Below are 114948 nucleotides of genomic sequence, written 5' to 3' on the forward strand. Positions count from 1 at the left end.
CCGGCAGGTCAGCGGCTGGCGTGCCAGGACGGGCAGAGTAGACAAAGCTGAAGCTGACATCGAAATTGATCTCGGCGATAAGCTTCATGGTCTGCTCGAAATCCTGCTGCGTTTCACCCGGGAAGCCGATGATGAAGTCAGAACTGATCTCAATATCGGGCCGCGCTGCGCGCAGCTTGCGGATAATCGCCTTATATTCCAGCGCGGTGTGCGCACGCTTCATCAGCGTCAGAATACGGTCCGATCCACTCTGAACGGGCAGATGCAGGAAACTCACCAGCTCCGGGGTATCGCGGTAGACCTCGATAATGTCGTCAGTAAACTCAATCGGGTGGCTGGTGGTGAAACGAATACGGTCGATACCGTCGATAGCAGCGACCAGGCGCAGCAGCTCGGCGAAGGTACAGATCTCACCGTCAAAGGTGGCGCCACGATACGCGTTGACGTTCTGGCCAAGCAGGTTAACTTCACGCACACCCTGCGCCGCCAGCTGCGCGATTTCCAGCAAAATGTCATCGCTGGGACGGCTCACTTCCTCGCCGCGTGTGTAAGGAACCACGCAGAAAGTACAATATTTGTTGCAGCCTTCCATGATAGAAACAAAGGCTGTGGGACCTTCTGCGCGCGGATCCGGCAGGCGATCGAATTTCTCAATTTCCGGGAAACTGATGTCGACCACCGGACTTTTGGTGCCGCGCACGGTGTTAATCATTTCCGGCAGACGATGGAGTGTCTGCGGACCAAAAACGATATCGACGCAGGGAGCACGCTGGCGAATATGGTCCCCTTCCTGCGACGCGACGCAGCCGCCAACGCCGATAATGACATCCGGATTGCGCTCTTTGAGTTTTCTCCAGCGTCCCAGCAGGTGGAACACTTTCTCCTGCGCTTTTTCACGAATAGAACAGGTGTTAAGCAGCAGGATATCCGCCTCTTCAGGGACCTCGGTCAGCGTGTAGCCGTGCGTCGTGTTCAGCAGATCAGACATCTTGGATGAATCATACTCATTCATCTGACATCCCCAGGTTTTGATATGCAGTTTTTTTGTCATCGCGCTAGCCATTGATTCAGTGCAGTGAAGTGAGGGGCGCGTATTGTAATGCTTTGATGCTGTTGTGACCAGCCTGAGGGCTTTTCTGCCAGCCTTCGGGTTTTCCGGTACACTTTGCTCTATTCAGACCCGTGTTGCGCAGGCTGGCGGGAATAAGAGAGGGATATAAGCAATGCAGGATAATCAGTTTGATGTCGTGATTGTCGGCGGTGGCATGGTCGGTGCTGCGCTGGCCTGTGGACTGACACAGCAACATTTTCGCGTGGCGGTCATTGAGCGTGCCGAACCCGCTCCATTTGAGGCCGATAGCGATCCCGATTTGCGAATTTCAGCGATCGGATCCTCCTCGGTGGCGTTACTGAAGCAACTTAACGTCTGGCCGCGGGTAGACGCGATGCGCAGCGCGCCCTATCGCCGGCTGGAAACCTGGGAGTGGCAAGCGGCGCAGGTAAGTTTTGATGCTGCCTCGCTGGGCTTACCTGAACTGGGTTTTATGGTTGAGAACAGCGTGCTTCAGCGGGCGTTGTGGGAGGAGATGCAGTCGCTGGGCGTGACCTGCTATTGTCCGGCCACGCTGGAAAATCTGCAGCCAGAAAATGGCGGCTGGCGCGTTGATCTTAACGACGGCGTGGCCTTACACACCCGGCTGGTGGTTGGCGCAGATGGTGCGAACTCACAGGTGCGGCAGATGGCCGGCATCGGGATTCATGGCTGGAGCTATGCGCAGTCCTGTTTACTGATCAGCGTGACCTGCGAACATCCGGCAGGAGATGCGACCTGGCAGCACTTTACGCCGCAGGGGCCGCGCGCCTTCCTGCCGCTGTATGGCAATCGCGCCTCGCTGGTCTGGTACGACGCGCCTGCAAGAGTGCGCCAGCTACAGGCGATGCCGATGGCCCAGCTGGAAAAAGAGATTGCCAGCCACTTCCCGGCGCGGCTGGGACGTTTCAAAGCCCATGCGGCAGGGGGTTTTCCGCTGGTGCGTCGCCATGCTTCACGCTATGTCCTGCCAGGACTGGCGCTGGTTGGCGATGCCGCGCATACCATTAACCCGCTGGCCGGGCAGGGCGTGAATCTTGGCTATCGCGATATTGATGCGTTGATTGAGGTGCTGGTCAGCGCACGCGGTGCGGCGGAAGACTGGGCGTCAGAGCGGATATTGCAGCGCTATCACCGGCAGCGTCGTAAAGACAATATGCTGATGCAGGGCGGAATGGATCTCTTTTACTTTGCTTTCAGCAATCAGCTGGCACCACTGCGCTTCGCGCGTAATCTCGGACTGATTGCTGCCGAGCATTCCGGTGTCCTGAAGCGACAGGTATTACGATACGCACTGGGTTTATAGACCATTGCGCATTGAGGCTCGCCGCAGGGCGGGCCGGCAATCAGGAAGCGTGGAACGTTTCAGAAGGGACAAAAACAACAAAGCCCGCAAAAGCGGGCCTGGTTGTGCAATTTGGCTGGGGTGCAGGGATTCGAACCCCGGAATGCTGGTATCAGAAACCAGTGCCTTACCGCTTGGCGACACCCCAATAATGGTGTTTTTCAAATTGTCTTTGTATGGCTGGGGTGCAGGGATTCGAACCCCGGAATGCTGGTATCAGAAACCAGTGCCTTACCGCTTGGCGACACCCCAATTATATGGTGGCTACGACGGGAATCGAACCTGTGACCCCAGCATTATGAGTGCTGTGCTCTAACCAGCTGAGCTACGTAGCCTAATTGTACTGCATTTTTCAATGATGGCTGGGATACCTGGATTCGAACCAGGGAATGCCGGTATCAAAAACCGGTGCCTTACCGCTTGGCGATATCCCATTCGTCCGTTCTCAGCATACAAGAATCATCGAAATTGGCTGGGATACCTGGATTCGAACCAGGGAATGCCGGTATCAAAAACCGGTGCCTTACCGCTTGGCGATATCCCATCCACGCTGCCGAATAATGAAATGGTGCGGGAGGCGAGACTTGAACTCGCACACCTTGCGGCGCCAGAACCTAAATCTGGTGCGTCTACCAATTTCGCCACTCCCGCAAAAAAAGATGGTGGCTACGACGGGAATCGAACCTGTGACCCCAGCATTATGAGTGCTGTGCTCTAACCAGCTGAGCTACGTAGCCATCTTTTTTTCGCGTTACCTTCATCGGCGTTGCGGGGCGCATTATGCGGAGTTGACCAGACAGCGTCAACAAGTTTTTTACCGTTTTTTGCCAGATAATTGCTGTTTGACTGGCTTATAACCAGCCTGGCGGTTTATTCGGCAATTTTTCAGTGAATACAACGCTAATCGTAAAAAAAATGGGCCGCAGCGGGCCCATTCTGACGGCTCTCTGCCTGCTTATTTGTAAGCTGACTGATGCACACCGACGGCACGTCCGGATGGATCGTCCATGTTTTTAAACGCTTCATCCCACTCAATTGCTTTGGCAGAAGAGCAGGCGACCGATGGACCACCAGGCACACATTCTGCCGCGCTCGCTAATGGGAACAGCTCTTCGAAGATCTCACGATAAAGATACGCTTCTTTCGAACCTGGCGTGTTGAACGGGAAACGGAAGTGGGCGGTTGCCAGCTGCTGATCGCTGATTTGCTTCGCCGCGACTTCTTTCAGTGAGTCGATCCAGCTGTACCCCACGCCATCCGAGAACTGCTCTTTCTGACGCCACGCCACGCTCTCTGGCAGGTAAGAGGAGAAACATTCACGCAGAATGTGCTTCTCCATTTTACCGTTGCTGCCACACATTTTGTCGGCCGGGTTAATCCGCATCGCCACATCCAGGAATTTTTTATCCAGGAAGGGTACACGTGCCTCAACGCCCCAGGCTGACATCGCTTTGTTAGCACGGGCGCAGTCGAACATATGCAGCGCCTGCAGTTTACGCACGTTTTCTTCGTGGAACTCTTTGGCGTTTGGCGCCTTATGGAAATAGAGATAGCCGCCGAAGACTTCATCTGCGCCTTCGCCAGACAGCACCATCTTAATGCCCATCGCTTTGATTTTACGCGACATTAAGTACATCGGCGTAGAGGCGCGAATAGTAGTGACGTCATAAGTTTCAATGTGATAAATCACATCCCGAATCGCATCCAGTCCTTCCTGAACGGTGAAATGAATTTCGTGGTGCACGGTGCCCAGATGTTCCGCTACGGTTTTCGCCGCTTTTAAATCGGGTGAACCTTCCAGTCCGACTGCGAAGGAGTGCAGTTGCGGCCACCAGGCATCACTTTTGTCCTGATCCTCAACCCGCTTTGCTGCAAAACGCTTGGTCACAGCTGAAATGATGGAGGAGTCCAGACCGCCTGACAGCAGCACACCGTAAGGTACATCTGACATCAGGTGGCTTTTCACGGACTCTTCCAGCGCATGCTTCAGGCCAGCGGCGTCGGTGGTGTTGTGCTCAACGTTTTTGTATTCCATCCAGTCACGCTGCCAGTAACGACGGATTTCACCATCGGTGCTGGAGAGATAGCTTCCCGGCGGGAATTCTTTGATAGAACGGCAGGCTGGCACCAGCGCTTTCATTTCTGAAGCAACAAACAGGTTGCCGTGCTCATCGTTACCCATATAGAGCGGGATGATGCCAATGTGGTCGCGACCAATCAGCCAGGTTTTTTTAACGGTGTCATAGAGGATAAAGGCGAACATGCCTTCCAGCTCGTCGAGGAAATCGACACCTTTCTCCTGATAGAGCGCCAGAATGACTTCACAGTCAGAGCCGGTCTGAAATTCGTAGCGATCGCTGAGTTCAGCGCGCAGTGCCTGATGGTTGTAAATTTCGCCGTTAACCGCCAGTACGTGGGTGTGATCGGCGTTGTACAGCGGCTGTGCGCCATTGTTAACGTCAACAATTGAGAGGCGTTCATGCGCCAGAATAGCATGATCATCGGCGAAGACGCCTGACCAGTCCGGGCCGCGATGACGCATTAAGCGTGAACATTCCAGCGCTTTTTTGCGCAGCTCAACAGGATCGGTTTTCAGATCCAGCACACCAAAAATTGAACACATAACTGACTCCTGAGCTCACCTTACGGCGATGTTATCTTTTACGTTTGTCCGGCAGCCTGTCGCTGCGTGATACATAAGAAAATGCGCTATTTAGTGCATTCAACGCAAGAGGAATCGTGATTTACTGATAAAAATATTGTTCGCATGGCAATAATTTTGAATAAACGATAATTTAAACGTTGTTTTGTTGATGGATCAGCAATGGAATGGCTTTTGTGAACAAAAAACAGGCAGTGAAACCCGCGGGAACAGGGGAAAAAAAGGGGGACGCATCACAGATTAGCCGGATGCGTCATAAGAGAAATGAATCAGAACAGGTCAATATCGGCAACAGAAGGGTAGATCCAGTCCGGGCGGAACGGCATAGCATCAATATCCGTCAGCGTGGAGACGCCAGAGAGAACCAGCACCGTCTCCAGACCCGCCTGAAAACCGGCCAGAATATCGGTTCGCAGATTGTCGCCAACAATGACCGTCTCTTCAGAGTGAGCCTGCATTTTGTTCAGCGCGGCGCGCATGATGTAGGGGCTGGGTTTGCCAACAACAAACGGGCGACGACCAGAGATTTTCTCGATACCCGCACAGAGCGCGCCACAGGCAGGAATAAAACCGCGCGCATGCGTATCCGGGTTAGTAGCAATGAAGCGAGCGCCGCTAGCCACGAAAAAAGCCGCTTTATGCATCATGTCCCAGTTAAACGAGCGTGTCTCACCGACAATCACGAAGTCGGGATTCACATCAGTAATCGTAAAGCCCGCTTTGTAGAGTTCGTGAATCAGCGCGCCCTCACCAATGACATAGGCCTTTTTGCCTTCCTGACGGCGCAGGAAATCGGCTGTGGCCATTGCCGAGGTATAGAAAACGGATTCAGGAACCTCAACACCGGCCGAGGCAAAACGGTTAGCCAGATCCTGCTCGGTTTGCGAGGGATAGTTTGTCAGCACCACCAGCGGCATCTCTTTGGCCAGAATGCGCTGTAAAAATTCCTGCGCGCCGGGAATGGCCGTGTTGTCGTGCATCAGCACGCCATCGATATCACAAATTACGCTTTTAATGGTCATAGTCAGATCCGATGTGGCCCGCCACAGCAGCGGGTTAGCTTAGTCTTCAAGAAGATGTTGCAGCAGAATGCCGTTAAGCATGGCACGTTTGGCGAGCGCAAACGCGCCAATGGCAGAACGATGATCCAGGGTGGAGCGCACAACCGGCAGATTTTTGCGAAAGGCGGCTAAGGCCTGGGTATTGATACAGCCTTCGATAGCGGGCAGCAGCACTTTTTCGGCCTCTGTGATCTCACCCGCCAGCACCACTTTTTGTGGATTAAACAGGTTGATTGCGATTGCGATCGCTTTGCCAAGATAACGGCCCACATGCTCGATCACTTCACACGCCAGCGCATCACCCTGATTGGCCGCTTTGCAGATATGAGACATCTGGCTCGCCTCCAGCGTCAGCGTGCTGGGATGGCCCTGACTCAACAGATGTCGCACCCGATTTTCAATGGCGCCGTTGGCGGCAATGGTTTCAAGGCAGCCAAAGTTGCCGCAGTGGCAGCGTTCACCAAGGGGATCGACCTGAATATGGCCGATCTCGCCGACGTTGCCGTTGCTGCCAAGAAAGATATGGCCGTTAGCAATAATGCCGGCACCGGTGCCACGGTGTAAGCGCACCAGAATTGAGTCTGCACAGTCGCGGCTTGCACCGAAGTAGTGCTCGGCCAGGGCCAGACTGCGGATATCGTGGCCGACAAAGCTCGTGACGTTGAAACGTTTTTTCAGGCTGGCGACCAGCGGCCAGTGGCTGACGGAAATATGCGGCATATAGCGGATGACGCCGTTAATCGGATCGACCAGCCCTGGCAGGATAACGGAAATCGCGATCAGCTCGCGTATTTTGCGCTGGTGCTGCTCAATGAAGCTGCTGATAGCGTTAAACAGCGCATGTTCCAGCGTCTCCTGAGTGCGCTCCGGCAGGGCGTAATCTTCCTGTGCCAGTGATTTACCACTGAGGTCGAACAGGGTCAGGGTGGCATCATTGCGTCCGAGACGGACGCCGATGGTATGGAAATGGCGGGTTTCAGTAATAATCGAAATGGCGCGGCGACCACCGGTAGAGGCCTGCTGGTCTACCTCTTTGATCAGGCCGCGCTCAATCAACTGGCGGGTAATTTTGGTGACACTGGCGGGGGCAAGCTGACTGAGTTCAGCAATCTGAATGCGCGATATCGGCCCCTGTTGATCAATCAGCCGGTAAACCGCTGCGCTATTGAGTTGCTTAACAAGATCGACATTTCCTATTTGTGACTGGCCGCCAGTGGTCATTCAGTGCTTACTCGCTCAGGACGTCGTCTCCGTTGACAAACGTCTTAATGATTTTAAAGTCGCGCGTAAACACAGTCAGGTTCGCGATTTTTCCTGCTTCGATCGAGCCCAACTGCCTTTCCACGCCCATCGCCCGTGCCGGGTAAAGTGATGCCATGCGCAACGCTTCATCCAGTGCGATACCCACATGCTCGACGCTGTTTTGTACCGCTTCGATCATCGTCAGGGCAGAACCACTTAATGTGCCGTTTTCGTCGACACAAAGCCCATCACGATAATAGATTGTTTTGCCTGCAAAAATAAACTCGCTGATGTCAGCACCAGCGGGGGCAGTGGCATCCGTTACCAGCACCAGTTTGTCGCCTTTAATGCGCTTTGCATTCCGTACGTTAGCGTAATGTACATGTAAACCATCCGCAATAATGCCGCAGTATACATCAGGTGAATCAAACAGCGCACCGATAAGCCCGGGTTCACGGCCGGCAAATGCCGGCATGGCGTTGTAGAGGTGCGTTGCGAAACGCACGCCAGCAGAAAAACCCGCTTTCGCCTCTTCATAAGTCGCATTCGAGTGACCCGCTGAAACGATGATTCTGGCGTCTGTCAGCTGACGAATCACCTCGCTGCCGGCGTTTTCCGGTGCCAGCGTGACTTTGGTGATGACGTCTGCGTTGTCACAAAGATACTGCACCATCGCAGCATCCGGCAGGCGAATCAGCGCCGGATCGTGGGTGCCTTTTTTCGCCTTACTCAGCCAGGGCCCTTCCAGATGCAGACCCAGGGCCTGATGCTGATGTTTCTGCAGATAGGCGCGCATGGTTTCAATCGCACGCTTCATCAGGGCATCGCTGCTGGTAATCAGCGTCGGTAAAAAGCTGGTGCAGCCAGACTTCTCATTGGCGCGCTGCATCGTTTCCAGGGTTTCGATACTCAGTGCATCCAGGCTGTCATTGAACTGCACACCGCCGCAGCCGTTGAGCTGAAGATCGATAAAACCTGGCGCAATCATCGCGCCCGCCATATCCCGCTGCTCAATATTGGCCGGGAGCGATTCACGCGGGCAGACGCGTGCAATAAGCCCGTCAGCCACCACGACGGCATGATTGTCCAGAACCTCATGGCCACTGTAAATTCGACCGTTTACTAATGCGTACATCTCTTTTCTCCCGTCCTGGCCTGCTGTCACTCAGCGTAACAGCAGGGCACGACAATGTTCTGTTACACGCCTTTCATATTTTCCGCTTCCATTTCGCGGAAATATTTCACGGTTTTCACTTTCAGTTCCATGGTGGCGGGTTCATCACAGACCACCACCGATTTGGCATGCAGCTGCAGACAGCTGATTGTCCACATATGATTCACGTTGCCTTCGACCGCCGCCTGCAGTGCCTGCGCTTTAACATGGCCGGTAACCAGAATCATCACTTCTTCTGCATCCAGCAGCGTACCGACGCCCACGGTAAGGGCATATTTAGGCACCTGATCAACATCGCCGTTAAAGAAGCGAGAGTTTGCCACGCGGGTGTCATGCGTCAGGGTTTTAATGCGGGTACGGGAGGCCAGTGAAGAAGCCGGCTCGTTAAAGGCGATATGACCGTCGTTACCGACACCGCCCATAAACAGGTGAATTTTACCCAGCGTGCGAATTTTCTCTTCGTACTGACGACATTCTGCGTCAATATCCGGCGCATTACCATTCAGCAGGTTGATATTTTCCGGTTGAATATCAACGTGATCAAAGAAATTGCGATACATGAAACTGTGATAGCTTTCCGGATGCTCTTTCGGCAGGCCAACATATTCGTCCATATTGAAGGTGACGACATGCTTAAAACTGACCTGGCCCGCTTTGTGCATATCAATCAGGTGCTTGTACGCCTCCAGGGGTGTACCGCCGGTCGGCAGACCCAGAACAAAAGGTTTATCCGCCGTCGGATTAAATGCATTGATGCGGTTAACAATATGTCGGGCGGCCCATTTGCCTACCTGGGTTGGCGTCGCTAAAGGAATCAGTCTCATGTTTCACCTCATTAGAAAATGGAAAGGGGATCGCTAAACCGTTGCGTTACTCATCAGCCTGAGCAGATTTTCTATTCTCGCCACGGGCGGAGCGCAATTCAATATTTCGGATCATAAAATAAGTTTGCAGTCATTGCCAGATGTTGCCGTATGACACGATGTTTTTTAGTGATAAAAATCACATCTGGCAGGGTTTTAATTTGCGAAGCGAATTAATTTATTATTACACTTCGCTGCGTGATATGAAGTGTATTAACGATCTTTGCAGCTGACACAACAACATTAAGCAGCGCAAAGCGACAAGTCAGGCTCATAGGGGGAAGGGTTATGTTAGGTTACTTACAAAAGGTGGGGCGTGCACTGATGGTGCCGGTCGCTACCCTGCCAGCAGCAGCAATACTAATGGGGGTTGGCTACTGGATTGATCCAGACAGCTGGGGTGCAGGCAATGCGCTGGCTGCCTTACTGATCAAATCAGGTTCTGCCATCATTGAGCACATGTCAGTCCTGTTTGCGATTGGTATCGCCTATGGCATGTCAAAAGATAAAGATGGTGCGGCAGCCCTGACCGGCTTTGTCGGATTCCTGGTGGTCACCACGCTTTGCTCACCGGCCGCGGTGGCCATGATTCAGAAAATTCCTTTAGCTCAGGTACCTGCAGCGTTTGGCAAAATTGAGAATCAGTTTGTCGGTATTCTGGTCGGTATCCTGTCAGCAGAAGTCTATAACCGCTTCAGCCATGTTGAGCTGCCTAAAGCGCTCTCCTTCTTCAGCGGACGGCGGCTGGTGCCGATTCTGGTTTCGTTCCTGATGATCTTCGTCGCTTTTATCCTGATGTACATCTGGCCAGTTGTGTTTAACGGCCTGGTCAGCTTTGGTGAACACATCCAGAAGCTGGGCTCTGTCGGTGCCGGCATCTATGCCTTCTTCAACCGCCTGCTGATTCCGGTCGGTCTGCATCACGCGCTGAACTCCGTGTTCTGGTTTGACGTTGCAGGTATTAATGACATTCCTAAATTCCTTGGCGGTGCGCAGTCACTGGCTGACGGAACCGCAACCGTAGGGATTACCGGTCGTTATCAGGCGGGCTTTTTCCCGATTATGATGTTTGGTCTGCCGGGTGCAGCACTGGCTATCTACCACTGTGCGCGTCCAGAGAACCGCGTCAAAGTGGGGAGTATTATGCTGGCTGCTGCGTTTGCTGCCTTCTTTACGGGTATCACCGAACCGCTGGAATTCTCCTTTATGTTCGTGGCGCCGGTGCTCTATCTGATCCACGCCGTTCTGACCGGTCTCTCTGTCTTTATCGCTGCCAGTATGCACTGGATTGCCGGATTTGGTTTCAGCGCCGGGCTGGTGGATATGGTGCTGTCGACCCGTAATCCTCTCGCGACACACTGGTACATGCTGATTCCGCAGGGGCTGGTCTTCTTCGCTATCTACTATGTCGTGTTCCGCTTCACGATTAAAAAATTCAACCTGATGACGCCAGGCCGTGAGCTGGCGGTTGACGGTGATGAAAGTGATGGTTACGACGTCAACGTGGATAAAACCGACAATGGTGAAACGGCGACTGAATCACTGGCGCGCCGTTACATCAGTGCAGTGGGTGGTTCAGAGAACTTAACCAGCATCGATGCCTGTATCACCCGTCTGCGTCTTAATGTGAATGATTCCGCTCAGGTTAATGAAGGTGTGGCGAAGCGTCTTGGTGCGTCCGGCGTGATTCGTCTTAACAAACAGAGCGTGCAGATCATCGTGGGCACCCAGGCAGAAAGCATCGCCTCGGCCATGAAAAAAGTGCTGACCAAGGGTCCGGTTGCTGCAGCGACAGCCAGCAGCGCACCGGCTGAGCCGGCTGTGGCACCGCAGGCGGTGCTGAACAGTGAGAAGCGTGTCATCGCAACCCTGCTGGCACCAGTCAGCGGTGAAGTCGTGGCACTGGATGATGTGCCGGATGAAGCCTTCGCCAGCAAAGCGGTGGGTGACGGTCTGGCGATCAAACCCAGCGACAAATGGGTCGTGGCACCGATAGCGGGTACGCTGGTTAAAATCTTCAACACCAATCACGCCTTCTGTCTGGAAACGGACAATGGTGTAGAGATAGTGGTACACATGGGACTGGATACCGTGGCGCTGGAAGGTAAAGGCTTTACCCGTCTGGTTGACGAGGGGGCCACCGTGGTCGCTGGTCAGCGGGTGCTGGAGATGGACCTTGAATTCCTGAACGCGAACGCCCGCTCAATGGTGAGTCCGGTCGTGGTCAGTAACAGCGATGACTTCGCAGGGCTGACATTACTGGCTCGCGGCCAGGTGGTAGCCGGTGAAACCCCGCTATACGAAGTGAAAGGCTAATCCCCGCAACAGAACCCCACAGGCAGGAAGCGATTCCTGCCTTTTTTGTTTTAAAGGCTTAACAAACGGTTGTTTCCCTCAGACGCTTTGTGGATCATACTCCGTTACTTCGTGGTACAAATCACCCGTTATTCGTATTGAGGATTTTTGAGATGAGTGAGGCTGAAGCCCGCCCAACTAACTTTATTCGTCAGATCATTGACGAAGATTTGGCGAGCGGTAAGCACAGCAGCGTGCATACCCGTTTCCCGCCAGAGCCCAATGGCTATCTGCATATTGGTCATGCGAAATCGATCTGTCTGAATTTTGGCATCGCCCAGGATTATCAGGGGCAATGCAACCTGCGTTTCGACGATACCAATCCGGTTAAAGAGGATATGGAATTTGTTGAATCCATTAAGCGTGACGTCCAGTGGCTGGGTTTTGAGTGGAGCGGTGAGGTCTGTTACTCATCAAACTATTTTGATCAGCTCTACAATTATGCCATCGAGCTGATTTCTAAAGGTCTGGCTTACGTTGATGAACTCAGTCCGGATGAGATTCGCGAATATCGCGGCACCCTGAAAGAGCCTGGCAAAAACAGCCCTTATCGCGATCGCAGCGTGGAAGAGAACCTGGCGCTGTTTGAGAAAATGCGCAACGGTGAGTTTGCCGAAGGCAGCGCCTGTCTGCGTGCCAAAATCGACATGGCCTCTAGTTTCATCGTGATGCGTGATCCGGTGCTGTACCGCATCAAGTTCGCAGAACACCACCAGACGGGTAACAAGTGGTGCATCTATCCGATGTATGACTTTACCCACTGCATCTCCGATGCGCTGGAAGGCATCACGCACTCACTGTGTACGCTGGAGTTTCAGGACAACCGCCGTCTCTATGACTGGGTGCTGGATAACATCACCATTCCGGTTCATCCGCGCCAGTACGAGTTCTCGCGTCTGAATCTGGAGTATGCGGTGATGTCGAAACGCAAACTCACTCAGCTGGTGACCGAGAAGCACGTAGAAGGCTGGGACGATCCGCGCATGCTGACCGTTTCAGGTCTGCGTCGTCGCGGTTACACCGCAGCCTCTATCCGTGAGTTCTGCCGTCGTATTGGCGTGACCAAACAGGATAACATCGTGGAGATGGCCTCGCTGGAATCCTGTATTCGCGATGATCTTAACGATAATGCACCACGTGCCATGGCGGTGCTCGATCCGCTAAAAGTGGTGATCGAAAACCTGCCAGCGGGTCACAGCGAAACCCTCACCATGCCCAATCATCCGGGTAAGCCGGAGATGGGCACGCGTGAAGTGCCGTTCAGCCGCGAGATCTGGATCGACCGTGCAGATTTCCGTGAAGAGGCGAACAAGCAATATAAACGTCTGGTGCTGGGCAAAGAAGTTCGCCTGCGCAACGCCTACGTGATTCGTGCTGAGCGAATTGCTAAAGATGAAGCGGGCAACATCACCTGTATCTATTGCACCAGCGATGTTGATACGCTGAGCAAAGATCCTGCTGATGGCCGTAAGGTCAAAGGCGTGATTCACTGGGTCTCTGCCGATCACGCGCAGCCTGCTGAGTTCCGTCTGTATGACCGCCTGTTCAGCGTGCCAAACCCGGGTGCGGCTGAGGACTTCCTGGCGGTAATCAACCCTGAGTCACTGGCGATTAAACAGGGCTTTGTGGAACCGAGCCTGCGCGATGTAGAACCGACCACACCGTTCCAGTTTGAACGTGAAGGTTATTTCTGCGCCGACAGCGTTTACTCTACGCCCTCGCAGTTGGTATTCAACCGTACCGTTGGTCTTCGTGATACCTGGACGAAAGCCGGCGAATAACGTGGTGAGGCTGACCTCATAAAATGACAAAAGGGCGATTTATCGCCCTTTTTTATTGTCCCTATTTCGACCATTACCGACGTTTGTTCTGAACTAACTGCAATCCATTAAATGCCATACTGTGAGAGAAATCTGAGTTTAAAAAAATTAATCAATTTCAGGATGTGAATTAGCAGCTTTCAGGTAGGCTATGCGCTCTCAGAGGTCGCACAGCGGGTTACAGAAGGAAAAAATATGACCGTTCTCGCCCAGGAAGCCAAACACAGTGTCGTCGTTTTACATCAGCTCATTGAACGTATTTTTAATAAGCCCGCCGGATCAGACGACAGTTTTGAGCTGCTGATGTCCTATTTTCATCCTGAATTCCGCATGGTGACCCCTAAAGGCAAAGAGTACAATCTGAACGAGGTCGAGGATCTTTTCCGGCAGTTGCAGGGGCAGCGGGAAGGGATGCGCATTGCCACCTGCGAACATGTGATCCTCTCTCATCATGATAAAGAGATCACCGTGCAGTATCGCGAAATGCAGATGATGAATGGCAATAACAATAGCCGCATCTCGCTGGCCATTCTCGATTGCAGTAGCTCTATTCCGCGCTGGCGTTATCTGCAGGAGACGCTGGTCGCCTGACTGACAGCAGACATCAGACGAAAAAAAACCGGTGAATTCACCGGTTTTTTTATTTCAGCTCGCGTTACTGGTCGTGCAGGGTTTCATTTTCCCGGCAATCGCCCAGTGTGCAGTGTCCGTAAAGATAGAGGCTGTGGTTAGTGAGCTTGATGCCGTGGCGGGTTGCGATTTCACGCTGACGCGTTTCGATAGACTCGTCGCTGAACTCAATAACCTTGCCGCAATCCAGGCAGATCAGGTGATCGTGATGATGCTGCTGCGTCAGTTCGAAGACCGATTTGCCGCCTTCGAAATTGTGGCGCGTCACAATACCCGCGTCATCGAACTGGTTAAGCACACGGTAAACGGTAGCCAGTCCAATCTCTTCGCCGATATCAATCAGGCGTTTATACAAATCTTCCGCACTGACGTGATGGCACTCAGGTTCCTGAAGCACTTCCAGAATTTTCAGTCTGGGCAGTGTCACTTTCAGGCCAGCCTTCTTTAATGCGGTGTTGTTGTCAGTCATGCGGATTTTGTCCTGTAACTAATATTCACTTTTGTGGCTTGTCGCCTTGAATGTCGATCTACACTCATTCTCATTTGCGTCTCATTATAGAACTGAAGCGATGAAATGAAAACCAGAGGGCGTGCCTGAATCATCATGGGCTGCTGGGGAGGCGTCACCGGGCCGGGGAGAATTCTGGCAGATGTCTGTTTGTACATCGCTTAGTCTTGCCGCGTGAGAAAATAAGCGGAAGATCGATGCGGGTATTCTACAGATTAAACGGAGAAAGTTAAAAAAATGTGGCTATTATTTCTATAGGAATTTCCATTACCTCAATGTGAGCTGGCGCTCACATTGAGTCAGACACCATCACGCTTCGATGATCTCTTTCAGTTGCAGTTCATCAAAAATCTGCTTAACCCACTGATCAACTCGCTGGTTAGTCAGTTCAGGCTGACGATCTTCGTCGATAGCCAGACCCAGGAAGTGGGTATCATCCGCCAGACCTTTTGAGGCTTCGAAATGGTAGCCCTCAGTTGGCCAGTGTCCGACAATCACGGCACCGTGTGGCTCAATAATGTCGCGGATAGTGCCCATCGCATCACAGAAGTACTCTGCGTAATCTTCCTGATCGCCGCAGCCAAACAACGCCACCAGCTTGCCATTAAAGTCGATCTCTTCCAGCGTCGGGAAGAAGTCATCCCAGTCACACTGTGCTTCACCGTAGTACCAGGTTGGAATACCCAGCAGCAGGATATCAAATGCTTCCAGATCTTCTTTTGTGCTTTTCGCGATGTCATGCACTTCTGCAACGTCTGAACCCAGCTGTTTCTGGATCATTTTTGCAATGTTTTCGGTATTACCGGTATCGCTGCCAAAGAAGATGCCTACGAGTGCCATGAGTAAAATAACCTCTTAAATCCTGATGATGAGATGTGTGCCGCAGCACATTTCAGCGAATAATAGCAGACGAGAGAAAACCGGTGAACGGTTAAAGCCCCGACATTTGCTCCTGCGTGCGATTTGCCCGCATCAATCCAGTTTGAGCTGCGCCAGCAGCATCTGTTCAATCAGTTCGCTGCGGCTGAGATTACGCTGTTCTGCCAGCGTATTAAGTGCATCGACGGCTTCACTGTTCATTTTCAGTTCGACACGACGAAGTCCGCGTCCTTTGTCACGTTTAAGCTGGTTGCGCTTGTTGATGCGCAGCTGTTCATCACGCGAAAGCGGACTGGTTTTGGGTCGACCGGGGCGGCGCTCATCAGCAAAGAGATCGAGCGTCGTGCGGTCAGTCTGTTCTTTTGCCATGGCTTAGTAAAACTGAATGGGGGCGGGCGCCAGACACTCACCGCGCAGATTATAAATTATTGGCCATTGCCGCAGCAAAACTGACCAGCGGCAAAATTTTAGCGCGCCATCATACTTCACGCGTACTCCCGACGCCAATCCTAAACTTTTACCGCCATCTATTTGCTTTTAAAGCGCAAAAAAACGACGAATGCTGCGCAAAACGGCATCAGGTTTCTCTGCATGAACCCAGTGCCCGGCGCCGCCAATGACATGTGCCTGAGCCGCCGGAAACTGTTGAAGTAACACGTCGCGGTAGCGGTTATCCAGATAGCTTGAGTCGCCGCCACGAATAAACAACGCGGGATGATCCCAGGCAGGAACCGGCTGCCAGCCAGAAATCGTGGTGTAGTTATCCCACAGTACCGGCACATTGAAGCGCCACTCACCCTCCTGAAATGACTTCAGCAGAAACTGGATAACCCCTTCTTCATCAATCAGCGTGCGCATAATGCGGGCTGCCTCGCTGCGGGATGAAACGCCCGCATCAGTGACGGCACGAATACCGGCAAAAATCTCATCGTGGCGGCGGGTCTGGTAGTCCACTGGTGCGATATCGATCATCACCAGTCGCTCAATGCGATCCGGCACCAGCGCGCTCATGGTCATCGCGATTTTACCGCCCATCGAGTGACCGATAACCGCGACGCGTTCGATGCCCTGTGCATCCAGCGTGTCGACCATATCCTGCGCCATTACAGCGTAGTTCATCTCGTCGGATCGTGGCGAAAGACCGTGGTTACGGACATCAACCTGCAGCAGGGGACCGGCATCTTTCAGCCCGCGCGCCAGCACACCAAGGTTATCCAGGCTGCCAAACAGACCATGGATAAGGAGGATGGGCAGGGAATCAGGAGGGGATTGTTCAGTTTGCAGACGGGCGTTCAAAATCATAGCAAAGTTCTTAAGTTTGAGACCTGAGCTTAGGTTATCATGGTTTCACCTTTTCAGGTGCGCCGGTTCCGGTGGCATTAGGACATATTCTGACTTTTGCCCGTAAACCGTTTGATTGCTAACAACCCGCCTGAATTTAACTTTATAATCCTGATGTTAGAACCCACACACCTTTTGAATTGCCTGACTATACTCAGTGCTTTTCAGGAAACAGGTGGTTCTGTCATGAGAAAGAACCGTACGGAATAAGATGAAAACGATTGAAGTTGACGAAGAGCTCTACCGTTATATTGCCAGCCATACGCAACACATTGGTGAAAGCGCATCCGACATTCTGCGTCGTATGCTGAAATTCACGGCCGGTCAGACTGCACCTGCTTCGCCTGCTCAGCCAGCGTCAAAAGAGGCAGCGAAAGAGTCCCAGGCCTCTGTGGGTTCCCGCCCGCAGGATCGTGTTCGCGCGGTGCGTGAGCTGCTGCTTTCCGATGAATATGCGGAGCAGAAGCGGGCGGTGAATCGCTTTATGCTTATTTTGTCAACGCTCTATCGTCTTGATACCGCAGCCTTTGCTGAGGCTACTGCATCGCTGCAGGGGCGTACCCGCGTCTATTTTGCAGGCGATGAGCATACGCTGTTGCAGAATGGCACCCATACTAAGCCGAAGCATGTGCCCGGCACGCCGTACTGGGTGATCACCAACACCAATACTGGTCGTAAATGCAGCATGGTTGAACACATCATGCTCTCGATGCAGTTCCCTGCGGAACTGACCGAGAAAGTTTGCGGCACCATTTAAAAACTTAAGCGTCAGGGAGCAGCGCCAATGGCCAATCACCCACGTGCCGGGCAACCCGCCCAGCAGAGCGATTTGATTAACGTTGCACAATTAACGTCACAATATTATGTCCTGCAGCCCGATGTGGCGAACCCGGAACATGCGGTGAAATTTGGCACCTCTGGCCATCGCGGCAGTGCAGGGTGCCAGAGCTTCAACGAGATGCACATTCTGGCCATCGCTCAGGCAATTGCCGAAGAGCGTAAAAAGAACGGCATCACCGGACCTTGCTACGTCGGTAAAGATACTCATGCGCTGTCAGAACCGGCGATTCTGTCTGTTCTGGAAGTCCTGGCGGCGAACGGCGTTGATGTGATTGTTCAGCAGGATAATGGCTATACGCCAACCCCTGCGATTTCCAACGCCATTCTTGAGCACAATAAAGCGGGTGGCCCGCTGGCAGATGGTATCGTCATCACACCTTCGCACAACCCACCGGAAGATGGCGGCATTAAGTACAATCCACCTAACGGTGGACCGGCGGATACCAACGTCACTAAAGTGGTGGAAGATCGCGCTAATCAGCTGATCAAAGATGGGCTGAAAGAGGTGAAACGTCTGCCACTTGAACAGGCTATGGCGAGCGGTCACGTGGTCGAGAAAGATCTGATCCAGCCTTACGTTGAAGGTCTGGCAGAGATTATCGATTTCCCGGCAATTCAGAAAGCTGGCCTGAAGCTGGGTGTTGATCCACTGGGCGGTTCAGGTATTGCTTACTGGCAGCGTATTGCTGAGCATTACAAGCTGGATCTGACGCTGGTAAACGATGCAGTCGATCAGACCTTCCGCTTTATGCATCTGGATAAAGATGGCGTTGTGCGCATGGACTGTTCGTCCGAAAGCGCAATGGCAGGCCTGCTGGCTTACCGCGACAAGTTCGATCTGGCGTTCGGCAACGATCCCGATTATGACCGTCACGGCATCGTGACCCCGGCGGGTCTGATGAATCCAAACCACTATCTGGCGGTTGCGATCAACTATCTGTTCCAGCATCGTCCACAGTGGGGCCAGGATGTTGCCGTGGGTAAAACCCTGGTGTCCAGCGCCATGATTGACCGTGTGGTCAACGACATTGGTCGCAAGCTGGTGGAAGTGCCAGTTGGTTTCAAATGGTTTGTTGATGGTCTGTATGACGGCAGCTTCGGTTTCGGCGGTGAAGAGAGCGCGGGCGCTTCATTCCTGCGTTTCGACGGCACGCCGTGGTCAACGGACAAAGATGGCATCATCATGTGTCTGCTGGCGGCTGAAATTACAGCGGTGACCGGTAAAAATCCGCAGCAGCATTATGATGAACTGGCTGCGCGTTTTGGCGCACCAAGCTACAACCGTCTGCAGGCATCCGCCACTTCAGCGCAGAAAGCTGCACTGTCGAAGCTGTCACCAGAGATGGTGAGCGCGGATACGCTGGCGGGTGATCCTATCACCGCGCGTCTGACGGCGGCACCAGGTAACGGTGCCTCAATCGGCGGTCTGAAAGTGATGACGGAGAATGGCTGGTTTGCTGCCCGTCCTTCAGGCACCGAAGATGCCTACAAAATCTACTGTGAAAGCTTCCTGGGCGCAGAACATCGCGAGCAGATTGAGAAAGAAGCCGTAGAGATTGTCAGTGAAGTGCTGAAAAACGCCTGATAAGTCAGGATGAGAAAAGGCGCCTCTGGCGCCTTTTAGATTGCTGACAAATTCTACCCCGGTTAGTTGCGGGATCGTGCCAGCACAGGAAACAGGGTCAGATCGGAAAGACGCAAAAGCCGTCATCCATGACACGCTCGGCCCACGCCATCCATGGCGTGGGACGCTTTCCTCCTCTGACCCTGTTCCCTTTGCCTCGGGTTTATCCGTTGCGGTCAGATTCAGTATGATTTGAGTTTGTTTGCAGTCATGAAAGGCGCCTCTGGCGCCTTTTTTTATGGCATAAAACGGTAGCCGATCCCGGTTTCGGTCAGCAGATGGGCAGGTTGTGTCGGATTCGCTTCCAGCTTCTGGCGCAGATGGCCCATATAGATGCGCAGATAATGGCTGTGCTCCACCGCATTAGGTCCCCACACCTGGCTCAGCAGCTGTCGCTGTGTCAGCACCTTTCCTGCGTTATTCAGCAGAATACTCAACAGACGAAATTCTATTGGAGTGAGGTGAATCTCATTGCCGCCGCGCTGCACCCGCCGTGCGGCGAAATCGACACTGACGTCGGCAAAGTGAACTCTGGCATCAGGTTGCTGGCCACTATGACGACGCAGCGCAACCCGGACGCGCGCCAGCAGTTCGCCAATACCAAAAGGTTTGGTCAGATAGTCATCCGCGCCTGCATCCAGTGCGGCGATTTTATCCTGCTCATCGCTGCGCGCTGACAATACAATTACCGGGATGGCGCTCCACTGGCGCAGGTCACGGATAAAATCGGTGCCATCCCCATCTGGCAGGCCAAGATCGAGGATCACTAAATCGGGCTTACGGGTTGCCGCTTCAATCAGTCCGCGCTGCAGCGTATCGGCATCAAACACCTTAAGATCTTCATTTTCCAGCGCCAGCCGGACAAAGCGACGGATCTCTTTTTCATCTTCAACGATCAAAACCGTGGTCACGCAATACCTGCCTTGGATAGGGGCCGAACTACCATTTTATCAATATTACAGGCTGCCGTCCGTGAGCTTCACCTTCCGGGCGTTTAAACCCTCATGTAACCAGACGATAACTTATCTGTAACTTAATTACAGGCTGATTCTTAAACCGTGTAAATAGCGGCAAATAAGTGGTCAGACGAGTAGTAAAATTACACAACCTGGCGTAAAGTCAGACACAGATCACATTCAAACACTTTTGCTTACCGGGAGGAGAACCATGTATCAGGCTTATCCACGTTACAAAATTATCGCGCGTCGTACGCTGGTGGTTTTTCTCGGCGTGCTGGCGCTTCCTGTCATGCTGTTTCGACAGGACCGGGCACGTTTCTACAGTTACCTGCACCGTGTCTGGTGCAAGACCAGCGCAAAGCCGGTCTGGCTGGCGCAGTCTGAAGCCGGTGGTGGCGCGTTCTGGTAAGTCGTACTGCCACAAAACAGGCCTGGTCAATTGACCGGGCTTTTTTTTGCGTTTTTTCTGAGTATAAGCAGATCTGAACCGCGTTTTCCTCCTTTATTCCTGACCATTTTGCGCTACACTTAAACCTCTACAAGATTTCTGAGGTTGTACAAGTATGAGCAAAAAAATCCCCGTTGGAATCAGTGCATGCCTGCTCGGCGACCGCGTCAGATTTGATGGTGGGCACAAGCGTCTTACTTTTGCGACCGACGATCTTACCCCGTTTGTGCGTTTTGAACCGATCTGTCCGGAAATGGCGATCGGTTTGCCAACGCCGCGCCCGGCATTACGCCTGGTAAAGCAGGGCGACGATGAGCTGCATCTCTGCTTCAGCAAAGATGGTGGAGAAGAGGTCACCACGCAGATGCGTGACTGGTCTGCCGAGCGGGTAAAATCGCTGCATCATCTCTGCGGCTATATTCTGTGCGCCAAGTCCCCCAGCTGCGGCATGGAGCGTGTGCGGGTCTATGAGCCTGACAACAATAACAACCGCAAAGTGGGCACTGGTATTTTTGCTGAATTCCTGCAGCGCGAAATGCCCTGGCTGCCGCTGGAGGAAGATGGTCGTCTGCACGATCCCGCTCTGCGTGAAAACTTTATTGGTCGTATCTGCGCGCTGCACGAGTTCAATCAGATGTGGGAAAATGGCCTGACCCGTCAGGCTTTAATCGCCTTTCACAGCCGCTACAAACTGATGATGCTGGCACATTCGCAGGAGAAGTATCGCGAACTGGGACCGTTTGTCGCCTCAATGAGCCAGTGGGAGTCGCTCGACGCCTTTGCCTTCGAGTACCGCAATCGTATGATGGAACTGATGTCACGCCCCGCCTCACGTCGCAATCACACCAATGTACTGATGCATGTGCAGGGCTACTTCCGCACCCATCTGAGCTCACCGCAGCGCCAGGAGCTGGCAACCCTGATTGACCGCTATCGTCAGGGCACACAACCCTTGCTGGTGCCGATCACCATTCTTAAGCACTACATGGCCGAATACCCGCATCCGTGGCTGGCCCAGCAACGCTATTTTGATCCCTATCCCGAAGCCTTGTGCTTACGCTACGGACAATAATTCAGGAGGAGTATGACCACCCATCTGGTCTGGTTGCGTAACGATTTACGCATCAACGACAACCTGGCGCTGCACGCCGCCTGCCGCGACAGCGATGCAAAAGTGATTGCGCTCTACCTCTCCACGCCAGAACAGTGGCAGCAGCATGACATGTCCCCAAAACAGGCGGCGTTTATTCACGCCAGTCTGCTGGAAGTCCAGAGCGCCCTTGCTGAGCGGGGCATTCCCCTTCACTATCAGGCCTGTCATGCCTTCAGCGACAGTATTGATGCGCTGGCGGAATTCTGCGAAAAGCAAAAGGTCGATCAGCTTTTCTACAACTATCAGTATGAGGTCAACGAGCGCCAGCGCGATGCCCGGGCTGAAAAGCGTCTTGATGATGCGGGCGTCATTTGTCAGGGTTTTGATGACAGCCTGTTGCTGCCGCCCGGCAGCGTGCAGAGCGGCGACCGCTCGATGTATAAGGTTTTTACGCCGTTTAGCAAAGCGTTTGTCCGCCGTTTGCAACAGAGTCTGCCGGAGTGCGTGCCAGCGCCGAAACCGCGTGAAGGTTCGCCGCTGAAAGTCACCCCGATTCCTGCTTTTGACTATCCGACCAAGGCTTTTGATGAAGATCTGTTCCCGGCAGGCGAAGCAGCTGCGCTGAAGCGTTTACGTCATTTCGCCACTAAACCGGTTATCGATTACCCTGCGAAGCGTGACCTGCCGGCGCTGGATGCCACCAGCCGTCTGTCGGTTTATCTGGCGACCGGCGTGCTGTCACCCCGCCAATGCCTGCATCGTGTGTTGCATGAGCATCCCGATGCACTGGACAACAGCCGCGCATTTACCTGGCTGAACGAGCTGATCTGGCGTGAGTTCTACCGCCATCTGCTGGTTGCCTACCCGGCGCTGTGTCGGCATCAGCCGTTTATCGACTGGACGCGTAACGTTGAATGGCAGCGTAACGACGCACACTTTGACGCCTGGAAAGCGGGTAGAACGGGTTACCCGATTGTCGATGCGGCGATGCGTCAGATGAAGGCGCTGGGCTGGATGCACAACCGCTTAAGAATGATCACAGCCAGTTTCCTGGTCAAAGATCTGCTGATTGACTGGCGTGAAGGCGAACGCTATTTTATGCAGCAACTGATCGATGGCGATCTGGCCGCGAACAACGGCGGCTGGCAGTGGGCAGCATCGACGGGCACTGACGCGGCTCCCTATTTTCGCATCTTTAATCCGACGACACAGGGCGAGCGCTTCGACGAGAAGGGGGATTTTATCCGCCACTATCTGCCGGAACTGGCCGACGTCCCTGACAGCGATATTCACCAGCCCCACGTCTGGGCGGAGAAGCATCACAAGAAACTCGATTATCCGGCACCAATCGTGGATCATAAGGCCGCCCGTAAAAAGACATTAGATGCCTTTGAGCGCGCCAAAAGCGCCGCCTGAGGCCTCGAAGGAGCCTGAATGAACCATTACGAATTAGAGACGCTGATCAATCAGCACCTCGACAGCCACAGCTTCAGTGACTACGCCCCCAACGGTTTGCAGGTTGAGGGACGCAGCCAGGTCAAAACGATTATCACCGGCGTGACGGCCTGTCAGGCACTGCTGGACGAGGCGGTGGCACGTCAGGCCGATGCGATTATTGTCCATCATGGCTATTTCTGGAAAAGTGAACCGGCCGCGATTAAAGGTATGAAGCGTCGTCGTCTGCGCACTCTGCTGGCTAATGATATTAATCTCTATGGCTGGCACCTGCCGCTCGACGCGCATCCTGAACTGGGCAACAACGCCCAGCTGGCAAACTTGCTGGATATTGAAATAAAGGGTGAAGTGATGCCGCTGGTGTTCTGGGGTGAGCTGGCTGAGCCGATCTCCGGTGAGCAGCTGGCACGTCGAATCGGTGACCGACTGGGACGTGAACCGCTGCATTGCGGCGATAACGCGCCCGCGCTGATTCGTCGTATCGCCTGGTGCAGCGGGGGTGGCCAGGGCTTTATCGACCAGGCCGCTGCCGCAGGCGTCGATGCTTATATCACCGGAGAAGTCTCTGAACAGACCATTCACAGCGCACGTGAGCAGGGGCTGCACTTCTTTGCTGCAGGCCATCACGCTACCGAGCGCGGCGGCGTAAAAGCGCTGGGCGAGTGGCTGGCGCAGCACCACGAGCTTGATGTGACTTTCATTGATATTCCCAATCCTGCCTGATCTCCTTCCCGGGTCCTGTGTGCCTGCGCAGGACCTAAATCTATTGACACATCCCTGTCACTTTCGCATAACTATTTGCTTTATGTAGATAAGCCATCGGCTGATTCGGGCATCCGGCACGGTCAGCCGGTCGCGATCTCAACTGAGCGGGAGGTAGCTGTTGCAACGAGCACGGTGTTATTTATTGGGTGAACGCGCTGTCGTGCTGGAGCTGGAACCCCCGGTCTCACTGGAGAGTCAGCAACGTATCTGGGGACTTAACCAGCGATTGCAGTCCTCTGCGAGCGTGCTGGAGGTCATTCCCGGCATGAACAACATCACCTTGATTTTGCGTGATCCCCAGCAGAGTGCGCTGGATGCGATTGAGCGACTTCAGCGATGGTGGGAAGAGAGTGAAGCGCAATTACCTGAGTCGCGTCTGGTAGAGATCCCGGTGATCTACGGCGGTGAGGCCGGTCCCGACCTGACGGCGGTGGCTGAACATGCCGCGCTGACGCCTCATCAGGTGGTTGAGCTGCACAGCAGCAGCGAATACGTCGTGTTTTTTATTGGCTTTCAGCCGGGTTTCCCCTATCTGGGCGGACTGGATCCGCGCCTGCACATTCCGCGTCGTAGTGAGCCCAGGGTGGCCGTGCCCGCGGGATCCGTGGGTATCGGTGGCAGCCAGACCGGCGTCTACCCTCTGGCGTCGCCCGGCGGCTGGCAGTTGATCGGCCAGACACGCACCGCGCTGTTTGATCCGCTGCAGCAACCGCCCACGCTGCTCCGTCCGGGTGACAAAGTGCGCTTTGTGCCGCAACAGGAGGGCGTATGTTAAACATTCTGCGGGCCGGGCTGGCGGCCACTATTCAGGATGCGGGTCGATACGGCTGGCGTCAGTTCGGTATCAGCCCCGGTGGCGTGCTGGATTATCCCGCCATGTTCACCGCCAACGTACTGGTAGGCAATGCGCCCGACAGCGCGGTGCTGGAGATGGTGCTCGGCCAGTTCAAAGCAGCGTTTACCCGCGACGGCTGGTTTGCGCTGACGGGTGCAGGCTGTCATGCGGAGCTGGACGGCCAGCCGGTCTGGACGGGCTGGCGCACGCCAGTGAAACGCGGACAGGTCCTGTCGCTGGCGATGCCGCAGCGTGGTATGCGCAGCTATCTGGCGGTGCAGGGTGGTTTTGACATCCCCGCGGTGCTTGGCTCTGCCAGTACCGACCTGAAAGCAAAATTTGGCGGATTTCATGGGCGCGCCTTGCAGGATGGCGAGCAGGTCCCGCTGGGGAAACCGACGCGTCAGTTCGACCGCAAAGTCGGGGTACGACAACTGCTGTGGGGCAACCGCATTCGCGCCTTGCCTGGTCCGGAGTATCACGAATTCAGTCCCGAAGCGCAGCAGGCGTTCTGGCGCACCGCATGGAAACTCAGCCCGCAAAGTAACCGGATGGGATACCGGCTGGAAGGACGTGAGCTTAAACGTGAGCGCCCGCGCGAGCTGCTGTCACACGGCGTGATGCCAGGTGTGATTCAGGTGCCGCCGAACGGACAGCCCATCGTATTGATGGCGGATGCCCAGACTACCGGTGGTTATCCGCGCATCGCTTCTGTTATCGAAGCCGATCTTTATCACCTGGCGCAAATCCGTCTGGGTGAGCCGATTCACTTTATTCACTGCACCCTGCCGGAAGCGATGCTGGCCCGTCAGCATCAGCAACGCGCTCTGGACCAGATGAAATGGGGACTCAATGAAAATTGATTTAAACGCCGACCTGGGTGAGGGCTGCGCCAGCGATGAAGCGCTGCTGCAACTGGTGAGCTCTGCCAACATCGCCTGTGGCTTTCACGCCGGTGATGCACAGACCATGCTGCAGTCGGTGCGCTGGGCAAAGGCATCCGGCGTCGCCATCGGGGCGCATCCCGCCTTTCCCGATCGCGAGAACTTTGGCCGCAGCGCCATGCAGTTGCCGCCGGAAACGGTCTATGCCCAGATGATCTATCAGATTGGCGCGCTGAAAAGTCTGGCAGAAAGTGAGGGCGCGCGCCTGGTGCATGTTAAGCCACACGGCATGCTCTATAACCAGGCTGCATCTGACCCGGTGCTGGCTGATGCCATTGCCCGCGCCATCAGGGCGGTGGACAGCCAGCTGATTGTGGTCGGGCTGGCGAATAGCGAATCGATCCGTGCTGCGGCGCATTACGGTTTACACACGCGGGAAGAGGTGTTTGCTGACCGTGGCTATCTCAGCAGCGGTGCGCTGGTGCCGCGCAACCAGCCGGGCGCGCTGATTGAGAATGAACAGCAGGCTATCGATCAGACACTGACAATGGTACGGCAGGGCAAAGTGAAAAGTATCACCGGAGAATGGGTGGCGGTGAACGCGCAGACTGTCTGCTTACATGGCGACGGCGAGCATGCCCTGCAGTTTGCACAGCGGTTACGTGATGCGTTTGCCGACCAGCAGATTCGTGTCACCAGCGCCTGAATAATCACACTTAGCCCGGCTTATGCCGGGTTTTTTAACTCGGGGAAAATCCATGGAAACTGCAGTGAATCTCTGGCCACTACTGGGCATTGCCGCGATCATCGTCGGCTTCGTATTACGTTTTAATCCGGTGCTGGTGGTGATTGTCGTCGGATTTGTCACCGGTCTGGCTGCGATGATGCCGCTGGCGGACATTCTGGAAAAACTCGGCGCAGGGTTTCTTAACACCCGGAACCTGCCGCTGATTCTGCTGCTGCCACTAGCGGTCATTGGCCTGCTGGAACGTCACGGGCTAAAAGAAAGGGCGCAGGCGTGGATTGCTCAGATTAAAACCGCCACCGCCGGACGGCTGCTGATCGTCTACCTGTTTGTGCGTGAAATTACTGCGGCACTGGGGTTAACCAGTCTTGGCGGACATCCGCAGATGGTGCGTCCGTTACTGGCACCGATGGCGGAGGGCGCCACAGAAAATCGCTATGGCGAGATCTCGCCTGAACTGCGCCATAAGCTGCGCGCCATGTCAGCGGCGACCGATAACGTCGGCCTGTTCTTTGGTGAAGATATCTTCGTGGCATTTGGCGCGATTATCTTTATGCACAACTTTATGCAGGCGTCGGCCGGGATTCAGACTGAGCCGCTGCACATCGCCTTATGGGGCATTCCGACTGCCGTTGCTGCGTTCCTGATCCATTCAGCGCGTCTGGTTCGTCTGGATCGTCAGCTGGCACGTGAGCTGCAGCAGCTCAACAGCCAGGCGCTGAAAGCCAAAGGAGGCCAGTAATGTTTCAGCAACAATATCTGATGTGGCTGGCGGGCATTATCCTGCTGGTGGTGGCTATCCTCTCATGGCGTGACCGCGCTAATCCGCGTCGCTTTACCACCGGACTCTTCTGGGCCTTATATGGCCTGGTTTTTCTGGTCGGTGACTGGACGACGGCGCTGATGAGCAGCCTGATGGGCTCGGACGCGGCGGGCACCCGAATGCTGCACATCACCATCGGTGTCATTGTGGTGATCATGGCGCTGATTGCGGGTTTAGGGGGTGTCCGGCTGGGTCGTTATCATCAGCGCACTAATGAAGAGAAACAGGCAAGCGCACAGCGTCTGCGGAATAAGCTGTTTCTGCCTGCACTGGCGATTCCGGTTGTGACCGTGGTCGGTGTGCTGGCGTTCAACAATATTCCTGGGTTGCAGGATGCGGTGTTCGGTCCCGGTAATCACGCCACGCTGGTGACATTGTTTTCAATGATGGCCGGCTGTGTGATTGGCTGGCTGGTGGCGTTAAAACTGACCCATGAAAAACCGGTACAGTCGATGCAGGAGACCCGTCGCCTGCTGGATTCAATTGGCTGGGCGTTTATCCTGCCGCAGATTCTCGCCACCCTGGGACTGCTGTTTACCGCCGCGGGCGTAGGCAGTGCTATTTCGCATCTGACTGAAACCTGGCTGGCGGTGGATAACCGCTTTATCGCCGTCACCGTCTATGCCGTCGGGATGGCACTGTTAACCATGGTCATGGGTAACGCGTTTGCGGCATTTCCGATTATTACTGCAGGCGTTGGCATTCCGATTCTGGTGCTGCAGCACGGCGGAAATCCGGCGGTGATGGCGGCGATTGGTATGTTCTCCGGTTACTGTGGCACGCTGATGACGCCAATGGCGGCCAACTTCAATATTGTTCCGGCGGCGCTGCTGGAGCTGCCCGATCGTAACGCGGTCATTAAGGCTCAGATTCCAACCGGTGTGCTACTGTTAATCGTTAACATTTTCCTGCTCTATTTCCTGATGTTTTTGTGAGGCTGCATGAAAACTGTCCTGATGACCGCTTTTGAACCGTTTGGCGGTGAAACGATTAACCCCTCGTGGGAAGCGGTGCGCGCGCTGGAAGGCAAAAAGATTGGCGGAGCGACGATCGTCATCCGACAGCTGCCGGTGGTATTCAGTGAGGTACTTAATGTGCTGAATCAGGCACTGGAAGAGGTTAAACCGGACGCGGTAGTGTCAGTCGGGCAGGCGGGCGGTCGCAGCGACATTACCGTGGAACGTATCGGTATCAATGTCGATGACGCCCGGATCCCGGACAACGCCGGCCAGCAGCCTGTAGACGAACCGATTGTGGCAGGCGGCCCGGCAGCCTATTTTTCCCGTCTGCCCATCAAAGCGATTGTGGCGGCAGTGCGCGACGCGGGGATCCCCGCGTCGGTCTCACAGACCGCCGGGACCTTTACCTGTAACCGGGTGATGTATGGCCTGCTTCACTGGCTTGAGCAGCAAGGGAGTCCGGCGCGGGGTGGCTTTATTCATATTCCTTACCTGCCTGAACAGGCCGCGCAACATCCTGGTGCGCCGAGCATGGCGGTCGCGACCATTATTCAGGCGCTGGAGATTGCGGTGAAGGTGACGCTGGAGACCGGCGAAGATATTAAACAGGCTGGCGGCGCCACCCATTAAGAGGAAGAACGATGCCAGAAGGACCGGAAATTCGCCGCGTGGCGGATAAGCTTGAAGCCGCCATTGTGGGTGAGCCCTTAACGGAAGCGTGGTTTGCGTTTCCTCAGCTCAAGACCTATGAACCTTCACTGATTGGTGAGCAGGTGCAGGCGATTGAGACGCGGGGTAAAGCGCTGCTGACTCATTTCAGCAATGGTCTGACGCTCTACAGTCATAACCAGCTTTATGGTGTCTGGCGCATTGTGAAACCCGATACCGAACTCAATACCACGCGTCAGTTGCGGGTGCGGCTGGCTACAAAGGGTAAAGCGATTCTGCTTTACAGCGCGTCAGATATTGAACTGCTTAACGCTGATACGCTGGCGGCACATCCGTTTCTGACCCGCATCGGACCGGATGTGCTGAACAGCGCGCTGACGGTTGAAGAGGTGCGAGAGCGGCTGCTGTCACCCCGTTTCCGGCGGCGTCAGTTCAGTGGTCTGCTGCTGGATCAGGCTTTTCTGGCCGGGCTGGGAAACTACCTGCGTGCCGAGATTCTCTGGCTGGCGCAGCTGCTGCCAAATCATCGGGCGCAGGATCTCAGTGACGATCAGCTGACTGCTTTCAGCGAGGCGCTGCTGTCAGTGCCGCGTCATGCTTATCGGATGCGTGGAACCATGAAGAAATATCATGAGGAAGCGGCGTTTCAGTTTGAGGTGTTTCATCGGCAGGGCAAGCAATGCCGGCGCTGTGGCACGGTGATTGAGAAGGGCACGCTGTCATCACGGCCGTTTTACTGGTGTCCGGGGTGTCAGAGATAGACAGTAAAGTCAAAAGGGTAAAATGCTCTTACGGCTGACAGAGCCAGGCCCGTGTGAATCTTATAGCAATAAAATAGCTTAACGCGCAGGGAGCATGGTCAGAGGAGGAAAGCGTCCCGCGCCAGGGACAAAAACGCCGGGAGCGTTTTTGAACAACGCAAAGCGTTGGCCCGGAAACGGGCGCACCTCTCGGATGAGGTGCGTAATCGCGCGGGCCGAGCGTGTCATGGATGACGGCTTTTGCGTCTTTCCGATCTGACCATGTTCTCTGCGCAGGCGCGGTATCACAGCCAACCGCCCCCGGTTTTTAAGCAACATCAAGCGGAGAAATCTCCGCCCTCCGAATCTTACTTCTTCAGCTGTGAACTGAATTCGCGCTCGGTATAACCGGTGTAGAGCTGACGCGGACGGGCAATCTTCATGCCTTCGTCGTGCATCTCTTTCCAGTGTGCAATCCAGCCAACAGTACGGGCCATCGCGAAGATCACCGTAAACATGGAGGATGGAATGCCCATCGCTTTCAGAATGATACCGGAGTAGAAGTCCACGTTTGGATAAAGTTTACGCTCGATAAAGTACGGGTCGTTCAGCGCAATGTGTTCCAGCTCCATCGCCACTTCCAGCAGGTCATCCTTCATACCCAGCTCATTCAGCACTTCATGGCAGGTATCGCGCATTACGGTCGCACGTGGATCGTAGTTTTTGTAAACGCGGTGACCAAAGCCCATCAGACGGAATGAGTCATTCTTGTCTTTGGCGCGTTTAACAAATTCCGGGATGTGCTCAACGGTGCTGATCTCTTCCAGCATACGCAGGGTCGCTTCGTTGGCACCGCCGTGCGCCGGTCCCCACAGGGAGGCGATCCCGGCGGCGATACAGGCAAACGGGTTCGCGCCGCTTGAACCGGCGGTACGTACGGTCGACGTAGAGGCGTTCTGCTCATGGTCAGCATGCAGGATCAGGATGCGGTCCATCGCGCGTTCCAGGACCGGATTCACTTTGTACTCTTCGCACGGGGTAGCAAACATCATGTGCAGGAAGTTACCGGCATAGGAGAGGTCGTTGCGAGGATAAACAAATGGCTGGCCGATAGAATATTTGTAACACATTGCTGCCATGGTCGGCATTTTGGAAAGCAGACGGAATGCCGCGATTTCGCGGTGGCGCTCAATGTTTACATCCAGCGAATCGTGGTAAAACGCAGCCAGAGCACCCGTAACACCGCACATTACCGCCATCGGATGTGAGTCACGACGGAAGCCGTGGAACAGGCGGGTAATCTGCTCATGAATCATGGTGTGGCGGGTAACAGTGGTGCGGAACTCATCAAACTGTTTCTGGTTCGGTGCTTCGCCATTCAGCAGAATGTAGCAGACTTCCAGATAGTTAGAGTGGGTCGCCAGCTCAGAAATAGGGAAACCACGGTGTAGCAGGATACCTTCATCACCATCAATAAAGGTGATGGCAGATTCGCAGGACGCAGTAGACGTAAAACCGGGATCGAAGGTGAACAGGCCACTTGAACCCAGAGCGCGGACATCAACCACATCCTGGCCCAGCGTACCTTTCAGCACGTCCAGTTCAATAGATGTTCCATCTTGCAGGGTTAGCGTTACTTTTTTATCTGTCATTTTCGTCTCCATAGCGCCTTATGTAGGTAAGGATCTTTAGACACCTGAAACGCGTTCATGTTGCGGTTGGCAAAACTACACAGTATCACTCTGCGGGGATAAAGCGGGTGCAGGGTACAGAGTGAGCGGCGCGTTCCCAGCGGGAACCGGTGAGCCATGGACATGCTGCATATCGCGGTTGTTAAAGATCCGGTCAGGACATAACTTCTTGGTAACCAATAACCTGATGCTTTTTAAAGCTCATTATCGCAATGTTACATAACTTGCGCTTAGGGGAAAGTGTATCCCCATAACTTTTGTGCATCATAGGAATTTATAGGCTTAGTTTGTAACTGAATTGTTGAACTATTGTCAAATCAGATAATTAAAATTGTATCAATTGTGAAAATCGTGAGTATGATCACTGTTCTACCTAAAATATACCAAAGAGTTTGTAGGGGAATTGTAATCAGAATGTGATCCTCCTATACTCCAGGCAGGTCTCCGGAACACCCTGACACCAGGAGCCACCCAGCGTTTACTACCGCGTCAATTAACACTGGATGTTGCTTTATTGGTGACGGTTAAAGTCTGCCACGCGTTGTGATTAGACTCCGCCTCAGGTCCGGAGGAAGCAAAATAAAAAAGAGCTGTGTGGGCAAAACCGTGAAAAAACAAAGACCTGTCAACTTGGATCTCTCGACGATCCGGTTTCCCGTTACTGCAATAACGTCCATTCTTCACCGCGTCTCCGGCGTAATCACATTGGTTGCTATTGGCATCCTGCTGTGGCTACTCGGTCTCTCTCTCTCTTCTCCTGAAGGTTTCCAGCATGCTGCATCCATCATGGACGGCTTCTTCGCGAAGTTCATCATGTGGGGCATTTTAACGGCGCTGGCCTATCACGCGGTGAGCGGGATTCGTCATATGTTGATGGATTTTGGTTATCTGGCCGAAACGCTGGAATCAGGTAAGCGTTCCGCTCATATGACTTTTGTGATCACTGTCGTGCTGGCAATTCTGGCGGGAGTCCTCGTATGGTAAGCAATGCATCCGCGTTGGGTCGCAACGGCATTCAGGACTGGCTGCTGCTGCGTGCAACGGCAATCCTCATTACGCTCTACATCGTCTACATCCTCGGTTTCGTTGTGATGACAGACACGCTGACCTATGACCTGTGGCGTGGCTTCTTCGCGTCCGCATTCACCAAAGTGTTCACGCTGCTGACGCTGTTCTCCATTCTGGTCCATGGCTGGATCGGGATGTGGCAGGTGTTAACAGACTACGTCAAATCGCTGCCGGTTCGCTTGCTGTTGCAGTTTGTGATTGTCGTGGCGCTGTTGTGGTATGCGATTTATGGCTTTGTTGTGGTGTGGGGTGTGTAAATGAGTTTGCCAATCAGAGAGTTCGATGCCGTGGTAATCGGCGCAGGTGGCGCAGGAATGCGGGCCGCACTGCAAATCTCCCAGGGCGGCCAGACCTGCGCTCTGTTATCTAAAGTTTTCCCGACCCGTTCCCACACAGTATCTGCGCAGGGCGGTATTACCGTTGCGCTGGGTAATACCCATGAAGATAACTGGGAATGGCATATGTACGACACCGTCAAAGGGTCCGACTACATCGGTGACCAGGACGCGATTGAATATATGTGCAAAACCGGCCCGGAAGCGATTCTGGAACTGGAGCACATGGGCCTGCCTTTCTCGCGTCTGGAAGATGGTCGTGTTTATCAGCGTCCGTTTGGTGGTCAGTCGAAGAATTTCGGTGGCGAGCAGGCGGCACGTACCGCGGCCGCAGCTGACCGTACTGGTCACGCGTTGCTGCACACGCTTTATCAGCAGAACCTGAAAAACAAAACCACCATCTTCTCTGAGTGGTATGCACTGGATCTGGTGAAAAATGCCGATGGCGCAGTCGTTGGATGTACCGCAATCTGCATCGAAACCGGCGAAACCGTTTATTTCAAAGCGAAAGCGACCATTCTGGCAACCGGCGGCGCAGGCCGTATTTACCAGTCCACCACCAATGCGCATATCAACACCGGTGACGGCGTCGGTATGGCACTGCGTGCGGGCGTGCCGGTGCAGGATATGGAGATGTGGCAGTTCCACCCAACCGGTATCGCCGGTGCGGGCGTGCTGGTCACAGAAGGCTGTCGTGGTGAAGGCGGCTATCTGCTGAACAAACATGGCGAACGCTTCATGGAGCGTTATGCGCCGAATGCCAAAGATCTGGCGGGCCGCGACGTGGTTGCGCGCTCAATGATGATTGAAATTCGTGAAGGTCGCGGCTGTGATGGCCCATGGGGTCCGCATCTGAAGCTGAAACTGGATCACCTCGGTAAAGAGGTGCTTGAGTCACGTCTGCCAGGCATCCTTGAGCTGTCTCGCACCTTTGCCCATGCCGATCCGATTAAAGAGCCGATTCCGGTTATCCCAACCTGTCACTACATGATGGGCGGTATTCCGACCAAAGTGACCGGTCAGGCACTGCGCGTGAATGAGCAGGGCGAAGATGTGGTAATTCCAGGCCTGTTCGCCGTCGGTGAAATTGCCTGCGTATCGGTCCATGGTGCCAACCGTCTGGGCGGTAACTCACTGCTCGACCTGGTGGTCTTTGGCCGTGCAGCCGGTCTGCATCTGCTGGAGAGTATTAAAGAGCAGGGCGACCTGCGCGATGCTTCTGAAGATGAGATTGCCGTAGCGATGGCGCGCTTCAACCGCTGGGAAAACAATACTACCGGTGAAGATCCGGTTGAGATTCGTAAAGCGCTGCAACGCTGCATGCAGAACAACTTCTCTGTATTCCGCGAAGGCGACGCAATGGCGCAGGGTCTGGAAGAGCTGAAAGAGATTCGCGAGCGTCTGAAGTCAGCGCGTCTGGATGACCGCTCACCAGATTTCAATACGCAGCGTATTGAGTGCCTTGAGCTGGATAACCTGATGGAGACGGCTTTTGCCACGGCGGTAGCGGCTAACTATCGCACCGAGAGCCGCGGTGCACACAGTCGCTTCGACTTCCCGGATCGTGATGATGAAAACTGGCTGTGCCACAGTCTTTATGTCCCGGAAACCGAAAGCATGACGCGCCGTGAGGTGAACATGCAGCCGAAACTGCGCGCGGCGTTCCCGCCGAAAGTGCGTACCTACTAATTTCGGAGACGATCATGAGACTTGAGTTTTCAATTTATCGCTACAATCCGGACGTCGATGACAAGCCGCGCATGCAGGATTACACCCTGGAGTCGGAAGACGGTCGCGACATGATGCTACTGGATGCGCTGATTCGCCTGAAAGAGAAAGATCCAACGCTGGCGTTTCGTCGCTCCTGCCGCGAAGGCGTCTGCGGCTCTGATGGCCTCAACATGAACGGTAAAAACGGACTGGCCTGTATTACGCCTGTCTCGGCATTGGGCAACGGCAAACAGAAAATTGTTATCCGTCCGCTGCCAGGTTTACCGGTAGTGCGTGACCTGGTCGTAGACATGAGCCAGTTTTATGCACAGTATGAGAAAATTAAGCCTTTCCTGCTGAATGATGGCGAGAACCCGCCAGCACGTGAGCATCTGCAGTCACCGGATGAGCGCGAACACCTGGATGGTTTGTATGAATGTATTCTCTGTGCCTGCTGCTCAACCTCATGCCCATCTTTCTGGTGGAACCCTGAGAAGTTCATCGGTCCTGCTGGCCTGCTGGCAGCATACCGCTTCCTGATTGACAGCCGCGACACGGAAACCGAAGCGCGTCTCGACAATCTGAATGATGCTTTCAGCGTATTCCGCTGCCACAGCATCATGAACTGTGTGAGTGTCTGTCCGAAAGGGCTTAACCCGACGCGCGCCATCGGCCATATCAAGTCGATGCTGCTGCAGCGCGGCGCATAAGTTATCTCCGCCGGGAACCTCAGGTTCCCGGTGTTTTACGGAAGCCTCTGTAAGCGCGGTGACTACCACGTTTACAAAGGTTCCCTTACGGGCCACGCGCGCTGCGCAAAGTGCTCGTATCGCTGAACTCACTACGGCAAACCGCGAAAGCGGCAACAAATGAAACCTCAAAAAAGCATAGCAATGCTTAAGGGATCACAATGCAGAACAGCGCGATGAAGCCCTGGCTGGACTCTTCCTGGCTGGCCGGCGCGAATCAGTCTTACATAGAGCAGCTCTATGAGGATTTCCTGACCGATCCTGACTCTGTCGATGCAGTGTGGCGCTCGATGTTCCAGCAGTTACCGGGCACCGGAATGAAACCTGAGCAGTTTCACTCCACCACACGTGAGTACTTCCGTCGCCTGGCGAAAGATGCATCTCGTTACACCTCATCTGTCTCCGATCCGGAAACCAACTCCAAGCAAGTGAAAGTGCTGCAGCTGATTAACGCGTTTCGTTTCCGCGGTCATCAGCATGCCAATCTTGATCCGCTCGGCCTGTGGAAACAGGACCGTGTCGCCGATCTCGATCCCGCTTTTCACGACCTGACCGAGGCCGATTTTCAGGAAAGCTTTAACGTAGGTTCATTTGCCATTGGCAAAGACACCATGAAGCTGGCCGATCTCTTCCAGGCGCTGACGCAGACTTACTGCGGCTCGATTGGTGCAGAATATATGCACATCAACAACACCGATGAAAAACGCTGGATCCAGCAGCGTCTTGAGTCGGTTGCGGGCCGTGCAGCGTTCAGCAACGAAGAGAAAAAAGGTTTCCTGAAAGAGCTGACTGCGGCAGAAGGGCTGGAAAAATACCTTGGGGCGAAATTCCCGGGTGCCAAACGCTTCTCGCTGGAAGGCGGCGATGCGCTGGTTCCGATGCTGCGCGAAATGATTCGTCACGCCGGCAAGAGCGGTACCCGTGAAGTGGTACTGGGTATGGCGCACCGTGGTCGTCTCAACGTGCTTATCAACGTGCTGGGCAAAAAGCCGCAGGATCTGTTCGACGAGTTCGCCGGTAAGCATAAAGAACATCTGGGCACCGGTGACGTGAAGTACCACATGGGCTTCTCCTCTGACGTGGAAACCGAAGGCGGCCTGGTTCACCTGGCGCTGGCGTTTAACCCGTCACACCTGGAGATCGTCAGCCCGGTGGTTATGGGTTCTGTGCGTGCCCGTCTGGATCGTCTGGATGAGCCAGCCAGCAATAAAGTTTTACCGATCACCATTCATGGTGATGCGGCCGTGATTGGTCAGGGCGTGGTTCAGGAAACCCTGAACATGTCACAGGCGCGCGGTTATGAAGTGGGTGGTACGGTTCGCATCGTTATCAACAACCAGGTTGGCTTTACAACGTCCAACCCGAAAGATGCGCGTTCTACCCCTTACTGCACCGACATCGGCAAAATGGTGCTGGCACCGATTTTCCATGTCAATGCTGACGATCCGGAAGCGGTCGCGTTTGTGACCCGTCTGGCGCTCGATTACCGCAACACCTTTAAGCGCGATGTGTTTATCGATCTGGTCTGCTATCGCCGTCATGGTCATAACGAGGCGGATGAGCCAAGTGCGACCCAGCCGCTGATGTATCAGAAAATCAAAAAACACCCGACGCCGCGCAAAATCTACGCCGACCGTCTGGAAGGTGAAGCCGTTGCCACGCAGGAAGATGCGACCGAAATGGTCAATCTCTACCGTGACGCGCTGGATGCGGGCGAGTGCGTGGTGCCGGAATGGCGTCCAATGAGTCTCCACTCCTTTACCTGGTCACCTTATCTGAATCATGAGTGGGATGAGCCTTATCCGGCGCAGGTCGACATGAAACGTCTGAAGGAACTGGCGCTGCGTATCAGCCAGGTGCCTGAAGAGGTGGAAGTGCAGTCGCGTGTTGCCAAGATTTATAACGACCGTCGTCTGATGGCTGAAGGCGAAAAGGCCTTCGACTGGGGCGGCGCGGAAAACCTGGCCTACGCCACGCTGGTTGATGAAGGTATTCCGGTTCGCCTGTCGGGCGAAGATACCGGTCGCGGTACTTTCTTCCACCGTCATGCGGTGGTTCATAACCAGGCGAACGGCTCAACCTATACCCCTCTGCATCATGTGCACAGTGGTCAGGGTCAGTTCAAAGTATGGGATTCCGTGTTGTCAGAAGAGGCGGTACTGGCCTTTGAATATGGCTACGCCACCGCAGAGCCGCGCATCCTGACCATCTGGGAAGCGCAGTTTGGTGACTTCGCCAACGGTGCACAGGTTGTTATTGACCAGTTCATCAGTTCCGGTGAGCAGAAATGGGGCCGTATGTGTGGCCTGGTGATGCTGCTGCCGCACGGTTATGAAGGTCAGGGCCCGGAGCACTCCTCTGCGCGTCTGGAGCGTTATCTGCAACTTTGCGCTGAGCAGAACATGCAGGTTTGCGTGCCGTCTACACCCGCACAGGTTTACCATATGCTGCGTCGTCAGGCGCTGCGCGGTATGCGTCGTCCACTGATTGTGATGTCACCAAAATCTCTGCTGCGCCATCCGCTGGCTATTTCCACGCTGGATGAACTGGCGAATGGCAGCTTCCAGCCTGCGATTGGTGAAGTCGATGATCTGGATCCGCAGGGCGTTAAACGCGTCGTACTGTGCTCCGGTAAAGTGTATTACGACCTGCTTGAGCAGCGTCGTAAAAATGAGCAGACCGATGTGGCTATCGTGCGCATCGAACAGCTTTATCCGTTCCCGCATCAAGCGGTTCAGGAAGCATTGAAAGCGTATTCTCACGTACAGGATTTTGTCTGGTGTCAGGAAGAGCCACTGAATCAGGGCGCCTGGTACTGCAGCCAGCATCATTTCCGTGAAGTTGTGCCATTTGGTGCCACTTTACGTTATGCAGGCCGCCCGGCCTCCGCCTCACCGGCCGTGGGTTACATGTCCGTACACCAACAACAGCAGCAAGACCTGGTTAATGACGCGCTGAACGTTAATTAATTAAAAGGAAAGATAATGAGTAGCGTAGATATTCTCGTTCCCGACCTGCCTGAATCGGTTGCCGATGCCTCAGTGGCAACCTGGCACAAAAAACCAGGCGATGCAGTCACTCGCGATGAAGTGCTGGTCGAAATCGAAACCGATAAAGTGGTGCTGGAAGTACCAGCCTCTGCTGACGGTATCCTGGAAGCCGTTCTGGAAGATGAGGGTGCCACTGTTACCTCCCGCCAGATCCTGGGTCGTCTGAAAGAGGGCAATAGCGCCGGTAAAGAGAGCAGCGCGAAGTCTGAAAGCAAAGAGTCTACCCCGGCTCAGCGTCAGACTGCGTCACTGGAAGAAGAGAGCAACGATGCGCTCAGCCCGGCTATCCGCCGCCTGATTGCAGAGCACAATCTCGACGCCTCTCAGATTAAAGGCAGCGGTGTGGGCGGACGTCTGACCCGTGAAGATGTTGAAAAACACCTGGCCAACAAGCCGCAGGCTGCTAAAGCGGCAGCACCTGCTGCTGATGCGGCTACCGCGCAGCAGCCAGTGGCTAACCGCAGCGAAAAACGCGTGCCGATGACGCGTCTGCGTAAGCGCGTTGCCGAGCGTCTGCTGGAAGCGAAGAACAGCACCGCGATGCTGACCACCTTCAACGAAATCAACATGAAGCCCATCATGGATCTGCGCAAGCAGTATGGTGAGGCGTTCGAGAAGCGTCACGGTGTGCGTCTGGGCTTTATGTCCTTCTACATCAAAGCGGTTGTTGAAGCGCTGAAACGCTATCCGGAAGTGAACGCTTCTATCGATGGAGAAGATGTGGTTTACCACAACTACTTCGACGTCAGCATTGCGGTCTCTACACCACGTGGTCTGGTTACGCCAGTCCTGCGTGACGTTGATGCGCTGAGCATGGCGGACATCGAGAAGAAAATCAAAGAGCTGGCAGTGAAAGGCCGTGACGGCAAGCTGACAGTGGAAGATCTGACCGGCGGTAACTTCACCATTACCAACGGCGGCGTCTTTGGTTCACTGATGTCTACCCCGATCATCAATCCACCGCAGAGCGCCATCCTGGGCATGCACGCCATCAAGGATCGCCCGATGGCGGTCAATGGTCAGGTTGTAGTGCTGCCAATGATGTATCTGGCGCTCTCCTACGACCACCGTCTGATCGATGGCCGTGAATCAGTTGGTTATCTGGTTGCAGTGAAAGAGATGCTGGAAGATCCGGCGCGCCTGCTGCTGGATGTCTGATTTTCACCGGGCGCGCCTGGCGCGCCCAACCTCAATACTCTTTTCAGACCTGAATGGATAGAACATCATGAACTTACACGAATACCAGGCGAAACAACTGTTTGCACGGTATGGCATGCCTGCACCAACGGGTTACGCCTGTACTACACCACGTGAAGCGGAAGAAGCTGCCTCTAAAATTGGCGCAGGCCCGTGGGTAGTTAAATGTCAGGTTCATGCCGGTGGCCGCGGTAAAGCGGGCGGTGTGAAAGTAGTTAACAGCAAAGAAGAGATTCGCGCCTTTGCTGAAAACTGGCTGGGCAAACGCCTGGTGACCTATCAAACTGATGCAAACGGCCAGCCGGTAAACCAGATTCTGGTTGAAGCAGCGACCGATATCGACCAGGAGCTCTATCTGGGCGCTGTGGTCGATCGCGCAACGCGTCGCGTCATTTTCATGGCGTCGACTGAAGGCGGCGTGGAAATTGAAAAAGTGGCGGAAGAGACCCCGCACCTGATCCATAAAATGGCGCTGGATCCGCTGACCGGTCCGCAGCCTTACCAGGGCCGTGAGCTGGCATTCAAACTTGGCCTGACTGGCAAGCTGGTTGGTCAGTTCACCAAGATCTTCATGGGTCTGGCGACACTGTTCCTGGAGCGCGATCTGGCGATGGTTGAGATCAACCCGCTGGTGATTACCAAGCAGGGCGACCTGATCTGCCTGGACGGTAAACTGGGTGCCGATGGCAATGCCCTGTTCCGTCAGCCAGAACTGCGTGAAATGCGCGACCCAAGCCAGGAAGATCCACGTGAAGCACATGCGACACAGTGGGAACTGAACTATGTTGCGCTGGAAGGCAACATCGGTTGTATGGTTAACGGCGCAGGTCTGGCGATGGGTACCATGGACATCGTTAAGCACCATGGCGGTCAGCCAGCCAACTTCCTTGATGTCGGCGGCGGCGCGACCAAAGAGCGCGTAACCGAAGCCTTCAAAATCATCCTGTCTGACGATGCGGTTAAAGCCGTTTTCGTTAACATCTTCGGCGGTATCGTACGCTGTGACCTGATTGCCGACGGCATCATCGGTGCAGTGGCTGAAGTGGGTGTGAACGTGCCAGTAGTGGTACGTCTGGAAGGTAACAACGCCGAGCTGGGCGCCCAGAAACTGGCGGACAGCGGTCTGAACATCATTGCAGCAACCAGCCTGACAGACGCCGCACAGCGTGTTGTTGCTGCCGCGGAGGGTAAATAATGTCCATTCTGATCGACAAAAACACCAAAGTCATTTGCCAGGGTTTCACCGGTGGCCAGGGGACTTTCCATTCTGAGCAGGCGCTGGCTTACGGCACCCAACTGGTTGGCGGCGTGACGCCAGGCAAAGGCGGCACGACTCACCTCGGCCTGCCGGTGTTCAATACCGTGCGCGAAGCCGTAGAAGCGACGGGCGCAACTGCCACCGTGATCTATGTCCCCGCACCATTCTGTAAAGATGGCATCCTGGAAGCGATCGAAGCGGGCATCAAACTGATCATCACCATCACCGAAGGTATTCCGACCCTGGATATGCTGACCGTGAAAGTGAAGCTGGATGAAGCAGGCGTGCGGATGATCGGTCCAAACTGCCCGGGTGTTATCACCCCTGGCGAATGTAAGATCGGCATCATGCCGGGCCACATTCACCAGCCGGGCCGCGTTGGTATCGTATCGCGTTCAGGTACGCTGACCTATGAAGCGGTTAAGCAGACCACTGACATCGGCTACGGCCAGTCAACCTGCGTCGGCATCGGCGGTGACCCGATCCCAGGCTCTAACTTCATCGACATTCTGAAAATGTTCCAGGATGATCCACAGACTGAAGTTATCGTGATGATCGGTGAAATCGGCGGTAGCGCTGAAGAAGAAGCCGCAGCCTTCATTAAAGAGCACGTGACCAAACCGGTTGTGGGCTATATTGCTGGCGTAACCGCGCCAAAAGGCAAGCGTATGGGCCATGCAGGCGCCATCATTGCCGGTGGTAAAGGCACAGCAGATGAGAAATTTGCTGCGCTGGAAGCGGCAGGCGTGAAAACCGTTCGCAGCCTGGCTGATATCGGTGATGCAGTTAAAGCCGTATTACCGGCCAAATAAGTCAGCGTCATCTGAAACTAAGCCACCTTCGGGTGGCTTTTTTTATGTCCGTTATCAACGGGCATAATGCTGGCAGTGAAAGCGAAGAATACGTTGTTAAATAACCTGCTCACCGTTTATCACGTTAAGAAAAAGTGGCAAAGGTAAACTATTTCTTCACGTCTTATTTCATTAATGACAATTTTTTAACAGGAAACTGACCCAGCTCTATCTGGAAACTTATTACGTTAATCCAGATCAATAAATCACGTTTTATATCCAACTATATCTCTGGCAAAGCGCAACGCTAAGGGCGTAAATTGCGCTGCATCAATCCAGCCTTTTACACAAATTTTCATACGTCTGCTCAACCCGGGATGACACCCACTTTTCTCCTGTTAAAGCAGCCGTTAATAAAGCGCTGATTGACATTTTTCAGAGCTGCTTCATTCGTTACTCGCCTTTTCGGGCAGCTCACAGACCTGTTCTGCTGGTAATAAAAAACTGGAATCAATAAACAGTCGTTCCTGACTCCGATTACGTTCGATCTGATCGCGCGCGTGACGGAGACAAAGCGAGGAGCAAGGAGTCCTTATGTTAGATATCGTCGAGCTGTCGCGGTTACAGTTTGCCTTAACGGCGATGTACCATTTTCTGTTCGTCCCTTTAACGCTGGGTATGGCGTTTCTGCTGGCGATCATGGAAACGGTCTATGTCCTGAGCGGTAAACAAATTTATAAAGATATGACGAAGTTCTGGGGCAAGTTATTTGGTATTAACTTTGCGCTGGGCGTCGCTACCGGACTGACCATGGAATTTCAGTTCGGGACAAACTGGTCATATTACTCTCACTACGTCGGCGATATCTTCGGCGCGCCGCTCGCCATTGAAGGTCTGATGGCGTTCTTCCTGGAATCGACCTTTGTCGGCCTGTTCTTTTTTGGCTGGGATCGGCTGGGTAAAGTGCAGCACATGGCGGTGACCTGGCTGGTCGCCCTGGGCTCGAATATGTCTGCGTTGTGGATTCTGGTCGCCAACGGCTGGATGCAGAACCCTATCGCTTCAGAGTTCAACTTTGAAACCATGCGCATGGAGATGGTCAGCTTCTCAGAGCTGGTGCTGAACCCGGTGGCACAGGTGAAATTCGTTCACACCGTCGCGGCCGGTTACACCACAGGCGCGATGTTTATCATGGGCATCAGTGCCTGGTACATGCTGAAAGGCCGCGACTTCGCCTTTGCTAAACGCTCGTTCGCTATCGCGGCCAGCTTTGGCATGGCGGCGGTGCTGTCAGTGATCGTGCTGGGTGATGAGTCTGGTTATGAAATGGGTGATGTGCAGAAAACCAAGCTGGCCGCGATTGAAGCGGAGTGGGAAACCCAGCCGGCGCCGGCGTCCTTTACCCTGTTTGGCTTGCCCGATCAGGCCACTCAGGAGAACCGGTACGCCATTCAGATTCCCTGGCTGCTGGGCCTGATTGCCACCCGATCCACGGATACGCCGGTGACGGGCCTGAAAGAGTTAATGGCACAGCATGAGGTGCGCATCCGCAACGGCATGAAAGCCTACGCCTTGCTGAACGAACTGCGCGGTGGCAGTCAGGATCAGGCGGTACGGGACGCGTTCAACAGTCACAAACAGGATCTCGGTTACGGTCTGCTGCTAAAACGCTATACCGATAACGTGGCGGATGCGACAGAAGCGCAGATCAAACAGGCGACGCAGGACTCTATCCCGCGTGTTGCCCCGCTTTATTTCGCCTTCCGTATCATGGTGTTGTGTGGTGTTCTGCTGCTGGGCATTATCGCGCTGGCGTTCTGGAGCGTGTTGCGTAACCGCATCGGTAAAAATCGCTGGTTACTGAAAGCGGCGCTGTTTGGTATCCCGCTGCCGTGGATCGCAATCGAATCCGGCTGGTTCGTCGCGGAGTATGGTCGTCAGCCCTGGGCTATCGGTGAAGTTCTGCCGACTGCGGTGGCGAACTCTTCTCTGACTGTAGGCGATCTGTTGTTCTCGATGATCCTGATTTGCGGACTCTACACGCTGTTCCTGGTGGCTGAGATGTACCTGATGTTCAAATTCGCCCGCCTTGGGCCGAGCAGCCTGAAAACCGGGCGTTATCATCATGAGCAGATCACGGCAACCACGCAGCCGGTTCGGGGATAAGGAGAGCGACCATGTTTAATTATGAAGTTCTGCGCTTTGTCTGGTGGCTGTTGATTGGCGTGCTGCTAATCGGCTTTGCTGTCGCAGATGGTTTTGATATGGGCGTCGGCATGCTGACGCGCATTCTGGGTCGCACCGATACTGAGCGTCGCATTATGATTAACAGTATCGCCCCGCACTGGGACGGCAACCAGGTCTGGCTTATCACTGCCGGTGGCGCACTGTTTGCCGCCTGGCCGATGGTCTATGCGGCGGCCTTTTCTGGCTTCTACGTGGCCATGATTCTGGTGCTCGCCTCGCTGTTCTTCCGTCCGGTTGGCTTCGATTACCGCTCGAAGATTGAAGACAACCGCTGGCGCGGTGCCTGGGACTGGGGCATCTTCATCGGCAGCTTCGTGCCGCCGCTGGTCATTGGCGTGGCGTTTGGCAACCTGTTACAGGGCGTGCCGTTCCATGCCGATGAGTATCTGCGTCTGTTCTACACCGGCAACTTCTTCCAGCTGCTGAATCCGTTTGGCCTGCTGGCTGGTGTGGTCAGCGTAGCGATGATTCTGGCACAGGGCGCAACCTATCTGCAGATGCGCACCACGGGCGAACTGCATCTGCGTTCACGCACCGCAGCACAACTTGCCGCCCTGGTGATGATGGTCTGCTTCATCCTGGCCGGTGTCTGGGTGAAATATGGTATTGATGGCTATGTGGTGACCAGCACGATGGATCACTTTGCTGCCTCTAACCCACTGGGTAAAACGGTAGTGCGTGAGGCAGGTGCCTGGATGGTCAACTTCCAGAACCATCCTGTGCTGTGGCTGTTCCCGCTGCTGGGCGTGGTGTTGCCGCTGCTGACCATACTTTGCTCGCGGGTTGAGAAGGGCGCCTGGGCATTCCTGTTCTCTTCACTGACGCTGGCCTGCGTCATCATGACCGCCGGCATTGCGATGTTCCCGTTCATCATGCCATCCAGCACCGTGCCGGGTACCAGCCTGACGATGTGGGATGCAACGTCCAGCCTGCTGACGCTGCAAACGATGACCGTTGCCGCCGCTATCTTTGTTCCAATCATTCTGATTTACACCACCTGGTGTTACTGGAAGATGTTTGGTCGTATTACCAAAGAGCATATTGAAAGCAACAGTCACTCACTCTATTAATTAAGGAGAAGTCGCATGTGGTATTTTGCCTGGATTCTCGGCACGTTGCTGGCCTGTGCCTTTGGTATCGTGACCGCGCTGGCGATTGAACACGTTGAAGCGCAGGATGAGCCTCACTGATGCGTACGCCAATTCGGATTCTGTATGATCTGATGGATAAGGGCCCGTTACGGGCCCTTTCACTGCTGCTGGCGCTGCTGGCGGCTGGCGGCGTGATGTGGGACCCGACCCGCTTTGCTAACCACGCGGGTCAGCTGCCCGCGCTGCAGGGTCTGGTGCTGATCTGGGCGGTCTGCAGTGGTGTGATTCACGGTACAGGCTTCCGGCCACAGCAAACCCGATGGCAGGCGCTGTTTAGCCCGTTACCCGCCATGCTGGTGTTATTTATCGCGCTTTACCGTTTTTACCTGTAACACCCCGCCTCACCAGCGCTGTCAGTGAATATTTGTCAGCGTCTGGTCAATTAATCTTCCTGAAATCGTTCCATTTGTTACCGAGCGATAATTATTTTCGCCTGGCTCTGACGAGCCATTCCCAACCCCAATTCTCTTGCGTATAGTAGCAACGTTTAAAACGAGGCCGGGATGTAGAGTGAGTACAACGCTGTTTCGCTGGCCGGTTCGGGTCTACTACGAAGATACTGATGCCGGTGGTGTGGTTTATCACGCCAGCTATATCGCTTTTTATGAACGAGCACGTACCGAAATGTTGCGACAGCACCATTTCAATCAGCAGATGCTGTTAGAACAGCAGATCGCTTTTGTGGTACGGCGCATCACGGTGGACTATCTTGCAGCGGCGCGTCTTGATGACCTTCTGGAGATCCAGAGCGAGGTCACCTCAATGACTCGGGCTACCATGACGTTCACTCAGCGTATCGTGAATACTGAAGGCAAAGTGCTCAATGAGGCAGAGGTCCTGATTGCCTGCATTAACCCTCATCTAATGAAGCCGATTGCGCTTCCCAAGTCTATTGTCGCGGAGTTCAAGCAGTGACTGACATGAACATTCTTGATTTGTTCCTGAAGGCGAGCCTTCTGGTCAAACTTATCATGTTGATTTTGATCGGCTTTTCTATTGCCTCCTGGGCCATCATTATTCAGCGCACACGTATTCTGAATGCGGCGGGAAGAGAAGCTGAGGCATTTGAAGACAAATTCTGGTCCGGCATCGAACTCTCCCGACTGTATCAGGAGAGCCAGGAGCGTCGGGAAGAGCTGGGCGGCTCGGAGCAGATTTTCTACTCCGGCTTTAAAGAGTTCGCCCGACTGCACCGCGCTAACAATCATGCGCCGGAGGCGGTTATTGATGGTGCAAGCCGTGCGATGCGTATCTCAATGAACCGTGAGCTGGAAGCGCTGGAAAACCACATTCCGTTCCTCGGTACTGTCGGTTCAATCAGTCCCTATATCGGGCTGTTCGGTACTGTCTGGGGGATCATGCACGCCTTTATCGCCCTGGGCGCGGTGAAGCAGGCAACACTGCAGATGGTGGCACCGGGTATCGCTGAAGCATTGATTGCAACCGCAATCGGTCTGTTTGCGGCAATTCCGGCGGTAATGGCGTACAACCGTCTGAACCAGCGCGTCAACAAACTGGAGCAGGGCTACGACAACTTCATGGAAGAGTTCACTGCCATTCTGCATCGCCAGGCTTTCTCCAGCGATAGCGCTAAGTAAATAGAGGTTAATGATGGTCAGAGTACGTGGTCGCAAACGCCGCGACCTGAAGTCGGAAATCAACATCGTTCCGCTACTGGACGTCCTGTTGGTGCTGCTGCTGATCTTCATGGCAACGGCACCCATTATTACCCAGAGCGTGGAAGTGGATCTGCCTGATGCGACCGACTCTAAAACCGTTTCCAGCGATGATAATCCGCCGGTAATTGTTGAAGTGGCGGGCGTGGGGCAGTACAGCCTGGTCGTGGATCACGATCGAATGGATCAGCTCCCCCCCGAGCAGGTGATCAGCGAAGCGCAGCGTCGACTGGAAGCAAATCCTAAGACGGTGTTTTTGATCGGGGGCGCGAAAGAAGTGCCTTACGATGAAATCATTAAAGCGCTCAACCTGCTGCACCAGGCGGGTGTTAAATCTGTCGGTTTGATGACGCAGCCGATTTAAAATCGAACCGTTTTTTGGGAACCGAGTGTGTCGAAGGCAACCGAGCAAAACGAGAAGTTAAAGCGCGCGATAATCATTTCGGTGATTCTGCATATCGTGTTGATCGCGCTGCTGATTTGGAGCTCGTTTAATGAGCACGTTGACCCCAGCAGTGCGGGTGGCGGAGGCAGCGATATTGATGCTGTGATGGTCGATCCCGGTGCCGTCGTGAGTCAATACAATCGTCAGCAGAACCAGCAAAGCGACAGCCAGCGGGCTGAGCAACAGCGTAAAAAGCAGGCGCAGCAGCAGGCAGAAGAGCTGCAACAGAAACAGGCTGCTGAACAGCAGCGTCTGAAAGCGCTGGAAAAAGAGCGTTTAGCCGCGCAGGAAACCGCGAAAGAAGAGGCTAAACAGCAGGCTGAGCAGCAGAAAGCGGCAGAAGACGCCGCGAAACAGGCTCAGGAACAGCAGAAAACCGCCGAAGCGGCAGCAGCTAAAGCTAAAGCGGATGCGAAAGCACAGGCGGATGCTCAGGCCAAAGCGACTGCTGAGCAGGCGAAGCAGGCCGCAGCCGAAGCAAAGAAGCAGGCTGATCAACAGGCGAAAGCCGCTGCTGCCGCTGCGGCAAAAGAGAAAGCCGTTGCGGAGGCGAAGGCGAAGTCGGAAGCGGATGCAAAAGCGGCGGCTGAGGCCAAAGTGAAGGCGGCTGCGGATGCCAAAGCTAAAGCCGCCGAAGAAGCGAAAGAGAAAGCCGCAGAAGCGAAAGAAAAAGCTGCTGAGGCAGCAAAAGAGAAAGCCGCTGAAGCCGCTAAAGAAAAAGCCGAAGCCGCCAAAGAAGCTGCCAAAGAGAAAGCTGAGGCGGCGAAAGAGGCCGCTAAAGAGAAGGCGGAAGCGGCTGCTAAGGCGAAAGCCGATGCGGCTGCCAAAGCGAAGGCTGAGGCTGCCGCTAAAGCCAAAGCAGATGCGAAGGCGAAAGCTGCCGCCGATGCGGCCAATGACAGCGATGTTGATGATTTGCTGGGTGGACTCACTTCCGGTAAAAATGCACCGAAAAGCGGCACATCAGGTGGCGCAGCGGGGCAGGGCAACCAGAAGAAAGCGGGGGCATCGGGCGCTGAGATCAACTCCTACATGGGTCAGGTGGTGAGTGCGATTCAGAGCCGATTCTACGATGCCGATCTGTATCGCGGAAAAACCTGTGATTTGCGGATTAAACTTGCGCCTGATGGCTTGTTGATTGATGTTAAGTCAGAGGGTGGTGATCCCGCGCTCTGCCAGGCCGCGATTGCTGCTGCCAAACAGGCACGTATTCCGAAGCCGCCTTCTCAGGCGGTCTACGAAGTGTTTAAAAACGCCCCGATGCGTTTTAAACCGCAATAATGCAGTCACGGTCGGCAAGTTGATCTATGTTTAGCTTGCCGTACTTATGTTGTACTCGTGGTTTCCAGGAACAGTGCCAATTATCGTGGACTGAGGTTCAGATAAGGGAGATAAAATGAAGCAAGCTCTTCGCGTTACGTTAGGCTTTTTTATCCTGCTGTGGGCAGCCATGCTGCATGCAGAAGTTCGAATTGAGATCACCCAGGGTGTGAATACCGCGCGCCCGATTGGCGTGGTGCCGTTTAAATGGGCCGGTTCTGGTGCCGCGCCGGAAGATGTTGGCGGCATCGTGGCGGCTGACCTGCGCAACAGTGGCAAATTCAATCCACTGGATCGCTCACGTCTGCCACAGCAGCCAACCAGCGCGCAGGAAGTGCAGCCTGCCGCCTGGAGTGCACTCGGCATCGACGCCGTAGTCGTCGGTCAGGTCGCGTCTAACCCGGATGGCAGCTATCAGGTCTCTTACCAGCTGGTTGACACCGGCGGTGCGCCGGGTACAGTGCTGGCACAGAACTCATATAAAGTGACAAAGCAGTGGCTGCGCTATGCCGCTCACACTGCCAGTGACGAAACGTTCCAGAAGCTGACAGGCATTAAGGGCGCTTTCCGCACCCGCATCGCTTATGTCGTGCAGACCAACGGTGGCCAGTTCCCTTATGAGCTGCGCGTCGCTGACTACGATGGCTATAACCAGTTCGTCGTGCATCGTTCACCACAGCCACTGATGTCGCCAGCCTGGTCTCCGGATGGCAGCAAAGTGGCCTACGTGACCTTTGAAAGCGGCAAGTCCGCGCTGGTGGTCCAGACGCTCTCTAACGGTGCCATCCGTCAGGTTGCCTCATATCCGCGTCACAACGGTGCTCCGGCATTCTCGCCAGATGGTTCTAAGCTCGCTTTCGCACTCTCTAAAACCGGTAGCCTGAACCTCTATGTGATGGATCTGGCGTCAGGTCAGACGCGTCAGGTGACGGATGGTCGTTATAACAGTACTGAACCGACCTGGTTCCCGGACAGCCAGACTCTGGCTTATACCTCCGATCAGGCGGGTGCCCCTCAGATTTATAAAGTCGGTATTAATGGCGGCACGCCACAGCGTATTACCTGGGAAGGCGGTCAGAACCAGGATGCGGATGTGGCAACAGATGGTAAATCTATGGTGATGATTAGCACCAACGGTGGTGCTCAACACGTCGCCAAACAGGATCTGGAAACGGGAGCCGTTCAAACGTTAACGGACACGTTCCTGGATGAAACGCCGAGCCTGGCACCAAATGGCACAATGGTAATCTACAGCTCTACTCAGGGTATGGGTTCCGTGTTGCAGTTGGTTTCAACCGACGGCCGTTTCAAAGCGCGTCTTCCGGCAACTGATGGACAGGTAAAATTTCCTGCCTGGTCGCCGTATCTGTAATGTCTGACACTTCAGACATCGCAAACAATAAACAATAATGGGATTTTTGAAATGCAACTGAACAAAGTGCTGAAGGGTTTGATGCTGGCTCTGCCGGTTCTGGCAGTAGCGGCTTGTAGCTCACACAAAAACAACAACAATGACCAGACTGGCATGGGTGCTGATGGCGCTTACGGTGCAAATTCTGGCATGAACGGCAACGGCGGCAACATGTCTTCTGACGAGCAGGCTCGTCTGCAGATGCAGCAGCTGCAGCAGAACAACATTGTGTACTTCGGTCTGGACAAATATGACGTTCAGTCTGATTACGCACAGATGCTGGATCAGCACGCAACTTTCCTGCGCAGCAACCCATCATACAAAGTGACCATCGAAGGTCATGCGGATGAGCGCGGTACGCCGGAATACAACATCGCCCTGGGCGAACGTCGTGCTAACGCCGTTAAGATGTACCTGCAGGGTAAAGGCGTGTCGGCTGATCAGATGTCTATCGTTTCTTACGGTAAAGAGAAGCCAGCCGTTCTGGGTCATGACGAAGCAGCGTATTCTAAAAACCGTCGTGCCGTTCTGGTCTACTAAGAGAATCACATGGTTAGTAACTTCAGACGTCATCTGTTGAGTCTGTCGTTACTGATTGGCGTAGCGGCCCCCTGGGCCGCTAATGCCCAAGCGTCAATCAGTAGCGTTGGCTCCGGCTCGGTCGAAGACCGTGTCACCACTCTTGAACGAATCTCTAATGCCCAGGCACAGCTGATGCAGCAATTGCAGCAGCAGATGAGCGATAACCAGCGTGATATTGATGCGCTGCGTGGGCAAATCCAGCAAAACACGTATCAGTTGAATCAGGTGGTTGAGCGGCAGAAGCAGCTTTACCAGCAGATTGACACGCTGAGCAGCGCCAGCAGCAACGGCGGGCAACAGGCAGCCGGCAGCGATGCCGCAGCAGATACAGGCGCAGCCGCAACCGCAGGCGCGGCAGCATCAGCGGAGAGCGCACCTGCGCAGACCGGCGATGCGAACAGCGATTACAATGCGGCTGTGGCGCTGATTCTGGAGAAGAAACAGTATGATCAGGCGATCAGCGCGCTTCAGGCGTGGGTAAAACGTTACCCTGATTCGACCTATCAGCCGAATGCGAATTACTGGCTGGGTCAGCTGAACTACAACAAAGGCAAAAAGGACGACGCGGCGTATTATTACGCCACGGTAGTGAAAAACTATCCGAAGTCGCCGAAAGCTGCAGAAGCGTTGTTGAAAGTGGGTGTGATCATGCAGGAGAAAAAAGACACGGCGAAAGCCAAAGCGGTCTTCCAGCAGGTGATCAAACTTTATCCAGACACTGAATCTGCTAAACAAGCTCAGAAACGTCTGAGCGGTCTGTAATTTGTCCGGTTCAGACCAGATATCGTGTGATTTCTGGTCTTGCCGTATGAAAGGTAAGCAACTGAAGCGTTTAGCAGAAATAAGAGTTGCGCTACCCCGCTAAATCAGTAATATATGCCGCCGTTGCCGGGACACATTGAAAAGTGTCTGGTAAGCCTGAAGATGGGTCGTTAGCTCAGTTGGTAGAGCAGTTGACTTTTAATCAATTGGTCGCAGGTTCGAATCCTGCACGACCCACCATCTCCTTCAGACGCGCTTTTTACCGCGCAGTTTCAAGAAGAACACTTCAGCATTGCTTCACAACCTAAGATGGGTCGTTAGCTCAGTTGGTAGAGCAGTTGACTTTTAATCAATTGGTCGCAGGTTCGAATCCTGCACGACCCACCATCTTATCTCAGACGCCTGGTGCGCTGAACGGTTGTAAGCCCCCAGCGGGTCGTTAGCTCAGTTGGTAGAGCAGTTGACTTTTAATCAATTGGTCGCAGGTTCGAATCCTGCACGACCCACCAATTAAGAAAGAAGCGCCCTTTGGGCGCTTTTTTCGTTTCCGGGGCACGGACTTTACCGTGCAGGGTGAGAACCTGCAGCAGGTTCGACTGAATCGCCGGGCGATTCAGGCTGTTGCGTCAGCATCACCCGGAGGGCGAGGCCCTGGGAAGGGCCGAGGCAATCCTGCACGACCCACCAATTAAGAAAGAAGCGCCTTTTGGGCGCTTTTTTCGTTTCCGGGGCACGGGCGTTACCGTGCAGGGTGAGAACCTGCAGCAGGTTCGACTGAATCGCCCGGTGATTCAGGCTGATGCGTTAGCATCACCCGGAGGGCGAGGCCCTGGAAGGGCCGAAATCCTGCACGACCCACCAATTAAGAAAGAAGCGCCCTTTGGGCGCTTTTTTCGTTTCTGCTGTATCTATTTATTATTCAAAAGCACAATGCATCTGGCATTTAAGATAGTGATCAAGCCTGGCCTGTATCGCTATGAGATCCAGCCTGCGCAGAGAACACGGTCAGATCGGAAAGACGCAAAATCCGTCATCCATGACACGCTCGGCCCGCTCCGTCCCTGGAGCGGGACGCTTTCCTCCTCTGACCGGGTTCCCTGCGCTTTAAACTCATTTATTACGGTCAGATTCAGCCGGATGATGGTTTGCCAGCAGATTGGAAGCTTTTTATGGCGCTTTTATTATTTCTGCGATACTGCTTGTGCAAGTCTGGGTGATAACCTGCATCTCTGTATCCATCCTCACGGCTTTTTCTTCACCTTCGCCACTGCCAGGCTCTCCCAGATATGCATCACCGCATAGCTGCGCCAGGGACGCCAGGATTGCGAGCGCGCTTCTGCTTCTTTAGATGACATGCCGCCCAGGTTATTACGGATGGCAATGTCCTCTTTGGGAAAAGCATCCGGCCAGCGCAGGGCGCGCATCGCGATATAGTGCGCGGTCCAGGGACCAATGCCCGGCAGGCTGACCAGCTTTTTTATTACCTCATCAGGCGGCTGCGCGGCACTGAGACGCAGATCGCCGCTGGCGCAGGCGGTGGCAAAGGCGATGATGGCGCGGGAGCGGGCAGCGCTGACGATGCCCATCGGCGCAACGTCATCCACCGTCAGCGCTGCGATGCGTTCAGGAAGCGCGGTGTAGCGGGTCAGGTCGGCAAAGGGCGTTTCACAGGGCTCGCCAAAGGCGGCGGCAAATCGGCTGCTGACTGTGGTGGCGGCTTTAACGGTCACCTGCTGGCCGATAATAGCGCGCACGCCAAGTTCAAAAGCGTCGAAGGCGCCCGGCACACGCAGACCAGGATGTGCAATCAGGCTGGGTGCCAGCAGCGGGTCCTGAGCCAGACAGGCGGCGATACGCTGCGGCTGCGCGTCCAGGTCAAACAGATCGCGCAGGCGGCGCAGCAGCAGCGGCAGAACCGGCGTCAGTGAGGTTGAGAGCGTCACCTGCAGCGCGTTCTTCTGCGGCAGATGGGATACACTGACCCAGCCCCGAAAACGTCCCAGCGCCACGGTACGTCGCCAGCAGCCATCTTCCACTGCCTCAACTTCCTTCATCAGGTGTGTCTGCAAAAACCAGAGCATCGCCGCCCAGTCGTAGGGCGGGCGATAGGCCAGCCGCAGCGTCACACGGTCGCCGGGCTGCGCACGCTTCGCGCCGGTATCCTCGCGACGCAGCGCGCTTGGCGTCATGCGGTAGCGAGCCTGGAAAACATCATTAAAACGGCGCAGACTGCTGAAGCCACTGGCGTAGGCGACCTCCGTGACCGGCAGTTGTGTTTCTGTCAGCAACTGCTTGGCCAGCAGCATACGCCGTGTCTGCTTCAGCTCCAGTGGTGAGACGCCGAGTTCATGTTGCACGATACGGCGCAGCTGACGCAGGCTGAGACTGAACTCAGCGGCAATCGCCTCCAGACCTTCGCGCTCCTCCAGCATCCCTTCCTCAATGCGCTGAATCAGCTGCTCCGCCACGCGATGCGGCTGATCGACAGGCGCATTGCCGGGAGCCAGCTCAGGCCGGCAGCGCAGGCAGGGGCGAAAACGCGCTTTCTCCGCCGCCTCGGCGCTGCTGAAGAAAAGACAGTTTTTCTGCATCGGCGCTTTTACCGGGCAAATTGGGCGGCAATAGATACCGGTTGAGGTCACGCCCACAAAGAAAACGCCGTCGAAGCGGGTATCACGTGAGGTCAGCGCCTGATAGGCAATGTCGGGATCGAGCATGGCATTTCTCCGGTAAATAAGCGCAGCCTACAGGGGGGAATCCCGGCAGACTGGCTGTTTTCGGACAGCACAACAGTTTATAACCATGACCGAAAACAGCCAGTCAGGCTGATGAAAAGTGCGATACTGGACGACGGAACCGTGACGGGAGAATCACCATGTACTACTTCAAACAGATAGTTACCCCGGTGGGCAAGCTGAAGCTGGTCGCCAGCGATATCGGCCTGGCGGGGATTTTGTGGGAAAACGACGATCCAAAACGCACCCGGTTTTTACCTCAAACGCGCAATGACGATCATCCCATTCTGATCGAAACCGCGCGTCAGCTCAGCGAGTACTTTACCGGTGCGCGACGCTGTTTTGCGTTGCCGTTCGACATGGTCGGCACCGACTTTCAGAAAAAAGTCTGGCAGGCGCTGGTGGCGATACCGTTTGGTGAGACGCGCAGCTACAGCCAGATTGCACGGGAGATCGGCCATCCACAGGCGGTGCGCGCGGTCGGCGCGGCCAACGGCCGTAATCCACTTTCCATTGTCGCACCGTGCCATCGCGTGATCGGTGCCAACGGCAAGCTGACCGGCTTTGCGGGCGGCCTGGAGACCAAAGCTTTCCTGCTGGCACTGGAAGCGCCGCAGAAAACGCTGGTGCTGGCAGATGAAACGCAGACGGGCAGGGTCGGTGCTGTAACGCAGGCAGAGTAAAAATCTCACGACACAGTGTGGCTTTTCCGTTATCGTGTTTAGCATATAAAACACGACGGCGGATTCATCGCCAAAATTCGCCTCCGCAGGTGATTTTCGTTAATTAGACAAAACGAGAGCTGTGTCATGAGTGTAATGTTCGATCCTGAAAGCGCCGTTTATCCTTTTCCACCGAAACCCGCCCGCCTGAGTGACGGTGAGAAGACGTTTTACCGTGAGAAAATCAAAGCGCTGCTGAAAGCGCGAAACGCGGTGATGGTGGCGCACTATTACACCGATCCGGAAATTCAGGCGCTGGCGGAAGAGACAGGCGGCTGCGTCTCCGACTCGCTGGAGATGGCGCGTTTCGGCAGCAATCATTCGGCGACCACGCTGCTGGTGGCGGGCGTGCGCTTTATGGGTGAAACCGCCAAAATCCTCAGCCCCGAAAAAACCGTGCTGATGCCGACCCTGCAGGCGGAGTGTTCACTGGATCTCGGCTGTCCCATTGAAGAGTTTAACGCCTTCTGTGATGCGCATCCCGATCGCACCGTGGTGGTCTATGCCAATACCTCGGCGGCCGTCAAAGCCCGCGCCGACTGGGTGGTCACTTCCAGTATTGCGGTAGAGCTGATTGAGCATCTCGACAGTCTCGGCGAAAAGATCATCTGGGCACCGGATCGTCACCTTGGTCGCTATGTTACCCGGATGTCGGGTGCAGATGTGTTGTGCTGGCAGGGCGCCTGCATTGTGCATGACGAGTTCAAAACCCAGGCGCTGCAGCGCATGAAAGCGCTCTATCCCGATGCGGCGGTGCTGGTGCATCCTGAGTCACCGCAGGCGATTGTCGAACTGGCGGACGCGGTCGGCTCGACCAGCCAGCTGATTCAGGCGGCGAAATCCCTGCCGCATCCGCAGATGATTGTGGCGACCGACCGCGGCATCTTCTACAAAATGCAGCAGGCGGTGCCGGATAAAGAGCTGCTGGAAGCGCCGACCGCAGGTGAAGGGGCAACCTGCCGCAGCTGCGCGCACTGTCCCTGGATGGCAATGAACGGCCTTAAAGCCATCGCAGAGGCGCTGGAGTCGGGTGGGGTGGAACATGAGATTCAGGTGGATGAGACGCTGCGAGAGGCGGCGTTACTGCCGCTTAATCGCATGCTATCCTTTGCAGCGGAACTTAAACTCAACGTGAAGGGCAACGCCTAAGCGTTCCCGGACAGGTGCTCTGCATGGACTTCTTCAGCACACATAATATTCTGGTTCATATTCCTCTGGGTGCCGGAGGCTACGATCTCTCATGGATTGAGGCCATCGGCACGCTGGCGGGCTTACTCTGTATCTGGTTTGCCAGCCTGGAAAAAATTATCAACTATCCGTTTGGCCTGATTAACGTCACGCTGTTTGCGGTGATCTTCTTTCAGATCCAGCTCTATGCCAGCCTGCTGCTGCAGCTCTTCTTCTTTGCCGCCAATCTCTATGGCTGGTACGCATGGAGCCGACAGACCGAAGATCATCAGGCGGCGCTGAAAATCCGCTGGCTGCCGCTGCCTGGAGCGCTGGCCTGGACAGCAGGGTGTGTGATTGCGATTGCGCTGATGACCCTCTATATCGATCCGGTGTTTGCGCTGTTAACCCGTGCGGCGGTAACGCTGATGAACGGTCTGGGCCTGTCGGTGGCGATGCCTGCGCTGCAGCCGGATGCCTTCCCGTTCTGGGATTCCTGCATGATGGTGCTGTCTATTGCCGCGATGGTGCTGATGACGCGCAAATATGTGGAGAACTGGCTGCTGTGGGTCATCATCAATGTGATTAGCGTGATGATCTTCGCCCGTCAGGGTGTCTATGCGATGTCGCTGGAGTATGTGATTCTGACGCTGATTGCGCTGAACGGATCACGTATGTGGATCCGCAGCGCGCGGCAACAGGGTTCCCGCGCGCTGTCAGCTCAGTGAGTGTGCTTGTCGCCTTTAACATGAGCAGGGCCATGATCGTGGTCGTGAGAATGACTGTGGTCATGGCCGGTGGCAGCCGCACTGCCTGAGCCGAGTTCACACTCCGCACCGGCGCAGGGCTGGTACTCCATCTGCACTGTCGCGTGCGCGATCTGATAGTTCTCGCGCAGATAGTCGTGAATGCGATGCAGCAGCGCATCATGATCGTAAGGCGGGATCACCTGCGCATGCAGCGTCAGCATCGGCTTTTCGCCCACCTGCCACAGATGCACATGGTGAATATTGCGCACCTCGGCGATGTTCAGGGTGAGATCCCGTGTCAGCTTGTTCACATCCAGTGAATGCGGTGCCCCTTCCAGTAACTCCTGCAGACTCTCACGCAGCAGCGACCATGCGCTGCGTAGCACCAGCAGTGACACCAGTAACGACAGAATCGGGTCGATGGGCGTCCAGCCGGTCAGCAGTATGATTACTGCCGCGACAATCGCGCCCACTGAACCGAGCAGGTCACCCATCACATGCAGCGCCGCGGCCCGCACGTTGAGGTTCTTCTCTCCGCTGCCATGATGCAGCAGCCAGAACGAGAGCAGATTGGCCAGCAGGCCGCCGATCGCGATTCCCAGCATCAGTCCGCCGGTCACCGGTTGCGGGTCGGCAAAGCGGCGCACTGCTTCCCAGACGATCAGCGCAGTAATGCCGAGCAGTGCAATGGCGTTAACAAATGCGGCTACCGTGGTCAGACGCAGCAGGCCAAAGGTGTGACGTGCATTGGGTTTACGGCGTGAGAAATGGACCGCCAGCAAGGCCATCAGCAGTGCGGCGGCATCGGTCAGCATATGCCCGGCGTCCGCCAGCAGCGCCAGTGAACCAGAGAGCCAGCCGCCAATGACTTCAGCAACCATGAAGACGACGGTCACCCCGAAGGCGGCCGCCAGACGCGTGCGATTACTATCCTGCCCGCTATGAGTGTGGGTATGTGCCATAAGTTTCCAGTTTTTTCAGTAACCTGTTTGCTAATAATATCAGTAATTGCCACGTCTCAGACGGGTCCTGATGCTGTTTTACCTGCTCCGTCAGTTGCTGGCTGAGCTGCGCGCCATGCTCCAGCCCCACCAGTAAAAAGCTTCCTTTCATCCTGTGTGCCGCCTCAGCGAACGGCGTCCAGTCCGCACGATCATGCGCCCCCTGCATCGCGGCCAGATCCTGCGTAACCGTGCTGTGCAGCGTCTGGCTCAGACGGTTGAGGAATTTTTCATTCTGCTGTGCCAGTTGCCACAGATTGTCATCCAGTGACGCCAGCGGATCGTCCTGCCACGCTTGCTGCCACTCTGCCAGCAACGCGCTGAGATCGCCTAACTGCACCGGTTTGATCAATACCCGCTCCCGCTCCTCAAGCGAGCGCGACAGCAGCTGCGCATCAGCCGAGCAGAGTACCCGCATCGCCTGCCGTCTCCGCTGGCGGTCACGCCGACGCAGTATCCGCAGCAGCAGCGTGCCGTCGGGACGCGGCATCATCTGGTCGATAAACAGCAGGTCATAAGGTTGCTGCGCATCGGCCTGCAGCAGCGCACGTCCCTGCTCAAAGATGTCAGCCTGAATGGCAAAGCGTGCCAGCTGCTGCTGCATCACCAGCAGGTTAGTCGGGTGGTCATCCACAATCGCCACCCGCAGCTGCGGAAAACCGGGCAGGGCGGATTCGTCCACGTGGTTTGCTGGCGTGCAGATCTCAAGCGGCAGCGTCACAGTGACCTGAGTGCCGAGCCCCGGTTCTGAGGCGAGCCGGATATCGCCGCCCATCCGCAGCACTATTTCGCGGCAGATAAACAGCCCCAGGCCGCTGCCCTGCACCGAAACTGATTTTCCGGACGGCGCCTGATACCAGGGATCAAACAACTTCTGCTGTTCCTCCGATGGGATACCGCTGCCGCTGTCGCTCACTGTGAGAATCAGCTGTTGATCCTGGGCAGCCAGGGTCAGGCGAATCGTGCCGTGACGCGTAAATTTCAGCGCATTGGTCATCAGGTTGTTGATCACCTGCTGCAGGCGATCGGCATCGATGAGCACCGTGTCAGGCAGCGGCGTCAGCGCCTCGACAATCAGACGCGGCCCGTCACCGCGCATTAACGGGTGATAAAAGTGCTGCTGCTGGCTGAGCCATTGCGCCAGCGCCAGTGGACGGGGTGCCAGGGTAAAACTGTTGCTCTCAATGCGGGCATGGTCCTGCAGGTCATTCAGCAGCGTCAGCAACGATTGAGCGCTGCTGTGAAGCAGCGTCAGGTTCTGGCTGCTGTGCTGCTGTTTTTCCAGCTCAAGCAGCCCCAGGATAGCCTGCATCGGCGTGCGCAGCTCATGACTGACGGTTGCCAGAAACTGGCTTTTCATCGCATTTGCATGCTCTGCCTGTTCACGCTGCTGACGCTCGCGGCGCTGTTGCCAGTAACGGCGTGCCAGCAGCAGCAACAGCAGCACAATGGCCGCACCGGCCACCGCCAGCACCATCATTGGCAGCGAACCCATTGCCATCACGCTGCCGGGCTGCGGCGGGGTAGACCAGCTGTCGCGCATCTGGCTCTGGGTATCGGCCGGAATCTGCTGCAGAGCACGATCCAGCAGCGTGCGCAGCACCGCCTGGTCGGGTGTGACGCCCAGCGCGATGGGCCAGGCGATGTCGCTGGCGGCAAAGGCCAGGTGGATGCGCGCATCATCGCGGCTGGCAATACGCCAGCGGGCGGAAAGCACATTATCGACCAGCACATCGATCTGCCCTTTTGCCAGCGCGTCATAAAGGCTATTACGGTCGGCAAACTGCAGGGGCTGCAGATCCGCAGGCAACAGGCGCAGCGCCAGGTCATCCTGCAATACACCAATCCGTTTGCCGCGCAGGTCGCGCCAGTGCGCCAGCGTGTCAGACTGGATACTGTAGATGCCCCACAGCGCCCGCCACACCGGCAGCGACGTACTCTGCATCGCATCGCCGTTCAGCGGCTGCATCAGCTGCAGCATCGCCTGCTTTTGCTCAATCAGGGTGCGTGCCTGACGGGGATTGCTGACCCATACCGGCTCAAACTGCAATCCTGTGCTCTGTGCTATCGCTTTCAGCAAGTCCACGCCATAACCTCTGGCGGTGCCGCTGGCATCGCGGTAGCTCCAGGGATAGTTGTCCGGTTCGGCGGTGTAAGTAACGCGCGGATGATCGGCGATCCAGGCGCGTTCAGCGGGGCTGAGCATCAGGGTCTGCGTATCCTGATAGCGCGGCAGGTTACTGCTCCAGCGCGCCTGTAGCGTGTTCATCAGTTCCGCTGGCAATTGACGCAGGCTCTGATTAATCCAGCTGATAAGCTGAGGATCACGTGCCACCGCGCGCAGGTTAAGCTGTCCGGCCTCGATGTGAGAGGCGATCTGGTAAATCTGGCCCTGCTGAAGCTGGCTTAACAAAAAACCGGCGCTGGTCTCATCCGCCACCAGATAGTCATTCTGCTGATTGAGCAGGGTGTAGAGCGCCTGCAGATCGCTGCTGTAGCGTCTGAAGCTGTGGCGGGCCGCCAGCGCGGGCGGCAGTTGGGCCAGCGTGCTGTCGCTGATCGCCAGTTGGGCATTCTGGCTGTTAAACATCACGGCACGCTGGTTTTGCTGATTGCGGTAGACACGCAGCGGGCTGCTGTACCAGTTATCGCTGCTCAGGGTGCCGGCGGGCAGGGGCGTGACCCACATGCCCAGCGCGAAATCAATCTGGCCGCTGCTCAGTGCCTGCATGAGATGCAGCTGATCGCTGTACAGGTTGAGGGTGAACTGCGCGCCGGTCAGCTGTCGCAGCGCGGAAAGATAGTCGGCATTGATGCCATAGAGGTCATTGCCGATGCGCATTGTCCAGGGCGCGTGGTTCTCTTCCAGCAGGCCAACGCGCAGAATTTTGCCCTGCATGGTTTCCGCGTGCGTCACCGGCAGCATCATCGGCAGATTGACGCTGCTCACCGGACGCACCTCAGCCAGCGCGGAGCCGCACAGCAACAGCAGCATCAGCAGAAAAACTCTCACTGCTGTGCCTTCCACAGATCGGCCAGTTCTACCACCGAGCGGGCGCCGGTTTTTTCCAGAATATTTTTCTTATGGGTACTGACCGTTTTATTGCTGATGTGCAACTGGGCAGCAATTTGCAGATTAGACAGCCCGCTGGCCAGTAGGGCCAGAATCTGACGCTCTTTCTGGGTTAACGGGAGTTCAGGCTCATCATCCATCTCCGGGAAAGCCGTCTGTCCGCCGAGCACGGCAAGGATAGCGCTGAGCAACTGCGCCATACGCTGGCTTTTCACCACATAACCGGCGGCACCCAGCGCCTGAGCGCGACGCACATAGTGGCGGGTCTGCTGCGCGGAGTAGATGAGGACCGGGCAATCGGGTCGATGGATCTTCAGGCGACGCAGGAACTCCAGCCCATCACTATCCGGCAGGCCGATATCCAGCACGATAATGTCCAGTGACTGCTGAAGCAGGGGACGGGCGGCTTTTTCACTGCTGGCAGAGAGGAGCTGAACCGGAATAGGTGACTGGCTCAGGGCGGCTTCAAGTGCCACTTCAACCAGCGGATGATCGTCTATCAGAAGCAAAACAGCCATGAAGGATTCCCTGTAAATTTCACAGGATTAGCATAGCGGAAGAGTGGGGCAGAGGGGAGAAAAACCCGGAGAGCCGAAGCGCGCCGGGTTAAACAGAATTACTGGGTGGTGCCGTCGGTTTTGGTATCTACGTCACCGCCGCCCACTTTAGTCTGAACTTTTTTATTAATGTTCGGACATTTGCCATCTTTACACTGGGCGTTCTGGTCCATTTCGTTAGCAGACATATTACCATTGCTGGTGGTGCTGCCAGACGTTGCAGGATTAGTGTTGTTGCCGGTGTTATTAATTTTATCGTTATCAACTTTGTTTGGCGGCAGATTTTCATTTGCGCCGCCCGCTACTGCACCCGCACTGGCCGCCTGATTAGCTGTACCATTGTTGCTGCTGCTGTCCGCAGCCAGTACCGCACCGCTGCTCAGTGTCATTGCTGCTGTCAAAAAAACTAAGGCAAACTTTTTCATCATTATACTCCCGTTAATAAATGAAGTTGCTTTAAGCCCAGAGGTGCAATTTCGGGTAATAAAATCCCTGACGAAATAAAATTCGCCGGTTGGCTTAAACAGGGTGATTAAATCTGGTAAGCGGGATGTTCCTCAGTGCTTACCAGTAAAAAGTCTAGTCGCTAACCTGATTAATGCAAATATGACCCGCACATTTAACCCGCAGCGGGAATTTACACCCCTGGCGCTTCGGGCTACATTGGGCAGGTTGTGTCCGGCGGGCGCCGGGCCAGAAATAAAATGGAATCAGTATGAATTACCAGAACGATGACTTACGCATCAAAGAGATTAAAGAGCTGTTACCTCCGGTTGCGCTGCTCGAAAAATTCCCGGCGACCGATCGTGCTGCACAGACCGTTTCTCAGGCCCGTCAGGCGATTCATCAGATCCTGCAGGGCAAGGATGACCGCCTGCTGGTGGTGATTGGTCCCTGCTCCATTCATGACACACACGCGGCGAAAGAGTATGCCGATCGCCTGCTGGCGCTGCGTGATGAGCTGAAAGGCGAGCTGGAAGTGGTGATGCGGGTCTATTTTGAAAAGCCGCGCACCACGGTGGGCTGGAAAGGGCTGATCAACGATCCATATATGGACAATAGCTATCAGCTCAACGACGGTCTGCGTCTGGCGCGTAAGCTGCTGCTGGACATTAACGACAGCGGTTTACCGGCGGCGGGCGAGTTTCTGGATATGATTACCCCGCAATACGTGGCTGACCTGATGAGCTGGGGCGCGATTGGTGCGCGTACCACAGAATCTCAGGTTCACCGTGAGCTGGCATCGGGCCTTTCCTGTCCGGTGGGTTTCAAAAACGGCACCGATGGCACCATTAAGGTCGCGATCGATGCGATTAACGCGGCGGGTTCGCCACACTGTTTCCTGTCAGTGACGAAGTATGGTCACTCCGCGATTGTGGAAACCAGCGGTAACGGTGATTGTCATATCATTCTGCGCGGCGGAAAAGAGCCAAACTACAGCGCGCAGCATGTGGCTGAGGTAAAAGAAGGACTGGCGAAAGCGGGTCTGCCACAGCAGGTGATGATCGATTTCAGCCATGCCAACAGCAGCAAACAGTTCCAGCGTCAGATGGTCGTGGCAGACGATGTTGCACAGCAGCTGATTAACGGTGAGCAGGCGATTGTCGGTGTGATGATTGAGAGTCATCTGGTGGAAGGTAACCAGAGCCTGGAGAGCGGCGAGCCGCTGGTCTATGGCAAAAGTGTTACCGACGCCTGCATTGGCTGGGAAGATACCGACAAGGTGCTGCGTCAGCTGGCGGCAGCGGTTAAACAGCGCCGCGGCTGATTTGCCTGGCCAGACGTTGTCATCAATAAAAAAGGCCAGACTTTCGTCTGGCCTTTTTGCCTTTCAGCGAGAAATTACTTCGCTTTACCCTGATTCGCAACGGCTGCAGCTTTCGCGGCGATCTCGTCCTGGTCGCCCAGGTAGTAGCGTTTCAGCGGTTTGAAGTTTTCATCGAACTCATACACCAGCGGTACGCCGGTAGGGATGTTCAGTTCGAGGATTTCATCTTCGCTCAGGTTATCCAGATATTTTACCAGTGCACGCAGTGAGTTGCCGTGTGCGGCAATGATCACTTTCTCACCGCTTTTGATGCGCGGCAGAATGGTGTCGTTCCAGTAAGGGATAACGCGGTCGATGGTCAGCGCCAGGCTTTCGGTGGTTGGCAGCTGCTCTGGGGTAAGTTTCGCGTAACGCGGGTCATGGCCCGGGAAGCGCTCATCTGAACGATCCAGCTCTGGCGGGGTGACGGCAAAGCCGCGACGCCACTGCTTAACCTGCTCGTCGCCATATTTGGCGGCAGTTTCAGCTTTATCCAGACCCTGCAGCGCACCATAGTGACGCTCGTTCAGACGCCAGGTTTTCTCAACCGGCAGCCAGGCCTGATCCAGCTCATCCAGCACATTCCACAGCGTATGAATGGCACGCTTCAGTACGGAGGTGTAAGCAAAATCAAAAACAAAGCCCTCTTTCTTCAGCAGCTGACCTGCTGATTTGGCTTCGCCACGACCTTTCTCAGAAAGGTCAACATCATACCAACCGGTAAAGCGGTTTTCGTTGTTCCACTGGCTTTCGCCGTGTCGCACCAGAACCAGCTTAGTTACAGCCATAGCTTAACTCCTTAATACTGTGATGTTTCTGTGAGATTGGAAACCTGCTGCTGCCCGCCTGATACACGAGCTGATTGCGCCATACCATAACGGAAAAGCGGGCAGCGCGTAAGCCTGTGTGTGACGCACTGCGCGTTTTTCAGCCGGAGGCTCAGCGTGGCGTGAAGCGATAACGCGTCACCGATTCCCAGCGATCTCCCGGCTGCAGCCAGCAATCAGGCTGAGGCCACTCAGCGTGATTAGGCGAATCCGGTAAAAATTCACTCTCCAGCGCAATGCCCTGAAAGGCATTATAGCTCGCCTGCTCACGGGCACGGGTGCCCGCCAGATAGTTGCCGGAGTAGAACTGCAACGCTGGGGCCGAGGTAGTCACGCTGAGCTGTAATTTTCCATCTTCTGACCAGAGTTCTGCCGCAGGCTGACTCTCGTCGCCGGCGCTGTTCAGCAGAAACGCGTGGTCATAGCCCTTTACTGCACGCTGGTCGTCATCTGCCAGGAAATCCTGCGCCACGACTTTAGCGTTGCGGAAATCAAAGCTGGTATCGGCGACCGCTTTTAGCGGCGCATTCGGAATGCCTTCGCTGTCGACCGGTAAATACTGGTCGGCGTGCAGTTGTAAGCGATGCTGGCGGACATCGCCATGATGCGCATCAAGATTAAAGTAAGCATGGTTGGTCAGATTGACCGGGCAGGACTGATCGCAACGCGCTTCATAACTGATGCTCAGGCAGTTCTGATCATCCAGCTGATAGCGCACGTCAGCAATCAGATTGCCCGGATAGCCCTGATCGCCATCCGGTGAATCGATGCGGTAATGCACTTCGCTGTCAGACTGACTGACGATTTGCCAGCGGCGTTTATCAAAGCCTTCCGGTCCGCCATGCAGCTGATGTACGCCCTGGTTAGGCACCAGCTGACGGTTAAGTTTATTGAGTTTTGCGCCAGCGATGCGGTTAGCGTAGCGGCCCACGGTGGCGCCCAGATAGGCATCCTGGTGCAGATAGTCAGAGGGCGTGGCGCAGCCGAGCAGCGCTTCACGCACCGTGCCATCCTGCATCGGTACGCGGGCAGAGAGCCAGGTCGCCCCCCAGTCCATAAAAGTTGCCAGCATGCCGTTGGCATTGCGCAGCACGGTTATGCGCCACGGCTGACCGTCGGGCGCATGGGAGTTGACGTCATTCAGCATTGGCCGGCTCCTTCAGAGGCTTTACAGACGTAGAAGGTCTCTTTGATGCCGGTCGCGGCTTCATACTGTTCTGCCACGGCGGCTTTAACCTGATCGACGAGGTCCAGTGGCATCAGTGCCACGATGCAGCCACCAAAGCCGCCGCCGGTCATACGGACGCCGCCGCGCTCACCAATCTGCGCTTTCACGATCTCAACCAGCGTATCGATCGGCGGCACGGTGATTTCGAAATCGTCACGCATTGAGGCGTGAGAGTCGGCCATCAGCTGGCCCATACGGGTCAGGTCGCCCTGCGTCAGCGCATCGGCGGCTTCCAGGGTACGGGCGTTCTCGGTCAGAACGTGACGCACGCGTTTGGCGACCTGTGGATCGAGCTGCGACTGTGCCGCTTCAAACCCGGCCAGTTCAACGTCACGCAGCGCTTTCTTATTGAAGAAACGCGCGCCCGCTTCACACTGCTCGCGGCGGGTGTTGTATTCGCTGCCGACCAGCGTACGACGGAAGTTGGAGTTGATGATCACCACCGCGATATCTTCCGGCATCGACACCGGACGGGTGCCCAGGGTGCGGCAGTCGAGCAGCATAGCGTGATCTTTCTGGCCCAGTGCGGAGATCAACTGGTCCATGATGCCGCAGTTACAGCCAACGAACTGGTTCTCCGCTTCCTGACCATTAACGGCGATGGCTGCGCCATCCAGCGGCAGGTTATAGAGCTGCTGTACCACGGTGCCGACCGCCACTTCCAGCGAGGCCGATGAGCTGAGGCCCGCCCCCTGTGGCACATTGCCGCTGATCACCATGTCGATGCCGCCGAAATCGGCGTGACGCTTCTGCAGATGTTTCACCACGCCACGCACATAGTTGGCCCACATCGGTTCCTGCACGCTGACAATCTCTTCATCCAGCGAGAACGTGTCCTGCGCATTCTCATAATCGGCAGCGACCACGCGAATCTGGCGATCGTCACGGCGGGCACAGGCGATGACCGTCTGATAATCGATAGCGCACGGCAGCACGAAGCCGTCGTTATAGTCCGTGTGCTCGCCAATCAGATTAACGCGGCCCGGTGCCTGAATGGTATGGGTGGCAGCGTAGCCAAATGCGTCAGAAAAAAGCTGCTGCGTGATGGTTTTTAAGCTCATTGTTGTGCCTCACGGAAGTGAACGTCGCTGACAGAACGCAGACGTTCCGCCGCCTGTTCCGCCGTTAAATCGCGTTGGGTTTCGGCCAGCATTTCATAGCCAACCATAAATTTACGCACCGTTGCTGAACGCAGCAACGGTGGATAGAAGTGAGCGTGCAGCTGCCAGTGATCGTTGGCTTCGCCATTAAACGGCGCGCCGTGCCAGCCCATTGAGTAGGGGAAGGAGCACTGGAACAGATTGTCGTAGCGGCTGGTCAGCAGCTTAATGGCTTTTGCCAGGTCGGCGCTCTGGGCTTCGCTGAGGTCCGTCAGCTGTTTAACGTGCGCTTTCGGCAGCAGCAGCGTTTCAAACGGCCAGGCCGCCCACCACGGCACCACAGCCAGCCAGTGTTCGGTTTCCACCACGGTGCGGCTGCCATCCTGCTGCTCACGGGCCAGATAATCGACCAGCATCGGCGAGCCATGTTTAGCGAAATAGTCGCGCTGATGATCATCTTCACGCTGCGCTTCATTTGGCAGGAAGCTGTTGGCCCAGATCTGACCGTGCGGATGCGGGTTGGAGCAGCCCATCGCCGCGCCTTTGTTCTCAAACACCTGCACCCACGGGTAGTGCTGACCCAGATCGGCGGTCTGCGCCTGCCAGGTGCGCACCACTTCCTCCAGCGCGCTCAGTGACATCTCCGGCAGCGTTTTACTGTGATCGGGCGAGAAGCAGATGACCCGACTGGTGCCGCGTGCGCTTTCACAGCGCATCAGGATATCGTCGCTCTCGGGCGCGTCAGGCGTGTCGGTCATCAGTGCGGCAAAGTCGTTGGTAAAGACGTACGTGCCCGCATAGTCCGGGTTTTTATCGCCGGTAATGCGGGTATTTCCGGCACACAGGAAGCAGTCCGGATCGTGCGCCGGTAAAGTATTGACCGCCGGGGTTTCCTGCGCGCCTTGCCACGGACGTTTGGCCCGATGAGGTGAAACTAAAATCCATTGATCAATCAGTGGATTGTAACGGCGATGCGGGTGATCGACCGGGTTGAATTTTTCCATGTGAGATCCTGGTAAGCGTCAAAAGCCAAAGAGGCATCGGTAAAAAGTAGCACATCAGCGCGCCCGAAAGCGTGATCAAGTCTGGATAAATGGTATCGTTTACACAAGCTGAATATTCTTATTTCGAGGCATTGTGTGCGGTTATGCGGGGTTAAAGGCGGTTCTGAATGGTAGCGTTTACACCGATATGCTTTAAAACGCCGCGGTAGCGGCGTTGAAGGACGTGATGTGAATGCTTTAGCGCACCGTTTCCTGCTGAAAAACGTAGCCGCCATTAGCGGGAACAAAGCTCAGGCGATGCGTGATGCAGGCGGGCGCATCTTCAGCGTGATGCGAAACGAACAGCAGCTGAGTCCGCCCTTCGCCAATCAGCACATCCACAAAGCGTCGCACCAGCTGGCGGTTAATCGGGTCCAGTCCCTGAAGTGGCTCATCCAGAATCAGCAGCGTCGGATGCTTAACCAGTGCGCGGGCAATCAGCACCAGTCGCTGCTGTCCCCAGGAGAGTGAGTGGAACGGCGCATCGCCCAGCCGGTTATCCATTCCCAGCAGCGTCAGCCATTGCTGTGTCAGCGCTTTTTGCCGGTCAGATGCCGCCTGATAGAGACCGATAGAGTCGAAGAAGCCCGACAGAATGACCGTTCGCACATTGGTGCTGACGCGGTAATCAAGATGCAGGCTGCTGCTGACATAGCCAATATGCTGTTTGATCTCCCAGATGGTTTCGCCGCTGCCGCGACGGCGCCCAAACAGGGTTAAATCATTGCTGTAGCCCTGCGGGTGATCGCCGGTCACCAGGCTGAGCAGGGTGGATTTTCCGGCACCGTTTGGTCCGATGATCTGCCAGTGCTCGCCGGCGTTGACCTGCCAGTTCAGCCCCTGAATCACCGGCTGGTCGTTGTACGAGACGGTGCCGTTGCGCAGAATAACGCGCGGGGCATCATCTGTCAGTGAGGGTAACTGATCCGACGCATCTGCCTCGGGTAACGCCATTCCCATCAGCTGTTCACTGTGCGCCAGCTGTGCCACCAGTGCTTCCGTTAAAATGGCCTGGCGCGGCCCGCTGTGGGTGAGCGTACATTCTGCCAGTACGCCAACCTGCTGAATGAAATCGGGAATGTCGTCAAAGCGATTGAGCACCAGCACCAGGGTAAACCCGGGATGCTGCAGGCTGCGCAGCGTGTCGGTCAGGCTGGCGCGTGACGCCACATCCAGTCCGTCAAATGGCTCATCCAGAATCAGCAGATCGGGCTCGCTCATCAGCGCCTGGCAGAGCAGGGTTTTACGGGTTTCGCCGGTGGAGAGATATTTGAAGCGACGGGACAGCAGCGGTTCAATGCCAAACTGCCGGGCAAGCTGTTTGCAGCGATCGGGCTGCTGCACCTCCGCCTGAATCACCTCTGCCACGGTCAGTCCGGTATCTTCTTCGCCTTCGCTGAGCATATCGGTGTTGTTACGCTGCCACTCCTGCGCCACCAGGGTCTGTAACTGCTCCAGCGACAGCCGGACCGGCTTTCTGAAATCGCTGCTGACGGAACCGGCCAGCGGTGGCAGTTCACCGGAAAGCGCGCGCGCCAGAGAGGATTTACCGCTGCCGTTGGCACCGACAAAAGCCCAGCTTTCGCCGCGCTGCAGTTCCACCTGATTCAGGTTCAGTGTCCGTGTATCGCTAAGATGAAACGTTCCTTGCAAAATCTGCAATGAATCCATGATCTGTTCCATTTTCTGCATCGTGTCACTGAGTTGTAACCATTGCCCGTAATGAAGTCAAATCAACGGCTAGAGCAGGGTAGCGACAATGGCATTTTCCGCGTTAAAGCTGGCAATCACAGCGTCGCCTGGCTGAAGCTTCAACTGCTGCAGCTGATCGTGACTCAGGGTGGCGCACAGGGTTTCGCCGCTGGCAAGCTGCATCAGCACTTCGCTCATCTGCTCACCGGGCTCGATGGCACTGACGGTGGCTGGAAGCTGATTATCTTCTTCCGCGGCGTCACGGCTGATACGGATCCACGGGGCTTTAATCAGTACCAGCACCTCTTTACCTGCCGCCAGTTGCAGACGATCGGCGCTGCGCTGGGTCAGCGCCACATTGAGCTGTGTGACGCCATCAGCAAGCTGAATCATAAGATGCTGGACCACCTGCTGCGCATCGTTGCTGATCACGGTGCCAAACAGTTGATTGCGGGCGCTGGTCTGCAGAGAGAAGCGGGCGATGGCCGCCAGCAGACTGTCGAGCGGCAGCGTATCCTGCTGCAGGGCATCGAACGCTTTCTGCTGAATCTGTTCCATCAGCTGAAACAGCTGTATCAGGCGTTCACCGTAGCGGGTCAGCGTGGCACCGCCGCCGCCTTTACCGCCCGTTGCCCGCGCCACCAGCGTTTCATCCGCCATCTGGTTCATCTCATTGATCGCATCCCAGGCACTTTTGTAGCTGATGCCCGCCAGCTTCGCCCCCTGACTGATCGATCCGGTCTGTTGCACGCGTTTCAGCAGCTCAATACGCCGGGGATCGGCAAACAGTTTCTGTTGTAAACGGATATGAAGGGACAGTTCGGCTTCCATGACAGCTCCGGCAAAGGGTTAAGGCGAAGGCCGATGATAGCGGCGTTTTGTGACCAAAGTAAAAGCACGAAAAGGGCTGCGCAAAATTTTCCTGACCCGTTACAATCACTTTTTTGTTAGCAGAGTGAGACTCTCCATGCTGGAATTACTGAAAAGCCTCGCCTTCGCCGTCCTGATGGTGCCTGTGGTGATGGCGCTGATGCTGGGTATGATTTATGGCCTGGGTGAAGTGTTTAACGTCATTTCTAAAATTGGTCATCGCGAAAAATCCTCAGCCCGTTCGCATAATTAATTGCTGCCACGCCCGCCATTGTCGCGGGCGTGGTCGTTATTATTCCTCTCTGATTTAACCTTTTGTTCCTCCTGCCGATAATTTACTGAACCTACCGGTCATTGCGTTATATTATCCACTACACAACGTATAGCCGGAGAACATCATGTCATTGAATTACACTCGCTGGGGCGCAGCGGCGCTGATCACTGTTTCGCTGGCCGGGCAGGCTGTGGCCGCCGATAACATTACCGTGTTTGCCGCAGCGTCACTGACCAACGCGATGCAGGATATTGCCAGTCAATACAAGCAGGAAAAAGGGGTGACGGTGGTCTCTTCATTCGCCTCATCGTCAACGCTGGCGCGCCAGCTGGAGCAGGGTGCGCCTGCCGACCTGTTTATCTCTGCCGATCAGCAGTGGATGGATGATGCGGTGGTGAAAAAAAGCGTGATCACCCGCACTCGCTACACGCTGCTGGGCAACGATCTGGTGCTGATTGCACCACGCAGTGCGCCAGCTAAAGCGGTGACGCTGGACGCAAAGACCGACTGGAAAACACTGCTGCACGGTGAACGTCTGGCGGTTGGCGATCCGGACCATGTTCCGGCCGGCATCTACGCCAAAGAGGCGCTGCAAAAGCTGGGCGCCTGGGAAAGCGTTGCGCCTGTGTTAGCGCCAGCCAATAATGTGCGTGCGGCACTGGCGCTGGTGGAGCGAAACGAAACACCTTATGGCATTGTCTATGGCTCGGACGCTGTTGCCAGTGACAACGTGCAGGTGGTCGGGCGTTTTCCGGCAAAGAGCCATAAACCGGTGGAATATCCGATGGCGATCGTGAACGAGCACGACAATGCGACTGTTAAAGCGTTTTATGATTATCTGAAAGGACCGCAGGCTGCGGCTATCTTCAAACACTACGGATTCACACCGACGAAATGATACTCAGCGATCCCGAATGGCAGGCGGTACTGCTTAGCCTTAAAGTCTCTGGCATAGCCGTGCTGGGCAGTCTGCCGTTTGGCATCCTGATGGCCTGGATTCTGGTGCGCTGCCGTTTTCCCGGCAAAGCGTTGCTCGACAGCCTGATCCACCTGCCGCTGGTGCTGCCGCCGGTGGTGGTGGGTTATCTGCTGCTGATTAGCCTGGGCCGGCGCGGCATCATTGGCGAAAAACTTTTTGACTGGTTCGGTTTCAGCTTTGCTTTCAGCTGGCGCGGCGCCGCACTGGCGTCTGCTGTCATCGCCTTTCCGTTGATGGTGCGTGCCATCCGGCTGGCGCTGGAGGCGGTGGATATCCGGCTGGAGCAGGCGGCCCGCACGCTGGGTGCCGGGCGCTGGCGGGTCTTTTTCACTATCACGCTGCCGCTGACGCTGCCTGGCGTGATTGTCGGGACGGTGCTGGCGTTTGCCCGTTCGCTGGGTGAATTCGGGGCCACCATCACCTTTGTTTCCAATATTCCCGGCGAGACGCGCACGCTTCCGCTGGCGATGTTTACTCTGATAGAGACTCCCGGTGCAGAGGGCGCGGCGGCGCGCCTGTGCGTTATCGCTATCGTGCTGGCGCTGGGGTCACTGCTGGCGTCGGAATGGCTGGCTCGCGCAGGCCGTAAGCGGATGGGAAGCTGATGCTATCACTCAACATTATGCAGCAACAGGGCGATCACCAGCTGGAGGTTGACCTGCAGATCCCGGCCAAAGGGATCACCGCTATTTTTGGTGTTTCCGGTGCCGGTAAGACGTCCCTGATTAACGCGATTAGCGGGCTGACCCAGCCGCAGCGCGGGCGGATCCAGCTTAACGAGCGTCTGTTGTTTGATGCGGAGCAGAAGATTGCGCTGCCGCCCGAAAAACGGCGCATTGGTTACGTGTTTCAGGATGCGCGGCTGTTCCCGCACTATCGGGTTCGTGGCAACCTGCAATACGGTATGGCACCGGCAATGAAAGCGCAGTTCGACAGCCTGGTGTCGCTGCTGGGTCTGGAGGCGCTGCTGCCGCGCTTTCCGCTGTCGCTGTCTGGCGGGGAAAAGCAGCGGGTCGCGATAGGCCGTGCGCTGTTGACCGCACCGGACATGCTGCTGCTGGATGAGCCGCTGGCGTCGCTGGATCTGCCGCGCAAACGTGAACTGATGCCGTATCTGCAAAAACTGGCGAAACAGGTCGATATTCCGATGCTTTACGTTTCTCACAGTCTGGATGAGATCCTGCATCTGGCGGATAACGTGCTGGTGCTGGATGCGGGCAAGGTCAAGGCCTTTGGTCCGCTTGAGCGGGTCTGGAGCAGCAGCGCGATGCGGCCGTGGCTGCCAGTAAGCGAACTGACCAGCGTACTGCGGGTGCTGGTGCTTGAGCAGCATCCCGACTATCCAATGACCGCGCTGTCGCTGGGCGACCAGCATATCTGGGTCAGCCGGGTGAATCAGCCGGTGAAAACGCCACTGCGTATTCGCATCGCCTCTTCTGATGTCTCGCTGGCGCTGCAACCGCCGCAACACAGCTCCATCCGCAACATTTTACCGGCGCAGGTGGTAGAACTGCTGGAGGTCGGCGATCAGGTGGAAGTGAAGCTGCGTATTGGTATCAGCGAGCTCTGGGCGCGCATTACGCCGTGGGCGCGTGATGAACTGGGCATCCGGCCGGATCAGTGGCTCTATGCCCAGATCAAAAGTGTCTCGGTGACGCCCTGATTACAACACGTACTGACGGAGGGTATCGGCAATACCGGTTTCAAGGTTGGTGCCGATCACCCGCTTCGCCCGCGCTTTGATCGCGTCGTCGGCATTGCCCATCGCCACACCCAGCCCGGCCGTTTCCAGCATGCTGAGATCGTTGTAGTTATCTCCGAATGCGATCACATCAGACATGTCCAGCCCCAGTGATTCAACCCACTGCGCCAGCCGTTTGCCTTTGCTATTGCCGCCTTTCGCAATATCCACCTGATCGTGCCATGACCATTCGCAGGCCAGACCCAGCTCCGCTTCGGCGCGGGTGGCGAACTGCTGCAGTTCCTCATGATTGTCGTGTGACAGGGCAAACTTCCAGATCGAACCGGCGTCACGCGCCGCCTGCGCTAAGTCGGGCACCTGAATGAACAGCGGACGCTGATGAGCAGGCAGTGATTCGGCCCACTTCAGTGTGCGCATCACGTGACCGGTCGGCGTCTGATAAAGCATTGCATCATCCACGTAGAGCAACCCGTGAATACGCTGCTGGTCCAGCATCTCAATGACCTGTAACGCCAGTTGCGGGTCCATGGGATCGGACGCCAGCACCTTTTTTGCCTGGTAATCATACAGGTAGGTACCATTACAGCAGATTGCGGGGGTATCCAGCTGTAACGCCTGATAAAAAGGATGAATAGCGCAGTGATGGCGTCCGGTGACGATAGCGACATGAACGCCCGCCTGTCGGGCCTGGTTTAACACATCGATTGACTGCGGCAGAATCGTCTTGGCTGGGGTCAGCAGCGTGCCGTCGAGGTCGAGGGCAATTACACGGTAGCTCATTAATCCTCACGTTTTTCCAGGTTTGCAGGGGCTGAAGTCTACACCTGACCACGGCCCGGAGACAAAAAACAGGGCACAAATGATTCCAGCGTAGGGCAATAAAACGCGCTACAGTGATTCAAAGATCATGACAAGGCAGCAAAAAAGGAGAATGCATGAAACAGGTTGTTTACACCGCCAGTCCCGAGAGCCAGCAGATTCACGTCTGGCAGATGAATGATGAGGGTGCGCTGACGTTGCTTCAGGTGACCGATGTCGCCGGCCAGGTTCAGCCGATGGTGGTGAGTCCGAAACGCGATTTTCTCTATGTCGGCGTGCGTCCCAATTTTCGCGTGCTGGCGTTTAAGATTGCCGCTGATGGCACGCTGACCGAAGCGGGTCAGGCACCGTTGCCCGGCAGTCCGACCCACATTTCCACCGATCGTGAGGGCCGGTTCCTGTTCTGCGGCTCCTACAATGATGCCTGCGTCAGCGTCAGCCCGATTGGCGATGACGGCATTCCGCAGGCTCCGCTGCAGGTGATCAACGGTCTGGATGGCTGCCATTCGGCCAATATCGACACTGACAATAAGACCCTGTATGTACCGGCACTGAAGCAGGATCGTATCTGTCTGTTCTCGCTGGGCGCTGACGGTCAGCTGACGCCGCGTAAGCAGGCGCAGGTCACGACAGTAGAAGGTGCAGGCCCGCGTCACATGCAGTTCCATCCGGGCGGTCAGTTCGCTTATTGCGTAAATGAGCTCGACAGCACGGTTGAGGTCTGGGCATTAAATACGGGTGAAGGTGAAGCAGAAAGCGTGCAGACGCTGGATATGATGCCACCGGATTTCACCGGTACGCGCTGGGCTGCGGATATTCACCTGACGCCGGATGGCCGTTTCCTCTACGCCTGCGATCGCACCAGCAGCACTCTGGCGGTGTTCAGCGTCAGCGAGCTGGGTGACGAGCTGACCCTGGAAGGGTTTCAGCCGACAGAAACACAGCCGCGCGGATTCAATATCGATCACAGCGGACGCTATCTGGTGGCAGCGGGACAGAAATCGCATCACATCGAAGTCTATGCGATTAGCGAACCAAAAGGGCTGTTACAGCCGCTGGGACGTTATGCAGTAGGGCAGGGCCCGATGTGGGTCGTGATTCATCAGTTGCAGGCGTAACGCACCACGAAAAATGCCTCTCCCGGGCGGGAGAGGCGTGGCTGCCAGCTGTGAGATCCTGCAGACACAGGGAACAGGGTCAGATCGGAAAGACGCAAAAGCCGCCATCCATGGCATGCTCGACCCGCGCCATCCCTGGCACGGGACGCTTTCCTCCTCTGACCCTGTTCCCTGCAATTTAAGCTAACGCGTTGCTGCCAGATCATTCAGCTTTAGGCTTGTCAGTGGTCAGTCTTACTGAATTACTGATAATTCACGGTCAGCGAGGCGCTCGCCAGTGCGTGGAAATGCACATTAAAGCCGACCATTGCGCCGCTGGCGCCTTCATCCACCTCAATCGTCTCCACATCCAGCGCATGTACGGTGAAAATGTAGCGATGGGTTTCACCCTGCGGCGGCGCCGCGCCACCGTAGCCCGCCTGACCGAAATCGGTACGGGTCTGAATTGCGCCTGCTGGCAGTGACGCTTTGCCGGAACCGGCACCCTGTGGCAGTGACGTGGTGCTGGCCGGAATATTCGCCACCACCCAATGCCACCAGCCTGAACCGGTCGGCGCATCAGGATCGTAGCAGGTCACCACGAAACTTTTGGTGCCTTCCGGCGCCGCTTCCCAGGCAAGATGGGGAGAGATATTCTCGCCCTGATAACCCATGCCGTTGAAAACATGCTTTTCAGGCATCTTCTCGCCGTCATTAAAATCCTGACTAAAAACGCGCATCACATCTCCTCAATTGTCGATGAATAGCCTTTCATCATAACCAAAAGCGCCACCAGTGCCAGCGGTCAGCCCGCTTCAGGCAGCAAAATGTTGCGAATGTTCCAGCGCGCCGCCTATCGCCTGCACCAGCTGACTCAGTGCCTGTGGCGTGATGATGTAGGGCGGCATCAGGTAGATCAGACGACCAAATGGCCGGATCCAGACGCCCTGTTCAACAAAGAACTGCTGCAGCGCCGCCATGTTGACCGCCTGATGCGTTTCCACCACGCCAATTGCGCCCAGCACGCGCACATCAGCCACCTGCGGTGAGTTGCGTAGCGGCAGCAGCTCAGCGCGCAGCTGCTGTTCAATGGCGGCCACCTGATGCTGCCAGTCTCCTTCCGCCAGCATGGTCAGGCTTTCTGCCGCGACCGCGCAGGCCAGCGGGTTGCCCATAAAGGTCGGGCCATGCATGAAACAGCCTGCCGCGCTGCGACTGATGGTGTCGGCCACGTCACGGGTGGTCAGCGTCGCCGCCAGCGTCATCATGCCGCCGGTCAGCGCTTTACCGACGCAGAGTATATCCGGCGTGATGTCCGCGTGTTCACAGGCGAAGAGTTTGCCGGTGCGGCCAAAGCCGGTTGCGATCTCATCGGCGATCAGCAGCACGCCATAGCGATCGCAGGCTTCCCGCACCTGCTGCAGATAGCGTGGATGGTAGAAACGCATGCCGCCCGCACCCTGTACTATTGGCTCCAGAATCACCGCCGCCAGCTGCCGGTGATGCTGTTCAATCAGACGGGCGAAATCATCGAAATCGCGCTCGTCCCACTCATCATCAAAGCCGCAGGCGGGAGCCGCCGCAAAGTGATGCTCCGGCAGATAGCCGCGCCACAGGCTGTGCATTGAGTTCTCAGGATCGCACACCGACATCGCGGCAAAGGTATCGCCGTGATAGCCGCGTTTCAGCGTCAGGAACTGCTGGCGGGTTTCGCCCCGACCCAGCCAGTACTGCAGCGCCATCTTCATCGACACTTCCACCGCCACCGAGCCGGAATCGGCCAGGAAAACGCACTCCAGCGGCTCAGGCGTTATCGCCACCAGCTGACGGCAGAGCGCCACCGCCGCCGGGTGGGTAATGCCGCCAAACATCACGTGCGACATCTGTGTGACCTGCTCCGTCAGCGCCCGGTTCAGGCGGGGATGGTTATAGCCGTGGATCGCCGCCCACCATGATGACATCCCATCTACCAGCTCACGGCCATCGGCCAGTTGCAGCTGAAAACCCTGCGCGGTAACAACCGGATAGCAGGGCAGTGGATTCTGTATTGAGGTGTAGGGATGCCAGATATGCTGGCGGTCAAAACGGGCATCATCTGAGGAAAAAACAGGGGTAGTCATCGGAGTTGTAAACCAAAATAAAAAAATATAGTTTACAAGTATACCCCTGCTTTTCGTCGGGATGACACCCTTTTCTGGAGTAAGTAATGGCTCAACGCTGGACAATTGCACAGGCACAAGCGCTGTTTGATCAACCTTTTCTCGAACTGATGTTTCAGGCGCAACAGGTGCATCGTCAGCACTTCGACCCGCGCCAGGTACAGGTCAGTACCCTGCTGTCGATTAAAACCGGTGCCTGTCCGGAAGATTGCAAATACTGCCCGCAGAGCGCGCGCTATAAGACCGGCCTGGAGTCGGAGCGTCTGATGGAAGTGGAAGAGGTGCTGACCTCCGCGCGTCAGGCCAAAGCTGCTGGTTCAACCCGTTTCTGCATGGGAGCCGCGTGGAAAAACCCGCACGAGCGCGATATGCCTTACCTGGAAAAGATGGTCGAAGGCGTGAAGGCGATGGGCATGGAAACCTGCATGACGCTGGGCACGCTCAGCGACGACCAGGCGCAGCGCCTGGCGGGCGCGGGCCTCGATTACTACAACCATAACCTCGACACCTCGCCGGAATTCTATGGCTCCATCATCACCACCCGCAGCTATCAGGAACGTCTGGATACGCTGGGTAAAGTGCGTGACGCCGGGATCAAAGTCTGTTCGGGCGGCATCGTTGGCCTGGGCGAAACCGTGAACGACCGTGCAGGTTTGCTGGTGCAGTTAGCCAACCTGCCGACACCACCGGAGAGCGTGCCGATCAACATGCTGGTGAAAGTGAAAGGTACACCGCTGGCGGATAACGATGACGTCGAACCATTCGATTTTATCCGCACCATCGCGGTGGCGCGGATCATGATGCCGACCTCGCATGTGCGTCTCTCCGCGGGCCGCGAGCAGATGAGCGAGCAGACCCAGGCGATGTGCTTTATGGCCGGGGCGAACTCGATTTTCTACGGCTGCAAACTGCTGACCACACCGAATCCGGAAGAGGATAAAGACCGCGTGCTGTTCCGCAAACTGGGGCTGAACCCGGAACATACTCACACCCAGCATGGCGATCAGCAGCAGGAACAGCAACTCAGCGAGCAGCTGTTTCATGCCGATACTGAACATTTTTACAACGCGGCACTGTAATGAGCTGGCAGCAACGACTCCGGCAGGGGCTGGCGCAGCGCCGTGCGGCTGATGGCTGGCGGCAGCGTCGGGTTATCGATGAGCAATCGACCCGCACACTGCAGAGCGGTGGCCGCAACTATCTTCACTTCTCCAGCAATGACTATCTCGGCTTAACCCGCCATCCGGCGGTGATAGCCGGCTGGCAGCAGGGTGCGGCGCTGGCAGGCGCGGGGGCGGGCGCTTCAGGGCATGTCACCGGTTATCACCGTCAGCACGCCGATCTTGAGGCGCAACTGGCCGACTGGCTCGGCTATGACTGTGCGCTGCTGTTCATCTCTGGCTTTGCCGCCAATCAGGCGGTGATTCATCTGCTGAGTGAGAAAAACGATCGTATCCTGGCCGATAAGCTCAGCCATGCCTCGCTGCTCGACGCTGCCAGCCACAGCCCGGCGCAGCTGCGTCGTTTCAGTCACAACGCACCTGAGAGTCTGGCGGCGCGGCTCGCATTACCCTGCGAGGGGGAAACGCTGGTTGTGACCGAGGGCATTTTCAGCATGGATGGTGACAGCGCGCCGCTGGCTGCACTGGCGCAACAGACGCGCCAGGCTGAGGGCTGGCTGCTGGTGGATGATGCGCACGGCATCGGTGTGGTGGGTGAGCAGGGGCGCGGCAGCTGCTGGCTGCAGGGCGTTAAACCGGAACTGCTGGTGGTCACTTTTGGCAAAGCCTTTGGCGTCAGCGGTGCCGCGCTGCTCTGTGATGCGGAGACTGCCGACTATTTCCTGCAGTTCAGCCGGCATCTGATCTACTCCACCGCGATGCCCGCCGCGCAGGCTGTTGCACTGCAGGCGGCGCTGCAGGTCATTCAGCAGGGCGATGCATTGCGCCAGCAGCTGCAGCAGAACATCCGGCATTTCCGGCGCGGCGCAGCCTCACTGCCGTGGCAACTGATGAACTCAGAGAGTGCGATCCAGCCGCTGCTGGTGGGTGAAAATAGCGATGCGATGGCGCTCTCTCAGCGTCTGGCTGAAGCGGGCTGCTGGGTCAGCGCCATCCGGCCGCCCACCGTGCCGCCGGGAACGGCACGGCTGCGCATTACCCTGACGGCGGCACATCGCCCGGACGATATCGATCGGTTACTGGAGGTGCTGCATGACGCTGCGGATTGATAAGCAGGCGGTTGCACGCGCTTTTGGCCGGGCGGCCAGCCATTACGATGCCCATGCGGCGCTGCAACGCCTTAGCGGCGATGCGCTGCTGGCTCTCGCACCGGCTCACAGCGGGGTTCAACTGCTGGATGCCGGATGTGGCACCGGCTGGTACAGCAGGCTGTGGCGCGAACGCGGCAAACAGGTGACGGCACTGGATCTCTCGCCACAGATGCTGCAACAGGCGCGGGATAACGACGCGGCGCACTGCTATCTGGCGGGCGACATCGACGCGCTGCCGCTGGCGGATAACAGCATCGACCTGGTATGGAGCAACCTGGCGGTGCAGTGGAGTGAAGATTTGCCCGGCGCGCTGCGCCAGTTCCGGCGGGTGCTGCGACCCAATGGCACGCTGCTGTTTTCCACGCTGGGCGACGGTTCGCTGCAGGAGGTTCATGAAGCCTGGTCTCATCTGGATGCGTTGCCGCACGCCAACCGCTTTCTTAGCGAGCCGCAGATTGCAGCGGCCTGCCAGGCAGAGCAACTGCGTTGCAGCTCAGAGGAGGTGACGCTGCATTTCCCCGATGCGCTCAGCGCCATGCGATCCCTGAAGGGGATTGGGGCAACCCATCTGCATCAGGGCCGCGACGGGCAGATACTTACCCGGCGACGGCTTAACCAGTTAGAGGCGCACTGGCCGCGCGATCGGCACGGTTATCGCCTGAGTTACCATTTAATTTATGGAGTCACGCTTTCATGAAACGGTTTTTTATTACCGGCACCGACACTGAAGTCGGTAAAACTGTCGCCAGCGGCGCACTGTTGCAGGCCGCTGCCACAGCAGGCTTTCGCTGTGCGGGCTATAAGCCGGTTGCGTCGGGCTGTGAGATGACACCAGAGGGGATCCGCAACAGCGATGCGCTGGCGTTGCAGCGATTCAGCAGTGTGCCGTTAACCTATCAGCAGGTGAATCCGCTGGCGTTTATGGAACCCACCTCGCCGCACATCGTCAGCGCTGAAGAGGGCAGACCGATTACCCATCTGGCCCTGTCAGCCGGTCTGGCGGCGCTGGAGCCACTGGCGGACTGGATTCTGGTGGAGGGCGCGGGCGGCTGGTACACGCCGCTGTCAGAGACACACACCTACGCAGACTGGGTAGTCAGGGAAAAGCTGCCCGTGATTCTGGTGGTGGGAATTAAGCTCGGCTGCATCAACCACGCGATGCTCACCGCAGAGGCGGTGCGGGCGCGTGGCCTGCCGCTGGTGGGATGGATCGCCAACACCGTGGAACCGCCTGGCAAACGCTATCCGGAGTATCTCACCAGCCTGAAAAACCGACTGCCTGCGCCCTGTCTGGGCACAATTCCGTATCTTACCGATGCGGCGCAGCAGGCGTCATGTGGTCACTACCTGACGCTTCCGGCGTAAGCCTCAGGCCACCGTCAGCCACTTATCGACGGTGTGGTCATCCAGCTGTTCCATGCTGCCCTGCGCCACATTGCGACCGCGGTGCAGCAGCAGAAAATAGTCTGCCACGCGACGGATCAGCGACAGTCGCTGTTCAAGGAGCAGGATGGTCAGCCCGTAGTCGAGATTAAGACGACGAATCAGGTTGCCCATCTCCTCTTCCAGCCACGGCGACATCCCGTCAGTCGGCTCATCCAGAATCAGCAATTTGGGCTGCAGCACCAGTGCGCGCGCCAGGGCCAGCTGTTGCTGTTGATCGATCGGCAGATCGCCGCTGCGCTGCTGTCGCAGTGAATAAAGCGCCGGAAACAAATCAAATACCATTTCGGGAATGGCGCGATGGCGATCACGCTGGCTGGCCCCCGCCAGCAGGGCAATCAGCAGGTTATCTTCCACGCTCATCTGCGTAAAAATATGGCGGCCCTGTGGAACATAGCCAATGCCCATCTGTGCCCGCTGTTCAGCGGGCTGCAGCAGAAGATCTTCTGGCGGTGAGCCATCCTCTTTCCAGGAGATAGAGCCGCTGTTAATCGGCAGTCTGCCCATGATGCAGTTGACCAGCGTGGTTTTCCCCATGCCTTGACGACCCAGAACGCCCGTGCAGGTGCCAGGTGCCAGATCCAGATCCACATCCCACAGAATATGGTTCTGACCGTAAAATTGATTGACCGAACGTAGACTCAGCATCTGACACTCTCCTTCCCGATCATTAGCCTGATTGCATCCGCTCTCTGTCGTCTGGCAAACAAGTCATCAGCAACAGCTGTCTCGCTATTGCAGCACAGTGCGCGTGAAGCGCGTTGACGCCAGTCATTCCTGCAATTCTCAGGCCAGATCTAAAAACGGTCCTGATTCCGGCCGGGATGCCATGTTTAAGGGATAAAAGTTGAGAAAAACTTATCAATTCCCCACGGTGGTCACGCCGCTGCACTTTTGCAGTGCCTCGGGGCGCTGTTTCTGGTGCAGACGGTGTGTTAAGAGGCAATAAGTCTGATTAAGAATCTTAGTGGATTGATGAAAATTTGCGTGATACATCAGGTGGACGATGAAAAATGCAGAATATTCCGTCAGCGGCTGACGTGAAATTTAACGCAAAAAAAATTATTTTCGAGGCGATGAAGGAGCAGGGAAAAATTATACACAGCTGATGGCGGCGGGGCTGCCATCACTTATCCACCATTCCTGTGGATAACCTTGTGCATTAGGTAATGAAAACCAGTTGGAAGCGAGGAAATACGCGGCCTGGTAACATTATGACGAGAATCTGGCCTTGTGACCTAAAGTAAATTAAATCAGTAGGTTATCAAAAAACAAGCCTGCGAATTATCTGTCAGGTAACCGAACTGTAATTTTGTGACGCTCTATTGACAAATGTTAAATCTTATCCGGGTCTGGGGATAACATTGCGCAACAGACTTTGTGCAATCGCTACGACGTCGCCGGTTCAAAAAGTCTCATTGTGCTGACATTAACAATGCATCATTACTGTTTTTATATCCAGTATTATTTTCTGGCAAAATCACCATAGCAGAGTAAAATAAGTGCCTGCCCGCCGACTTCTCCAGCAGGAACTGCATTCATGACCAAAGCCTTTAAATTGAATTCCGCCTTCAAACCTTCGGGCGATCAGCCTGAGGCGATCCGTCGCCTGGAAGAGGGGCTGGAGGATGGACTGGCCCATCAGACCTTATTGGGTGTGACGGGTTCTGGTAAGACCTTTACCGTCGCCAACGTGATTGCCGACCTCAACCGCCCGACAATGGTGCTGGCCCCGAACAAGACGCTGGCCGCTCAGCTTTATGGCGAGATGAAAGAGTTTTTCCCGGATAACGCCGTCGAGTTTTTCGTCTCTTACTACGATTATTACCAGCCTGAAGCCTATGTACCGAGCTCGGACACTTTTATTGAAAAAGATGCATCGGTTAACGAACACATTGAGCAGATGCGTCTCTCGGCCACTAAGGCGCTGCTGGAGCGGCGCGACGTTATCGTCGTCGCGTCGGTTTCGGCAATCTATGGTCTGGGCGATCCCGATCTCTATCTGAAAATGATGCTGCACCTCACCCGCGGCATGATTATTGATCAGCGTAGCATCCTGCGCCGCCTGTCAGAATTGCAATACACCCGTAACGATCAGGCGTTTCAGCGCGGTACTTTCCGCGTGCGTGGTGAAGTGATCGATATTTTCCCGGCAGAGTCGGACGATATTGCGCTGCGCGTTGAACTGTTTGATGAAGAGGTGGAGCGTCTGTCGCTGTTTGACCCGCTGACCGGCCAGATCGATTCCGTGGTGCCGCGTTTTACCATTTACCCCAAGACGCACTATGTCACGCCACGTGAGCGCATTCTGCAGGCAATGGAAGATATCAAAGTCGAGCTGGCGGACCGCCGCCGGGTGCTGCTTGAGAATAATAAGTTGCTGGAAGAGCAGCGCATTACCCAGCGTACCCAGTTTGACCTGGAGATGATGAGCGAACTGGGCTACTGCTCTGGCATCGAGAACTACTCGCGGTATCTTTCTGCACGCGGACCGGGCGAAGCCCCGCCGACACTGTTTGATTATCTGCCGGCGGATGGCCTGCTGGTAGTGGATGAGTCACACGTCACCATTCCGCAGATTGGCGGCATGTACAAAGGTGACCGGGCGCGTAAAGAGACGCTGGTTGAGTATGGCTTCCGCCTGCCGTCGGCGCTGGATAACCGTCCGATGAAGTTTGAAGAGTTTGAAGCACTGGCGCCGCAGACCATCTATGTTTCTGCCACGCCGGGCAAATATGAGCTGGAAAAATCGGGCGACGAAGTGGTCGATCAGGTGGTACGTCCTACCGGCCTGCTGGACCCCATCATTGAAGTGCGCCCGGTCGGGACGCAGGTCGACGATTTGCTGTCAGAAATCCGTCAGCGCGTGGCAATCAACGAACGTGTGCTGGTCACGGTGCTGACCAAACGCATGGCTGAAGATCTCACCGAGTATCTGACGGAGCATGGCGAGAAGGTGCGTTATCTGCACTCCGATATCGACACTGTGGAGCGTATGGAGATTATTCGCGACTTACGTCTGGGGGAGTTTGATGTGCTGGTGGGCATCAACTTACTGCGTGAGGGGCTGGATATGCCGGAAGTCTCTCTGGTCGCGATTCTGGATGCGGATAAAGAGGGCTTCCTGCGTTCTGAACGATCGCTGATTCAGACCATTGGTCGTGCGGCGCGTAACATCAACGGTAAGGCGATTCTTTACGGCGATAAAATTACGCCGTCGATGGCACGCGCCATTGAAGAGACCGAGCGTCGCCGTGAGAAGCAGCAACTGCACAACGAGCAAAACGGCATTGTGCCGCAGGGGCTGAACAAGAAGATCACCGATATTCTGGAACTGGGTAACAACATAGTGAAAACCCGCGGCAAAGCGAAACCGGCACGTCCTGGCGAAGCCCAGGCACTGGCCGATTTCAAGCTGCTAACGCCGCAGGCTCTGCAGAAAAAGATTCACGAGCTGGAAGGGCAGATGCAGCAGCACGCGCAGAACCTGGAGTTCGAACAGGCTGCAAATGTGCGTGATCAGCTGCATGAGCTGCGAACGCTGTTTATTGCGGCCTCGTAGCGCCGTCAAAGCCCTGAATGGCGTGTTCCAGCGCCACCCGTAATAGCTGGCGGTCGTGACGATATTTGATGTCGGCGGCCTCCAGCGGTTCACGGACAATCAAACGGTTTTCAATGCCCTCTGTTGCCACTGACGGGCCGACCACCACCGCATCAATGACTCGCTTGCCAATGTAACGCTCCATCATCTGAAGCTTATCAGCCACAGACAGACTGGCGGCAGCGGGACTGAGCTCACGGCCCAGATTGCCGATAAACACCATGGTGGCGGGCGTGCGACGCAATGCCTGCGCCATCTCTTCCATCAGCAGAATCGGCATCAGGCTGGTGTAAAAACTGCCTGGACCAATCAGGATCAGATCCGCGTCACCTATCGCCTGTAATGCTTCCCGTGTGGGCTGGACATTGGGATGCAGCATCAATTCCTGTGGCGGCTGTTTCATCTCGTCAATGGCGGTTTCACCGTAAACCATATTACCTTCGGCATCCATCGCCACCAAATCCACCGGCTGTTCTGACATAGGGATTAAAAAGGCATCCACTTTCAGCAGGTTGCGGATGATATTAATCGCTTCAAGCGGACGTACGCTCAAATGATCCAGCGCCCGCAGCATGAGGTTACCGAGATTGTGTCCGGCCAGTTCGCCGTTACCGGCAAAGCGATACTCAAACATCGCTGAGGCGACGCTGGGTTCCGCAATCAGCTGGTTGAGGCAGTTACGCATGTCGCCCCAGGCGATCCCGCCTTCGGAGCGGCGAATACGGCCGGTTGATCCACCGTTGTCGGTGGTGGTGACGATACCGGTGAGACGCGAGCCCAGCGGGGAAAGGGCAGACATCACGCGGCCTAAACCGTGTCCGCCTCCCAGTGCCACAACGCGATCAAGATCGGCCAGTGTGCGATTCATACTTCTCCTTAAAATCCGTTCGCGTGGCGAGGCTCTAAACGCTAAGCCCGCGCGGATGACATGCGTCAAAATCTGGATCGCATTTTAACGTATCCTGTCGCTAACATGCGGTGAAAATTCGATATGTATAAGAATATATAGCGAAAAGAGCACATGGAAGAGTGGCGAAATACACGCTACCATCATGCTTACCGCGCTGATCAACGGGTCAGCGTACACTCAAGCCTGAATGCCTAAGTCTGCGGATAGGGGGTTCAGGCCGTAGCCATCGAGCTGCCAGGGTGCAGGAAGAAATGACTGCATCTCCCAATCTGGAAAGGTGTTCTGGTGTCACAATTTACTGATGCATACGCGCGTAAGTTCTATTACCTGCGCCTGTCGGTCACGGATGTCTGTAATTTCCGCTGTACCTACTGCCTGCCTGACGGCTACAAACCGCAGGGAATTCGTAACAAAAGCTTTCTCTCTCTGGATGAAATCCGCCGTGTCACGCGGGCCTTCGCCGCTGCCGGCACCGAAAAAGTGCGGCTGACCGGCGGTGAGCCGTCGCTGCGCCGTGATTTCACCGACATCATTGCGGCGGTCCGTGAAAACGCTTCTATCCGCCAGATCGCGGTGACCACTAACGGCTACCGGCTGGCGCGTGATGTGAAGCAGTGGCGCGATGCGGGTTTAACCGCACTTAACGTCAGCGTCGACAGTCTGGATGCCCGTCAGTTTCACGCTATTACCGGTCAGGATAAATTCCATCAGGTGATGAGCGGCATCGATGCCGCGCTGGACGCCGGTTTTCGCCAGGTCAAAGTCAATAGTGTGCTGATGCGCGATCTCAACAGCCGTAATCTGGCGACGTTCCTCGACTGGATCCGCACCCGCCCGATCCAGCTGCGTTTTATCGAACTGATGGAAACCGGCGACGGCGGCACGCTGTTCCGCGAGCAGCACGTTTCCGGCATGGTGATCCGCGATCAACTGATCGCCCAGGGCTGGCAGCGCCGCGAAAGTGGACGCAGTGACGGGCCGGCGCAGGTCTTTTACCATCCCGATTATGTCGGCGAGATTGGCCTGATCATGCCTTACGCCAAAGATTTCTGTGCCAGCTGCAACCGTCTGCGCGTCTCAGCGCACGGTAATCTGCACCTGTGCCTGTTTGGTGACGGCGGCGTACCGCTGCGCGACCTGCTGGCGTCCGATGAGCAGCAGGCCGAACTGCAGGCGCGCATTGCCAGCAGCCTGGGGCAGAAAAAGCAGACCCACTTCCTGCATCAGGGCAACACCGGCATCACACAGAATCTCTCATACATTGGCGGCTAATTTCAGGAGGAAGTATGGGTAAACCAGCCAGCGAATTTCAGGCATTGCAGATGGCGGTGATGACGGTGTCAGATCGCCGCGATGCCAGCAACGATACCTCCGGCGACTACCTGCGCGAGGCGGCAGCAGAAGCGGGCCATGAGGTGGTTGATCACGCCATCGTGCCGGATAATCTCTACCGCATCCGCGCCACCGTGTCGCGCTGGATCGCCAGTGAAGATGTACAGGTGGTGATTATTAATGGCGGCACCGGCTTTAACCTGAAAAACAGCACCCCGGAAGCCCTGCTGCCACTGTTTGATCGCGAGATTGACGGCTTTGGCGAACTGTTCCGGATGGTCTCCTATGAAGAGATTGGCGGTTCAACATTGCAGTCGCGCGCCGTTGCCGGTCTGGCTAACGGGACGCTGATTCTGGCTGTGCCGGGATCAACCAGCGCCTGCCGTACTGCCTGGGAGCGGATTATTGCTGACCAGCTTGATGCGCGCACCGCGCCCTGTAATTTTGTCTCACATCTGAAGAAACGGTAAGAACGGTAAGTATGTCTCAACTCACACACATTAACGCCGCGGGCGAAGCGCACATGGTGGATGTCTCCGCCAAGGCTGAAACCGTGCGCGAAGCGCGGGCAGAAGTGCTGGTGCTGATGCAGCCTGAAACGCTGCAGATGATTATGGAAGGCAGCCACCACAAAGGGGATGTCTTTGCCACGGCGCGCATCGCCGGGATTCAGGCAGCAAAACGCACCTGGGAGCTGATTCCGCTCTGTCATCCGCTGATGCTGAGCAAAGTGGAAGTGAATCTGGAAGCGGAACCGGATCATAATCGGGTTCGCATTACCACGCTCTGTCGCCTCACCGGCAAAACCGGCGTCGAGATGGAAGCGCTGACGGCCGCCTCGGTTGCCGCCCTCACCATCTACGACATGTGCAAAGCGGTGCAGAAAGATATCGTCATCGATCAGTTGCGTTTAATCAGCAAGAGCGGCGGTAAAAGCGGCGATTTCCAGGCGGTCGCGCATGATTAAGGTGCTGTTTTTTGCCCAGGTGCGTGAGCTGACCGGCACGGCATCACTTGAGGTCGGTGCTGATTACCCGGATGTGGCCACGCTGCGCAGTGCGCTGGCCGACCGCAACGATCGCTGGGCGCTGGCGCTGGAGTCAGGCAAACTGCTGGCGGCGGTCAATCAGACGCTGGTGCCGATGACGCATCCGCTGCACGCCGGGGATGAAGTCGCCTTTTTCCCGCCCGTGACCGGAGGCTGAGATGGAAACGCAGATTCGCGTTGGCCCTGCACCCTTTGATATGGCGGAAGCGTATCGCTGGCTGGCGGCCTGTGATGAAGATGGTGCGGTGGTAACCTTTACCGGCAAAGTCCGCAACCACAATCTGGGTGATAACGTGGCGGCGTTGACGCTGGAGCACTATCCCGGCATGACCGAAAAAGCGCTGCAGGAGATTGTGGATGCGGCGCGCGAACGCTGGCCACTGCAACGGGTTACCGTGATTCATCGCGTCGGCGAACTGTTTCCCGGCGATGAAATCGTGCTGGTGGGTGTGACCAGTGCGCATCGCAGCAGCGCCTTTTCTGCCGCAGAGTTCATCATGGATTACCTGAAAACCCGCGCCCCCTTCTGGAAGCGTGAAGCGACTGAGCAGGGCGATCGCTGGGTGGACGCCCGCGACAGCGATCAGCAGGCAGCTCAGCGCTGGGACTAAGGCGGCGTTAATGGCTCAGCGGGCCAGACCCTTTTCGCCCGCTGAGTCTCCTCTGTGTATCCACACGCCACTGCCAGAAAACACGCTTATCACGTCGCTTAAGGCTGCTTTAGCTGCTCCGCCGGGCCAAAGCCGGTCTGGCCGTGGCTGTGTTCACCACCGCCAGTGGTGCGCTTCAGCTGAATAACCTGACCCTTTTCCCAGGCATTGGCGCCCGGTGCCGCCGGATGCGCTACGATATCCGCTCGTTCGGCACGGATCTGTTTACTGTCGACGTCAAAGCGGCGATCGCGATCCGCCAGCAGTCGCGAATCCATCTGACCATCCTGTGTAAAGCCCATCATCAAGGCCGGAATGCCAATTGGCAGCGTTTTATCACGATCCGTGTGCCAGGTGTGCCAGGTCTTTCCGTAGGTGTTCGCGATGCGTGTCATCAGGGCATGGTCGGCGGCGGCGGGTAAGCCCGGCGCAATCAGCGTGCCCGATTTCACCTCATACTGATGGCTGTGCCACAGTTTCTTCTCTTCCGGCGGCAGGGTCTTAAACAGCCGTTCGCTGATAATGTACTCCACGCCCATCAGCCGTGCGTCGCGCGTATTGCCGTCGTAAATCACCGCCTGCATCACATCGTCGTTCAGCACGGTGACATAGTGGTGCGCCTCCATCTGACCGTTCCTGTCGCCGTTATAAAAATGGAAGCCATCGAGATAGGTGTTAATGGCGTCGATAGGCGGACGTGACTGCATCACGCTGGCACCCGTCTCCAGCACCTTAAGCGAGGAGGAGGTGGGCGCGCCCGGTGACTGCACCTGGGCAGGCGTATTATTGGCGCCGCAGCCGGTTAATAACAGGCTGAAGGCCGCAACAGGCCAGAGTTTAAACATCGTAAGTTCCTTTAACGTTAAAAAAGGTAACCTTAGTTCAGTTCTCGCCTGCCTGCGAAACGCTGGCAATGGTAGAGTAGGGCTTTCGTTCATTCTGAGGACAGGCATGTCATCCACCCCGATTCTGCAACGTCTGACACTGGTCGCCGCACTGGTGCTGGCGGGTTGTAGCAGCAAGAAAACCCCTGAGGCGCCCGTGCGGCAGCCCGAAGATGTCAAAGCGCAGATCCAGCGACTGCTGCCGTCGCACGTCAGTAATAAAGCCGCATGGAGCGACGACATCTACACCACCTTCCGCACGCAGCAGATCGATCCCAGCGCCAGTAATCTCTGCGCAGTCATCGCCGTAGCGGATCAGGAGAGCAACTTCAGCGCGGAGGCCGCCGTACCGGGCCTGCCAAAAATTGCCTGGGGCGAGATCAACCGCCGTGCGGCGCAGGTGCATGTGCCGGCCTTCCTGGTGCGCACCGCACTGCTGATCAAGTCGCCGACCGGGGAAAGTTACGCGGCCCGTCTGGACAAGGTGCGCAGTGAAAAAGATCTCAGCGCTATCTTTGATGACCTGATCGACATGGTGCCGATGGGCCAGACGCTGTTCGGTAATCTCAACCCAATCCACACCGGCGGGCCGATGCAGGTCAGCATTGCGTTTGCCGAAGCACACGCCAAAGGCTACCCGTGGCCGATCGATGGCACCATCCGCCGCGAAGTCTTTACCCGTCACGGCGGAATCTACTTCGGCACTATGCATCTGCTCGGCTACCCGGCTGACTACAGTCAGCCGCTCTACCGCTTTGCCGATTACAATGCGGGCTGGTACGCCAGTCGCAATGCGGCCTTCCAGGCGGCGGTGTCACGCGCCACCGGCATGAAGCTGGCGCTGGATGGGGATCTGATTCTTTATGGATCGGATGCGGCAGGGGGGACTGAACTCGCGGTGCGCACACTGTCGAAGCAGATCGACATGAGCAACAGCGATATTCGCCGCGATCTGGAGAAAGGGGAAAAAGCGTCGTTCAGCGACAGTGAACTCTGGAAACAGGTCTTTACCCTGGCGGACAAAATGGCGGGTCGCAAACTCCCGCGTGAAATGCTGCCGGGCATCAAGCTGGAAAGCCCGAAAATTACCCGTAATCTGACCACGGCGTGGTTTGCGCAGCGCGTTGACAGCCGCTATCAGCAGTGCCTGTCGCGCCGTTAAGCGGCATGTTGTGGCGCAGTTGAGCTGAGCTGTGCCACACTTAGCCACTGGCATGTCTCCCGGTTGGGAGCGCATCTGTTCATCCGTCTAACAAGAGGTGCATCATGGACCGATATCCAAGAAATGATTCCATCGTTCAATCCGCATCTCGCGGTTTACAAGCCTATATGGCGCAGGTTTATGGCTGGATGACCTGTGGTCTGTTACTGACCGCGTTTGTCTCCTGGTATGCTGCGCGCACGCCTGCAGTGATGGAGATGGTGTTTGCCAATCGCATCACTTTCTTCGGGCTGATTATCGCGCAGCTGGCACTGGTCTTTTTCCTGTCAGGTATGGTGCATCGCCTGAGTGGGGCAGTGGCTACCGGACTGTTTATGCTCTATTCGGCCCTCACCGGCTTGACCATGGCGAGTATCTTCCTGGTTTACACCTACTCCTCCATCGCCAGCACCTTCTTTGTTACGGCGGGGATGTTTGGTGCGATGAGCTTCTACGGCTACACCACCAAACGCGATCTGAGCCGTTTTGGCAGCCTGCTGTTTATGGCGCTGATTGGCATTGTACTGGCGTCGCTGGTGAACTTCTGGCTGAAAAGCCCGGCGCTGATGTGGGCGATTACCTATATCGGCGTGGTGGTGTTCGTGGGATTAACGGCGTATGACACGCAGAAGCTGAAAAATATTGGTGAGCAGATCGATGCCCGCGACACGGAGAACCTGCGTCGCTACTCGATTATGGGTGCACTGACGCTCTATCTCGACTTCATCAACCTGTTCCTGATGCTGCTGCGGATTTTCGGCAACCGCCGTTAAGTCAGTGAGTCATTAGCAGGGAGGCGCATTATCTGCGCCTCCCTTTTTTTACGACTTCTGCAATTTCTGTTCGTTCTTCTGACGCAGATGCTTCGCCCGACTCTCCAGCCCCAGATAGAGCACCAGCGCTAACAGCAGCGGCAGGATAAAGTAGAGCACGCGATACGCCAGCAGCCCCGCAATAATGGTGCCATGCGAGACGTGCTGACCGCTGAGCAGCGCCAGGAAAACCGCTTCCAGCACGCCAATACCCGCCGGAATATGCACGATTACGCCCGCGATACTGCTGATCAGCAGCACGCCCAGCACCATCGGATAGCCTGTGTCACGTCCCAGCAGCAGCCAGATAATCGCGCCCATCACCATCCAGTTGGCGCAGGACACTGCGAACTGCAGCAGCGCCATGCGCAGCGAAGGCAGCTGCAGCGTCTGGCCTTTTACCGTCCAGCGCCGCTGCTTTGAGAAAGCGCAGGCCCAGAGATAAACCGCCACCAGTACCAGCAGAACCCCGCCAATCAACCGCAGTGTGGTCTCGCCGATAAACCAGCCGCTGGGGATCGAGACCATGCCGGCACTGAACACCACGCCCGCCAGCAGAATATAGCCCAGCCAGTTGGTCGCGATGCTCAGGGAGAAGATGCGGGTGATGGTGCCGCTATCGAGACCGAGTCTGGAGTAAAGCCGGTAGCGCATCGCCACGCCGCCGACCCAGGTGCTCAGCGTCAGGTTAAAGGCATAACAGATAAACGACACCAGCATCACCTGACGCTTCGCCAGTTTGTGGCCGCAGTAGGCGCGGCCAATCAGGTCATAACAGCCATACACCAGGTAACTCAGCACCACCAGTCCGGCGGCGGTCAGCACCACAAAACGGTTGTAATTAACGATGACGTTATAAACATCTTCCCAGTTCACTTTGCGGGCATAAACCACCAGCAAAACCACCACCGCGATGAAAAACAGTACGGTGAGGATTTTTTTCGCCAGTTGCCAGCGTGGATGTTTTTTTGCCATCAGGATTTTGCTCCCGGATTATCAGCTTCAACGCGATCCTGCGTTTCCATTTCAGGTTGTACCGGCGGACTCACCTGAGCCAGCAAGGGCGTATGCGCCGGAAGCCAGCCCGCGATGGCCGGGAAATGGCGCAGGAAGTGAAACACCACCACGCTTTTACTCAGTTGCCACCAGTTTCGCGGTGGCAGGTGCTCCTCCTGGACGCGCTTGCAATCGTTGGCCAGCAGCGCTTCGAGGTTGTCACGCAGCGTCTGATTAAAGGGATGATCGTGAATGATCAGGTTGGCTTCCAGGTTTAAAGAGAGGCTGAGCGGATCGAGATTGCTGGAGCCGACGGTGGCCCAGTGATCGTCTTTTACAGCAATCTTGCCGTGCAGCGGACGACGAATATATTCATACACTTCGACGCCGCCATCGACCAGATAGTTATAGAGCAGCTCCGCACCCACTTTTACTATCGGCATATCTGGCTCGCCCTGAACGATCAGGCGTACCCGGACGCCACGCTGTGCGGCATTACGCATCTCACGCAGCAGCCGGTAGCCAGGAAAGAAGTAGGCGTTGGCAATAATGACATCCCGCTTCGCCTCGCGCAGCATCTCAAGATAATGCACTTCGATGTCGTCGCGATGCTCGTCGTTATCGCGATAAACATAGAGCACCTGGGCATCGCCAGGTGTAGCGTTCACTGCCGGACGATGAGAACGCGAGCCCCACCAGCGGCGGGTAGGTTGCTCGCTGCCAATCGCCTGTTGCAGATAGCGGGCAATATCGGCCACAACCGGGCCTTTGACCTGCACTGAGTAATCCTGTTTTGCCTCCGGGCCATAATCGGTGTTGTGTTCAGCCGAAAAGTTGATGCCGCCCACAAAGGCGACGACATCATCCACCACCACGGTTTTGCGGTGCAGACGGCGAAATACGTTGGTGCGCATCCCCATCACCAGCGGACGGGGATCGTAATAGATGAAACGTACGCCCGCGCTGGTCAGGCTGTTCACAAATTTATCTGAGAGTTCAGCGGAGCCATAACCATCGACCATCACTTCAACCCGCACGCCGCGCTGTGCCGCAGCCAGCAGCTCACGGTGCAGAGCGTTGCCTACCTCATCCTCAAACAGAATAAAGGTTTCAATTAATACCGTGCGTTCTGCCCGCTGAATCGCGCCAAAGACGCGCGGGAAAAACGCTTCGCCATTTTCCAGCAACAGCAGCCGGTTGCCTTCCTGCCAGCTAAAATTCATAGGTGGATCTCCACGGCCAGCGGTGCATGGTCCGACAGATGTGACCAGGGTTTACGTGGCAGCGCCCACGGATGACTGACCGTGGCGTTGCGCACATAGATGCGGTCAAGTCGCAGGATCGGGAAGCGTGCCGGAAAGGTCCGCGCCGGGCGTCCGGTTTTCATGCTGAATACCTCTTTCAAACCCGCACCCTGTTTTAAAATTGAGTTAGCGCGTCGCTGCCAGTCGTTGAAATCACCCGCCACGACGACCGGTGCGTCGCGCGGCAGCGAGTTAACCATTTCACATATTTTCTTCATCTGCGCGTGACGATGCGCCTCTTTCAGACCCAGATGTACGCAGATGACATGCAGCGTGCCGTGCGGTTCAGGCAGGGCAATCTGGCAATGCAGCATGCCGCGATTTTCACTGCCTGCCACCGAGATATCCCGGTTTTCATATTCGGTGATCGGGAAGCGTGACAGCACCGCATTGCCATGATGTCCCTCCGGATAGACCGCATTTCGCCCATAGGCGAAATCGTTCCATATGGTGTCGGCCAGAAACTCATAATGCGGAGAATCGGGCCACGCCTCATGATTAAGGGCATGAATAGCATGCGTGCCCATTACCTCCTGGAGAAAGACCACATCCGCCTCTGTTGCGCGAACGGCGTCGCGTAATTCGGGCAGGATGAATCGGCGATTAAACGGGGCGAAACCCTTGTGTGTATTGATCGTCAGGACTTTTATTGAAAATCCTTGCGTGTTTTGTGGCATACTCGCGACGCACTCCTTTTCATCATCATCAGAATCAAAGTGTAGTCTTTGTCACAAATGGGTGGTGAAAGAGGGCAATAATTAGGGCGTTATCCGAAAATTGTTTTACATTGAGGAAATCGTTTCCGGCTTCTGCCGGTAGCACTTGGGCGACCTGTTGGGTCTGCCAGGAGAACTGAATGAAATGGTCTAATCGTATTCAAATCATCACGGGTCAAACGTTATTGCATATTGCTATGCATTTACTGGTGATCGCTGCGCTGATCTGGGGCTGGAAGCACAAGGCTCTGGTTGATGTCTGCAGTACGCTGGTGGCGATGTATGCACTGGTTTTTGTTGCCATGCTGGTAACACAGCGCATCCCACGTTTACGTACTCTCGGCGATTATCTTGAAGAAGCGACCACCACTTACTACTTTGGCGCTGCCATGATGACACTGTTCCTGGTGTCGCGAATTTACCACAACAACCTGCTGCTGGCCTGTCTCGGCGTAGTGATGTTGCTGGGTCCGGCGCTGGTCTCGCTGCTGGCGAAAGAGCCGCCGCGGCGAATCGAAAACAAACGTAGTTAAGTTGAAGGCCACCGGAAGGTGGCCTTCCTGTTTTCAGGCGGTTAAGTTGTGTCAGTAAATGTGAGCTATCTCGCACACTGTCTATAAAGCTGATACACTCGCTCGCTTACGCATCGTAGTTTGTGCCCTTTTCACGCGTCAGCCCCAGCTGGCGTCATTATCCCTCTGAAAACTACACCGTGAATCACGGCCAGAGCGGACCGGAGTAAATCACGTAATGTCTTTTGACTCTCTCGGCCTGAGTGCCGATATTTTGCGCGCGGTCGCCGAACAAGGCTACAGCGAACCTACACCTATCCAGCGCCAGGCAATTCCTGTGGTGCTGGCTGGCCGCGATCTGCTGGCGAGTGCCCAGACCGGCACCGGCAAAACGGCCGGCTTTACTTTACCGCTGTTACAGAAACTCTCTGCCACTGCCACGCCAATCCGCGGTCGTCGCCCGGTGCGCGCCCTGATCCTGACCCCAACCCGTGAACTCGCGGCGCAGGTCGGTGAAAACGTCAGCGACTACAGCAAGTATCTTTCGCTGCGTTCGATGGTGGTGTTTGGTGGTGTCAGCATCAATCCCCAGATGGTCAAGCTGCGTGGCGGCGTTGATATTCTGGTCGCAACACCAGGCCGCCTGCTGGATCTGGCGCAACAGAATGCCGTTGACCTGTCACAGGTCGAAGTTCTGGTGCTGGATGAAGCGGACCGCATGCTGGATATGGGCTTTATCCATGATATCCGTCGTGTGCTGGCGCGCCTGCCGGCGAAACGTCAGAACCTGCTGTTCTCTGCCACCTTCTCTGATGAGATTAAAGGTCTGGCTGAGAAACTGCTGACCAATCCGGAAATGATTGAAGTGGCTCGCCGCAATACCGCCTCTGAGCAGGTTGCGCAGCAGGTCGCTTTCGTTGATAAGAAGCGCAAGCGTGAACTGTTGTCGCAGCTGATTGGCGAAGGTAACTGGCAGCAGGTGCTGGTCTTCACCCGTACCAAACACGGCGCGAACCACCTTGCCGAGCAACTGGGCAAAGATGGCATCAGTGCTGCAGCCATTCATGGCAACAAGAGCCAGGGTGCACGTACCCGTGCGCTGGCCGACTTTAAGTCAGGCGGCATTCGCGTGCTGGTTGCGACCGATATCGCGGCCCGTGGCCTGGATATTGAAGAGCTGCCACACGTCGTGAACTACGAGCTGCCTAACGTCGCCGAAGATTATGTTCACCGTATTGGCCGTACAGGTCGTGCAGCCGCGACCGGTGTCGCACTGTCGCTGGTCTGCGTCGATGAGCATAAACTGCTGCGTGATATTGAGCGTCTGCTGAAGCGTGAAATCCCGCGTCTGGCCGTTGAAGGTTATGAACCCGATCCGAGCATCAAAGCGGAGCCGATCATTAATGGTCGTCAGCAGCAGTCTCGCGGCGGTGCAGGTGGCGGCGGCCGGGGTCGTGGTCAGGGCGGACAGGGTGCAGGCGCATCGCGTTCATCTTCATCCGGCGACAAGCGTCCTCAGGCGCGTCGTCAGAGCCAGGCCGCGCCTCAGGGCGATAAGCCCGCGTCGCGTCCACGTCGTCCGGCAGCCGCGAAGCGTACCGGTAACGTCTGAGTATGAGGGTTTTACTGGCGCCGATGGAGGGCGTGCTGGATTCACTGGTGCGCCAGCTGTTATCGGAAGTGAACGACTACGATCTCTGCATCACTGAGTTTTTGCGCGTGGTCGATCAACTGCTGCCGGTAAAATCTTTCTACCGTCTCTGCCCCGAACTGCATAACGCCAGCCGCACGCCTTCAGGCACGCGGGTGCGTATGCAGCTGCTGGGGCAGCATCCCGAATGGTTAGCCGAGAACGCCGCACGCGCGGTGGAGCTGGGTTCCTGGGGTGTTGATCTCAACTGTGGGTGTCCCTCTAAACTGGTCAACGGCAGCGGAGGCGGCGCGACCCTTCTTAAAGATCCCGATCTGATTTATCGCGGCGCGAAAGCGATGCGTGAAGCCGTCCCTGCGGATTTACCGGTAACGGTAAAAGTGCGGCTCGGCTGGGATTCCAGTGCCCGCAGTCTGGAGATTGCCGATGCGGTTCAGCAGGCGGGAGCCAGCGAGCTGACGGTGCATGGGCGGACCAAAGAAGAAGGCTATCGCGCAGAGGCGATCAACTGGCAGGCAATTGGCGAGATTCGTCAGCGGCTGCGCATTCCGGTGATTGCCAACGGCGAGATCTGGGACTGGCAAAGCGCGCAAAATTGTATGGCAGTGACGGGCTGCAGTGCGGTAATGATTGGCCGTGGTGCACTGAACATCCCCAACCTGAGCCGGGTGGTGAAATACAACGAACCACCGATGTCCTGGACGGATGTGGTGCGGTTACTGCAGAAGTACAGCCGGCTGGAGAAGCAGGGCGATACCGGCCTCTATCACGTGGCGCGTATCAAACAGTGGCTGGGTTATCTGCGCAAAGCCTATGGCGAAGCCGATGGCTTATTCAGTGAAATCCGCGCGTTAAAAAACTCCGGCGATATTGCGCAGGCAATCGATCGTCACGCGATTGTTCACGGTTTGTGATAAAAAATCAGGCGACCCCTTCGCGACCTGACGGTATAGTGGGCAAAATTTCCTATACCACTAGCCTGCTATGTCTGACACCGCTGTACTGAGCAACAGCCAGCTCAACAAACGAATCCTCTCCGTTATTATCTTCACTTTCTTCTGTTATCTCTCCGTCGGACTGCCGCTGGCCGTACTGCCGGGCTTTGTCAAAAATCATCTTGGCTTCAGCTCCTTTATTGCCGGACTGATTATCAGCATTCAATATTTTGCGACGCTGCTCAGTCGTCCGCAGTCGGGCCGTCTGGCCGATCGGCTGGGGCCAAAACGGGTGGTGATGCTGGGACTGCTCTGCTGCGGCATGAGCGGGGTGCTGACTATCGTGGCCGCAATGCTGAGCAGCTGGCCGTGGCTGAGTCTGGCGCTGCTGGCTATCGGGCGACTGTTTCTCGGGGTAGGCGAAAGCTTCAGCAGCACGGGCTCTACGCTGTGGGGCATGAATATCGTCGGGCCGTTGCAGACCGCGCGCGTCATCTCCTGGAACGGTGTCGCCACGTATCTGGCGATGGCTGTGGGTGCACCGCTGGGCGTGCTGCTCAACAATCAATTTGGCATGAGTGGATTTGCCGGACTGATTGCGCTGATGGGCGTCGCCGGTTATCTGATGGCCAGCCGCAAACCGTCGGTCACCGTCAGCGTCGGCGAGCGCATTCCGTTTCACCGCGTCTTCTCCCGCGTCTGGCTTTATGGTCTGGCGCTGGGCTTCGGCACGATCGGTTTTGGCGTCATCGCGACCTTTATTACCCTCTATTTTGCCAGTCGTGACTGGCAGGGCGCAGCCTATGCGCTAACGCTGTTCAGCCTGGGTTTTGTGCTGGTGCGGCTGGGGTTTGGTCGCTTTATTACCCGCTTTGGTGGATTGCGTGTGTCGCTATTCTCTTTTCTGCTGGAGTGTCTGGGACTGCTGATTATCTGGCAGGCGGATAGCGCCTGGCTGGTGGGCGTGGGCGCATTCCTGACCGGCAGCGGTTTTTCGCTGGTCTTTCCGGCGCTGGGTGTTGAGGCGGTAAAAAGGGTTGAGCGTCAGGATCAGGGCTCGGCGCTGGGAACCTATTCCGCTTTCCTCGATCTTGGGCTGGGTTTAACCGGCCCGGTGGCGGGACTGTTTATCGGACACTGGGGAATGCAGTCGGTTTATCTGGCTGCTGCGATGATGGTGCTGGGCGCATTACTGATTACGCTGCGGCTCTATGGGCAACAACGGCTCAGCGCCTGATTATGGTCAGCATTGGCTCACCCCCTGACTGGTGGTGAGCCAGAGATGCATCAGAAATGGGTAAACAGCCAGTAGAGCAGGGCGGAAAGCAGAATAGAAACCGGCAGTGTTAATATCCAGGCGACAGCCAGATTACGCAAGGTTGAAAACTGCAGACCTGAGCGGTTGGCCGCCATGGTGCCTGCCACGCCAGACGACAGCACATGTGTAGTCGACACCGGCAGGCCAAAGCCATCCGCTGCGCCTATCGTCATCATCGCCACCAGTTCGGCGCTGGCACCCTGCGCATAGCTCAGGTGCGTTTTCCCAATTCGTTCTCCCACTGTCACCACAATTCTGCGCCAGCCCACCATGGTGCCAAGACCCAGCGCAATCGCCACCACCACTTTCACCCACATCGGGATAAAGCGGGTGGCGCTGTCGAGTTCCGCTTTCACCGCCTTAAGGTTGCGTTCCGTCTCCTGTGGCATTGCAACTTTCGTGTTTTGCAGATGCTTAATCGACTCTGAGGCCAGATACATCTGGTTGCGGGTGTTGGTCACCGCCTGAGCAGGAATATTGTCCATGGAGCCGTAACGGCGAATCTGATCGCCTACCTCGTTCAGCGTCCTCGCCAGCGCCGGCAACACATCGGCATTCATCTGGTTACTGCCGACAAAGCCGGTCAGCACGTCGCGGGCCGCCGGCGGGTTCGCCGTCGCCGGTTGCAGCTGCAACAGCTGATGCGCGGTCACTTCAGTCAGCGCGGCTACGCGTGGGATCTGATCGGCAGGCAGCGATCGGTTGAGGGCGTAGGCGATCGGCATGGTACCGACCAGGATCAGCATAATCAGCCCCATCCCTTTCTGCCCATCGTTGGAGCCGTGCGCAAATGAGACGCCGGTACAGGTCAGGATTAGCAGGCCACGAATCCAGACCGGTGGTGGTTGATCGCTTTTTGGCGCCTGATAAAGCTGCCGATTGCGGATAAAGATCTTCATTACCCAGAGCAACAGCCCGGCGCAGACAAAGCCGACCACCGGTGACAGTAGCAGAGCGTAGCCCACCTTCAGCGCCTGATCCCAGTCTACGCCGCTCACACCGCTGCGCCCGTGCAGCATGGCGTTGGCAACCCCGACGCCAATAATCGAGCCAATCAGGGTATGCGACGACGACGACGGCAGGCCGAAATACCAGGTGCCGAGATTCCAGATAATGGCGGAGAAAAGCAACGCATAGACCATGGCGAAGCCGTTGCCGCTGCTGGCCTGCAGGATCAGCTCGACCGGCAGCAGCGAGATAATGCCAAATGCAACCACGCCGCTGGAGAGCAGCACGCCCATAAAGTTACAGAAACCGGACCAGACCACCGCGACGCCGGGCGTGAGCGAGTGAGTGTAAATCACTGTAGCAACTGCATTGGCGGTATCGTGGAAACCGTTGACGAACTCAAAGCCGAGCGCAATCAGCAACGCCAGTCCCAGCAGAAAGAACGGCAGATAGCTGGTGACCGGCATATTGGTCTGTTCGACGTCATTGACCAGGTTGAGTCCGGCGAAGGCCAGTCCGGCGACCAGCAGAATAAAAAATAGCGGCTTGCTGAAGCGACTGCCCTTGCCGTTGAAATCGGGCCGTCCCTGGGCTGATGAGGAGGAGAGACTGTTTTCGCTCATGGTGTACCTCATATGGCTGATGCCGGATGCTGATATGCATCGGGTTAACGGAGTGTGATACGCGCTTTATATGACAGATTAATGATGGTCACGTGGGGAAGGAGAGGAGAAATATTCGTCAATTTGCCTTTATGCAGGCAATAAAAAAGCCAGCGACAGGCGCTGGCTTCAGAAGGCAGAGTGACAATTACGAGCTGGTATTTGCCGCTGCTGCTGGCGCTGCAGGTGTTACCGGCGCGGCAGGTGCAGCTGGCTCAGTGGCTGGCTGCTGCGGCTGAGTAGCATCGCTGCTTGCACCCTGTGGCGTTACCGGCGTCATTGGCTCTTCCTGAGGAGCAGCCTGTGAATTTTCGGGTACCGGAACAGGCGCAGTCTGGACATTGTTTTCCACACCATTCACTTTTACTGGCATACCGGTACGGCTCTGAATCGCGGCATTAACCTGATCCTGATTCACGCTGGCATCAACCACAATTTTGCTCACGGCCTGAGTCAGGGTAATCGGCACCAGCTCACGTGAGTTGAACTGCTCTTCAGTGGTCGACAGTGGGTTATGCACTTCCACATAACGTGAACCGTCCGGCTCTACAGTCGCTTTCACGGGCTGATCAACGAACTGTACGCGTGTGCCAACCGGCACATTCTGATACAGCCATTTGATATCGTCAGCACGCAGACGCACACAGCCATGGCTCACGCGCAGGCCGATGCCGAAGTTGGCGTTGGTGCCGTGAATCGCATAGAGACGACCAATGTAAAGCGCGTAAAGGCCCATTGGGTTATCCGGGCCTGCCGGGAACACCGCTGGCAGCGTTTCGCCGCGAGCCGCGTAGTCCGCATGCATACCTTTGGTTGGCGTCCAGGTCGGGCCATCTTTCTTACGTTCTACCGCGGTAGTCCAGCTGATCGGCGTATCTTTACCCAGTTCACCGATACCAATTGGCAGAACCACGACGGTTTTGCTGCCCTTCGGGTAGTAGTAAAGACGCATCTCCGCGCTGTTAATCACAATGCCTTCACGCGGTGCGTCAGGCAGGATCAGCTGCTGTGGGATGATCATTTTGCTGCCAGCCTTTGGCAGATAAACGTCAACGCCCGGATTGGCTTCCAGCATATTGCTGAGGCCCATCTGGTACTGTGCCGCAAAAGCTTCCAGCGGCAGTTTGCTGTCTTCAGGAACAGTAATTTCGATATTTTCCCCGATCAGACGGCTGTTGGCCGGCGGCAACGGGTAAACCACAGCAAAGGCTGACTGGCTGAACGCCGCCAGAGCCAGTGCGATTGAAGCGAAAGCGCGAATGATTTTCATATTTTACAATTCTTTATCGCCATATTTCAGGCTGTTCAGTGTGTCGAATTCATGCTGGCCAATGTGACCTGCTGCGCATTATATGTTCATTAAACTGACGTTGTGAATCGGGATTTTAACCTCCCTGCAATACTTTACGTAATTTCAGCGCGGATGTTAGCGCATTTCCGTGAATCAGGAGGGTAAAAATGGGGCTTTCCGGGGTTACCACCGATTAAGGTTGCCACTGCGTCTGTTCGCCACTGAGTTTGCGGTTCAGGAAAAAGGCGGCACTGATCAACGCCAGATGTGTCAGCGCCTGCGGTGTATTCCCCAGCGCATGGCCGTGACTGTCAAACTCCTCGGCATAAAGGCCCAGCGGATTGGCGTAGCTCAGCAACTTCTCGAATTCAAAATGCGCCTCCTGAATCCGCCCTGCGCGTGCCAGACATTCGACATACCAGAAAGAGCAGGCGCCAAACGAGCCTTCCGATCCTTTAAGACCGTCGGCGGGCGTCTCATGCGTATTGTAACGCCTCACCATACCATCACTGACCAGGTTGGCTTTGATCGCATCCAGTGTGGCAATCCAGTCCGGATCGGTGGCACCAACAAAGCGTACCAGCGGCATCAGCAGCATGGAGGCGTCAAGGTATTCGCCATGCCGGGTCGAAGAGAAGTGACCGCGTTCGCTGTTCCAGAAGTTCGCCCAGATATCTTCGCGGATCTCACGGCGTGCCCGATCCCAGCGCTCGTAAGGCATCGGCAGGGATCGCTTCATGCCGAGACGCAGCGCACGATCCATCGCTACCCAGCACATCAGACGTGAATGCAGGAAATGCTCCGGTTCGCCGCGCATCTCCCAGATACCGGCATCGGGCTGATCCCAGTTATCGCTTAGCCAGTCGATCATTTTGACCACATGTTGCCAGCCGCGCTGAGAGATCGCCTCGCCATATTTGTTGGCCAGATAGACCGCATCCATCAGTTCGCCATAGATATCGAGTTGCGTCTGCTGCCAGGCATCATTGCCGATGCGCACCGGTCGGGAGTCGGCATAGCCGGAGAGATTCAGTAATTCCATCTCATGCAACTCAGTGCCGCTGTCGAGACGGTACATCACCTGCAGGCGCATCTCATCATGATGGCTGTTTTCAACGCAGCGACCCACCCAGTGAGTAAAGTGTTTAGCTTCATCGATATAACCCAGCCGCATCAGCGCATACATGCTGAAGGACGCGTCGCGGATCCAGGAGGCGCGATAGTCCCAGTTGCGTTCGCCACCCAGTTCTTCAGGCAGACCAAACGTTGCCGCCGCCGCAATGGAGCCGTGCTGATACGAAGTCAGGAGCTTCAGGACCAGCGCCGAACGCTGCACCATTTCACGCCAGCGTCCCTGATAGGTGCTGTGGCTGCTCCAGTGTCGCCAGTAATTCAGTGTCTCTTCAAAGCAGTGTTCAGTGGCCAGCGCTTCGATATGCGCATCATCCACGCTGCCAAATTCGAACTGCGCATATTCGCCGGGCTGTAACGTGAAGTGGGCTGTCGCACTCTCATCCTCCAGCGTCATCACCACCGAGGCTGCAAGGCGCAGCGACGGCTGGCCCTCAGCATGAAAGTCGATACAGCCATTATGCGCTTCTGCACGGGTCTGCGCCCGGGCATAGTCGTGGCGGGGCGAACAGCGCATCTGAAAGGTGGCACTGCCGCGGACCATTTTGAGCCGACGGATCAGGCGCGGCATCTTATCCCTGTCATCACAAATCGGCATGTAGTCGGTGATTTCTGCCACGCCTTCATCATCCAGCCAGCGGGTCTGCAGGATGTTGGTGTCGGGCAGGTAGAGTTGCTGACGTCGTGCATTGGGCCAGTCAGGAGCCAGAGAGAAAAGTCCGGCGTCATCGCTATCGAGCAGGGCGGCAAAGACCGACGGGCTGTCAAGTTCAGGCCAGCAAAGATAATCAATGGTGCCGTCATTGGCGATCAGCGCACAGGTGCGCAAATCGCCAATGACACCGTGGTCTTCAATCTTACGTTTTACCTTACTCATTCTCATCTCCCTGTCAGTGTCCCTGCTAACTATAGCTGAGCTATTCGATGCGGCTTCGGTTGGGCACAGATGGTTAACGTAAGGTTGAATAAGGCAGGGAAGGGAAAGCGCGTAGAACAGGGAAGGTGAAACTGACGACGTGGTCAGCAGGGTGCCCGGGCGCTGATGCGTGTCTGGCGACCCTGCTGACGTTCACTGCCAGTGACGCCTGCTGGCAACGGCGTTGTTTATTTCATTTATTCCTGATCGGCCCGACGGTTATGCCAGCGGCGGATGAACCAGCGCAGCACAAAGGCAAAGATGACCGCGCCCACCAGCCACAGCAGATGTTTCAGATGCTGATCGAGTTTGTGCAGCCACGGCGCGATGATGCCACCCGCGAAATAGCCGAGGGTCACGAAAATCACGGCCCAGATGGCCGCTCCGATAACGTTAAGAATGAAAAATTTCATTGGATTAAGGCGGCTGGCACCGATAATAATTGGGCCAATCAGCCGGAAGCCATACATAAAACGCACGCCAATCACAAACAGGCTGGGACGGCGTTTAATCAGTCGGTTCGCCTTGACCACTTTATCCTGATGCTTTTTAAAGCGGCGCAGGATGCGCGTGCCCCAGCGGCGGCCTACCCAGTAGAGCAACTGATCGCCGACAATGCCGCCACTCATCGCGGCCAGCACCACGCCCACGTAATGCAGCAGCCCCTCATGCGCGGCCACGCCGCCCAGCAATGTAAATGTTTCCCCTTCGGCAATACAGCCAATAAAAAGTGCCAGATAGCCGTACTGTGTAATTAATGCGTTGATATCCAGATGCAAAATGACTCTCCCTGTGCATTGGGTGATGGTTTCTTTCAGTCTATACGCGATTTGGCCTCCCTTCCGCCCGTGCACGATGGAGGGGTTTATTTACGCTGTTTTTTTGTCCGGTCACCACGAAAGTTTTACTGCCGTTTATACTTGAGAAGACGCTGCCCCCAAAGACGCATGCATCACCGGGCGGCCCATCGCATCAGAGGAGTGACTGTATGAACCATGTCTGGGGACTTCTGGCGCATCCGAACCAGGAAATGCGTCATATCAAGCAAGAGAATGAAAGCGTATCGCACCATTACACCCATCATGTTCTGCTGATGGCGGCGATCCCGGTGATCTGCGCCTTTATCGGAACAACTCAGCTGGGCTGGAATCTGGGCGACGGGCAATATGTGCAACTTAACCTGGCGACCGGGATCGGGCTGGGCATTCTGTTCTATCTGATTATTCTGGGTGGCGTGGCGGTAATGGGACGCGTGATTCACTGGATGGCGCGGGATTACCCTCAGCGTCCCGGCGTTCAGCGCTGTACGGTCTTTGCCGGTTACGTCGCTACGCCGCTGTTCCTGAGCGGACTTGTCGCACTCTATCCGCTGGTCTGGCTCTGTGTGCTGGCAGGTGCGCTGGCGCTGCTTTACACCGGCTATCTGCTCTATATCGGCATCCCCCTGTTTCTGAATATCGACCGCGAAGAGAGTCTGCGCTTTTCCGGCTCAACGCTGGCCATCGGCGTGCTGGTATTTGAAGTGTTACTGGCATTAACTGTCGTGCTGTGGGGATATGGACCGCATCTTTTCTGATAGAACGCTGCCGCCGCTCTGGCGGCAGTTCTCTTTTTACGCCCGGAAACAATCTCACCAGGAAATTTCTTAACCTTACGGGTATGATACCGCTGCCAGCCCGCGCTGCGAGTTTACTGAGGCGGGCGGCCTGTGTCGGTCTGACACAGTACATCTTCATAACCGGGTTTTTTTCTACGATGCCTGCAAAAATTCGTTTTACTCTGCTTTCGCTGGCGCTGCTCGTTTCAGGGCAGATTGTTTCACTTCCGGCGCAGGCGACTACCACACTGTCGCAACTTGCGCCTATCGCTCAGCCGCAGATCGCCTCTGGCAGTGCGATGATTGTCGACCTCACCACCAATAAAGTGCTCTTTTCCAGCCATCCGGATCGGGTCAGGCCTATCGCGTCGATCACCAAGCTGATGACGGCGATGGTCGTGCTGGATGCGCATCAGCCGATGAACGAGATGATACCTGTCGATATCAGCCAGACGCCGGAAATGCGTGGTGTCTTCTCACGCGTGAAGCTCAACAGTCAGATCAGCCGCCGTAATATGATGCTGCTGGCATTGATGTCCTCGGAAAACCGTGCTGCTGCCAGTCTCGCGCACGCCTATCCGGGCGGTTATAACGCCTTTATCCGGGCAATGAACGCGAAAGCGCGATCGCTGGGCATGAAACAGACCCGCTATGTCGAGCCGACCGGTTTGTCGACGCAAAACGTCTCAAGTGCACAGGACCTGGTTAAGTTGCTCAAAGCCACACGGGAATATCCGGAGCTGGGCGCGCTTAGCACCACGAAAGAAGAGACGGCGGTTTTTGCTCATCCGAGCTATGCGCTGCCGTTCCGCAACACCAACCATCTGGTCTATAAAAATGACTGGCATATTCAGCTGACCAAAACCGGTTACACGGATGAGGCAGGCCACTGCCTGGTGATGCGTACCATGATTAATAATCGTCCGGTGGCGCTGGTGGTACTGGATGCCTTTGGCAAATATACCCACTTCGCCGACGCTAACCGTCTGCGTAGCTGGATCGAGACCGGTAAAGCGGCACCGGTCCCTGCGGCCGCACTGGCTTATAAAAAACAGAAGTCGGGCCAGGTCGCCAGCAATGGTGCCAGCAGTGCCGGCGTCGAGTAAAAATAGCCGACATGTTGTATTGCGCGACAGGCATTGCCTGCAGGCTGAGCAGGATGCCAGAATAGAATGTGGTCAGAGGCTTCAGGCCCTTTTTTGCCTCTGACCGCCCGGAATCAGCCCCAAAAAATGCCCGTTATTCCTATATTGCCCTCCCTTGCAAAGCCCTACACTACGCGCGACTGGCGAGGGAAGATCGCCTGATTTAAGCTGCCGGAATCTTACTCATATGTTTATACGATCCTTTTTTGCATTGTTAATGCTGGCGCTGGTGGGGTTTGCCCCGGCGCTGGCGCTGGCCGCGGATAATACGGCCACGCCTGCTCAGGAACAGGATGCGCCACCGAAGCTGAATGCTGCGGTGGAACTGCCGAAAATGCAGAAGATCCTCGATAAAATTAAAAGTCAGGTCTCCGTCGATGCCGGCGAAAACAAGCTGACACAGCTGAATGAAATGGCGCTGGAACTCTCTGGCAGTGCCGATACGCTCGGGCAGGCGCTGGTACCCGATCGCCAGCAGGTCGATGCACAGCTGGGTGTACTTGGCCCGGCCCCGAAAGCCGACAGTGGGGTGAAAGAAACCCCGGAAGTGACACGCAAGCGTAACGCGCTTGAGAGCCAGAAAGGCAAACTCGACGACCAAATCAAACAGGCAGAAGGGATTAAAAATGGCGCGCTGATGCTCTCCTCGCAGATTGTTAACCTGCGTCGTGATCAGCTGAAAAGCCAGCTGGCGTTGAACTCCGGCAGCATCCTTGGTGCACGCTTCTGGTCACCGTTGCTCAATAGCCAGGATCTGGATGGTGAGAAGATTGGTGAGTTCCTGCAGGAGTTGCAGGATACCGCGGCACTCTCATGGGAGCCGGGCTGGCGCGTGGGCAGTGTCTTCTGGCTGCTGGCGGCATTGCTGGTGATGACGGTCGGTCGTCGCTACAGTGAAGAGTTTCTGGCCTGGGTCAGCATTAATAAACTGCCGGAAGGGAAGCTACGTCGTAGTTTCCTGGCGGCAGCGGTAGCGCTGACTACGCTGGCGGCTGTTGTCCTCACCTTTAACTTTCTCTCTCTGGCCTTTACCCGCCGGGATGAGGTCTCTGAAAACGTTCAGGACTTTGTTGATCGTCTGGTGCAGCTAAGCGTCTTTTGTGGCCTGATTGCCGGACTGGGGCGCGCATTCCTCTCTACCCGCAGGCCCAGCTGGCGCTTACCGGCTATCTCCAATGAAGTGGCGATGGCATTAAAGCCGTTTCCACCCATCACCGCTGTGCTGGTGTTTATCTTCCAGACGGTCGAGGCGTTTAACTACAGCGTCGGCACCAGTCTGAATACCACCATTTTTGCCAACGGCCTGACGGCACTGTTGATTGGCAGTACTGCACTGGCGATCAGCATGCGCACCAACCGCGTACGCCGTCGCCTGACCCAGGCGGGCACACCGCCGGAAGCACGCTCAACGCTGGTCGGGCTGATTCAGATGGGCCTGACGCTGACCGCGGTTGCCATCCTCGTGTCGCTGCTGATCGGTTACGTTACGCTGGCGCGCTTCCTGAGTTATGAAGTGATCTGGTGCGGTCTGCTGTTTGGTTCGTTCTACTTCCTGAGTCACCTGCTCAAGGATGGTTGTGAGAGTCTCTTTTCGACCAGTAATGCCACCGGTCGACGCATTCAGAGTTCACTTAACATCAATGAGCGTCATTTGCAGCAAACGGCTACGCTGCTGACGGCCATCGGTAAAACCTTCCTGGTGCTGGTGGTGGCGCTGGCGCTGGTCAACGGCACCTTTGCCTCTTCAACGCCGATTGAGCTGCTGCAAAAAGTCATTGAGTTCTGGGGCGGTAAAGGCCTTGAATCCCTGAACATCGTGCCAGCGCATATGGTGAATGCGATAATTTGCCTGATTGTCGGCATCTATGTGCTGCGATCGGTGCGTCGCTGGCTTGATACCGATTTCCTGCCCAAAACCACCATGGATGTGGGGATGCGGGTGTCGCTGGTGACGCTATTCAGCAACATTGGTTATGTGCTGATCATTCTGCTGACCCTGTCGATTATGGGGCTGCAGTGGAACAAGCTGGCCTGGATCGTCAGTGCGTTGTCGGTTGGTATCGGTTTTGGCTTACAGGAGATCGTGAAAAACTTTATCTCCGGTCTGATTCTGTTGACCGAGCGGCCAGTCAAAGTCGGCGATCTGGTGAGCATCAGCGGCATCGAAGGGGATATTCGCCGGATTAATGTGCGTGCCACGGAAATTCAGCTGGGCGACAAATCCACCGTGATTGTGCCGAACTCGCAGTTTATCTCGCAGAATGTGCGCAACGCGACAATGGGTAATGCGCAGGGTGTGGTCACCATTACGCTGACCTTCCCGCTAAATATCGATCCGGTAAAGGTGCGCGATATTCTGCTGGAAGTTTATAACGAAAACGAACGTATTCTGGAAACACCTGAGCCATCGGTTTCGTTTAAAGATCTGACCCAGCAAGGGATTGTCCTGAGCGTCACCGGTAATGTTGCCGGTCAGCGGCAGATAGCAGGAGCGAAGAGCGATCTGCTGTTCGATATTCTGACGCGTCTGCGTAAAGAGGGCATTCTGCTCTCCACTCCGCAGACCATGATTATTGAGCGCCGTCAGCAGATAGCAGATGTGGAGCCGGTACCCGAAGAGAAGCTGGTTTAAAAGAACCCGTTTCAGAGGTGAAAGGGCCGACGTCTGTCGGCCTTTTTTATGTCCAAAACACGGGCTTTTAAGCCTGTTTTCTCACTCCCGCTGACTACAACGTTTCCTCACGGCTGGTGCGCTGGCCATCGCTGCTCACCGACCGAATGGCGACAGTACCGTTGACCTGCGGCGGTCTGTTGGCGTCGTAGCGCTGCCAGTTCTCACCCTTGTCCAGGCTGTATTCCAGCGTAATGCCAGGCAATGCCACGTTCATCAACAGAATACCATCAGCAATTTTTGCTCCCGGTACGGGCAGGCGATAATCAATACCCGCTTTATCCAGTTTTGCCAGTTCCCGTTGTCCCAGCAGGTTGGCAAATCGCTGCCAGTCGTTCAGAAGCGCCTTCTGATCAACAAGTTGTGTTTTGCCACCGGTATACTCCTCACCCGGCTGATAGTCCCGCTCCCAGCTGGCGCGGTGCCAGCTGCGTTCTGCGACTGAAAGGAGGCGAGGATAGTTCATGTACTCCATTTGATCGTCAGTGCGCACGGTCTCGCTCCACAGCTGGGCCGAAATACCATAAGCCCCTTTCCAGGGTTTCGCGGATTTGGCGCTGAAAACGTTACCGTCGCGATCTACCGAAGTTTCAGCATTCTGCGGCAGGTTGTCCGGTGCGAAGCCAAAGATTTTTCGCTCATCGTTGAAGCGAGTGCCCCAGTAATAGCCGCGCTCCAGTGGGTTAACTTCATACGGGAAGTCCAGATAGAGGTAGTCAGGGCTGGAGATGACTACGTCGTACCCTTTCTGTGACCAGTCACCGGCGCTGTCAAAACCGCCCCAGTAGAGGGTATCCCAGAAGTTGACTGCGACACGCGGCGTCGCGAACTCTCCGGCATGTTTGACATCTTTCAGGCCATCCTGCCAGGCCTGCATTTTGCCAATACCGTGCCGGTTCACGATTTCGTTCACGGTCAGGGCAAAATAGCTCGGCAGATGGGCCAGATCTTCCACTTTGCCGCTTTTCACCAGTGCCTGACAGGCCTGTGATTTTGCCCATGGCAAATCTTCGCGGCTCAGGTCTTGCAGACCGGTACCCGGTTTTGGACTGTTTTTGTCAGAGTAGCCTGCGCCCAGCCGGATATTCTTCGCTTCATCACCGCCAAAATGCCAGACGCTGAGTGGCTGGCCTGCCTCCTGGTGCATCGCCTTGATTTCACCAATCACTTTGTCCACGAAGCGTTGTGAACTTTCAATGCAGGGGTTGAGATAGCTGGTACGGTCGTAAAACTGCACTGAGGTGGTGTTGGAGTTATCGGTCGGATCGATCAGGCGCCAGGCGTTAGCCTCGTCAGGTTTCCCCTCCTTCATCAGCCGCTGATAGCGCGCTTCCATTGAGATGACCGCCGCCCGGGCATGGGCGGGTATGTCAATTTCCGGGATGACCTGAATGTGGCGCGCCTGCGCATATTTAACAATCTCTATATAGTCAGCGCGACTGAAATAGCCGCTGCCATTGTTATCACTGAAGGGGCCGGAACCCAGTTGCGGCAGCAGACACTTTTGTTCGGAAAGATCATGACAGCGTTTCGCACCCACTTCCGTGAGTTCCGGTAGGCCGGGAATCTCAATCCGCCAGCCTTCATCATCACTGAGGTGGAAATGGAAACGGTTCATCTTCCACGATGCCATCTGATCAAGCTGTCGCATCACCGCCTGTTTACTGTGGAAGTTACGGGCAACGTCAAGGAAGGCACCGCGATAAGCAAAGCGCGGCGCATCATGGGCTTCCAGCGTGGCAATCCGTGGCGCGCCCTCTGAGGGGACCAGTGACAGAATCGACATCAGACCGTAGAACGCACCGGCAGCGTCGTAGCCGACTATGCTCGCACGGCGGGAAGTAATATCGAGGTCGTATGCGCCCGATATCGCTTTTTTGCCGCTAAAGTGACCCGGTTTGACCTGCGTGTTAATAGCGAATCCATCAGGCGATTCTTTGAGGCCAAGCAGTGCCATACGCTGTCTCACTGCCTCAGCGGTTTCACGGCTCAGTCCAGTCAGTGACAAGGTGACGCCACGGCTGAGATCGGTATCCTGCGAACGAAGTTTAACGTCCAGCGGCGTGGGTGTGATTTGCCCCCGCAATGCTGAGGCTGGCAGGGTGGCGACATCGCTGTTTTTCTCAAACCGGCTGACAGGCTGCATCAGGACGTTATTGTCATCGGCACTGCGTCGCCAGTGGTTATCCAGCGGCAATACAAACTGGCTGGGATCTTCGTAGTCAGTGCTGGCAATAATTTTTGGCGTCGCCTCACCGGAGGTGACATACCAGCGCGGCATCACATCAGTCACGAACAGTTGCCAGTATTCGTTAACGATGGGGATCTGCACTGATTCGCCCGCGCCAATACCCGTGAATTTCTCTGTTGGCTCCAGTCGCGTTAAGTCTCCGACCAGATGCGTCAATGTAAACTGATCGTTATCGACCCGCAGCGTCTGGCGGATGTTGCTCATGTAGATGGCCCAGTTTTTGTCGGTCAGTGCAGGGCCGTTATTGGTCAGCGTGATAATGGCGCGGTTACAGGAGGCAAAATCGGCGCCTAACGCGGCGCAATCTGTACCGTGCAGTCCCGCCTGGTTGTCTGTTACCTGATAGGTCACGCCAAACTGGCTGATTTGATCAACCACCTTCTGCCCTGACGAGCTGGCGTGGCCTGTGGCGGTAACGCTCAGCAGAGTGAGCGCGATAAGGCTTAACTTGAACATGTTGATTCATCCTTAATGGTGAAAATAGTTCCGAAAGTCCGCAGGGCGTCAGAACAGCGTAAACGGCGCGATAACAATAAATTTGATGTCCTTCTCGTCCTGGAAAATGTTGTTGTATCCATTGCTGAAGCTGGGCAGGTCGCTGTGATTTTTGTAGCGGGTATAGTGAAGATGGAACTGGGTGTCTTTGGCCCGGCCCTGCTGGATTTGATAGATCAGATCAAGGTTCCAGGCCGACTCTCTCAGTCGCTGACTCTGGTCAACGGTGGGGAGCGTGGCGGGTTTTGCATCCCAGCCCCAGACGTAAGATGCGCCGGCTTTCCAGCCCGTCAGCTGCCACGGCGATAAATCGAGCATCGCGCCTGCAAAGATCGCTTTTTCACCATTGGCGTTCCAGTCAGAACGCGAATCCCACCAGATATCCATTCGTCCGTTGGAGGTGGCGTAGCCCGGCGTCATGCGCTGCAGGAAAAAGCCCTGATTCCCTTCAGCTTTAACCCAGCTGCCTTCAAGTCGGAGATCCACCGGGCCGACGGTATAACCGACGGTGATCGCCTGTAACCAGGCCAGGCCATCATAGACATCACGCGGGTTTGCGGCGCCCCCCGAGACTTTGTCGCGTGCGCCATAAAACTGATAGCTGGTGCGCAGTTCGTTACCACCTGGGCTGGCAGACCAGGATGCTTTGGCAAAATATTGATCCATATAATGTGCGGCCTGACCAAATGCACCTTCAAGCACCAGATTATTTTTGAAGTCATATTTCATGCCGAATGAATGCAGGTAGCTGACAGGCGTTTTATTATCAGCCTGCCGGAAATCATATAAATCACGATACCAGGGGGCTTTATATTTATCGGTCCACATCCAGGAGAGTGATAATGCGCCTGCTTGCTGGAAATCATAAAGTGCACCCGCTTCAAATCCGCGATAGGTGCCGGGCAGGAAACTCCAGTGAGGCGCAATCAGTGTCTGTCCGGTTGGCTGGATATAACCCGCGCGTAACCAGTAGTCGTTATGTTTTAATTTCAGTGCGGCTTTATAAACCGATGCGCCACTGCTGTCGCCATTCCATTTTTCATTCCAGCGGGAATGCGATTTACTGAAGCCAATTTCATTGGGTGCGGCGGGACCGCTATTGGAAAGTTCAACGGCGCCAAACACGGCGAGGTCCATGCCAATCCAGTCCCCGGCATAGCCGGACTGATAGTCGAGGTTACTGTTGAGTGAAGTATGGTGTAAATTAGCCTGGTACTCTCCCTGATGCTGACTGGCGGGATCGCTCTCTTTTCGGTCTCGCTGTCGCTGCCAGTAAAAAACATTTCCTGTCAGCGTTGAGTCGTCAAAAAATCCGGCAGCATAGGCTGGCGTTGATGACATTGCCGTTACGCCTGCTGACAGCGCTATTATTTCCATCAATACTAATGTGTAGTTTTTTTTAGACATGGAAGATCCTGCCCTGAGGTAAATTAATATTTGTGGTTTTTTATTTTTGTGTCGTGAATATATTTTTCGCGACGCGAATTATCAATTGGCAGGGTGGTTTTTTGTGAGGCGTTGCGCATAACCCAGAGACATAAAATAATGTGGGTTCAATATGGGAGGATGGATTAATTTTTTATTAAAATATTATTAGCAGACAAGGTAAGGGCAATCGGTAATCAGGGAAAGCAGTCAGGCTGGATTAAGTGATGACTATTTCATTAACTGAATAACCAAATAGTCTGCAGGTTTTATGGGGTCTGCTGGTTCGGCTGTTTTGAACGTCAGCCTGCAGAGAAGGGCAGGCTGACAGATAACAGCGAGTTAAACCTGTTTCACCGCCCAGCCTTTTTGCTTGCTGGTTTTGCCAATGCCGGGATTGAAGCTGTTAGTCGGATCGAGCCGGCGATAGAACGCCGCCAGTTGCGGTTTCGCCTGATAGAGATGCCCAACGTTATGTTCAGCGGGATATTCCGCGCCGCGCGCCTGAAGGATCTCCAGCATCTGCGCTTTCAGCGCGTGCACATCGACCCCTTTTCTGACGATGTAATCCTGATGGAAGACATGACAGAAGAAGTGACCATAGTAGAGGCGATGGCTTAAAGATGCGCGAATCTCATCGGGCAGCGTTTCGAACCAGTCCGCATCGTTGCGACGCAGGGCGATATCCAGCGCCAGAATATCCTCGACCTCATCGGCATGCACCGCGTGGTAGCGCACGGCCGCACCTGCCGCCGCGAAGCGATGCAGAAAGGCGTGCGCACCTTCTTTGCCTTCACACTCAAAGAACTCGCCGCCGCCTTCGCGGAAGTAGTCACGCAGGAACTGACGCGCTTCTGCCACGCCGTCGCCCGACATCTTCAGCATCAGATGATGTTCATATTTATCGCGATACTGCTTCATGCGTTTGGGCAGATGCGCCGGAAACAGTTTACTCAGGCGCTGCAGCAGGCGATCGCTGAAGTGCGGTTTAACGAAGGAGAGCTTGTTCAGCCAGGCATCAATCCGCCCCTTCAGCGTGAAAAACAGCGGCATCTTATCGGTGCCCAGCTTGTCGATCATCAGGAAGGTGTCTTTGCCATAGACTTCCGCAATGTCATAGATGTCGCGGTGCATATATTCGCCCGCCACCGGCAAATGAGTAAAATGCGCCAGCATGTGACGGCGGATATCGTTGAGCACAGCGGGTTCGTTAGTGCCGATGTAAAACACCTGCTGCTGCGGTTCAGTGGGGAAGGTATCAAGTCGCACCGCGAAGACCGCCAGTTTCCCGGCACAGCCGGATGCTTCGAACAGACGACGCGCATCAGCGTTGTAACGCGCTGGCGTATCGGCATCAACTTCACGCACCCGGTCTGCATATTCATGATCGGAAGCGTGACGGCCATCGTGCTGCACATCTTTAGGCTGCCAGCGATCGTCATCCAGTCGCCCCAGAATCTCTTCCGGCGACGTTCCCAGATCGATGCCGAGATGGTTAACCAGCTTCAGTCTTCCCTGTGCATCAATCTGAGCAAACAGGGCCATTTCGCTGTAGGCCGGGCCGCGCTTAATCAGCGATCCGCCGGAATTATTGCAGATGCCGCCCAGCACCGAGGCACCAATACAGGAGGAGCCAATCACCGAGTGAGGCTCGCGCCCCAGCGGCTTCAGCGCTTTTTCCAGCTGATAGAGTGTACTGCCGGGGAACGCCAGCACCTGCTGGCCACTGTCAATCAGCTGAAGCTTATCGAGTCGCAGGGTACTGACGATCACCAGCGGGCGATCGTAATCGTCGCCATGCGGCGTTGACCCTTCGGTCAGGCCGGTATTGGCCGCCTGCATCAGGATGATGACATCCGCATTCACCAGCGTTTGCAGTACCCGCCAGAGCTCCAGCAGCGTACCAGGAAACGCCACAGCCAGCGCGTCACCTTCGCCGGAGCGAAAGCCTTTGCGATAGCGGGCGGTCTGTTCAGGT

103 protein-coding genes, 10 tRNA genes, 2 other RNA genes and 1 riboswitch (2 of these 116 running past the window's edge) are annotated in these 114948 nt (G+C 55.8%); of the genes, 69 read left to right on the forward strand and 46 right to left on the reverse strand.

Annotation, left to right across the window (positions count from 1 at the left end; all coding sequences use genetic code 11):
• A protein-coding gene (gene miaB / locus NP77_RS04415) for a tRNA (N6-isopentenyl adenosine(37)-C2)-methylthiotransferase MiaB (protein WP_003853992.1) crosses the window boundary here: on the reverse strand, window positions 1-1051 show its 5' portion. The gene continues 374 nt to the left of window position 1, outside the view; only the first 1051 of its 1425 coding nucleotides appear in the window; it begins with the start codon at window positions 1049-1051; the stop codon falls past the left edge of the window.
• 172 nt (window positions 1052-1223) lie between these two features.
• On the opposite strand from miaB, the gene ubiF reads away from it, so the two are divergent.
• On the forward strand, window positions 1224-2396 hold the full coding sequence (ubiF, locus tag NP77_RS04420) for a 3-demethoxyubiquinol 3-hydroxylase (RefSeq protein ID WP_039659165.1): 1173 nt from the start codon (window positions 1224-1226) through the stop codon (window positions 2394-2396).
• Window positions 2397-2508: 112 nt separating this feature from the next.
• Here the strand turns inward: ubiF and NP77_RS04425 are convergent.
• The 12 genes from NP77_RS04425 to nagB form a co-directional block, all read right to left on the reverse strand.
• A tRNA-Gln gene (locus NP77_RS04425) sits at window positions 2509-2583 on the reverse strand.
• A 29-nt stretch (window positions 2584-2612) separates the two neighbouring features.
• Window positions 2613-2687, reverse strand: a tRNA-Gln gene (locus tag NP77_RS04430).
• Window positions 2688-2693: 6 nt separating this feature from the next.
• Window positions 2694-2770 (reverse strand) — tRNA-Met (locus NP77_RS04435).
• A gap of 24 nt (window positions 2771-2794) precedes the next feature.
• A tRNA-Gln gene (locus tag NP77_RS04440) sits at window positions 2795-2869 on the reverse strand.
• Between the two features lie 35 nt (window positions 2870-2904).
• Window positions 2905-2979, reverse strand: a tRNA-Gln gene (locus NP77_RS04445).
• Between the two features lie 22 nt (window positions 2980-3001).
• A tRNA-Leu gene (locus tag NP77_RS04450) sits at window positions 3002-3086 on the reverse strand.
• 9 nt (window positions 3087-3095) lie between these two features.
• Window positions 3096-3172, reverse strand: a tRNA-Met gene (locus tag NP77_RS04455).
• A gap of 218 nt (window positions 3173-3390) precedes the next feature.
• The gene (asnB, locus tag NP77_RS04460; protein ID WP_003852788.1) at window positions 3391-5058 is read right to left on the reverse strand and encodes an asparagine synthase B; all 1668 of its coding nucleotides are present in this window, start codon (window positions 5056-5058) and stop codon (window positions 3391-3393) included.
• Between the two features lie 308 nt (window positions 5059-5366).
• Entirely contained in the window at window positions 5367-6119 is a 753-nt protein-coding gene (locus NP77_RS04465) for an HAD-IIA family hydrolase (RefSeq protein WP_039659167.1), read from the reverse strand.
• 39 nt (window positions 6120-6158) lie between these two features.
• The gene (locus NP77_RS04470; protein ID WP_003852792.1) at window positions 6159-7379 is read right to left on the reverse strand and encodes an N-acetylglucosamine repressor; all 1221 of its coding nucleotides are present in this window, start codon (window positions 7377-7379) and stop codon (window positions 6159-6161) included.
• A 7-nt stretch (window positions 7380-7386) separates the two neighbouring features.
• On the reverse strand, window positions 7387-8535 hold the full coding sequence (nagA, locus tag NP77_RS04475) for an N-acetylglucosamine-6-phosphate deacetylase (protein WP_039659169.1): 1149 nt from the start codon (window positions 8533-8535) through the stop codon (window positions 7387-7389).
• Window positions 8536-8597: 62 nt separating this feature from the next.
• The gene (gene nagB, locus NP77_RS04480) at window positions 8598-9398 is read right to left on the reverse strand and encodes a glucosamine-6-phosphate deaminase (protein WP_003852796.1); all 801 of its coding nucleotides are present in this window, start codon (window positions 9396-9398) and stop codon (window positions 8598-8600) included.
• A gap of 327 nt (window positions 9399-9725) precedes the next feature.
• Between nagB and nagE the strand changes: the two genes are divergently transcribed.
• The 3 genes from nagE (at window position 9726) to NP77_RS04495 (ending at window position 14203) form a co-directional block, all read left to right on the forward strand.
• Entirely contained in the window at window positions 9726-11753 is a 2028-nt protein-coding gene (gene nagE / locus NP77_RS04485) for an N-acetylglucosamine-specific PTS transporter subunit IIBC (RefSeq protein WP_039659171.1), read from the forward strand.
• A 152-nt stretch (window positions 11754-11905) separates the two neighbouring features.
• Window positions 11906-13573 carry a glutamine--tRNA ligase gene (gene glnS / locus NP77_RS04490; protein ID WP_003852801.1) on the forward strand — a complete coding sequence of 556 codons (1668 nt, stop codon included), beginning with the start codon at window positions 11906-11908 and terminating at the stop codon, window positions 13571-13573.
• 234 nt (window positions 13574-13807) lie between these two features.
• The gene (locus NP77_RS04495; protein WP_003852803.1) at window positions 13808-14203 is read left to right on the forward strand and encodes a hypothetical protein; all 396 of its coding nucleotides are present in this window, start codon (window positions 13808-13810) and stop codon (window positions 14201-14203) included.
• A 64-nt stretch (window positions 14204-14267) separates the two neighbouring features.
• Here NP77_RS04495 and fur read toward each other — a convergent pair whose 3' ends face one another.
• The 4 genes from fur to ybfF all read right to left on the reverse strand — a co-directional run bounded on the left by fur (window position 14268) and on the right by ybfF (window position 16931).
• The gene (fur, locus tag NP77_RS04500; RefSeq protein ID WP_003852805.1) at window positions 14268-14711 is read right to left on the reverse strand and encodes a ferric iron uptake transcriptional regulator; all 444 of its coding nucleotides are present in this window, start codon (window positions 14709-14711) and stop codon (window positions 14268-14270) included.
• 348 nt (window positions 14712-15059) lie between these two features.
• Window positions 15060-15590, reverse strand: a complete 531-nt coding sequence (gene fldA / locus NP77_RS04505) for a flavodoxin FldA (RefSeq protein WP_003852808.1) — start codon at window positions 15588-15590, stop codon at window positions 15060-15062.
• Window positions 15591-15722: 132 nt separating this feature from the next.
• Window positions 15723-15998 (reverse strand): LexA regulated protein, encoded by a 276-nt coding sequence (gene ybfE / locus NP77_RS04510; RefSeq protein WP_003852811.1) that lies wholly within the window; start codon window positions 15996-15998, stop codon window positions 15723-15725.
• A 168-nt stretch (window positions 15999-16166) separates the two neighbouring features.
• Window positions 16167-16931 (reverse strand): esterase, encoded by a 765-nt coding sequence (ybfF, locus tag NP77_RS04515; protein WP_003852814.1) that lies wholly within the window; start codon window positions 16929-16931, stop codon window positions 16167-16169.
• Window positions 16932-17181: 250 nt separating this feature from the next.
• Between ybfF and seqA the strand changes: the two genes are divergently transcribed.
• Together seqA and pgm are read left to right on the forward strand one after the other, a co-directional pair.
• On the forward strand, window positions 17182-17727 hold the full coding sequence (seqA, locus tag NP77_RS04520) for a replication initiation negative regulator SeqA (RefSeq protein ID WP_008925010.1): 546 nt from the start codon (window positions 17182-17184) through the stop codon (window positions 17725-17727).
• A 27-nt stretch (window positions 17728-17754) separates the two neighbouring features.
• Window positions 17755-19395, forward strand: coding sequence for a phosphoglucomutase (alpha-D-glucose-1,6-bisphosphate-dependent) (gene pgm, locus NP77_RS04525; protein WP_039659174.1), 1641 nt, complete (start codon window positions 17755-17757; stop codon window positions 19393-19395).
• A 275-nt stretch (window positions 19396-19670) separates the two neighbouring features.
• Here the strand turns inward: pgm and kdpE are convergent, their stop codons facing one another.
• On the reverse strand, window positions 19671-20345 hold the full coding sequence (gene kdpE / locus NP77_RS04530) for a two-component system response regulator KdpE (protein ID WP_003853190.1): 675 nt from the start codon (window positions 20343-20345) through the stop codon (window positions 19671-19673).
• Window positions 20346-20601: 256 nt separating this feature from the next.
• Here kdpE and NP77_RS04535 point away from each other — a divergent pair, with 256 nt between their 5' ends.
• The 11 genes from NP77_RS04535 (at window position 20602) to nei (ending at window position 29830) form a co-directional block, all read left to right on the forward strand.
• Window positions 20602-20802 carry a YbfA family protein gene (locus NP77_RS04535; protein WP_003853189.1) on the forward strand — a complete coding sequence of 67 codons (201 nt, stop codon included), beginning with the start codon at window positions 20602-20604 and terminating at the stop codon, window positions 20800-20802.
• 154 nt (window positions 20803-20956) lie between these two features.
• The gene (locus NP77_RS04540) at window positions 20957-21913 is read left to right on the forward strand and encodes a 2-thiouracil desulfurase family protein (RefSeq protein ID WP_008925012.1); all 957 of its coding nucleotides are present in this window, start codon (window positions 20957-20959) and stop codon (window positions 21911-21913) included.
• Window positions 21914-21925: 12 nt separating this feature from the next.
• Window positions 21926-23350 carry a deoxyribodipyrimidine photo-lyase gene (phrB, locus tag NP77_RS04545; RefSeq protein ID WP_008925013.1) on the forward strand — a complete coding sequence of 475 codons (1425 nt, stop codon included), beginning with the start codon at window positions 21926-21928 and terminating at the stop codon, window positions 23348-23350.
• A gap of 18 nt (window positions 23351-23368) precedes the next feature.
• Window positions 23369-24112 carry a type 2 GTP cyclohydrolase I gene (locus NP77_RS04550; protein ID WP_008925014.1) on the forward strand — a complete coding sequence of 248 codons (744 nt, stop codon included), beginning with the start codon at window positions 23369-23371 and terminating at the stop codon, window positions 24110-24112.
• A 160-nt stretch (window positions 24113-24272) separates the two neighbouring features.
• Complete coding sequence (pxpB, locus tag NP77_RS04555) at window positions 24273-24929, forward strand: 5-oxoprolinase subunit PxpB (RefSeq protein ID WP_008925015.1); 657 nt, start codon at window positions 24273-24275, stop codon at window positions 24927-24929.
• Entirely contained in the window at window positions 24923-25852 is a 930-nt protein-coding gene (gene pxpC / locus NP77_RS04560) for a 5-oxoprolinase subunit PxpC (protein WP_039659178.1), read from the forward strand. The genes pxpB and pxpC overlap by 7 nt, the downstream gene beginning before the upstream one ends.
• On the forward strand, window positions 25842-26579 hold the full coding sequence (gene pxpA, locus NP77_RS04565) for a 5-oxoprolinase subunit PxpA (protein ID WP_008925017.1): 738 nt from the start codon (window positions 25842-25844) through the stop codon (window positions 26577-26579). Before pxpC ends, pxpA begins: the two co-directional genes overlap by 11 nt.
• 52 nt (window positions 26580-26631) lie before the next feature.
• Window positions 26632-27360: a DUF969 domain-containing protein gene (locus NP77_RS04570; RefSeq protein ID WP_039659180.1), complete on the forward strand. Its 729-nt coding sequence runs from the start codon at window positions 26632-26634 to the stop codon at window positions 27358-27360.
• The gene (locus NP77_RS04575; protein ID WP_033762882.1) at window positions 27360-28376 is read left to right on the forward strand and encodes a DUF979 domain-containing protein; all 1017 of its coding nucleotides are present in this window, start codon (window positions 27360-27362) and stop codon (window positions 28374-28376) included. The genes NP77_RS04570 and NP77_RS04575 overlap by 1 nt, the downstream gene beginning before the upstream one ends.
• Before the next feature lie 6 nt (window positions 28377-28382).
• Window positions 28383-29030: a pyroglutamyl-peptidase I gene (pcp, locus tag NP77_RS04580; protein ID WP_008925020.1), complete on the forward strand. Its 648-nt coding sequence runs from the start codon at window positions 28383-28385 to the stop codon at window positions 29028-29030.
• Window positions 29031-29041: 11 nt separating this feature from the next.
• Window positions 29042-29830, forward strand: coding sequence for an endonuclease VIII (nei, locus tag NP77_RS04585; protein WP_008925021.1), 789 nt, complete (start codon window positions 29042-29044; stop codon window positions 29828-29830).
• Window positions 29831-30177: 347 nt separating this feature from the next.
• Here the strand turns inward: nei and NP77_RS04590 are convergent, their stop codons facing one another.
• A complete protein-coding gene (locus NP77_RS04590) occupies window positions 30178-31461 on the reverse strand; it encodes a citrate synthase (protein ID WP_003853167.1) in 1284 nt (427 codons plus the stop codon).
• A 633-nt stretch (window positions 31462-32094) separates the two neighbouring features.
• Between NP77_RS04590 and sdhC the strand changes: the two genes are divergently transcribed.
• From sdhC to NP77_RS22790, 24 genes are all read left to right on the forward strand, one after another.
• Complete coding sequence (gene sdhC, locus NP77_RS04595; protein ID WP_033742984.1) at window positions 32095-32484, forward strand: succinate dehydrogenase cytochrome b556 subunit; 390 nt, start codon at window positions 32095-32097, stop codon at window positions 32482-32484.
• A complete protein-coding gene (gene sdhD / locus NP77_RS04600) occupies window positions 32478-32825 on the forward strand; it encodes a succinate dehydrogenase membrane anchor subunit (protein WP_008925023.1) in 348 nt (115 codons plus the stop codon). The genes sdhC and sdhD overlap by 7 nt, the downstream gene beginning before the upstream one ends.
• Window positions 32826-34592 (forward strand): succinate dehydrogenase flavoprotein subunit, encoded by a 1767-nt coding sequence (gene sdhA / locus NP77_RS04605; protein ID WP_039659182.1) that lies wholly within the window; start codon window positions 32826-32828, stop codon window positions 34590-34592.
• 14 nt (window positions 34593-34606) lie between these two features.
• On the forward strand, window positions 34607-35323 hold the full coding sequence (locus tag NP77_RS04610; RefSeq protein WP_003853156.1) for a succinate dehydrogenase iron-sulfur subunit: 717 nt from the start codon (window positions 34607-34609) through the stop codon (window positions 35321-35323).
• 200 nt (window positions 35324-35523) lie between these two features.
• Window positions 35524-38331, forward strand: coding sequence for a 2-oxoglutarate dehydrogenase E1 component (gene sucA / locus NP77_RS04615; protein WP_003853155.1), 2808 nt, complete (start codon window positions 35524-35526; stop codon window positions 38329-38331).
• A 15-nt stretch (window positions 38332-38346) separates the two neighbouring features.
• Window positions 38347-39570 (forward strand): 2-oxoglutarate dehydrogenase complex dihydrolipoyllysine-residue succinyltransferase, encoded by a 1224-nt coding sequence (gene odhB / locus NP77_RS04620; protein ID WP_003853153.1) that lies wholly within the window; start codon window positions 38347-38349, stop codon window positions 39568-39570.
• Between the two features lie 67 nt (window positions 39571-39637).
• Window positions 39638-40804: an ADP-forming succinate--CoA ligase subunit beta gene (sucC, locus tag NP77_RS04625; protein WP_003853151.1), complete on the forward strand. Its 1167-nt coding sequence runs from the start codon at window positions 39638-39640 to the stop codon at window positions 40802-40804.
• Window positions 40804-41679, forward strand: coding sequence for a succinate--CoA ligase subunit alpha (sucD, locus tag NP77_RS04630; protein WP_003853148.1), 876 nt, complete (start codon window positions 40804-40806; stop codon window positions 41677-41679). Before sucC ends, sucD begins: the two co-directional genes overlap by 1 nt.
• Before the next feature lie 573 nt (window positions 41680-42252).
• Entirely contained in the window at window positions 42253-43824 is a 1572-nt protein-coding gene (cydA, locus tag NP77_RS04635) for a cytochrome ubiquinol oxidase subunit I (RefSeq protein WP_008925025.1), read from the forward strand.
• Window positions 43825-43835: 11 nt separating this feature from the next.
• A complete protein-coding gene (gene cydB / locus NP77_RS04640) occupies window positions 43836-44975 on the forward strand; it encodes a cytochrome d ubiquinol oxidase subunit II (protein ID WP_033762876.1) in 1140 nt (379 codons plus the stop codon).
• Window positions 44976-44990: 15 nt separating this feature from the next.
• Window positions 44991-45095, forward strand: coding sequence for a cytochrome bd-I oxidase subunit CydX (cydX, locus tag NP77_RS22780; RefSeq protein WP_072040350.1), 105 nt, complete (start codon window positions 44991-44993; stop codon window positions 45093-45095).
• Window positions 45095-45388 (forward strand): cyd operon protein YbgE, encoded by a 294-nt coding sequence (ybgE, locus tag NP77_RS04645; protein WP_039659184.1) that lies wholly within the window; start codon window positions 45095-45097, stop codon window positions 45386-45388. Before cydX ends, ybgE begins: the two co-directional genes overlap by 1 nt.
• A gap of 178 nt (window positions 45389-45566) precedes the next feature.
• A complete protein-coding gene (gene ybgC / locus NP77_RS04650; protein WP_008925029.1) occupies window positions 45567-45971 on the forward strand; it encodes a tol-pal system-associated acyl-CoA thioesterase in 405 nt (134 codons plus the stop codon).
• The gene (tolQ, locus tag NP77_RS04655) at window positions 45968-46654 is read left to right on the forward strand and encodes a Tol-Pal system protein TolQ (RefSeq protein WP_003853142.1); all 687 of its coding nucleotides are present in this window, start codon (window positions 45968-45970) and stop codon (window positions 46652-46654) included. The genes ybgC and tolQ overlap by 4 nt, the downstream gene beginning before the upstream one ends.
• 13 nt (window positions 46655-46667) lie before the next feature.
• Window positions 46668-47096: a colicin uptake protein TolR gene (gene tolR / locus NP77_RS04660; RefSeq protein WP_039659298.1), complete on the forward strand. Its 429-nt coding sequence runs from the start codon at window positions 46668-46670 to the stop codon at window positions 47094-47096.
• Window positions 47097-47123: 27 nt separating this feature from the next.
• Entirely contained in the window at window positions 47124-48458 is a 1335-nt protein-coding gene (tolA, locus tag NP77_RS04665; protein WP_008925030.1) for a cell envelope integrity protein TolA, read from the forward strand.
• Window positions 48459-48573: 115 nt separating this feature from the next.
• On the forward strand, window positions 48574-49869 hold the full coding sequence (tolB, locus tag NP77_RS04670) for a Tol-Pal system beta propeller repeat protein TolB (protein WP_003853138.1): 1296 nt from the start codon (window positions 48574-48576) through the stop codon (window positions 49867-49869).
• Between the two features lie 51 nt (window positions 49870-49920).
• Window positions 49921-50448: a peptidoglycan-associated lipoprotein Pal gene (pal, locus tag NP77_RS04675; protein WP_003853135.1), complete on the forward strand. Its 528-nt coding sequence runs from the start codon at window positions 49921-49923 to the stop codon at window positions 50446-50448.
• A gap of 9 nt (window positions 50449-50457) precedes the next feature.
• Complete coding sequence (gene cpoB / locus NP77_RS04680; protein ID WP_039659186.1) at window positions 50458-51252, forward strand: cell division protein CpoB; 795 nt, start codon at window positions 50458-50460, stop codon at window positions 51250-51252.
• Window positions 51253-51416: 164 nt separating this feature from the next.
• Window positions 51417-51492: transfer RNA gene (locus NP77_RS04685), tRNA-Lys, on the forward strand.
• Between the two features lie 71 nt (window positions 51493-51563).
• Window positions 51564-51639 (forward strand) — tRNA-Lys (locus tag NP77_RS04690).
• A 46-nt stretch (window positions 51640-51685) separates the two neighbouring features.
• Window positions 51686-51761 (forward strand) — tRNA-Lys (locus tag NP77_RS04695).
• Window positions 51762-51804: 43 nt separating this feature from the next.
• Window positions 51805-51939, forward strand: a non-coding RNA gene (locus NP77_RS22785) — RtT sRNA.
• A 43-nt stretch (window positions 51940-51982) separates the two neighbouring features.
• Window positions 51983-52113: non-coding RNA, RtT sRNA (locus tag NP77_RS22790), on the forward strand.
• Between the two features lie 380 nt (window positions 52114-52493).
• Here NP77_RS22790 and NP77_RS04700 read toward each other — a convergent pair.
• Window positions 52494-53969, reverse strand: a complete 1476-nt coding sequence (locus NP77_RS04700; RefSeq protein WP_039659187.1) for an AlkA N-terminal domain-containing protein — start codon at window positions 53967-53969, stop codon at window positions 52494-52496.
• 158 nt (window positions 53970-54127) lie between these two features.
• On the opposite strand from NP77_RS04700, the gene NP77_RS04705 reads away from it, so the two are divergent.
• From NP77_RS04705 to pnuC, 3 genes are all read left to right on the forward strand, one after another.
• Entirely contained in the window at window positions 54128-54670 is a 543-nt protein-coding gene (locus tag NP77_RS04705; RefSeq protein ID WP_039659189.1) for a methylated-DNA--[protein]-cysteine S-methyltransferase, read from the forward strand.
• A 126-nt stretch (window positions 54671-54796) separates the two neighbouring features.
• Window positions 54797-55858 carry a quinolinate synthase NadA gene (gene nadA / locus NP77_RS04710; protein WP_039659190.1) on the forward strand — a complete coding sequence of 354 codons (1062 nt, stop codon included), beginning with the start codon at window positions 54797-54799 and terminating at the stop codon, window positions 55856-55858.
• Between the two features lie 23 nt (window positions 55859-55881).
• Window positions 55882-56604, forward strand: a complete 723-nt coding sequence (gene pnuC, locus NP77_RS04715; protein WP_003851908.1) for a nicotinamide riboside transporter PnuC — start codon at window positions 55882-55884, stop codon at window positions 56602-56604.
• On the opposite strand, the gene zitB is transcribed toward pnuC, so the two are convergent.
• The 4 genes from zitB to NP77_RS04735 form a co-directional block, all read right to left on the reverse strand.
• A complete protein-coding gene (zitB, locus tag NP77_RS04720; RefSeq protein ID WP_039659192.1) occupies window positions 56598-57587 on the reverse strand; it encodes a CDF family zinc transporter ZitB in 990 nt (329 codons plus the stop codon). The genes pnuC and zitB overlap by 7 nt on opposite strands.
• A complete protein-coding gene (locus NP77_RS04725) occupies window positions 57565-60621 on the reverse strand; it encodes an ATP-binding protein (protein WP_231572315.1) in 3057 nt (1018 codons plus the stop codon). The genes zitB and NP77_RS04725 overlap by 23 nt, the downstream gene beginning before the upstream one ends.
• Before the next feature lie 14 nt (window positions 60622-60635).
• Window positions 60636-61217 carry a response regulator transcription factor gene (locus NP77_RS04730; RefSeq protein ID WP_008925036.1) on the reverse strand — a complete coding sequence of 194 codons (582 nt, stop codon included), beginning with the start codon at window positions 61215-61217 and terminating at the stop codon, window positions 60636-60638.
• Between the two features lie 98 nt (window positions 61218-61315).
• Complete coding sequence (locus NP77_RS04735; RefSeq protein WP_039659196.1) at window positions 61316-61684, reverse strand: YbgS-like family protein; 369 nt, start codon at window positions 61682-61684, stop codon at window positions 61316-61318.
• A gap of 287 nt (window positions 61685-61971) precedes the next feature.
• On the opposite strand from NP77_RS04735, the gene aroG reads away from it, so the two are divergent.
• Window positions 61972-63024 carry a 3-deoxy-7-phosphoheptulonate synthase AroG gene (aroG, locus tag NP77_RS04740; protein WP_003851896.1) on the forward strand — a complete coding sequence of 351 codons (1053 nt, stop codon included), beginning with the start codon at window positions 61972-61974 and terminating at the stop codon, window positions 63022-63024.
• 74 nt (window positions 63025-63098) lie between these two features.
• On the opposite strand, the gene gpmA is transcribed toward aroG, so the two are convergent.
• The 6 genes from gpmA to modE form a co-directional block, all read right to left on the reverse strand.
• Window positions 63099-63851 (reverse strand): 2,3-diphosphoglycerate-dependent phosphoglycerate mutase, encoded by a 753-nt coding sequence (gene gpmA / locus NP77_RS04745; protein WP_003851893.1) that lies wholly within the window; start codon window positions 63849-63851, stop codon window positions 63099-63101.
• Between the two features lie 151 nt (window positions 63852-64002).
• A complete protein-coding gene (gene galM, locus NP77_RS04750; RefSeq protein WP_003851891.1) occupies window positions 64003-65037 on the reverse strand; it encodes a galactose-1-epimerase in 1035 nt (344 codons plus the stop codon).
• Window positions 65031-66179: a galactokinase gene (gene galK, locus NP77_RS04755; RefSeq protein WP_039659197.1), complete on the reverse strand. Its 1149-nt coding sequence runs from the start codon at window positions 66177-66179 to the stop codon at window positions 65031-65033. The genes galM and galK overlap by 7 nt, the downstream gene beginning before the upstream one ends.
• Window positions 66176-67222 carry a galactose-1-phosphate uridylyltransferase gene (gene galT, locus NP77_RS04760; protein ID WP_039659199.1) on the reverse strand — a complete coding sequence of 349 codons (1047 nt, stop codon included), beginning with the start codon at window positions 67220-67222 and terminating at the stop codon, window positions 66176-66178. The genes galK and galT overlap by 4 nt, the downstream gene beginning before the upstream one ends.
• A 237-nt stretch (window positions 67223-67459) precedes the next feature.
• Window positions 67460-68932, reverse strand: a complete 1473-nt coding sequence (gene modF, locus NP77_RS04765; RefSeq protein WP_082040831.1) for a molybdate ABC transporter ATP-binding protein ModF — start codon at window positions 68930-68932, stop codon at window positions 67460-67462.
• Between the two features lie 69 nt (window positions 68933-69001).
• On the reverse strand, window positions 69002-69784 hold the full coding sequence (gene modE / locus NP77_RS04770; RefSeq protein ID WP_003851884.1) for a molybdenum-dependent transcriptional regulator: 783 nt from the start codon (window positions 69782-69784) through the stop codon (window positions 69002-69004).
• Between the two features lie 136 nt (window positions 69785-69920).
• On the opposite strand from modE, the gene NP77_RS22795 reads away from it, so the two are divergent.
• The 4 genes from NP77_RS22795 to modC all read left to right on the forward strand — a co-directional run bounded on the left by NP77_RS22795 (window position 69921) and on the right by modC (window position 72739).
• Window positions 69921-70076, forward strand: coding sequence for an AcrZ family multidrug efflux pump-associated protein (locus NP77_RS22795; RefSeq protein WP_008925042.1), 156 nt, complete (start codon window positions 69921-69923; stop codon window positions 70074-70076).
• A 145-nt stretch (window positions 70077-70221) separates the two neighbouring features.
• Window positions 70222-70995 carry a molybdate ABC transporter substrate-binding protein gene (gene modA, locus NP77_RS04780; RefSeq protein ID WP_039659203.1) on the forward strand — a complete coding sequence of 258 codons (774 nt, stop codon included), beginning with the start codon at window positions 70222-70224 and terminating at the stop codon, window positions 70993-70995.
• Window positions 70992-71681: a molybdate ABC transporter permease subunit gene (gene modB, locus NP77_RS04785; RefSeq protein ID WP_039659204.1), complete on the forward strand. Its 690-nt coding sequence runs from the start codon at window positions 70992-70994 to the stop codon at window positions 71679-71681. Before modA ends, modB begins: the two co-directional genes overlap by 4 nt.
• On the forward strand, window positions 71681-72739 hold the full coding sequence (gene modC / locus NP77_RS04790; RefSeq protein ID WP_039659205.1) for a molybdenum ABC transporter ATP-binding protein ModC: 1059 nt from the start codon (window positions 71681-71683) through the stop codon (window positions 72737-72739). Before modB ends, modC begins: the two co-directional genes overlap by 1 nt.
• Here the strand turns inward: modC and NP77_RS04795 are convergent, their stop codons facing one another.
• Window positions 72740-73558 (reverse strand): pyridoxal phosphatase, encoded by an 819-nt coding sequence (locus NP77_RS04795; RefSeq protein WP_003851875.1) that lies wholly within the window; start codon window positions 73556-73558, stop codon window positions 72740-72742.
• A gap of 155 nt (window positions 73559-73713) precedes the next feature.
• Here NP77_RS04795 and pgl point away from each other — a divergent pair, with 155 nt between their 5' ends.
• Window positions 73714-74715, forward strand: coding sequence for a 6-phosphogluconolactonase (pgl, locus tag NP77_RS04800; RefSeq protein ID WP_039659206.1), 1002 nt, complete (start codon window positions 73714-73716; stop codon window positions 74713-74715).
• A 242-nt stretch (window positions 74716-74957) separates the two neighbouring features.
• Here the strand turns inward: pgl and NP77_RS04805 are convergent, their stop codons facing one another.
• Complete coding sequence (locus NP77_RS04805) at window positions 74958-75434, reverse strand: kinase inhibitor (RefSeq protein WP_013357177.1); 477 nt, start codon at window positions 75432-75434, stop codon at window positions 74958-74960.
• A 75-nt stretch (window positions 75435-75509) separates the two neighbouring features.
• Window positions 75510-76814, reverse strand: a complete 1305-nt coding sequence (gene bioA, locus NP77_RS04810) for an adenosylmethionine--8-amino-7-oxononanoate transaminase (RefSeq protein ID WP_039659209.1) — start codon at window positions 76812-76814, stop codon at window positions 75510-75512.
• An 86-nt stretch (window positions 76815-76900) separates the two neighbouring features.
• Between bioA and bioB the strand changes: the two genes are divergently transcribed.
• The 4 genes from bioB to bioD are packed head-to-tail and all read left to right on the forward strand — an operon-like array spanning window position 76901 to window position 80490.
• Window positions 76901-77932, forward strand: a complete 1032-nt coding sequence (bioB, locus tag NP77_RS04815; RefSeq protein ID WP_039659210.1) for a biotin synthase BioB — start codon at window positions 76901-76903, stop codon at window positions 77930-77932.
• A complete protein-coding gene (bioF, locus tag NP77_RS04820) occupies window positions 77932-79083 on the forward strand; it encodes an 8-amino-7-oxononanoate synthase (protein ID WP_039659212.1) in 1152 nt (383 codons plus the stop codon). Before bioB ends, bioF begins: the two co-directional genes overlap by 1 nt.
• The gene (gene bioC / locus NP77_RS04825) at window positions 79067-79822 is read left to right on the forward strand and encodes a malonyl-ACP O-methyltransferase BioC (protein WP_003851863.1); all 756 of its coding nucleotides are present in this window, start codon (window positions 79067-79069) and stop codon (window positions 79820-79822) included. Before bioF ends, bioC begins: the two co-directional genes overlap by 17 nt.
• Window positions 79819-80490 (forward strand): dethiobiotin synthase, encoded by a 672-nt coding sequence (gene bioD, locus NP77_RS04830; RefSeq protein WP_003851861.1) that lies wholly within the window; start codon window positions 79819-79821, stop codon window positions 80488-80490. Before bioC ends, bioD begins: the two co-directional genes overlap by 4 nt.
• Window positions 80491-80493: 3 nt before the next feature.
• Here the strand turns inward: bioD and NP77_RS04835 are convergent, their stop codons facing one another.
• Entirely contained in the window at window positions 80494-81216 is a 723-nt protein-coding gene (locus NP77_RS04835) for an ABC transporter ATP-binding protein (protein ID WP_003851859.1), read from the reverse strand.
• A gap of 892 nt (window positions 81217-82108) precedes the next feature.
• Between NP77_RS04835 and uvrB the strand changes: the two genes are divergently transcribed.
• Window positions 82109-84130: an excinuclease ABC subunit UvrB gene (gene uvrB, locus NP77_RS04840; protein WP_003851852.1), complete on the forward strand. Its 2022-nt coding sequence runs from the start codon at window positions 82109-82111 to the stop codon at window positions 84128-84130.
• On the opposite strand, the gene yvcK is transcribed toward uvrB, so the two are convergent.
• Complete coding sequence (gene yvcK / locus NP77_RS04845) at window positions 84114-85037, reverse strand: uridine diphosphate-N-acetylglucosamine-binding protein YvcK (protein WP_003851850.1); 924 nt, start codon at window positions 85035-85037, stop codon at window positions 84114-84116. The two genes, uvrB and yvcK, sit on opposite strands and share 17 nt — an antisense overlap.
• Before the next feature lie 204 nt (window positions 85038-85241).
• Window positions 85242-85375: riboswitch (molybdenum cofactor riboswitch) on the forward strand.
• On the opposite strand from yvcK, the gene moaA reads away from it, so the two are divergent.
• The 5 genes from moaA (at window position 85365) to moaE (ending at window position 88070) form a co-directional block, all read left to right on the forward strand.
• Entirely contained in the window at window positions 85365-86351 is a 987-nt protein-coding gene (moaA, locus tag NP77_RS04850; RefSeq protein ID WP_039659215.1) for a GTP 3',8-cyclase MoaA, read from the forward strand. (Overlaps the previous riboswitch by 11 nt.)
• 14 nt (window positions 86352-86365) lie before the next feature.
• On the forward strand, window positions 86366-86881 hold the full coding sequence (gene moaB, locus NP77_RS04855; RefSeq protein WP_008925052.1) for a molybdenum cofactor biosynthesis protein B: 516 nt from the start codon (window positions 86366-86368) through the stop codon (window positions 86879-86881).
• Between the two features lie 11 nt (window positions 86882-86892).
• Window positions 86893-87378, forward strand: a complete 486-nt coding sequence (gene moaC / locus NP77_RS04860; RefSeq protein WP_008925053.1) for a cyclic pyranopterin monophosphate synthase MoaC — start codon at window positions 86893-86895, stop codon at window positions 87376-87378.
• Entirely contained in the window at window positions 87371-87616 is a 246-nt protein-coding gene (gene moaD / locus NP77_RS04865) for a molybdopterin synthase sulfur carrier subunit (RefSeq protein WP_003851844.1), read from the forward strand. The genes moaC and moaD overlap by 8 nt, the downstream gene beginning before the upstream one ends.
• Before the next feature lies 1 nt (window position 87617).
• Window positions 87618-88070 (forward strand): molybdopterin synthase catalytic subunit MoaE, encoded by a 453-nt coding sequence (gene moaE, locus NP77_RS04870; RefSeq protein ID WP_039659218.1) that lies wholly within the window; start codon window positions 87618-87620, stop codon window positions 88068-88070.
• Window positions 88071-88168: 98 nt separating this feature from the next.
• Here the strand turns inward: moaE and NP77_RS04875 are convergent, their stop codons facing one another.
• Window positions 88169-88954 carry an OBAP family protein gene (locus NP77_RS04875; RefSeq protein ID WP_039659220.1) on the reverse strand — a complete coding sequence of 262 codons (786 nt, stop codon included), beginning with the start codon at window positions 88952-88954 and terminating at the stop codon, window positions 88169-88171.
• A 106-nt stretch (window positions 88955-89060) separates the two neighbouring features.
• Between NP77_RS04875 and NP77_RS04880 the strand changes: the two genes are divergently transcribed.
• On the forward strand, window positions 89061-90155 hold the full coding sequence (locus NP77_RS04880) for a DUF1615 domain-containing protein (RefSeq protein WP_003851837.1): 1095 nt from the start codon (window positions 89061-89063) through the stop codon (window positions 90153-90155).
• A gap of 104 nt (window positions 90156-90259) precedes the next feature.
• Window positions 90260-90967 carry a Bax inhibitor-1/YccA family protein gene (locus NP77_RS04885; protein ID WP_033762576.1) on the forward strand — a complete coding sequence of 236 codons (708 nt, stop codon included), beginning with the start codon at window positions 90260-90262 and terminating at the stop codon, window positions 90965-90967.
• A gap of 48 nt (window positions 90968-91015) precedes the next feature.
• Here NP77_RS04885 and NP77_RS04890 read toward each other — a convergent pair whose 3' ends face one another.
• Genes NP77_RS04890 through NP77_RS04900 form a run of 3 tightly spaced genes read right to left on the reverse strand, consistent with a single transcriptional unit; the run spans window position 91016 to window position 93983 of the window.
• Entirely contained in the window at window positions 91016-91981 is a 966-nt protein-coding gene (locus NP77_RS04890; RefSeq protein WP_003851834.1) for a lysylphosphatidylglycerol synthase domain-containing protein, read from the reverse strand.
• Window positions 91981-93225: a cardiolipin synthase ClsB gene (clsB, locus tag NP77_RS04895; RefSeq protein WP_003851832.1), complete on the reverse strand. Its 1245-nt coding sequence runs from the start codon at window positions 93223-93225 to the stop codon at window positions 91981-91983. Before clsB ends, NP77_RS04890 begins: the two co-directional genes overlap by 1 nt.
• Window positions 93222-93983: an endonuclease/exonuclease/phosphatase family protein gene (locus NP77_RS04900; protein ID WP_039659225.1), complete on the reverse strand. Its 762-nt coding sequence runs from the start codon at window positions 93981-93983 to the stop codon at window positions 93222-93224. Before NP77_RS04900 ends, clsB begins: the two co-directional genes overlap by 4 nt.
• A 179-nt stretch (window positions 93984-94162) precedes the next feature.
• Between NP77_RS04900 and NP77_RS04905 the strand changes: the two genes are divergently transcribed.
• The 4 genes from NP77_RS04905 to NP77_RS04920 all read left to right on the forward strand — a co-directional run bounded on the left by NP77_RS04905 (window position 94163) and on the right by NP77_RS04920 (window position 98357).
• Entirely contained in the window at window positions 94163-94555 is a 393-nt protein-coding gene (locus NP77_RS04905; RefSeq protein WP_003851829.1) for a YbhQ family protein, read from the forward strand.
• 217 nt (window positions 94556-94772) lie between these two features.
• Complete coding sequence (gene rhlE, locus NP77_RS04910; RefSeq protein WP_003851827.1) at window positions 94773-96146, forward strand: ATP-dependent RNA helicase RhlE; 1374 nt, start codon at window positions 94773-94775, stop codon at window positions 96144-96146.
• A gap of 2 nt (window positions 96147-96148) precedes the next feature.
• Window positions 96149-97099 carry a tRNA dihydrouridine(16) synthase DusC gene (gene dusC / locus NP77_RS04915; RefSeq protein WP_003851824.1) on the forward strand — a complete coding sequence of 317 codons (951 nt, stop codon included), beginning with the start codon at window positions 96149-96151 and terminating at the stop codon, window positions 97097-97099.
• A gap of 70 nt (window positions 97100-97169) precedes the next feature.
• The gene (locus tag NP77_RS04920; protein WP_008925062.1) at window positions 97170-98357 is read left to right on the forward strand and encodes an MFS transporter; all 1188 of its coding nucleotides are present in this window, start codon (window positions 97170-97172) and stop codon (window positions 98355-98357) included.
• A gap of 50 nt (window positions 98358-98407) precedes the next feature.
• Here NP77_RS04920 and NP77_RS04925 read toward each other — a convergent pair whose 3' ends face one another.
• The 4 genes from NP77_RS04925 to NP77_RS04940 form a co-directional block, all read right to left on the reverse strand.
• A complete protein-coding gene (locus NP77_RS04925) occupies window positions 98408-100009 on the reverse strand; it encodes an inorganic phosphate transporter (protein WP_003851818.1) in 1602 nt (533 codons plus the stop codon).
• A 187-nt stretch (window positions 100010-100196) separates the two neighbouring features.
• Window positions 100197-101318: a L,D-transpeptidase family protein gene (locus NP77_RS04930; RefSeq protein ID WP_039659227.1), complete on the reverse strand. Its 1122-nt coding sequence runs from the start codon at window positions 101316-101318 to the stop codon at window positions 100197-100199.
• Between the two features lie 214 nt (window positions 101319-101532).
• Window positions 101533-103347, reverse strand: a complete 1815-nt coding sequence (locus NP77_RS04935) for a glycoside hydrolase family 15 protein (protein WP_039659229.1) — start codon at window positions 103345-103347, stop codon at window positions 101533-101535.
• 236 nt (window positions 103348-103583) lie between these two features.
• The gene (locus tag NP77_RS04940; protein ID WP_039659231.1) at window positions 103584-104165 is read right to left on the reverse strand and encodes a DedA family protein; all 582 of its coding nucleotides are present in this window, start codon (window positions 104163-104165) and stop codon (window positions 103584-103586) included.
• A 209-nt stretch (window positions 104166-104374) separates the two neighbouring features.
• Here NP77_RS04940 and NP77_RS04945 point away from each other — a divergent pair, with 209 nt between their 5' ends.
• From NP77_RS04945 to NP77_RS04955, 3 genes are all read left to right on the forward strand, one after another.
• Window positions 104375-104962 carry a Yip1 family protein gene (locus NP77_RS04945; protein WP_008925064.1) on the forward strand — a complete coding sequence of 196 codons (588 nt, stop codon included), beginning with the start codon at window positions 104375-104377 and terminating at the stop codon, window positions 104960-104962.
• A gap of 179 nt (window positions 104963-105141) precedes the next feature.
• Window positions 105142-106089 carry a D-alanyl-D-alanine endopeptidase gene (pbpG, locus tag NP77_RS04950; protein ID WP_003851808.1) on the forward strand — a complete coding sequence of 316 codons (948 nt, stop codon included), beginning with the start codon at window positions 105142-105144 and terminating at the stop codon, window positions 106087-106089.
• Between the two features lie 226 nt (window positions 106090-106315).
• Window positions 106316-108760, forward strand: a complete 2445-nt coding sequence (locus NP77_RS04955; protein ID WP_039659233.1) for a DUF3772 domain-containing protein — start codon at window positions 106316-106318, stop codon at window positions 108758-108760.
• Between the two features lie 94 nt (window positions 108761-108854).
• Here NP77_RS04955 and NP77_RS04960 read toward each other — a convergent pair whose 3' ends face one another.
• From NP77_RS04960 to dld, 3 genes are all read right to left on the reverse strand, one after another.
• Window positions 108855-111506 (reverse strand): beta-N-acetylhexosaminidase, encoded by a 2652-nt coding sequence (locus tag NP77_RS04960; RefSeq protein ID WP_039659235.1) that lies wholly within the window; start codon window positions 111504-111506, stop codon window positions 108855-108857.
• Between the two features lie 48 nt (window positions 111507-111554).
• Window positions 111555-112952, reverse strand: a complete 1398-nt coding sequence (locus NP77_RS04965) for an OprD family outer membrane porin (protein WP_039659236.1) — start codon at window positions 112950-112952, stop codon at window positions 111555-111557.
• A gap of 360 nt (window positions 112953-113312) precedes the next feature.
• On the reverse strand, window positions 113313-114948 hold the 3' portion of the coding sequence (gene dld / locus NP77_RS04970) for a D-lactate dehydrogenase (RefSeq protein WP_003851802.1). Its footprint extends 68 nt past the window's final position; 1636 of the gene's 1704 nt are visible here — the last part of the coding sequence; its start codon lies beyond the right edge, outside the window — the gene reads right to left on this strand; the stop codon is at window positions 113313-113315.

Source organism: Pantoea sp. MBLJ3, assembly GCF_000816655.1.
GTDB lineage: Bacteria > Pseudomonadota > Gammaproteobacteria > Enterobacterales > Enterobacteriaceae > Pantoea > Pantoea eucalypti.

What these genes read in the sequence shown, in the direction of transcription:
- nagA (WP_039659169.1), bottom strand. Translation starts at nt 8,535, where the DNA reads ATGTACGCATTAGTAAACGGTCGAATTTACAGTGGCCATGAGGTTCTG.
- yvcK (WP_003851850.1), bottom strand. Translation starts at nt 85,037, where the DNA reads ATGAATCGCACACTGGCCGATCTTGATCGCGTTGTGGCACTGGGAGGC.
- aroG (WP_003851896.1), top strand. Translation starts at nt 61,972, where the DNA reads ATGAATTACCAGAACGATGACTTACGCATCAAAGAGATTAAAGAGCTG.
- bioA (WP_039659209.1), bottom strand. Translation starts at nt 76,814, where the DNA reads ATGACTACCCCTGTTTTTTCCTCAGATGATGCCCGTTTTGACCGCCAG.
- NP77_RS04795 (WP_003851875.1), bottom strand. Translation starts at nt 73,558, where the DNA reads ATGAGCTACCGTGTAATTGCCCTCGACCTCGACGGCACGCTGCTGACC.
- NP77_RS04805 (WP_013357177.1), bottom strand. Translation starts at nt 75,434, where the DNA reads ATGCGCGTTTTTAGTCAGGATTTTAATGACGGCGAGAAGATGCCTGAA.
- NP77_RS04495 (WP_003852803.1), top strand. Translation starts at nt 13,808, where the DNA reads ATGACCGTTCTCGCCCAGGAAGCCAAACACAGTGTCGTCGTTTTACAT.
- NP77_RS04465 (WP_039659167.1), bottom strand. Translation starts at nt 6,119, where the DNA reads ATGACCATTAAAAGCGTAATTTGTGATATCGATGGCGTGCTGATGCAC.
- NP77_RS22795 (WP_008925042.1), top strand. Translation starts at nt 69,921, where the DNA reads ATGCTGGAATTACTGAAAAGCCTCGCCTTCGCCGTCCTGATGGTGCCT.
- cydB (WP_033762876.1), top strand. Translation starts at nt 43,836, where the DNA reads ATGTTTAATTATGAAGTTCTGCGCTTTGTCTGGTGGCTGTTGATTGGC.
- NP77_RS04920 (WP_008925062.1), top strand. Translation starts at nt 97,170, where the DNA reads ATGTCTGACACCGCTGTACTGAGCAACAGCCAGCTCAACAAACGAATC.
- NP77_RS04470 (WP_003852792.1), bottom strand. Translation starts at nt 7,379, where the DNA reads ATGACCACTGGCGGCCAGTCACAAATAGGAAATGTCGATCTTGTTAAG.
- pcp (WP_008925020.1), top strand. Translation starts at nt 28,383, where the DNA reads ATGAAAACTGTCCTGATGACCGCTTTTGAACCGTTTGGCGGTGAAACG.
- nadA (WP_039659190.1), top strand. Translation starts at nt 54,797, where the DNA reads ATGAGTGTAATGTTCGATCCTGAAAGCGCCGTTTATCCTTTTCCACCG.
- zitB (WP_039659192.1), bottom strand. Translation starts at nt 57,587, where the DNA reads ATGGCACATACCCACACTCATAGCGGGCAGGATAGTAATCGCACGCGT.
- NP77_RS04575 (WP_033762882.1), top strand. Translation starts at nt 27,360, where the DNA reads ATGTTTCAGCAACAATATCTGATGTGGCTGGCGGGCATTATCCTGCTG.
- NP77_RS04925 (WP_003851818.1), bottom strand. Translation starts at nt 100,009, where the DNA reads ATGAGCGAAAACAGTCTCTCCTCCTCATCAGCCCAGGGACGGCCCGAT.
- ybfF (WP_003852814.1), bottom strand. Translation starts at nt 16,931, where the DNA reads ATGATTTTGAACGCCCGTCTGCAAACTGAACAATCCCCTCCTGATTCC.
- asnB (WP_003852788.1), bottom strand. Translation starts at nt 5,058, where the DNA reads ATGTGTTCAATTTTTGGTGTGCTGGATCTGAAAACCGATCCTGTTGAG.
- pal (WP_003853135.1), top strand. Translation starts at nt 49,921, where the DNA reads ATGCAACTGAACAAAGTGCTGAAGGGTTTGATGCTGGCTCTGCCGGTT.
- fldA (WP_003852808.1), bottom strand. Translation starts at nt 15,590, where the DNA reads ATGGCACTCGTAGGCATCTTCTTTGGCAGCGATACCGGTAATACCGAA.
- pxpA (WP_008925017.1), top strand. Translation starts at nt 25,842, where the DNA reads ATGAAAATTGATTTAAACGCCGACCTGGGTGAGGGCTGCGCCAGCGAT.
- moaE (WP_039659218.1), top strand. Translation starts at nt 87,618, where the DNA reads ATGGAAACGCAGATTCGCGTTGGCCCTGCACCCTTTGATATGGCGGAA.
- pxpC (WP_039659178.1), top strand. Translation starts at nt 24,923, where the DNA reads ATGTTAAACATTCTGCGGGCCGGGCTGGCGGCCACTATTCAGGATGCG.
- gpmA (WP_003851893.1), bottom strand. Translation starts at nt 63,851, where the DNA reads ATGGCTGTAACTAAGCTGGTTCTGGTGCGACACGGCGAAAGCCAGTGG.
- dusC (WP_003851824.1), top strand. Translation starts at nt 96,149, where the DNA reads ATGAGGGTTTTACTGGCGCCGATGGAGGGCGTGCTGGATTCACTGGTG.
- moaC (WP_008925053.1), top strand. Translation starts at nt 86,893, where the DNA reads ATGTCTCAACTCACACACATTAACGCCGCGGGCGAAGCGCACATGGTG.
- bioF (WP_039659212.1), top strand. Translation starts at nt 77,932, where the DNA reads ATGAGCTGGCAGCAACGACTCCGGCAGGGGCTGGCGCAGCGCCGTGCG.
- nagB (WP_003852796.1), bottom strand. Translation starts at nt 9,398, where the DNA reads ATGAGACTGATTCCTTTAGCGACGCCAACCCAGGTAGGCAAATGGGCC.
- bioC (WP_003851863.1), top strand. Translation starts at nt 79,067, where the DNA reads ATGACGCTGCGGATTGATAAGCAGGCGGTTGCACGCGCTTTTGGCCGG.
- uvrB (WP_003851852.1), top strand. Translation starts at nt 82,109, where the DNA reads ATGACCAAAGCCTTTAAATTGAATTCCGCCTTCAAACCTTCGGGCGAT.
- NP77_RS04835 (WP_003851859.1), bottom strand. Translation starts at nt 81,216, where the DNA reads ATGCTGAGTCTACGTTCGGTCAATCAATTTTACGGTCAGAACCATATT.
- pbpG (WP_003851808.1), top strand. Translation starts at nt 105,142, where the DNA reads ATGCCTGCAAAAATTCGTTTTACTCTGCTTTCGCTGGCGCTGCTCGTT.
- NP77_RS04935 (WP_039659229.1), bottom strand. Translation starts at nt 103,347, where the DNA reads ATGAGTAAGGTAAAACGTAAGATTGAAGACCACGGTGTCATTGGCGAT.
- NP77_RS04965 (WP_039659236.1), bottom strand. Translation starts at nt 112,952, where the DNA reads ATGTCTAAAAAAAACTACACATTAGTATTGATGGAAATAATAGCGCTG.
- NP77_RS04610 (WP_003853156.1), top strand. Translation starts at nt 34,607, where the DNA reads ATGAGACTTGAGTTTTCAATTTATCGCTACAATCCGGACGTCGATGAC.
- phrB (WP_008925013.1), top strand. Translation starts at nt 21,926, where the DNA reads ATGACCACCCATCTGGTCTGGTTGCGTAACGATTTACGCATCAACGAC.
- NP77_RS04905 (WP_003851829.1), top strand. Translation starts at nt 94,163, where the DNA reads ATGAAATGGTCTAATCGTATTCAAATCATCACGGGTCAAACGTTATTG.
- sucD (WP_003853148.1), top strand. Translation starts at nt 40,804, where the DNA reads ATGTCCATTCTGATCGACAAAAACACCAAAGTCATTTGCCAGGGTTTC.
- cydX (WP_072040350.1), top strand. Translation starts at nt 44,991, where the DNA reads ATGTGGTATTTTGCCTGGATTCTCGGCACGTTGCTGGCCTGTGCCTTT.
- nei (WP_008925021.1), top strand. Translation starts at nt 29,042, where the DNA reads ATGCCAGAAGGACCGGAAATTCGCCGCGTGGCGGATAAGCTTGAAGCC.
- sucA (WP_003853155.1), top strand. Translation starts at nt 35,524, where the DNA reads ATGCAGAACAGCGCGATGAAGCCCTGGCTGGACTCTTCCTGGCTGGCC.
- sdhA (WP_039659182.1), top strand. Translation starts at nt 32,826, where the DNA reads ATGAGTTTGCCAATCAGAGAGTTCGATGCCGTGGTAATCGGCGCAGGT.
- NP77_RS04735 (WP_039659196.1), bottom strand. Translation starts at nt 61,684, where the DNA reads ATGATGAAAAAGTTTGCCTTAGTTTTTTTGACAGCAGCAATGACACTG.
- galT (WP_039659199.1), bottom strand. Translation starts at nt 67,222, where the DNA reads ATGGAAAAATTCAACCCGGTCGATCACCCGCATCGCCGTTACAATCCA.
- NP77_RS04550 (WP_008925014.1), top strand. Translation starts at nt 23,369, where the DNA reads ATGAACCATTACGAATTAGAGACGCTGATCAATCAGCACCTCGACAGC.
- sdhD (WP_008925023.1), top strand. Translation starts at nt 32,478, where the DNA reads ATGGTAAGCAATGCATCCGCGTTGGGTCGCAACGGCATTCAGGACTGG.
- NP77_RS04730 (WP_008925036.1), bottom strand. Translation starts at nt 61,217, where the DNA reads ATGGCTGTTTTGCTTCTGATAGACGATCATCCGCTGGTTGAAGTGGCA.
- NP77_RS04570 (WP_039659180.1), top strand. Translation starts at nt 26,632, where the DNA reads ATGGAAACTGCAGTGAATCTCTGGCCACTACTGGGCATTGCCGCGATC.
- bioB (WP_039659210.1), top strand. Translation starts at nt 76,901, where the DNA reads ATGGCTCAACGCTGGACAATTGCACAGGCACAAGCGCTGTTTGATCAA.
- modC (WP_039659205.1), top strand. Translation starts at nt 71,681, where the DNA reads ATGCTATCACTCAACATTATGCAGCAACAGGGCGATCACCAGCTGGAG.
- seqA (WP_008925010.1), top strand. Translation starts at nt 17,182, where the DNA reads ATGAAAACGATTGAAGTTGACGAAGAGCTCTACCGTTATATTGCCAGC.
- galK (WP_039659197.1), bottom strand. Translation starts at nt 66,179, where the DNA reads ATGAGCTTAAAAACCATCACGCAGCAGCTTTTTTCTGACGCATTTGGC.
- pgm (WP_039659174.1), top strand. Translation starts at nt 17,755, where the DNA reads ATGGCCAATCACCCACGTGCCGGGCAACCCGCCCAGCAGAGCGATTTG.
- ybgE (WP_039659184.1), top strand. Translation starts at nt 45,095, where the DNA reads ATGCGTACGCCAATTCGGATTCTGTATGATCTGATGGATAAGGGCCCG.
- moaB (WP_008925052.1), top strand. Translation starts at nt 86,366, where the DNA reads ATGGGTAAACCAGCCAGCGAATTTCAGGCATTGCAGATGGCGGTGATG.
- glnS (WP_003852801.1), top strand. Translation starts at nt 11,906, where the DNA reads ATGAGTGAGGCTGAAGCCCGCCCAACTAACTTTATTCGTCAGATCATT.
- NP77_RS04900 (WP_039659225.1), bottom strand. Translation starts at nt 93,983, where the DNA reads ATGCCACAAAACACGCAAGGATTTTCAATAAAAGTCCTGACGATCAAT.
- NP77_RS04945 (WP_008925064.1), top strand. Translation starts at nt 104,375, where the DNA reads ATGAACCATGTCTGGGGACTTCTGGCGCATCCGAACCAGGAAATGCGT.
- NP77_RS04885 (WP_033762576.1), top strand. Translation starts at nt 90,260, where the DNA reads ATGGACCGATATCCAAGAAATGATTCCATCGTTCAATCCGCATCTCGC.
- galM (WP_003851891.1), bottom strand. Translation starts at nt 65,037, where the DNA reads ATGCTGAATGACGTCAACTCCCATGCGCCCGACGGTCAGCCGTGGCGC.
- NP77_RS04535 (WP_003853189.1), top strand. Translation starts at nt 20,602, where the DNA reads ATGTATCAGGCTTATCCACGTTACAAAATTATCGCGCGTCGTACGCTG.
- NP77_RS04590 (WP_003853167.1), bottom strand. Translation starts at nt 31,461, where the DNA reads ATGACAGATAAAAAAGTAACGCTAACCCTGCAAGATGGAACATCTATT.
- NP77_RS04875 (WP_039659220.1), bottom strand. Translation starts at nt 88,954, where the DNA reads ATGTTTAAACTCTGGCCTGTTGCGGCCTTCAGCCTGTTATTAACCGGC.
- modE (WP_003851884.1), bottom strand. Translation starts at nt 69,784, where the DNA reads ATGGAAGCCGAACTGTCCCTTCATATCCGTTTACAACAGAAACTGTTT.
- NP77_RS04960 (WP_039659235.1), bottom strand. Translation starts at nt 111,506, where the DNA reads ATGTTCAAGTTAAGCCTTATCGCGCTCACTCTGCTGAGCGTTACCGCC.
- NP77_RS04930 (WP_039659227.1), bottom strand. Translation starts at nt 101,318, where the DNA reads ATGAAAATCATTCGCGCTTTCGCTTCAATCGCACTGGCTCTGGCGGCG.
- sucC (WP_003853151.1), top strand. Translation starts at nt 39,638, where the DNA reads ATGAACTTACACGAATACCAGGCGAAACAACTGTTTGCACGGTATGGC.
- NP77_RS04700 (WP_039659187.1), bottom strand. Translation starts at nt 53,969, where the DNA reads ATGCTCGATCCCGACATTGCCTATCAGGCGCTGACCTCACGTGATACC.
- ybfE (WP_003852811.1), bottom strand. Translation starts at nt 15,998, where the DNA reads ATGGCAAAAGAACAGACTGACCGCACGACGCTCGATCTCTTTGCTGAT.
- nagE (WP_039659171.1), top strand. Translation starts at nt 9,726, where the DNA reads ATGTTAGGTTACTTACAAAAGGTGGGGCGTGCACTGATGGTGCCGGTC.
- NP77_RS04890 (WP_003851834.1), bottom strand. Translation starts at nt 91,981, where the DNA reads ATGGCAAAAAAACATCCACGCTGGCAACTGGCGAAAAAAATCCTCACC.
- tolR (WP_039659298.1), top strand. Translation starts at nt 46,668, where the DNA reads ATGGTCAGAGTACGTGGTCGCAAACGCCGCGACCTGAAGTCGGAAATC.
- NP77_RS04725 (WP_231572315.1), bottom strand. Translation starts at nt 60,621, where the DNA reads ATGCTGCTGTTGCTGTGCGGCTCCGCGCTGGCTGAGGTGCGTCCGGTG.
- clsB (WP_003851832.1), bottom strand. Translation starts at nt 93,225, where the DNA reads ATGAATTTTAGCTGGCAGGAAGGCAACCGGCTGCTGTTGCTGGAAAAT.
- rhlE (WP_003851827.1), top strand. Translation starts at nt 94,773, where the DNA reads ATGTCTTTTGACTCTCTCGGCCTGAGTGCCGATATTTTGCGCGCGGTC.
- modA (WP_039659203.1), top strand. Translation starts at nt 70,222, where the DNA reads ATGTCATTGAATTACACTCGCTGGGGCGCAGCGGCGCTGATCACTGTT.
- modF (WP_082040831.1), bottom strand. Translation starts at nt 68,932, where the DNA reads ATGGATTCATTGCAGATTTTGCAAGGAACGTTTCATCTTAGCGATACA.
- NP77_RS04955 (WP_039659233.1), top strand. Translation starts at nt 106,316, where the DNA reads ATGTTTATACGATCCTTTTTTGCATTGTTAATGCTGGCGCTGGTGGGG.
- fur (WP_003852805.1), bottom strand. Translation starts at nt 14,711, where the DNA reads ATGACTGACAACAACACCGCATTAAAGAAGGCTGGCCTGAAAGTGACA.
- cydA (WP_008925025.1), top strand. Translation starts at nt 42,253, where the DNA reads ATGTTAGATATCGTCGAGCTGTCGCGGTTACAGTTTGCCTTAACGGCG.
- NP77_RS04540 (WP_008925012.1), top strand. Translation starts at nt 20,957, where the DNA reads ATGAGCAAAAAAATCCCCGTTGGAATCAGTGCATGCCTGCTCGGCGAC.
- odhB (WP_003853153.1), top strand. Translation starts at nt 38,347, where the DNA reads ATGAGTAGCGTAGATATTCTCGTTCCCGACCTGCCTGAATCGGTTGCC.
- bioD (WP_003851861.1), top strand. Translation starts at nt 79,819, where the DNA reads ATGAAACGGTTTTTTATTACCGGCACCGACACTGAAGTCGGTAAAACT.
- ubiF (WP_039659165.1), top strand. Translation starts at nt 1,224, where the DNA reads ATGCAGGATAATCAGTTTGATGTCGTGATTGTCGGCGGTGGCATGGTC.
- NP77_RS04880 (WP_003851837.1), top strand. Translation starts at nt 89,061, where the DNA reads ATGTCATCCACCCCGATTCTGCAACGTCTGACACTGGTCGCCGCACTG.
- pnuC (WP_003851908.1), top strand. Translation starts at nt 55,882, where the DNA reads ATGGACTTCTTCAGCACACATAATATTCTGGTTCATATTCCTCTGGGT.
- pgl (WP_039659206.1), top strand. Translation starts at nt 73,714, where the DNA reads ATGAAACAGGTTGTTTACACCGCCAGTCCCGAGAGCCAGCAGATTCAC.
- NP77_RS04705 (WP_039659189.1), top strand. Translation starts at nt 54,128, where the DNA reads ATGTACTACTTCAAACAGATAGTTACCCCGGTGGGCAAGCTGAAGCTG.
- cpoB (WP_039659186.1), top strand. Translation starts at nt 50,458, where the DNA reads ATGGTTAGTAACTTCAGACGTCATCTGTTGAGTCTGTCGTTACTGATT.
- moaD (WP_003851844.1), top strand. Translation starts at nt 87,371, where the DNA reads ATGATTAAGGTGCTGTTTTTTGCCCAGGTGCGTGAGCTGACCGGCACG.
- modB (WP_039659204.1), top strand. Translation starts at nt 70,992, where the DNA reads ATGATACTCAGCGATCCCGAATGGCAGGCGGTACTGCTTAGCCTTAAA.
- tolB (WP_003853138.1), top strand. Translation starts at nt 48,574, where the DNA reads ATGAAGCAAGCTCTTCGCGTTACGTTAGGCTTTTTTATCCTGCTGTGG.